Below are 115,343 nucleotides of genomic sequence, written 5' to 3'. Positions count from 1 at the left end.
GCGGAAATCAAAATGTGAACCGAGCTACAAGACCTGATTTGGACCCTTTTTGTAAGATGCCTGGATTTAAGACGTCAGCCGTTAGAATTCGACCGCTTCGGTTACAGTAAAATAGAGATATGTTACAATCAACTATACAACAAAGGAGGGAGCAATATGGAAAGAATAGAGTCTCTGGAACAATTTGAAAAAATAATTAATGAGGATCAATTCTCGGTTATGAAGTTCGATACAACATGGTGCCCGGATTGCAAAAATCTGGATCGTTTCATCGGCCCCATTGTAGAGGAGAACGACGATAAAAACTTTTTTGCAGTAGACGCCGAGAAATTTGAGGATCTTGCAAGCAAATATGAAGTGCGTGGAATTCCAAGCTTATTGGTGTTCAAAAATGGTGAGAAGCTGGCCCATTTGCATAGCAAATTTGCAAAAACGCCAACTCAAATTAGAGAATACTTAGATACTTTGAAGTGAAGAAATAGAGCTAGAATGATGGGTCTGTTCGATCTAACGTTGAACTTTCGGGCAGACGGTAGGGATAAGGGAAAATACTTCCCTTAATCCTTCATATTAGATCCATTCTCATAAAGTAAGGGAAGTTATTTCCGCTATTTTGGCGCTATCGATTGATTTTCTGCTTTTTGGAGCAGATTCGGTAGGAATAGAGGAAAAGATCTCCGTTATTTCCTCATAATCACCATATTCGCAGAATATAAGAGAAGTTATTTCCGCTATTTTGTACTAATAGCTGCTTCTTTTTTGCCGAATAAGGTAACAATCCAAAATCCTATAGTAATCACACACGGATATAAAATGGCCCAGCCAGTAAAAGGAAATACAAAGGCTGTACATAACAATGATATTAAGCTAATTGAGACTCCCCATTTGCTGTCTCTCAAGAGTCGGACTCCTGCTGCGCAGCCGAAGAGGTAAGTCAGAATAAACGAAGCGTTGGGCAGCTGAATAATTGTAGTTAAGGAAACAACCTTGCTTCCGTATAGTAATAATACCAGGATAAAGCAGATCGACAGGAAGATGAGAGCTCCAACAGGTGTATGATAACGCTTGGATAAGATCCCCATCCATTTTGGCGCATCTCCTTGTCTGGATAATGAATATGCCACTCGGGAAGCAGCCCCTATATACGCAATGATTGTAGCTGTGCAAATGAGCATACCTGTTATGCCTATGATAAGAGCTCCAATACGCCCAAGAGGTTCATTAATAATCCAAATCAGAGCCGAGTCAGAACCGGTTTTTAAATAGCTTTGTGTGCCTACTGTAGCTAACGCAACGAGAAAATATAGCGTGCTTACAATTACTGCAGCTATACTTACTCCTTTAATCGCAGCCCTCTGAGGATCTTCGAATTCTTCAGACAGATGCGAGACCGCCTCCCATCCAATAAAGCACCAGAATAATAAAGCGCCTGCTCGGCCGACACTCATCCATCCATTAGGCATAAAAGGAGTGAAGTGGGATGCCTGCATTTGAGGAAGTGCGGCAGCAAAGATAAATAAAAGTACAGCAACGATAGATATGACGACAGCAATTTGAATACGGCCAATAAGCTTCATGCCGACAATATTCATGAACAGACCTATGAGTAAGATGAGAGTGGCTAACGCAATGCGCATGTTCTCTCCCAAGCCCAATGCGGATGTCAAATATCCTGCTCCGGTTAAGGCAGCTACTGGTGCGCCAAAAGGAACAGACATGAGAAAAAACCAGCCAACCAGTGATCCGGTTCGAGCTCCGAAGGCTAAAGTTACGAAATGGGAGACACCGCCTACGCTCGGATACCTGGCCGATAAAAGTCCCATAGATAAGGCCATAGGTAAAATGAATAAAGCCATAAATCCCCAAGCCAGCAGCGAAGCGGGCCCGGCTATTTCCGCTGCCAGTCCGGGGACAATTAATATTCCGGATCCAAGTACGGCGCTAATATATAAAGCAATGGCCTGAGGCATACCAATTGATTTTTTTAACCCCGTTGATGTTGAACTTTTCATAATCTGATTCCAGCTTCCTTGTATTTTTCTTTAGCATACCAATCTCAGGCATTGGAAGCTGAGATTGGTATGCCGCTCTTTGACCGTCTGGGTAAGAGAATTATGTTAACAGATGCAGGGAGGCGGTTGCTGCCTTTTGCGCAAGAGATTGCTAACATGCACGTCTTGGCTAAGGAGGCGCTTCGTTCACAAAATGAACTGGTTGGAACGTTGAAAATTGGAGCGCCCGAATCGTTGGCGGCTTTTCGTCTGCCAGAGATTATACGAGAATTCAGAGAGCGGTATCCTCAAATGAAAATCATATTAAAACCAGGTGCTTGTTGGGAGCTTAATGAATTGGTTGCATCCGGAGAGCTGGATTTAGCTTTTTCGCTTCAGCCAGAAACAGAATTCAAAGATCTGCATATAGAGACGCTCATTCAAGAGCCTATGGCACTGATTGCCCCGAAAGGGCATCGTCTTGAGCATTTTTCTTTTGTTCAGCCTGCTGACCTAAAAGAAGAAATTATCCTTCATACAGAATCAGGGTGCACATATCGTGCATTATTTGAAAGTTACTTAAATCGTCATGGGATATTTCCAGACCCGAATTTGGAATTTTGGAGCATTGAGGCGATTAAGCAATGCGTGATAAACGGACTCGGGATTTCGTTTTTACCGCGGGTTACAGTGGAAAGCGAGCTGCAAGAGGGGAAATTGATTCAATTGGCATGGGATGATGTGTCACAGCGAGTCAGTACGCAGGTTGCTTATCGTATGAAGAAGTGGAAATCTCCGGCTTTTGATGAGTTTTTGCAAATTGTTCAGAAGCACGCATCCGTATGGAGAAGCGAATTAACCTGAATTTTCGAAAAAAAATCGAGCACGCCTATGCAATGGTGCAGCATAGGTTTGCTCGATTAATTTATTATCCGCAGGTACAATTCAGTACGGGCTTGCGGGCAGCGGTTGTTTCGTCTAGGCGATTAACCACCGTGGTATAAGGAGCATTGATGACAAGCTCGGGATTTGTCTCAGCTTCCTTTGCGATTTGAATCATTGTATCGATGAAGCCGTCGAGCGTTTCTTTGCTTTCCGTCTCTGTCGGCTCGATCATGATGGCCTCCTCAACATTTAGCGGAAAATAGACGGTTGGCGGATGATACCCGAAATCAAGCAGCCGTTTGGCAACATCTAAAGTACGGACACCGTATTGCTTGAGCTTTTTGCCGGATAAAACGAACTCATGCTTGCAAATACCAGGATAAGCAACCTCGTAGTAAGGAGCCAGTCTATGCATCATATAGTTAGCATTCAACACAGCTAGCTCCGACACTTGGCGAAGTCCGTCTGGCCCATATGTCCGAATGTAAGTGTATGCTCGAACCAGAATGGCGAAGTTGCCATAAAAAGCTTTTACGCGGCCAATGGACTCAGGCCGGTCGTAATCCCAATAATAAGTACCGTCTAGGTGTTTGGAGACGATAGGTTTTGGCAGGAATGGAATCAGCTTGCTCTTTACGCCCACTGGTCCTGCGCCAGGCCCGCCACCGCCGTGTGGTGTACTCATCGTTTTATGAAGATTAAGATGGACAACGTCAAAGCCCATATCTCCTGGACGAGTAATCCCCATAATTGCGTTGGAGTTAGCTCCGTCATAATAGAGCAAGCCGCCCGCTTCGTGTACGATTTCTGCAATCTCCACGATCTGTTCCTCGAACAAACCGAGTGTGCTTGGATTCGTCAGCATTAATGCCGCTGTATCGCTGCCTACAACAGAGCGGAGAGCATCAAGATCGACCAATCCGCGTTCGTTAGATTGAATGGTGATCGTATCGAATCCAGCTACAGTGGCGCTTGCCGGGTTTGTACCGTGTGATGAATCAGGCACGATGACTTTGATTCTTTGCTCGCCGCGGCTCTCGTGATAGGCGCGGATTAACATGAGTCCTGTCCATTCACCATGAGCACCAGCAGCAGGCTGTAGGGTTACTTGGTCCATTCCGGTCAAGGCTGAAAGGTCCTTTTGCAGGGTGTATAGCAGCTCCAGTGCTCCTTGAATGCTATGCTCAGGCTGATAGGGATGAATTTTGGCAAAACCAGAGTATCTAGCAACATCCTCGTTAATTTTAGGATTATATTTCATAGTACAGGAGCCGAGAGGATAGAATCCGTTGTCGACACCAAAATTGCGACGTGACAATTCCGTATAATGGCGAATAACATCCACTTCATATACTTCAGGAAGCTCCGCAGGCTTAGTACGCAGCAGGTCGCTTGGAATCAGCTCTGATAAATCCGTCTCTGGAACATCACACTCAGGCAGTGAATATGCTACTCGCCCGGGTTTGCTTAACTCGAAGATCAATGCTTTTTCAGTTTTCATATCATCGCCTCCAGTGTGCCAATAAATTGGTCGATCTCTTCTTTGGTCCGCCGTTCCGTTACAGCAATTAGCATGCGACCCTGTAGTTCGGGGTATTCGACTCCTAGGTCATAACCGCCAATGAACCCCGCTTCGAGCAGCATATTATTGATCTCCTTAATGTCCGTTCCTTGAGGCAGCTGCAGAACGAATTCGTTAAAAAATGGAGAGGAGAATTCTAACTTCATCTTATTCAGTCCGATTGCGGTGGCGTGGTTTACTGTGTAATGTGACTTTTGAACGTTGAGCTTAGCAACTTCTTGCATACCCATTTTACCGAGAGTAGACATATAAACCGATGCGCAAAGTGCCAATAATGCCTGGTTCGAACAAATGTTCGATGTCGCTTTTTCTCGTCGGATATGCTGCTCACGTGCTTGCAATGTCAATACAAAGCCGCGCTTTCCGTCCCGATCAACAGTTTGGCCAACGATTCTGCCTGGAATACGGCGCATGAGTGGCTCGGATACTGCAAAAAATCCGCAAGTAGGACCGCCTAAGGAAGCAGGAATGCCTAATGGCTGAGCATCGCCGACTACGATATCTGCACCAAGCACGCCAGGTGATTCAAGCACGCCGAGAGAAAGGGGATTCGAACTTACAACAAGTAAAGTTTTACGGGCGTGTACGAGCGGTTCAATTTCTTTAAGATTCTCTATACAGCCAAAGAAGTTAGGGGATTGTATAAGTACTGCAGCTGTATCATCTGCAATCGCGGAGGCTAACTCCTGCAAATCAGTGACCCCATCACTGAAACCAACCTCAACCACTTCAAGTCCAAGTCCATGAGCTGAAGTACGAACAATTTCTTTGGCTTCAGGATGAACTGTGCGTGAGATGATTATTTTTTTTCGCTTCGTAAAACCTGACGCAAGCGCTGCGGCTTCAGCAAGAGCGGTAGAGCCGTCATACATACTGGCATTGGCAACTTTCATTCCAGTAAGCTCGCAAATATAGGATTGAAATTCGAAGATCGCTTGCAGTTCGCCTTGACTGATTTCAGGCTGGTAAGGAGTATATGCAGTGTAAAATTCAGATCGGGAAATGACATGATTTATGACGACAGGAATGTGGTGGTCATATAATCCTGCACCGAGAAAACTCGTATTCTGTTCAAAATCAGCATTTTTTCCAGCAAGTATTTGCATATGCTTCAATAGCTCGGGCTCACTAAGTCTCTTGGACATGGATAGAGTGCCGGGGTATCGAACACTGGATGGAATATCGGCAAAAAGCGCTTCGATGGATTCGGCTCCAATTGTAGAGAGCATTTCGGATTGATCCTGATCTGTCATAGGTAAGTAACGGTGTTTTATCATAAGATTTCTCCTCGTACATAGAATGGTGTTTTTACGACCTTCGCTTTTAACCTTTTCCCGCGAATGTCTACCTCTACCTCAGTCCCGATGGTGGCATATGCACTGTTGATTAGGGCAAGCCCGAGATTTCGTTTCAATGTCGGTGACTGTGTACCACTGGTAATTTCACCGATCAGGATATCGCCAGCGTACACGGAATAACGGGAACGAGGGATACCGCGTTCTATCAATTCCAATCCGACCAGCTTGCGAGGCACACCTTGATCCTTTTGCAGCATAAGAGCATCTCTACCAATAAAATCTCCTTTATTCAGCTTCACGAAAAAACCAAGACCGGCTTCCAGGGGAGAAATTGTACTAGAGAGCTCTTGGCCGTATAACGGCAATCTGGCCTCAAACCGGAGTGTATCGCGAGCTCCAAGACCTGCGGGAACCAGACCATATGGCTCTCCTGCATGAAGAAGTCCGGTCCAAATGGCTGGTGCATCTGCAACTGAGCAATAAATTTCAAAGCCGTCTTCCCCGGTGTAGCCAGTGCGTGAGAGAAGAACGGAGGCGTCGCATATGCTGGCATTTTGAATAAAATGAAAAGGAGCAAGGTGGTCGAATGATGTTGCTGAAATCTCTGCCAGGATGGCTGAAGATGCTGGCCCTTGAAGCGCAATAAGTGCTGTCTCGGCAGACACGTTATTGATTATAATGTCTTCTACAAGATGATCTGCCAGCCATTTATAATCCTTGTCGATGTTAGATGCATTTACGACGAGCATATATTGGTCATTCGAAAGCTTGTAAACGAGCAGATCATCAACAGTTCCGCCATCCTCATAACACATAAGTGTATATTGTGCTTGACCTACAGACAGACGAGAAATGTCATTTGTCATCATTTTCTGCAAAAAAGCCTCAACATGCTGGCCAGACACCAGGAATTCACCCATATGGGAAACGTCGAACAGACCAGCCTTCCGACGTATAGCTTCATGCTCGGCAACAATGCCCTGAAATTGAACAGGCAATTCCCAGCCTCCAAAATCGATGCAGCGTACGGAAGCGAAGGCTGAATAAAGCGGGTAGAGTGGTGTGCGTTGCAAAGGGATCATTTTAACACCTCTTTGTCATAGATTTTGTTATAAAAAAACAGAGCAAAAGGAATGAAATGCAAGCAAATTACACCTCGCCTGATTTGTAGTCCTTTTGCTCTGTCCTTTGTACCTGAGAGTTACCTCCACACTTATATGTAATATACATGTCATATATGTGTTAGAGTTTCCCCTTTGGTGATCCTTTACGCAAATAACCTTTCCGTAAGGATTCTCTCCAGAGATGCGTCCAGTACAGGTCCTTTTGCCTGAGAGATTCACCGTTATACCGGCTTACTCCTTCGGCGTTACCTGAAATGCAGTAATCTCTCCCTATACCTTCATCCGCCTATTAAGCTTTCAATGAGTTTTGGCTCATAAGTTATTATAAGCGTTAGGTTATCTAACGTGTCAACCGAAAATAATAAAAATCTTAAATATTTGTTAGGTATATTGACATGAGTCCATTTCTGTTTTATTCTTTGTTGGAATTCATCAAATTACTAGTAATTCATAGGCTAGCCGATCACCTAGTGAGAAAAGAGGAGTTTTATATGAGCGAAATAAGAGAGCAGCTAGTATATAGTGACGATCATGAGTGGGTATTAAAGCTAGAGGGAAACATAGTTCGTGTTGGAATTACAGATCATGCTCAGTGTCAGTTGGGTGATATCGTATTTATTGAAATGCCGGATGTAGGGTTCGAGGTTACCGCAGGAGATAGCGTGGGCTCTATTGAGTCTGTTAAGACCGTGTCTGAGCTATATTGCCCTGTTTCTGGAATCATTACAAAGTTAAATGAAGAGCTCGAAACTAGCCCTGAATTATTGAACAGCGAGCCGTATGATAACGGATGGATCTTTGAGGTTGAGGTCTCAGGAGATTTGGAGAAAGCTCTTGGCAAGCTGTTGTCTGCCGAGGATTATAGTAAAGAAGTAGAATAATTTAAGTGGTCAAGGAATGCCACCATGTACGGTAACAGGTAAGGACTTCATTTTTTGAAGTCCTTTTAGTCATTTGTGTCGTTTACATTCTTTTGTTCTTAATCCATATAAAGTATTGGTAAGCACCGAATATGATTGTGAAGGTGATGAATAGCCACATCAAAATAAACAATTCCAGACTTGCGAGTTCCTTTAATCCGTGTACATTGGATAAAATAAACAATAATAATCCGATATTAATCATAATTAGGAGTACAAGAGGGACTGCCCATATAAAACGCAACTTCACAAAATCATCCCCTTTACTTAATTGTTGAGGCTATTATTTTTTGAATAATTATTAATTTGTTATTTAAGAGTATATAGTGTATATAAGAATATTATGGAATATATGAAAATGTAATGAAAGGGGACTTATGGTGAGTAAATACTGGAGTCATATTGTTAATGAGATTATACCTTATGTGCCAGGAGAACAACCACAAAATCATCAGTTAATCAAATTAAATACTAATGAAAATCCATATCCTCCTTCAGAGGTTGTTTTTGAGGCCATGCAGCAGGCTGTATCAAGTAATCTGAGACTTTACCCTGACCCGAACTGCACCAAGCTGAAAGAAGCAGCAAGTCAATATTACAAATTGCCAAGCGATCATATTTTTGTAGGAAATGGCTCAGACGAAATATTGGCTTTTTGTTTTAAAGCATTTTTTAATCCTGAAGATATCATCCTTTTTCCTGACATTACATATAGCTTCTATGAGGTCTATGCCAAATTATTTGATATATCGTATGAAACAGTAGCTCTGAATGATCATTTCGAAATACCTGTTGAAGCTTTTTTTCACAAGAATAAGGGTATTATTATAGCCAATCCGAATGCACCTACTGGTAAATTGTTAGCCATAGATAGTATTCGACAAATACTCGATCAAAATCCTGATAGCGTCGTTATTATTGATGAAGCTTATATCGATTTTGGTGGTACATCGTCAGTTGAGCTCATTTCCGAGTATGACAATTTGCTTGTCGTCCATACATTCTCTAAATCCAGATCACTTGCTGGGCTAAGAGTTGGTCTGGCTCTAGGTCACAGCGATTTGATAGAAGGATTAAATAGGGTGAAAAATTGCTTCAATTCCTATACCCTTGATCGAGTTGCACTAGCAGGAGCAGAACAGTCATTACGAGATATAGATACCTTCAAAACAAATGTGAACCGTATCATTCAGACTCGAGAGCATATTACTAGTAAATTAAGGGCATTAGGTTTTTATGTCGTTGATTCAAAAGCGAACTTTATATTTATTAGTCATTCCGAAGTTCCTGCCGAAACTATTTTTGAGAAGCTGAAGCAGCGCAATATTTTTGTGCGTTATTTTAAAAAATCCGGGATCGATAACTATTTAAGAGTTAGTATTGGTACAGATCATGAGATGAGTGTGTTTTACCAAGGGGTTGTGGAGATATTGGAGGAGTATGCATGGAAATAGATTTAAATCCCTATGTTGATGAGGCAGGTGAACTGATCACATTATTAACGGGTGAGTTTTGGCCCTTTCACGGAATAACGATACTTACGGAAGACAGCGTGCGGGAGCAAATCTCGCAAGGAAGATATCATTCGGATGAGGAGAAAAAGACGTTTTGGATCATGAACGAAGTAGGGGCGAAAATCGGGATCATTCGGGTGTTCGAACTTGAAGACCCTACCCCGATGTTTGATATCCGAATAAGCACACAGCATCGTGGTTGTGGTTACGGCAATCATGCCATCAGGAAACTCGCGGAGTACGTGTTCAACAATTATGATCATGTCATTCGGCTGGAAGGACATACACGTGCCGACAATTATGCTATGCGCACCACGTTTCATCATGCAGGATTTGTAAAAGAAGCGGTACACCGTAAATCCTGGCCGTCTGAGGACGGAAAACTTCATGATTCTATCGGATACGCTATTCTTAGGGAAGATTGGATGGAGAATAAAACTACCCCAATTGATTGGGAGGATTTCCCATACTAACAAAGAAGGTGTCCCAAAAGTCATCTAAAAGATAACTTTGAGGGACACCTCTTTAATAGATCAGGAAGTATAACTTTCGCTGGATAGTTGAAGTGTAGAATGCCTTGCCATTAGCAATGGATAGGCACGATACTTGGGAAAGCCTGCACATTTGCAGCAATTTTAGGAATTCCGCATCATAACTCCATTACACATGAGATACAGTTTTGGAACAGCCTCTTGTTATGCATCAAATCAATTACGATATGAGGTTCTATCCTTCAATAATTTTAATCTCTTTGATCTGAATAGTTTCTGTTGGCGAGCTGGTTTCACCGCTTGGACCCACATCGACAGGTGTAGCAGCAATTTCCTTTACAACATCCATTCCGGTTGTGATTTTACCGAAGATGGTGTAATTCGGAGTACGATTAAGTGAAATGCTGTTATCACCTGTACAAATAAAGAATTGACTGCCATTTGTATCTTTCCCCGCATTAGCCATAGCTACAATGCCTGGCTCATATTTATAGTCCGTTTTTTCATTTTCAAATTGATACCCAGGACCTCCCATACCTGTACCTTCTCGATCACCAGTCTGGATCATAAAGGACTCGATAATACGATGGAAGATGACGTCGTTGTAATAACCCTGTTTAGACAAAAATACAAAGTTATTAACAGTTTTTGGAGCATCCTTGGCGAAAAGCTCAATAGTGAAGTTTCCTTTATTAGTCGTAATTTCAGCTTTATAGGACTTGCTGGTGTCGATCTCCATCGCTGGTGGGGTGTCCCAGCTCATGACAGTTTTTGTTTCAGGTGTCTGCTCTGCTGCAGGCGTATTATTTTTGCCGCAGCCACTTAGCAATAGAGCAGCAGAAATAAGTAGAATCATCGGTAAAACATAATATTTCTTGTTCATAGATGCTTGTCTCACTCCTTTTACAATCTTGTTTTATCATACAGATGTTTTAGTGTAATTTCCAGTTTACCTGAACTTCAGTCTTTTCGATCATACAAAACTGGTTCATTTATTAAATCAGGGGAAATATTGACTACTACGCATTATTAGGAGATACTCAAGTATTGATAAGCAAAGAAAAAAACTCCAAATTTCTTAAAATCATGAAATCGTAATAGCCTAAGTCACGTATTAATTATTTATATGGTGTGAATTATCGAAAAGGGAGAAATGAAATGGAAAAATAATAGATTAGAGGGGGTATAAGTATTGTTTGAAACAAAGTACATAAAAGTATTGGGACTTATTCTTACTGTAGTCATTTTGAATATCCTAGTACTCTCGCCCGGATTTTTTGGGGTAGAGATCGGTGGGAGTGCTTTTTCAACAGCATTTGGGGTAACGTTACTATTTGCGAGTGCGCTTGTGTTGATTTATGGGTGTTATTATTTCCTGTTTAAGAAACCAGAGGCTGTACCCGTAAAAGAAATTAAAACGCACGAGGACTATGTTGAAGCTTTATCTCACTATCGCAGAATAAGGATGCTGGAGGATGATGTTACTCTGGCTCTGAGTCAGTTGGATCGAATGCGAAAGAAGAAGGACACCTTGTTAGATGTTCTAAATCAACGATTCGAATCGACCGAGTTAAGTTACAAGAAATTCGCTTCAGTGACTCTAGAGGTAGAAAAACTATTTTACCTCAACATTCGAAGTATTCTGAACAGGCTAAGTGTTTTTGATGAGACAGAATTTGAGAGTGTTATGAATCAAAAGAACGCACGATTCTCAACTGAGCTGCTACAAGAAAGAAGAACGGTGTACAGTGAATATCTGACTTTTATAAAAAGCTCTCTTGCTACTAATGAAGAAATCATGTTAAAGCTAGACAAGTTGCTGCTTGAGATATCCCGTCTGGACAGTTTTGAGCCAGGGGATATAGAAAATATGCCTTGTATGCAGGAAATTGATTCGTTAATTAAGCAAACAAAACTTTATAAAAATTAAGAGGTGAGGGAATGAAAAAAAAGGGCGGATTTTTCCTTATATCAGTTCTTCTTGTGATATTAGTTTTTGGCCTTGTATACATTGGAGTTAATTTAACATCCAATTTAGGGAAATCGAAATCACAGGTGACAACAGAGGATGCAGGTAAGCAATTAAACAAGCTTTACTCCAAAATTTCTGTTACGACTGAGGAGCCTGTAAAAGGTCAAATAGACCTCACTCCAGTAGACGTAGGCGACTCTTTGCCGGATATTTCCAAATTCCCTGTAGTCGTGGATAGCACAAATGACAATAATGTAGAGATCTTTTCCTCTACAGAAAAATCGGGTAGCGGTGTTGACGGCTGGTTAACAGAGGTTGCAAACGAGTTTAACAATTCAAAAATTGAAGTGAACGGTAAGCCTGCTGCAGTCAGGATTCGCAACATCGCTTCAGGTACGGCTGCGGATTATATTAAATCCGGGAAGTATGTCCCTGACGCTTATACACCTTCAAATGAGCTGTGGGGTGAAATGGTTAAAGCAAGTGGTGTAAAGACGCAGCTCATATCTAAACGTCTGGTAGGAAATGTACCTGGTATCGTCATCACCAAATCTAAATATGATGAACTAGTCGATAAGTACGGAGCTATTAACGTTAAGACGGTTACCGAAGCTATAGCAAATAATGAGTTCTCCTTTGGATATACAGATCCATTTGCCAGCTCCACAGGATTGAATTTTCTAGTAACAGCACTTAACACTTTTGATAGCTCAAATATTTTGGGTGATCAAGCTGTACAAGGTTTTGAGACATTCCAAACCAATGTACCATTTACTGCATCTACAACGATTCAAATGCGTGATGCTGCGAAATCGGGTATGCTCGATGGATTTGTACTAGAGTACCAAACGTATGTTAATGCATCCGACTTGAAGAGTGGCTATGTATTTACTCCATTTGGAGTAAGGCATGATAGTCCATTGTATGGGTTAGGTGACCTTCCACAAGAGAAGATTGACATTCTTAACAAGTTTGCTGAATTTGTCGCTCAGAATAAGTATCAAAAATCAGCGCAGGAAATAGGTTTTAATGGTCTTGAGGATTATAAGTCCGAGCTTGCAGCAGTTGAAGGTGGACTATTATCCTCCGCCCAGAAGCTCTGGAAAGAGAAAAAGAATAGTAACAAGCCTATTGCAGCAGTATTTGTGACGGATGTGTCTGGCAGTATGGCAGGAGAACCACTGAATCGTTTGAAGGAGTCTCTACTGAAGGGTCAGCAATATCTTGGCAAAGATAATAGCATCGGCCTTGTCTCTTATTCAAGTGATGTCTCCATTAATTTGCCTATCGGAAAATACGATATCAATCATCAGTCTATGTTTGTAGGTGCAGTGGAAAGTCTACAAGCTTCTGGGGGTACGGCTACTTTTGATGGAATTGTTGTTGCAATGAAAATGCTTCAGGATGAGCTCGCTGTAAACCCGAATTTTAAGCCGATTATTTTCGTTCTGAGTGACGGTGAGACAAATGAAGGAAATTCTCTTAAGGACATCAAGGAGCTAATCGAAACCTATAAGATTCCAATCTACACGATCGGCTATAACGCGAATATTAAGGCGCTTCAAAGTATTTCGAGTATCAATGAGGCAGCTAGTATTAACGCAGATACAGATGATGTTGTCTACAAGATAGGTAACCTATTTAACGTTCAAATGTAACTCTAATAAGGAGGAGTAATATGTCATTTTCAATGGAAGTTGTAAGTCCGGAAGAAATTAAAAAAGCGATTGAACAAGAGGATAAGCCAGTACCTGAAGAAGTGGCAAAGCTTAAAGAGTTAGCAGATTCTAATGTGGCAGCGATCATGGAGCTTGATGTTGAGTCACTTGAGAAAAGGAAAGAAATCCTGCAATCCATAGATGCATTTGGTCTTAATACAATGAAATCATCCTCATCCAAAAATACGTTGCTTCAGGTTTCTGTAGGAAATCTCTCAAAGACAGGAGATGAGGGAGGGCAAGTGGCCAAGGGTCTGAGTGAACTGCATATTCAACTTAAGGATTTGGACCCTAGCGTAATAGATTTTGCTAAAACAGGTTTTCTCGGCAAGTTGTTCAATCCACTACGTGCTTACTTCCTAAAGTATCAAAAAGCTGATGCAGTAATTGCGGACATTGTTGTTTCATTAGATAAGGGGAAGACGACGCTCAAGAACGACAATACGACACTGGAGATCGAACAGCAATCACTCCGTGATTTGACTAAAAAGCTTCAAAAGGAAATTCAACTAGGTTCATTAATGGATGAATCTATCGAATCGCAAATTGAGGGGGCAAAGCTGCGCAACGAAGACCCGGATAAAATTCGTTTTATTACCGAAGAAGTGTTGTTTCCACTCCGTCAACGGGTGATGGATTTACAGCAAATGTTAGTGGTTAACCAACAGGGAATCATGGCAATTGAAGTCGTAATAAGAAACAATAAGGAACTCATTCGCGGAGTGGATCGAGCAAAAAATGTTACCATTTCTGCGCTAAAGATTTCCGTAACTGTAGCTAGTGCCCTGTACAATCAGAAGATTGTCTTGAAGAAGATCGAACTATTGAATCAAACTACGAACGAACTGATCGCTGGAACGTCCAGAATGTTGAAAGATCAGGGAGCTGCGATCCAAAAGCAAGCGCTTGAAGCAAGTGTATCCGTTGACACATTGAAACAAGCCTTCACCGATGTATTATCGGCTCTGGATTCGATCAGCACTTACAAGCAGGAAGCTCTGCCAAAAATGCGGGATACGATCAATCAATTCCGTGATTTGGCTGATGATGGGGAGAAGCAGATTTTGCGCTTGGAGAAGGGGCAGAAGCTGGGGTTGTAATATAGGGGAAATAAAGCTATTTGAAAAAAGTAGTGAGCCGGATGCTCTAAGTTAGACATCGGTTCACTACTTTTTTTAGAAATTATAATTCAGCAACAAGCTCAATCATAGACTTGAAGCGAGTCTGCAATATGTTCATCGAGCGATTAGACAATACAGCGTTCTGTTCTCCATTCAGAAGGGATGAGGTTCATAATATTTACTCTCCGTATACTTCAATATTTTCATGCTCATCCGTAAGACCTTCACCATCGCTCAACTTCATGTCTTGTGAATATTCGGATTCATTACTGATCCCCCTTAAGTTTATAGGCTCTCGTTATACTGGTACTATACTAACAAGCATCCAATGGATTAACAATTACATTAGTATGTTTTGGGGCTAATTTTTAAATCCTATTGACATCTAATAAGGCAACAAATATAATCCACTTATTAAAACGGTAATTAAAAGTATTGAAAATAAACTCACTACTTATGTAGATTGGATGGATGATGAGATCATGGCTACGTTATTTCTAATTGTTATTTATCTTTCTTTTATTAGCTTGGGGCTGCCTGATTCATTGTTAGGGGTGGCCTGGCCAATTATGCAGCCTGAAATTGGCGCCTCCTTTGGGTCAGCAGGTATTATATCTATGATTATTGCAGGAGGAACCATTGTATCCAGTCTTGTTAGCGGGAGCATCATTCAAAAGCTGGGCACAGGTCAAGTTACACTGATCAGCTGTTTGATGACCGCGGGGGCTCTTCTCGGTTTTTCAGTTGCACCATCTTTATTATGGTTTGCAGTATTGGCAGTTCCGCTAGGATTAGGGGCAGGTGCAGTGGATTCAGCTCTCAACCATTATGTGGCCTCTCATTATAAAGCTCACCATATGAGCTGGTTGCACAGCTTTTGGGGTGTTGGGGCAATGCTGGGGCCGATTATTATGTCTTATCATATTGCAGATGATAATTCATGGAGACAAGGATACTGGGCGGTGGCGATGATTCAGTTCGGGCTTGTTGTTGTGTTATTCATTACACTTCCTTTATGGAAGCGAGTTGCCGAAAGACAGCAGGCTTCTAAAAGCTTATCCATATCATCAGAAGCAGCTCACGTTGAGGAAAAGCAACATAATGACATTAAATCGCAAAAATCCTCTGCTGCTCAAAAGCATCCCATCAAAATCAAGGGTGTAAAGTTTACACTTGTGGCCTTTTTATTTTATTGCGGTGTTGAAGCTACAGTAGGCTTATGGGGAGCCAGTTATTTGGTTGGAGCAAGAAATATCTCGGCAGAGACAGCTGCAAGTTGGGTATCGCTTTATTATGGTGGAATTACGTTGGGAAGATTCATGAGCGGATTTATAACGATGAAGGTAAGTAATCGTCATTTGATTTTAATTGGGCAACTGACTGCATTAGCAGGTGGAATCATTCTATTACTTCCTTTACCAAACGTACTGACTCTGACTGGCTTCATTCTGATTGGTTTGGGACTTGCGCCGATATTCCCTGGTTTGCTTCACGAGACACCGGCTCGGTTTGGTAAGGAGCAGTCTGCCAAGCTAATGGGTTACCAAATGGCTGCTGCGTATACGGGAACCACGTTTTTACCGCCTGTTTTTGGTCTCATTGCTTCCAATACAACCATCAAACTGTTCCCAATCGCTGCCTTGGTATTTATTTTCGCCATGCTGCTGGGTTCAGAAAAAGTAATTCGTACACTTAAGGCGCAACAAAAAAAGGAACTTTAATGGGCTCAATACGTTGATCAAGGGGCTGTCCCAAAAGCTACAGTTGGGCGTTTTTAGCCTATCTCAGCACTTCGGTAGCAATAAAGGAAAAAAGTTCCCCTATTCCATCAGGATTCGCTCAAGATCATAAAATAAAGGAACTTAATTCCTCTATTTTGGTGCTAAACGCTGATTTTTCGCATTTTAGGGCAATTTCAGTAAGGATAAAGGAAAATACTTCCTCTATTTCCTTTAAGATCATCCCATTTTCGAAAATAAAGGAGATTTTTTCCTCTACTGTGTTCGATCTGCAATCCTCTGACTTCTCACGAATAAGCTAGCTGTACTATTTTGCTAAAGCGCAATTTGGAAATTTGGAAATCTTATTTTCATTCGTTGTTTTTGCATGCTATTCCTGATATCTTGCCTTTCTACTGCTAAAGAGAGCGTCCCTCAAAGTTATCTTAGATAACTTTTGGGACGGCCTCTTATTTAGTGTGGGCAAATGGGTTAAGAAAGCCATGTAAAAATGCTTTTGGTAGCGCTTGATGTTAGATATAGGGTAAAATTCATAACATATTTGATGACAATATGAGTACATATAACCTATAACATTGAATTGTATTTCCGTATTATGTAATATAAAATAAATAAAAACAAAATGAATGTTATATTATCTATCATTCATTTTTGTTATATTCAGATATAAATAAATATATTTGGAATGGAGGTTTGGAAATGGAAGCCGTATTGGGCTGGTTCCATTCGTGTAGCAGTTGCTACAAGAGGCTCAAATGTAATCAATCAGCATATATGATGTGAGGAATCAAGATTGTCGTCTGGTTGGAGTGCGCAAAGTTCAAGCATATTGCAATAGCTCCAGAAATTGCGACTCACCTATGTCCGAAACATTAAAAGTTTTGATAGACTGTCAAATGCTGCTGTCTTCCGGAATAGGAAAGGTTCCCTCTGAGATACTGCAGCAGAATGGCATCATACCATTAATCCGAAAGGGAGCTATCCATGAACAGTTAATCGAGAGTGTGCGGTATTTAAATTACTTTTCGTAATCCAGATAAAGACGGCAAGTTCGCAGGGTTAAATTTATAGGAAGGAAGAAGGAGGGGCTGTGATGCCTGATGGAATCCCTAACTTGTTCATTGAGCCTGATTGCGAACACAACTGTCTGGTTAAAAAAGGTTGTCTCAACCCGACAATAGGTGATCTGGTAAAAAGCTGCGCATTACAAGGCTCTCAATCCGTTTTGCTGCCTGTCTCAGATGCTGCTCATTTGGTATATGGAAATCCGGAATGTGTTCAGAATAGCTGGAGGATCCTAGAGAGCAAGTTAACAGAACTCCAGCAATTTCCTCTCATATTTTCCATGGGATATAAATACACAGATATTGTCCTAAACGATAAAAATATATTACAAAATGCTATATGTTATATAGCTGAGCATTTCAAGCCTTCTTGTATTTTTGTATATACGCCTTGTATAAACGCTATTGCTACAGATGATCTAAAGGCCACATGTGAAAAAGCGGAAGAAATATGCACTGTCCCAGCCGTCCCTATTTACAATTCGGGCTCTAACACAGGAGCTAACATGGGATGCAGACAAGCAGGAGAAGCGTTATTTGAAAAAGTAGTAGGTACGGCAACGAAGGAACCTCTGAAACTCACTTTATTTGATATGAATTTAATCGGAGGCGATTCGTTTTCCAGAGAAGGAGATCAAATTGAAGCTATTCTGTCTAAAATAGGAGTTCGTGTCTTATCTCGTATTGGCGGAGAATGTACTTTCGATGAACTGCGCACGGCTCACCACGTGAAGCTGAATATGCTGATAAGTAGCAGATCGATGCTTACCTTGGTGCGAAAAATGAGGGAATCCTATGGGATTCCTTATTTTGAAGGATCTTTTTATGGATCAAGGGAAATCCGGTTTTCTTTAATGCAAATTGCCTTTTTCTTTCAAAATCCTGAGCTGGACAAACGAATTGTTCGATATATGCGCAGAGAGGAGGTACTGCTGCGTAAAGATATTTCGCGATCATATAAATCATTAAAAGGAAAGAAGATCGTATTGTTTACTGATGGCATTGAAAGCTGGACCTTTATCTCTATGCTGTATGAGCTTGGGATGAAAATTGTTGCTATTGGTACGAATCAAAACGCACAGGAGGATATTTCGCGGATTAAGGAAAGGATGAAGGAAAAGACGGTTCTTATCGATCACAGTGATGAAAATAAGATTTTGACTCTATATCGGGAGCGAAAAGCAGAGCTGATGATTGTAAGCAGGCGCAATTCGTATGTGCCTCTTAAAGAAAAAATACCGTTTTTAGATGTCGATGAAAGCCAACATAGAATTTATGTTGGTTATGAGGGGGTTAGGCGCTTTGCCAAGGATTTGCTGGATACGCTGGAGCAGCCGATCTGGAAGATAATCTGCCGTGTATCTCCATGGGAGGTAGATAGCTATGGAGAATGTTAATGAAACTCTATATCAACCATTAGCTAACAATCTAATGCATTCCGGTCAAGTCTACGGAGGAATCATAGCGTTACAAGGAATATATCGTTCAATTCCCGTTTTGCACAGTGCCCAAGGATGTATAGGAGCGATACAAACAGTATTATCTCGTCATTATCGAGAGCCCATTCCCATAGAACACATTCCAAAACAAGCGGAAAACGGGATAATTGATGACGGAGAACGTTATCGTGAGATCGTTCAAATGGTGATGAGCAAGCACAGTCCGGATGTGATGGTCGTTATAGAGACTGCATTGTCAGAAGTTATGGGAGAAGCGCAGCTTATTGATGTTGTTGGTGATTGTTACAAAAAAATATTCAGTAACAGGTTACTGCTAGGTATGCAACTTCCCGATGATGAAGGTTCATTGGAATCTGGATATGCGAGGACAGCGCATGCTGTAATGATGAAAATAATTGAAATGACGGGTAAAGGAAAACGCAAGCTTAGACGAAACCGTATTAATCTGCTGCCGAGTTCACATTTGACGCCAGGGGATGTCATGGAACTGAAAGAGATTATCGCTTCTTTCGGGATTGAGGTTATTGTACTTCCAGACCTTTCTTCCTCTCTTACAGGACATTTGATGACCGGATACACTACCTTGTCTAGGGGAGGGGTACCACTTGATTATTTAAAAGAAATGATTAACTCGGCATATACCATCGTCATCGGAAAATCAATGGAGTTTTGTGGCAGATTATTGTATGAAGAAATGAAAATTCCTTACATCATGTTTAATGGTGTGACAGGCTTGCAGGAATCGGATGAGTTTATTTTGTTTCTTCGGCAGTTCAGTCAGAGTGAGGGGCATATTAAATATCGTTGGGAGCGACAGTTGTTACTGGATTGTATGTTGGACACACGCTCTTTGTTTCGAGGAAAAACAATGGTTGCTTCGTTAGAGCCTGATCATCTGGTGTCCCTATATCAATGCCTCTCCGAAATGGGGATGAAATCTTTTCAATCCGTTATTTCTGCTCCTTCTCAGACGGAGGCTTGTATTCCTGGCGTTGTTCGGGTTGGAGATTTGCATGATTTAGAGAAGATGGCTGTGATGGGAAGCGATTTATGGGTGAGTAATGGTTATGGAGAAGCAGCAGCGAGAAAACATAATATTCCTTATATTCCCTTAGGTTTCCCTGTGTTTAATCGTTTTGGCTCACCGATTAATGTGTCCGTAGGATATCGCGGTACAGCCAATCGACTTAATCATTTTGGAAATGTAATGAACAAAACGGATGTATTCTAGCCTATAACAAATCAAGCTTTAAAAAGCCGTACTCAAGGGCAAATTGCATGCCTGAGAGACGGCTTTTTGACTCCAATCAGTTAATGATATGAATTATTTCTCATGAAAATGGAACTTGGGCCAGTTTGATGCAATTGGTCGGACAACTCTCGATTGCATCTTGAAGATCATCCTGCATTTCCTGCTTAATCATTGTAATTCCCCGATTGTTATCGCCTTCGTAGATAACCTCAGCGATTCCATCCGTATCAAAATCAAAAATGTCAGGGGCTGCGGCATTGCAGGACCCGCAGGCGATACAAGCTTCCTTGTCGACACTCGCATAGCTGCTCATAATCATCTTCGCTCCTTTGGCAATAAAGTTAACGGAAAGAATCCTGGATCAGGGGTGGACTGGCAAAAGAAAGAATGGATTCTCTTGTTTTATGTTATTTTACCTCCATTATCATGTTATTTTCAATAAAATAACAGTTTTTAACAACATATTCGTATTTTGTGTAATAAACTATAACATAAACATTACACAAATAATGATTTAACAATAATGTATACGCTTTTACGAGCTTGAATGAATCTAAAGTTTGCTTTTAATGTGATATATGAGTTGAATGAGCGTAAATAAAGCGATTACAATCATCTAATTCCGAACGATTATGTGATGATTACAACTCATTGTTTGTTTATATCATTGACAGACTTAGCCAATTTGTTATGATTTTAACAACTTCAAAGACCTTTAAACAAAACAAAAAAGGAGTGTGGAGAAATGACGAGAAAAATTGCAATTTACGGCAAAGGTGGAATTGGTAAATCTACGACTCAACAAAACACAGCGGCGGCTATGGCGTATTATCACAGTCAAAAGGTTTTTATTCACGGTTGTGATCCGAAAGCAGATTCTACTCGAATGATTCTTGGTGGAATGAATCAAAAGACGCTGATGGATATGCTTCGTGATGATGGTGCAGAAAATATCACGACTGAAAAGGTTGTAAAGTCGGGTTATCTGGATATTCGCTGTGTTGAGTCGGGGGGCCCTGAACCAGGGGTAGGCTGTGCGGGACGGGGTGTAATAACGGCGATAGATCTGATGGAGAGTAATGGTGCGTATACGGATGATCTGGATTTTGTATTTTTTGACGTACTTGGCGACGTAGTATGTGGCGGTTTTGCGATGCCAATCCGTGATGGAAAGGCACAAGAGGTGTACATTGTAGCTTCTGGAGAAATGATGGCGATCTATGCGGCGAATAACATCTGCAAAGGACTTGTGAAATACGCGAAGCAAAGTGGCGTTCGTCTCGGAGGGATCATTTGCAACAGCCGGAACGTGGATAAGGAGCGTGATTTTTTAGAGGAGTTCACTGCTGCGATCGGAACGCAAATGATCCATTTTATGCCTCGAAACAACATTGTTCAAAAGGCCGAGTTTAACAAAAAAACAGTTATTGAATTTGATCCCGAGCATGAGCAAGCACACGAATATGGAGAGTTAGCCCGTAAGATTATCGAGAATGAAATGTTCGTCATTCCAACTCCGCTCAATATGGATGAATTGGAAGCGATGGTTGCCAAATACGGTATTGTCGATTAAGGAGGGATGAGAGATGCCGTACCATAAGTTTAAATGCAGTGAGTGCATTCCTGAAAGAGAAAAGCATGCTGTCATGAAAGGTCCTGGCGAGGATTTATCTTGTGCTCTTCCCCTCGGTTACTTGAATACAATTCCGGGAACGATCTCGGAACGGGGTTGTGCATACTGCGGAGCCAAGCATGTTATCGGCACACCGATGAAGGACGTTATTCATATTAGCCACGGACCGGTAGGATGCACTTATGATACCTGGCAGACCAAACGTTATATCAGTGACAACGACAATTTTCAAATTAAAAATACGTTTGCGACAGATATGAAGGAAAAGCATATCATCTTTGGAGCAGAAAAATTGCTCAAACAAAATATTGTTGAAGCGTTCAAGGCTTTTCCAAATATTAAAAGGATGACTATTTACCAGACCTGTGCGTCAGCGCTGATTGGCGATGACATTAACGCAGTAGCCCAGGAAGTGATGGATGAAATGCCAGAAGTGGACATTTTCGTCTGTAACTCGCCGGGGTTTGCAGGGCCTAGCCAATCAGGCGGCCATCATAAAATCAACATTGCCTGGATCAATCAAAAGGTTGGAACGGTAGAGCCGAAAATAACGAGCGATTATGTGATCAACTATGTCGGAGAATACAACATTCAGGGTGATCAAGAAGTGATGCAGGACTATTTTAAACGAATGGGTATTCAGGTGTTATCCACCTTCACAGGCAACGGTTCCTATGATGATCTTAGAGGAATGCATCGTGCTCATCTCAATGTGCTGGAATGTGCGCGATCTGCTGAATACATTTGTAATGAGCTTCGTGTCAGATATGGAATTCCGCGACTGGATATTGATGGTTTTGGTTTTGAGCCTTTATCGGCATCATTACGAAAGATCGGTCTATTCTTCGGTATAGAAGACCGCGCGCAGGCCATCATCGACGAAGAGACTGCTCGTTGGAAGCCTGAACTGGATTGGTACAAGGAACGTCTGAAGGGCAAAAAGGTGTGTCTATGGCCGGGTGGTTCAAAGCTATGGCACTGGGCAAATGTTATACATGAAGAAATGGGTGTCGAAGTCGTATCCGTATATACAAAATTTGGTCATCAGGGTGATATGGAGAAGGGCATTGCTCGCTGTGAAGAGGGGGCGCTTGCGATCGATGATCCAAATGAGCTTGAAGGCTTGGAGGCGATGGAAAAGCTAAAGCCGGATGTCATCTTTACTGGTAAACGTCCAGGTGAGGTGGCAAAAAAGGTTCGGGTGCCGTATCTGAATGCACATGCTTATCATAATGGACCATACAAAGGCTATGAAGGCTGGGTAAGGTTTGCTCGTGATATTTACAATGCGATTTACTCGCCGATTCACCAACTCTCTGCGCTTGATATTAGCAAGGATGAAATTCCGACAGACAAGGGGTTTGCTACTGCAAAAATGATTTCTGATGTAAATTTAAGCGATGAAGTTAGAAATTCGACTGATCTTCGGGAATATACCGGAGGATATGACTCAGTATCCAAGCTGAGAGAAAAAACTTACCCGTATATGGAAAAGCAGCTTGCCGATGTGTGATTACATTAGGAGTAGATAAGGAGGAGTAGGAAATGGGTGAAGATCTACTGAAAGCTCGAGTAGCACAGTTGGAAAATTATATTATGAAAAAATGCTTGTGGCAATTTCACTCCCGTGCTTGGGATAGAGAAAAGCAAAATGAAGGAATTTTGACGAAAACGATGCAAATTTTGTGCGGTGAACCTGTAGAGAAGGAATCGCCAGCGGACAGATGTTATTGGGTGGATGCCGTTTGCTTGGCAGACGCCTACAAAAGCAAATTTGATTGGATATCGTCGCTTAATACGAATGAAATCAAGAGAGTTATGCAGGGGCTTAAAGAACGGATTGATTTTGTAACAATAAGCGGATCGCTAAATGAGGAATTGACTGTTCAGCAATATTGATGCCATAGGACAAGAAAGGAGGAAAAACGATGACTTGCGATGTTCAACTAAAGGAACGAGCTGGAGTTATTAATCCGATTTTTACGTGTCAGCCTGCGGGAGCGCAGTTTGCCAGCATTGGCATTAAAGATTGCATAGGCATCGTTCACGGAGGACAGGGCTGCGTAATGTTTGTTCGACTATGGTTCTCTCAGCATTTTAAAGATAATTTTTTACTCGCTTCATCCTCGGTTCATGAAGACGGCGCAGTATTTGGCGCTTTGGATCGTGTGGAAACGGCGGTGGATGTGCTTCTCATGCGCTACCCCGATGTGAAAGTAGTTCCGATCATTACAACATGCTCAACCGAGGTTATTGGAGATGACGTTGACGGTGTTATTAATAAGCTCAATCGAGGACTTTTGCAGGAAAAGTACGCTGATCGCGAAGTCCATCTTGTTGCCATTCATTCTCCTAGCTTTGTAGGCAGCCATGTAACCGGGTATGACGTTGCGGTGGAGTCCTTCGTAACCTATTTTGCAAAAAAAGGTGAGCCAAACGGCAAGCTTAACCTGATCACTGGTTGGGTAAATCCCGGAGATGTAACTGCGCTGAAGCATCTATTAGCTGAAATGCAGGTGGACTCTACCGTTTTGTTCGAAATAGAATCCTTTGATTCCCCAATAATGCCTGATAAAAGCGGTGAGTCCCACGGCAGCACGACAATTGAGGATCTGACCGGCACAGCCAATGCAATAGGAACGATCGCTCTAAACCGTTATGAAGGAGGAAAAGCAGCCAAATATCTTAAAGCTGAATTTGATATTCCTACTATTATAGGGCCAACGCCAATTGGCATCCGTAACACGGATACCTTTTTGCAAAATGTCAAGAAATTGACAGGCAAACCTATTCCTGAATCACTTGTTCGTGAGCGCGGTATTGCTCTAGATGCATTGACAGATGTTACTCACATGTTTCTGGCGGATAAAAAAGTAGCTATTTACGGACATCCTGATCTCGTAATCGGGCTAGCAGAATTTTGTCTGGATCTGGAAATGAAGCCTGTACTTTTGCTATTGGGTGATGACAATTCTTCATACAAGAATGATCCAAGAATCAAAGCGTTAGAGAGCAATGTAGATTACGACATGAAAATTGTTCTTAACGCTGATTTAATGGAGCTGGAAAGTAGAATCAAAAACAAGGAGGTTGAGCTTGATCTCATTCTCGGTCATTCCAAGGGACGATTTATCTCCATTGACAATAACGTGCCGATGGTTCGGGTAGGCTTCCCAACCTATGATCGGGCAGGTTTGTACAGACATCCTGTCGTTGGATATGCAGGTGCTATATGGCTGGCTGAGGAAATGGCCAATACACTATTTACGGATATGGAATACAAAAAAAATAAAGAATGGATATTGAATATGTGGTAGCAGCAGGTTTATAGATATTGCATTTTACTAAAGAGGAGGGACAGGAAATATATGCTGGCGATAGAAACGGATGTGGACAGCTTTGAGGAGAATTATCGGGATGCAGCTGCTTATCACAGGAGAGCAGAGCAGTTTCAACAAATTGGACAACGCTATAGCCTGGTATTTAATGTTGCCTGCGTCGCTCTCGAACGTTATCTTGTTGCAATGTGTTATTTATATGATGCTCCACCTATGAACCATAATTATATTTGCCTTATGAATGCCGTGGAAAGCGCAGTAACTATTCCGGCACAATTGAGCAAGGAAATCCGTTCTCTTGATTTTATTTTTGGTATTTGCTCACTTGACGATTATTTTCACGGAACACCTGAGCCGAAGGATGCCCATCGTGTTCTTCGTATGTGTGAGGAGATCAGGAATTTGTTCGATAAGTCCAGAATTGAAGAGGTACGCGCGGCACATTCGCAGGTTATCAAGCAGCAGGTTGGGTAGTTAGCATTGCAATGAAATTAATTTTGGAATAAGGGGGGAGAAAATGCGACTTCATTATTTACAGCATATCGAGCTGGAGCATCCTGGTCATATTTTATCCTGGGCTGAAGAAAATGGCCACGTGATTACGCATACCCGATTCTATAACCAGGAATCACTTCCCTCGCTCAACAGCATCGATTGGCTGGTGGTTATGGGGGGACCCATGAACATTTATGAAGAGGATCGTTACCCATGGTTAAAGGAGGAGAAGATGTTTATTGGCGAGGCAATCTCTTCCGGTAAAATAGTGATCGGTTTTTGTCTCGGTGCTCAATTGATTGCGGATTGTCTTGGTGGCAAGGTAACAAGAGCGCAGCAGCCTGAGATTGGGTGGTTCCCGATCAGGTGGAACAGTCTGGCTAGTGAACACCCCTTGTTTTCATTTTTTCCGAGAAGCTCTGTCGTATTCCAGTGGCATTACGATACGTTCAGCGTTCTTCCGGCAGAGGTTAAGGTATTGGCTGAAAGTGAGTGCTGTCATCATCAAGCATTTATGTATCATGAACATGTATTTGGCTTTCAATTCCATCTGGAAAATACACCGGAGCTTGTACAGGGCTATATTAAAGCAGGTGCGGCAGAGATGACACCTGCTGCGTATGTTCAGTCTCCTCAGGAGGTACTGGAGCATCCGGAGTATATTGAAATGAACAATTTTTGGATTACGAAATTTCTGACAAGACTTCAAATGCAGGAGAGGAGGTACATTGTCGGATGAGGGAGCAGGTTCACGGAATGGGCTCGGGTAAAAAAGTAGATTCAAATTATTGAGCAAACCACTGTTATTGTTTTTTGGGAATCCAAAACAATAACAGTGGTTTTATTTTTTTAAGCGGTAAATTTATATGAATAGTGGCAATCCTGCAATATGAATTGAGCATATTGGAACAAGCAAACGCCATATATTTTGGTAATAATCTGTTTGTTGTTTCTAAAGTATAGGGTGGAGGGATTAGATTGTCAGATGAATTTGTAACCCGTTCACTAGACGAAATTCGTTTTTGGTCACGTATTATGAAAGAGCATTCTTTATTTCTTAGACTAGGTTTTAGGTGTGAGGATACACAATTGATCAAAGAGGCACTCGAATTTCAAGCGATTTTTGAAGACATCGAAAGAAGAGCCCATGCTTATCCAAGCAATACCGATCCTCAAACGATCCGAGATTTTAATACAGAAGTACATACAGCTGTCACTCGAATTTGGGCGTTCAAGAGAAAGGTATTGGGTCTGATACTAACATGTAAGCTTCCAGGTCAAAATAATTTCCCCTTATTGGTAGATCACGTAAGCAGAGAAGCTAATTACTTCAGAAATCGGCTGGAGGAGCTTAATACAGGAAGACTCGAACCTTTACCTGATGCGATTATCGATGAAAATGTATTTTTTCTTAAAATTATGGCGGATCATGCAAAGTTCATAAGTCATCTGCTTGATCCGTCTGAGCGGAAGCTGGTTGAACAAGCAAGGGAGTTTAGCAATGAGTTTGATACCTTAATGTTTCAAGCGGTTGATTTAAGCTCTATGCGTCCGCAATCACAAACGGTTCCATTGTTAAGTCAATTTGTTGATGAGAATCGGGTATCCGTAAAATCACTACGAGATTTCAAGAAAACAGCCCGGGATTTAATCGAGGAATGCCGAATAAAAAGCATTATTCATCCGTTGCTGGCAGATCATGTTTTTCGAGAAGCTGAAAGGTTTCTGTTTATTCTCGATATGTTCGATCAATCATTATCCGGTGTTAAGGTGAATAAAAGAGAAATATTGTTCTGATCATAAAAATGAAGGAGCATTTAAGCTCCTTTTATTTTTTTGCTAATAATTTCATCTACAAGAACAACTTGATTTAGTATCATAGCTGACAGTTCATAATTAGAGCACATGATCGGAGAACCTATAAGGAAGTGCTTCAGGAATTGAAATTGTTATGGCATGTATTAGTACTGCACACTATTATAGATTTATGATATACTTTTCGTAAAAAATAAATATGAAATATTAAACACAACCACTTTATTGTTTTCTGGAATCCAAAACAATGAAGTGGTTTTATTATTTTAGGAGGTAGTATATCTTGTTGCAGCTTTTGAAAAACTCTCTTTACGTATTTTTAGGGGCGTGTTCGTTTGGTATTTTATCGACTATCGTAAAAATTGCCTACAATGAAGGATTTGTGCTGCATGAGGTAATGGCGGGGCAGTATGGGTTTGGATGGACGATCATGTTGATTTTAATGCTGATTTTCTCCAGACATAAAGTGAGCTTTAAGCAGTTCATGCGTCTTGCTGGTGTGGGTGCGTGTACCTGTTTAACTGGATATTTTTATTATCTCTCCTTACAAAGTCTTCCGGCTTCTATAGCAGTAGTGCTGCTCTTTCAATTTACTTGGATCGGTGTAGTGATCGAAACCATTGTGACCAGAAAACGGCCTTCCAGAGCCACTTTGTGGTCTGTCATCATATTATTAGTAGGAACGATTCTTGCAGGCGGTGTTATCGGAGGTAGTGATTTGCACCTTGATCTTGCAGGAGTATTGTTTGGTTTGGGTTCGGCGCTTATGATGGCCCTTTTTATATTTTTCAGCGGAAGAGTCGAAACTGAAATCCCTTTGCTTACACGCAGCTTTTTGGTAACAACAGGCAGCTTATTACTGCTTCTTATCATGTTCACACCCCAAAAAGTATTTACGGTTTCCCTGGATGATGGATTATGGTTGTATGGTTTAGTTCTAGGCATATTTGGAGCAGTGTTACCTGTACTGCTGTTTGCCCTGGGTGCACCCAAAATAAATTCCGGGCTGGCTAGCATTCTTAGCGCGGGTGAATTTCCTGTAGCAGTTACTGCTTCAGTTATCGTCCTTCATGAGCAAGTAACCTGGTTACAATGGTTCGGAATAGTGGTCATATTGTATGGAATTGCTTATCCTCAGATACAAGAATATAAAGACTCTAAAATAATTAACGTGATGAATTAATCATGTTAATTACTTTGCGTTCGTAAGGTAAACAGTCCGTAATACTATTATCAATATAGATTTATTAATCATATTAATTATTGTGAAGCATACTACTTCCATTGCTTTTACTAGAGGATATCTGGAATAATATTGGTACATAGAACCGGAGAGAAGGAGATCAATAAATGGCAGAACCACTGAAAAACATGTATAGTCAAGACTTTCTAGAACAATTCGGACGGACAATAAAAGCGGTGTATCCATCGTTCAGCATAGAAGATTTTGTACAGAAGGTATTTGCTGACGGATGGCAAGAACTTGAGCTTAAAGGACGGATTCGGAAAATTACTTGTTCGCTAAAGGAATGCTTGCCTGTTAAGTATGAAGAAGCTATTGAGATATTGTTAGTGGTTCACAATTCCTGCTCTGGATTCCCTTATTTGATATTACCTGACTTTGTTGAGGTATTTGGGCAAGATGATCAGCATTGGGAGCTATCTATGAGAGCATTGGAAACATTTACGCAGCATTCCTCTGCTGAGTTTGCGGTAAGACCTTTTATTATTCATGATCCTGAGCGGATGATGAAGCAAATGCTTCGTTGGGCTGAGAGCTCAAATGAGCACATAAGACGTCTTGCAAGTGAAGGATGTCGTCCTCGTTTGCCATGGGGGCAAGCATTAACGATGTTTAAACAAGATCCTGCGCCTATTTTGTTAGTATTGGAGTTATTGAAAGAGGATTCTTCACTGTATGTTCGAAAAAGCGTAGCAAATAACCTGAACGACATTGCCAAAGACCACCCCAATATTGTGATCGATATCGCTCAACGCTGGATGGGTAAACATCCTCACACAGATTGGATCGTTCGTCATGCATGCCGAACTTTGATCCGTTCAGCGGAGCCTGAAGTGATGAAATTGTTTGGATACGCTGACACTAAGGATGGGTCGGCTCTTACGCAAAAAGCAACCATAGCAGTTAATCCCATCCAAGTTCAAATCGGGGATAGCTCTGAGCTTCAGTATGAAATTTATGTACGAGAAGGGGAGCCTGTTCGTATTCGGATCGAATATGGAATCGACTTCGTGAAATCTAGCGGCAAAGTGTCGCGCAAAAAGTTTCTATTATCAGATAAAACGGTGGATGGGGGTTCACATTTACAGGCATCAAGAACCCATCGCTGGGCTGATCTGACAACACGTCGTCATTATCCTGGACAGCACAAAATTGTTTTGCTGGTCAATGGTCAGGAAGTAGCTCATACACAATTGCTGCTAATAAATGCACATTTCAGTTAATAATTTAGCTAAAAAAGAGAGGCGCTTTAACTGCGACTCTCTTTTTTTTCAGCAAAAAACAGCTTCATCATTGGAGGAGTGACGATTGTAGTGATCAGGACAACAATTACAATCACAGCGAACATGTCTTGGGTGAGCAATTCGGCTTCCTGACCGATTGCAGCTATAATCAAGGCGACCTCTCCTCGCGATACCATTGCCGCACCGATTCCTAACGCGCTGCGCCATCCGAAGCCGGCAACCCTAGCACCAAAGGCAGAACCGAGCAGCTTGGTGGCAACAGCAAGGACACTAAGTCCTGCGATTAATGCTAACTGGGACGATATGCCTGTGAAATCGACTTTTATCCCGATTGTAGTAAAGAAAACAGGGACAAAAACAGCATAACCTATCGTTTCGATTTTTTCGGTTACCTCATGCTTGTAATCAGTCATACTAATTGCAACTCCTGCCAGATAGGCGCCGATAATGGCTGCCACCCCAGCATACTCAGCCATGTATGCAAACAGGAAGCAAATGATTAACGCTGCAGAGATTACCGTTTCTGAAACGCGAAGCGGGGCGAACTTTCGGAGCACCCAAGGAACGATTTTCCAGCCTGCAAGCAGTGCGACCGCAAAAAATGCTACCTTTTTTACTAAAATCATCCCTAGATTTACATCACCGCCAACGAAGCTCATGACAAAAGCAAGAATAATGATTACTAGAACGTCGTCAATAACCGCAGCACCCAGTATGGTTGTACCTTCTCTGGATTTGAGCTTGCCCATTTCCTTTAATGCCTGTACTGAGATACTCACACTTGTGGCAGATAATAGAAGTCCAAGGAAAATAGCTTCAAAAACTGGCATACCCAGCAGCATCCCCGTTAAATAACCCATCCCGAACGGAAGTACAATTCCCGCAATACCAACGTAAGAGGAGGCTTTTCCTGTACGTTTAAACTCATCTACATCTGTTTCCAGCCCAGCAATGAACATGAGCAAAATTACACCAATTTGACTAATTTCCTCGAGAATATCGGTTCCCTTGATGACACCCAAAACTGCCGGGCCAAGAAGAATACCAATTAACAATTTTCCTAGAACCGCGGGCTGACGTAATCTTACGCTCAGGTCTCCGGCTAATTTCGAGGCAAGCAAAATAATAGCCAGCTCCAAAATCAACAAATCAATCACCATCCTATTGCCGTTTATTATGCAAAAATAAGAAAATTAGATACAAAAAAGCCTGTTACCAAGGGAATATGATGTCAATGCGACATAGCAATTCCTTGGTGACAGGCTCCTCCAGGCTGAATCGTTTTAAATTTTATGCTTCTAATTTCCTCATTGAATTATATCAAACCGAACAGATCCGCGCCAGTCTTTTAGAACGGTAAGATATGCAATGATTGTGATATACTATAGGATAAATAATCGACCGAACCTTATTCTATGAGGAATGATAAAAGCATGGAGTACCATTCAAGATCCATTAATTTCACGGAGATAGACTTGTATGTAGAGGAGCCAGGGATTAGCATACCTCCGAGAAAAATTACCGACTCAAGCCCCGCTACAAAACTAGAGGTCCCCGTTCCATTTACTAGTCGCGAGCATCATTTTGTTCAGGAGGCCCGTAGATGTGTCAATGAACAAGGTGAGTCTGTGCCTTTTGTACCGTTTATGAGCTATTGGCCCACTTATGAGCATATGACTGCTTCACAGCAGAAGTGGTATTTTTATTGGCGGTCCGAGGTACGAAGTGAACGATATCCGAAGACGGATCTGTCCTATATTTTTATATATGTATATGAGCTTATTAATGGTATTGGGTGGAGTGATCCAAAGATCGGTTATGAGCTGTTGGACAAGATATCGAAGGCTTACGGCGGTAATTATCCTCAATTGAATGGTTATTTAAAGGAGTGGATTTCTGACTTTGTGTTAGTCCACTCTTTAGAAGTGCCTTTAATTGAAATACTTGCTCGATCTGGCGGTACATGTTCAGGAGAAATAATGGATATGGAGCTACTCAGAATTTTTAGAGACCAGCCATCCCGGATATATTTGGACCTTCTTTTAACATTAAGTGACTACGATCTTCGTCGCAGCAAATTTTATCAGGAGAGCGGTAAGCTCGATTTAGATTTGTATCTTCCGCGTATTGTCGTCATGGTGGATGCATATCTGCAAAAAACATGTGGAATGAAGCTGATCGAAAAATTCCCGCCAGGTCAAGAACAAATCACCGAACGCTACCTTTATCACAGTGCGGTTTATGATAATACTTTATATGGAAGAACAATTACTATTAAGACAATACCGATTCGAAGCATTGCTCCACTTAGGGAATATATCACTCAAATTATTAGATTCACCGAGAATAAGTTAAGGGATTTAAGAGGCTTTAAAGGGCGGTTAAGGGGTGTATCCCTTGAGCAAGAAATTGAGCATTTGATTGAGCGATATCTGGAGAAGGAGTTCGCACAGAAGGTAGCTTCTGAGCCTGTTATCACAATAGATGAAGACAAATTGGCTGTGCTGCAGCAGGATACCGATTATGTGCGAAGTATGCTTACCATTGAAGAGGAACCGGAAAAGGCTGCGGATACGACCAAAACGCAGGATGCTTCTCAGTTGAATGCAAGTGAAGAAGAGGAGTTCGAAAAACCTGAAATAGACCCTCAGAAGTGTGAATCTGCCGAAATCGTTTGGGATACCTCCAAACTGGACGAGGAATGGTCGCAGTTCGCAAGTTTGCTTAGTCCATGTCAGCTGGAGGCATTATGTGCCATGATTAGCGCTTCTGCGACTGTTCAGCTAGAGCGTGTGGCTGAAACATATGGTACGATGCCGGAGCTCATAATCGATGACATTAACAGCCTTGCAATGGAAACGATCGGTGACCTTGTTATTGACGGGGATCGTATCGCTGAAGAATATACGGATTATTTTGAGAATCTGAAAGGATGGTCCTCATGAATGAAGTGAAAATACCAAAGCGGCTCACAACAGCGCTTGTCAACTCACTGACTGCCGGTGTTGTACCTCGCGTGGGTCTGGAGCATATCGCGGTTGGGCGCAGAGTGGAAGTAGAGTCTATTTTAAGAGATATGGACAATATTGCAGAGGGCGGAGCTGCGTTTAAATTCATCGTTGGTCGTTATGGAAGCGGTAAAAGCTTCTTGCTTCAGACGATTCGCAACTATGCGATGGATCGGGATTTTGTAGTTGCAGATGCGGATTTGTCTCCTGAACGCAGACTGGTCGGTACTAAAGGACAGGGGCTGGCAACTTATCGGGAACTCATGACACACTTGTCTACAAAGACTCGTCCTGACGGAGGGGCTCTGGAATCGATTTTGCAAAAATGGTATGCGGCCTTACAGCAAGAGGTTATGAAAGAGCAGGTGTTGCGCCCCAATGATCCTGCTTTAAACGTTGAGGTGGAGCAGCGAATTTTTACGGTTACAGCAGAAATGCAGAATATGGTTCATGGCTTTGATTTTGCGAAGGTATTAGCCCTTTACTGGAATGGATATAAGCTCGCCGATGACGATCAAAAGCAGGCTGCTCTTCGGTGGTTACGCGGGGAATTTCCTACCAAAACAGAGGCAAAAAAAGAATTGAATGTCGGTGTGATCATCGATGATGAGAACTGGTATGACTACATGAAGCTATGGTCAGAGTTCACAGCACGAATTGGCTATAAAGGTTTGCTAATTTTTATCGATGAAGCCGTTAATTTGTACAAAATCACGAACAGTATTTCCCGCCAGAGCAACTATGAAAAGCTGCTCACGATGTTTAACGATACTATGCAAGGAAAAGCAGAGCATCTAGGTATCTTTGTTGGCGGAACCCCCCAATTTGTCGAAGATGAGAGAAGGGGGCTGTTTAGCTACGAAGCCCTTCGTTCGCGTCTGATTGAAGGACGGTTTGCCGGAAATGGTTATGTGAACTATACAGGACCTATCCTGAAGCTCGAAATGCTCTCCAATGAGGAAATTTTGATTTTACTGCAAAAGCTTGTTCAAATACATGCCCAGCATTTTGGCTATACGCCTTCGATCAGCAATCAGAACATGATCTATTTTATGGAGACAGCGGTTGGTAGATTAGGTGCGGAACAGCTGCTTACACCACGTGAAGTGATTCGTGATTTTATGGACATTCTGCATACATTGCATCAAAATCCGGAGGCATCCTTTGAACAGCTTGTAGGTGAGCAAGTTAGTATACCTGAGGAAGCCAATCGCGATGAAGTGGATGATTTTTTGACGGAGTTTGAATTATGAGTACGAATCCGTTCTATAGACTAGCACCCTTTATTCAGGAGTTTATTTACAAGCGGAAATGGGATACTTTGCGGGCGGTTCAGGTTGAAGCGTGCCGGGTATGTTTTGAAACTCCTCATCACCTGTTAATTGCTTCTGGAACGGCTTCGGGAAAAACGGAGGCTGCTTTTTTTCCTGCCTTAACCGAGCTGTATGAACGGCCCTCTAGCTCAGTTGGGATATTGTATATCGGGCCTCTAAAAGCGTTAATCAATGACCAATTTGAAAGGCTGAAGGATTTGCTTAAGGAATCTCGTATTCCGGTGTGGCATTGGCATGGAGATGTGTCTCAGACTGAAAAAAGCAAACTGGTGAGAAATCCTTCCGGTTTACTGCAAATCACACCTGAATCTCTTGAAGGGCTTCTTATGAATCGGCCAAATGCGATTCCGGCTTTATTTAAAGACTTGCGATATATCATTATCGATGAGGTTCACGCTTTTATGGGGGTGGATCGAGGCATTCAAGTGTTAAGCCAGATTGCACGGATCGAAGTAATGACTGGAGCTAAGCCGCGACGCATCGGGCTATCGGCAACGCTTAGCGATTATGAGTCAGCAAAGGCATGGCTGGGCGCTGGCAGCCCACAACAGGTTGAGGTAGCTACTTCACCAGGAGGGCGCAAGCTTCGTCTGCGTGTAGATCATTTTTCTTTACCCGACGCACGTGATGAGGAACAAGCAGAACATTTGCAGAACGCTCGAAAAGCATACAATGAGTATATTTACGATAGCACGCATTTGAAGAAAGCTCTGATCTTTACCAATAGCCGTTCTGATGCGGAGCTGGTCACCTTGGAGATGAGGAGAGTCGCAGCAAAACGACATCAACCGGATGTCTATTATGTGCATCATGGAAGTATTTCGGCGATGCTGAGAGAAGAGGCTGAGAACGCGCTGAAAAGCGGGTCAGGTCCAGCAGTAGCCGCAGCGACACTCACATTGGAGCTTGGTATTGATCTGGGTGAGCTTGAAAGAGTTGTCCAGCTTGGTGCGCCATACAGCGCGTCGAGCTTTGTTCAAAGAATGGGGCGTTCCGGCAGACGTGAGGATACGGCGTCCGAAATGCTCTTCGTCATTGAGGAGACGGAGGACGAAGAAGCTCCACTTCCCGCCAGAATGCCTTGGACCTTGCTTCGAGCGATCGCTGTCATTGAATTGTACATTCAGACCAAATGGGTCGAGCCTGTGGACGTTCGGCAAATGCCCATAGGAACCATGTATCATCAGACGATGAGTATATTAAAAAGCATAGGGGAGGCAGAGCCGGATGATCTCGCCAGATCGGTGTTGTCGCTGCCTTCATTTAATCAAGTAAGCCCGGATCAGTACAAAGTCTTTCTGAACTATCTCATTCAGACTGACCATATTCAGTGGACAGAAGAAAAGGCATTGATCGTCGGCCTGACCGGGGAGAAAATCATAAACAATTTCCGCTTCTATGCCGTGTTTAAGGATGATGAAGAGCATTCAGTATACAATGGTTCTGAAGAGATTGGCTCGATCACAACCGTCCCACCTCCAGGTTACTGCTTTACACTTGCCGGGAAGCTCTGGAAGGTGGTAGAAGTAGATGCGAAGCATAAGGCGGTGTATGTGAAGCCTGCCATAGGAAAAGTGGACACGCTTTGGATTGGTTCAGGAGGAGATATTCATACCTCAGTAGTGAAAAAGATGAGAGAGGTGCTAAGCGAGCATACCATTTACCCTTATCTGTCTCCGCAAGCCGTTAATCGGCTGGAAAGAGCTCGACGTCTTGCCAGAGAAACCGGATTAGCCAGGCAGATCGTTTTACCCGCGGGTGGGGACTCGCTTTTTGTATTACCATGGGTGGGCAGTAAACAATTCCGAACATTGGAGCGTTTATTGAAGCATAAGCTGTCAGAACGGCTAGCCTTAAGAACGGTTATTCCGATGGAGCCTTATTATATGATCGTATCCGGTAAAAGTGACGCCCAGACCTTAATTCATGAAATCATGAGCGAATGCAATCAAAGTAATGAAGAAAGTCTATTAGTGCCAGATGAAGCGCCCTACCTTGGGAAATACGATGAATTCGTTGCTCCAGAGTTAGTTCGGCAAGCGTTTGCGACGGATGGATTGGATTTGAAAGGACTGCGGAAAAGTTTGTTGTAAAAATAAAGATCAGGTAGCCTTGTTCAAGGGCCAACCTGATCTTTATTTAGTTAATTCACAGCATTAATTTTTCTTGTTTGTAGTGGTCAATAAATAAGTAGCTTCTCCCATACGGCAAGTTATCAATTGCACGTAAATGCACATCCACGTCATGCTGCCAAAGGGATTTTGTCATAAATAATTGAGTCGAGAAAAGGTTGAGTTCGTTCATGCGAAGGCTCAGCCTTTTTTTGTAGCGTTCAAATTGTTAACCTAAATTTAAATTTATGGTTTACAATAGAAGTCTATCAAGCTATGATTTATTCATTACATAGATGTCGACTCTTTGTAAGTTTATTATTTTTCCATATCAACGGAGGTATCAGTGTGAAAACAAAAGAAATGGTATTCGCTGCGTTATTCGCTGCATTAATAGGTGTATTAGGCATGATTCCACCAATTCCACTTGGCTTTATTCCAGTACCGATCACTACACAAACCTTAGGTGTTATACTTGCAGGATGCTTTTTAGGAAAGAAAACAGGTACGCTAAGCGTAATTTTATTTATCGTATTAGTCGCACTAGGTTTACCTTTATTATCTGGTGGACGGGGAGGTCTTTCCGTTTTTGCAGGACCAACTGTCGGATACTTCTTAAGCTGGCCAATCGCTGTATTTTGTATCGGATATATGACTGAAAAGGTATGGTCAACGTTAAGAACGTGGAAAGTAGTCATCATTAATTTTGTGTTCGGCGTTGTGCTTATTAGTTTAATTGGTGCTCCAGTGATGGCCCTTATTACGCATACCTCGGTTTGGGCTGGACTTGTCGGAGCTACTGCATTTCTGCCTGGAGATTGTATTAAAGCCATTATCGCAGCCATTATTGCGGTTCAATTAAAAGCTGTCAGTCCGATAGAAGAAAAAGTACAACATTCATAGTTATTCAGATTTAAAACAGGTGATCGAGATGAATCTAGTAGAGCCGATATTAAGACATGCTATCAAGCAGCCCAGAACAATTGCTTTATCCGAGGGCCTAAAGAGCCTGACTTACATGGAATTAGTTCAGAGAATGAAAAAAATTGCAGAGGGCATGCAGCAAAATGGACTCATTCATGACCATGTCGCCATTTTGAGTACGAATCGAATAGAATTTGTGGAGGTTTTTCTAGGGGCCATTTATGCAGGGTGTATTCCAATTCCTGTGGACCCAAAATGGAGTTCCAATGAAATAAAAGCTATTTTAGAGCAGACTCAGCCTAAATTGATTTTTACTGAAACTGCATTTGCAAACAATCCAGTCCTACAGGATCTAGAGAAAAAGCTTTACATCTTCTCAGATGGAGAAAAAGGTTCTTATGACTTATGGTTAGATCGTTTAAATACCGAGGCAAAACTCGATGATAGTAACGAATTATTATTCATCGGCTTTACGTCAGGCACAACAGGTACACCAAAAGGGTATATGCGTACTCATGCATCGTGGATCAAAAGTTTTGAAGCAACAAAGGAAGCATTCCAGCTGAACGATATGGAGCATATTTTAGCTCCAGGTCCATTTGTTCATTCGTTGTCATTATTCGCTTTATTGCAGAGTCTTTACAATGGAGTGACCTTTCATATCGTGCAGTATTTTAATGCCGCAAAAGTGTTGAAGCTGTGCCAGCAGATACCCAATGTCATTATGTTTGTTGTGCCAACGATGATTGAATCCATGCTACAGCTGGCATCATCCGATCAGACATTCATTCAAGCGTTGATTAGCTCGGGCGGTAAGTGGTCAGAGGCGTCAAAGCAAAAGTGTAGAGAAGTATTCGTGGAAAGTAAACTATATGAATTTTACGGCTCATCCGAGGCGAGCTATATTAGTTATGTGGACGTTACTACAGCGACTAGAAATGATTCACTAGGTAAACCATTTACAGGCGTAGAAATCTCCATTCGTGATGAACATTTTCAGGAGGTACGAACTGGGCACACTGGGCAGCTATTCGTTCGAAGTGAGCTAATGTTTCTAGGCTATTATCATCTGCCTGAAGAAACAGAGGCCGTCTTTCAGGACGGTTGGCTGATTACTGGCGATTATATGTATAGGGATAAGGAAGGCTTTTTGTATTTGGTCGGTCGTGCTAAAAACAGGATGGTGTCAGGTGGATTTAACGTTTTTCCGGAAGAGATAGAGTTTGTGCTGCAGCAACTTCCGGCTATTCAAGAAGTAATGGTACTAGGCGTACCGGACGATTATTGGGGAGATAAGCTTACGGCACTCGTAAAATGGAACGGACAACAAAGCCTATCGCTTGAGGAAATTAAAGATTATTGCCGGAAGTATTTAGCTCACTACAAAGCCCCGAAGCAACTCATTACGGTAGAGCAATTTATATACACGAGCAGTGGGAAAATTGCCCGTCAGGCGATGAAAGACTACATGAAAAGAGTGATGATATGATAGAGGTCGTCGTTGTCATGGCAAAGCGTACTCCAATTGGCAAGATCGGCGGCATTCTAGGCACGCTTGAACCTGAGGCATTGCTTGCACCACTTATTCAGCATATTGTAGCAGAAACGAAAATACCCACGGAAATCATCGATGACGTAATCATTGGCAATGTAGTTGGTCCAGGCGGTAATATAGCACGGGTTTCTGCTTTGGAAGCGGGGCTTCCTGTCACAGTCCCGGGTGTCACCATTGATCGGCAGTGCGGTTCCGGACTCGAGGCCATCAATCTAGCGTTACGATTGATTCAAAGCGGCGCAGGTGAAGTTTATTTAGCAGGCGGTGTTGAAAGCACAAGCCGTGCGCCATGGAGAATGTTCAAGCCGCAAACCTTATCGGGCGTACCTCAGCTCTATACGCGAGCACATTTTACTCCTGGCACTTACGGCGACCCTGATATGGGCATAGCTGCTGAGAATGTGGCTCTAAAATACGCGATTTCCAGAGAGGATCAAGATCGATTTGCATTTATAAGCCACCAAAAAGCCATTTTTGCACAACAGACTGGTCGATACCATCAAGAAATAGTCTCTCTACAGGTTGAAGGAAAATGGATTACGACCGACGAATGTCCAAGGTTTAATACGAGTATAGAACAACTGCAAAAATTGCAGTCTATTTTTCAGGAACAAGGTACTGTAACAGCAGGCAATGCTTGTCCAATCAATGACGGGGCCGCTCTAGTACTGATGATGTCTCGTGAAAAATGCGAAGAGCTAGGCCTAAAGCCTATTTTGCGTGTAGTGGATGCTCAAGCTGCAGGTGTTGATCCAAATTATTCAGGTATTGGTCCAGTTCCAGCGGTTCAAAAGGTGCTAAGACGCCATCAGCTATCCGTTTCCGACTTGGATATCGTAGAGTTTAATGAAGCCTTTGCCTCTCAAGTGCTGGCTTCACTGAAGGAACTCCAGATTCCTGAGAATAAGGTCAATCGTGGCGGTGGCGCATTAGCAATCGGTCATCCTTACGGTGCATCCGGGGCTATCTTAATGACTCGTTTATGTGCAGAAATGCTGCACCAGCCATACAAAAGAGGACTTGCCACGTTGGGAATTGGCGGTGGGTTAGGAATCGCGACCATCGTAGAGGCGGCCCTATGACAATTGCCCATCATCGACTGCACATCACCGCTGAGTGGATTCTGGATTATGCCAAAAGTATCGAAGCACCTTTGCAAACGATAAACAACCTTCTGATCGCACCTGTCACGATGCCAATCATATTCTGGCAACAATTTGATATTCCTTGGTTGAAGAAGCATACCCTTTTGATTCATGGTTCACAGTCATTTTCATACGAACTACCAATTAGTGCAGGCATGATCTTGGATTGTGAATTATCATTAACAAAGATAGAGAAAAAGACGAGCAGACAGGGTGAACTGACGCTTTTTACGCATACCCTTGTCTGTAAATGCAACGAGGAGCACATTGTCACAGCGGAAACTGTATTAATTCTAATAGGTGACGGAGCATGAGAAAATGCATAACAGCTGAAGCTATCCAGCAATATGCAGAAGCTTCTAAGGATAGGGCTGACATTCATTTAAACGCTGAAGCCGCAGCAAAGGCTGGATTCAGGCGTCCAATCGCGCATGGCATGTATATCATGGGGCTAGCGCAATCCATGTATTTATCCGAAAATCCCATGAAGTGGATTACAGCGTACAGTATGAAATTTGAAAAGCCACTTTTAGTAGAAACTGTTGTAATTTTTGACTTTAAGGAAAGTAATGATAATGTCCTGGTGACCGTTACAGCAGAAACCGAAGAGGTGATTGCCTCGGGCATTTTTTCTACGAAAGAGAGGTTTGAATGAAAAAAGTAGCTTTAATTACTGGAGCAAGCAGGGGGATAGGTCGAAGCATCGCTGTACATCTTGGGCAATCCGGTTATCAAGTTGTTGTAAATGGTACAAAGCAAGCTTTGATAAACGAAGTTGTAGATGAGATTCTTCAGGCTGGTGGTACGGCGTTTGGGTATTGTGCCAATGTTGCTGATCCGGCAGCAGTTACTGCAATGGTGGATACTGTCGCGGCTAAGAATGGATGTATAGATGTATTGATTCATAATGCTGGCAATTTGCATGACCAAACATGTTCTCGTATGACGGATGAAGATTGGCATTCTGTACTTGATGTACATTTGAATGGTGCTTTTTATTGCATTAATCGTGTACTTCCGTATATGCAAAAAAATGGTGGCGATATCCTTTTGATGACCTCAACGGCTGGCTTGACCGGTTCAATCGGGCAGGTGAATTACAGTGCTGCCAAAGCCGGAATACTCGGCATAGTGTGGACGCTAGCGGCTGAACTGAAGCGTGAACATATTAGAGTAAATGCAATTTCACCAGCTGCGTTAACGGATATGACGAGACCTGTGATCGAGCATTTGAAGGGCAAGCATGGAAGCCGAAATGAGCCTTTGCCAGAGTTTTGGCGTATAGGTGAAGCAGATGATATTGCTCGTTTCGTAGTCGAATTGTTGGCACAGCGGGATGATAATTTATCAGGTGAAATATTTGGTGTGAACGGTTCGAAGGTAACGAAGTGGCAAAAGCCTGAGCCTGTTTTTTCCGAAAATAGTATAGAGGCATTTTTTAAGGTATTGCATCATCAGAAAGGAAGTAAATAATGCTTACGTTCGATCATGTTCATTTTTATTATAAAAAAGGACAGCCTGTCGTCGAGGATATCAGCTTCACAATCACTGCAGGCGAGTATGTAGCGATTGTGGGAGCAAATGGTGGCGGAAAATCAACGATCGCCAAACTGATGGATGGATTGCTGCTGCCTAAGGAAGGCAGTGTCAAATTTAATGGTCTAGACACAGGAATTCCTGCTGATTTGGCTAAAATTCATAAGCAATTAGGCTTTGTGTTTCAAAATCCGGAAGACCAATTCATCACCACGACGGTGATGGATGAGGTGCTGTTTGGATTAGAAAATATCTCTGTGCCTAGAGAGGAAATCAGCATTCGACTCCATCAGGCATTACAAGCCGTGCAAATGGAGGATTATCTGGAAGCTATGCCGCATCAGCTATCCGGTGGTCAAAAGCAGCGAGTAGCTATTGCAGCAATTTTAGCGATGCATCCCCAATTTATTATTTTCGACGAGTCGACATCCATGCTTGATCCACAGAGTAGGAAGCAGGTGTTGTCCATTATGCGTGAGCTGAATCAACAAGGCATGACCATTGTACACATTACTCATCACATGGATGAAGTGCTGTTGGCTGACCGTGTGATGCTGCTGCATCAAGGACGCCTTATATTTGATGGCGAACCTTATACTTTTTTTGAAACTGTTCCCGTAGGGGACTATCAGCTAGAGCTTCCTTTTGCGGTAAGGCTGTATCATCAACTCCATCTAACAACTCCGCTAACGGCAAATTGGAAGGAGATGATTACTTCGCAATGGTCTACGAATTACAAAATCTAAGCGTAAACTATGATGATCATGCTGCATTGCGAAACATTAGCTGTACGATCCAGGAGGGCAAATGGATTTCCGTTATTGGTCAAACGGGGGCAGGTAAATCTACTTTCGTTAAAGTGCTGAAAGGCCTGATCCCCTCTTTTGACGGAAACTATATGATTGATGATCAACCTGTTATTAGAGACACTAAAGGACGACTTAAGGTCATCCCGGAGATAGGCTTCGTTTTTCAATACCCTGAGCATCAGTTATTTGAAACGAGCGTATACAAAGAACTGGCCTTTGGAGCGAAGCTACAGGGTTATTCAAATCAGCAGATCACGGAGGCAATCGATTCTATATTACCGCAAGTTGGGCTGTCGGAAGAAATTCTCTCGTACGCTCCATTCCAATTAAGCGGGGGACAGAAGCGCCGTGTAGCTGTAGCCTCGGTGATGATGATGAATCCGAAGCTGCTTATTCTGGATGAACCAACGGCAGGTCTCGATCCCTTAAGCCGAGCAGCACTGCTGCAATATCTGCAGCAATGGCAGAAGCAAGATAAAAGTCGCACCATCATTTTCATATCTCATCAACTGGATGATGTTGCCGAGTATTCGGATGAAGTTATGGTATTTCATAAAGGACAGCTTAAGGGACATTTCAACGCCTGCAAATTATTTCTGGAAAAGAACGAATTACTCGAAGAGCTAGAATTGTCATTGCCAGAACCTGTGCAGCTATTAAAGCTGGTTGAGCAGTTATGCGGCCGGAAGGTAGAAGTCGATAGCTGTAAGGAGCGGGAAATTTTTGATAAAATAATGCCAATCTGGCATGCAAGGGGCTTCTAAATGGCTAATACCGTATTGTTGGGGCAATATTTAGAGACGAATTCCATATTTCACCGACTGGACCCAAGGACGAAGCTATTAGGTTTGATTATAATCATGCTGAGTTTTCTGATGCTGGGTACGTTCCTTAGCTATGCAGTGGCAACCTTTTTTGTTATCAGCATATTGCTGTTGTCCAAAATTCCTTTTTACGTGTTTGCGAAGGGGTTAAAGCCCATATTATTCATTTTGATGTTTACTTTTATCTATAATGTATTGTTCACGAAGGGTACTGTAATTTGGTCCTTGTCTTTCCTAGAGGTCACTGCTGAAGGATTGATCAACGGGACACGTTTCGTTTGGCGTATTGTTTTACTCATCTTGCTTGCTTCCATTTTAACGTTAACTACTAAACCACTAACATTAGCACATGGTCTGGAAAAGCTGCTGTCACCGCTGTCCAGAATAAACGTGCCGGTAGAACAATTTTCGTTAATGATCGTCATTGCGATTCGATTTATTCCGACGATTATGCAAGAGCTTGAACGTATTCTTTTGGCGCAAAAAGCCAGAGGTTATGATATAGCAGCTTTAAAGCTGCCTCAACGAATTTTTGCTTATATTCCGGTTTTGATTCCTTTGCTCTTTACGATCATTCAACGTGCCGAAGTGTTGTCCAACGCAATTGATGCACGAGCTTACGGGAATGGCAAGGGGAGAACCGTTTATAAACAGCTGCAATTCCAGCAACTTGATTATTGGGTAGGGGGTATAGCTGTATTGTTTGCGACGACTCTTATTTTATTAGAGCTTGGCGGATTGTAAGAAAGGGTGATGGCGATGAAATGGCATACACGTCTGACCGAATTGTTGCAAATTCAGTATCCTATTGTTCAAGGAGGGCTTGCGTATTTAGCTTATGCGAACCTCGCTGCGGCTGTTTCGAATGCAGGTGGACTGGGTCAAATCACAGCTATGAGTCTCCCCGATGCAGATGCATTACGCCAAGAAATACAGCTTGCACGTTCTTTGACAGATAAGCCCTTCGGAGTTAATTTTGCCATTGGGCAGCATGGTATAGGGTATGAGGATAGAGTACAAGTTGCGATCGCTGAGAAAGTACCCGTTGTGACGATTACAGGTGGAAACCCTGCGCCGATTTTAGAGATGCTGCTGCCTACCGATATTAAAGCATTGGTGCTCGTTTCCACGCGTAGACAGGCACAAAAAGCCGAACAGCTAGGTGCTGCTGCCGTAATTGTTGTTGGACAAGAGGGCGGAGGACATTTAGGACGTGATGATGTGGGTACGATGGTGCTTGTTCCTCAAGTGGTCGATGCGGTAAAAATTCCTGTCGTTGCCTCTGGCGGTATCGGAGATGGTCGCGGATGGATGGCAGCTCATGCTCTTGGAGCGGAGGGAATCGAGATGGGCACACGCTTTATCGCTACCCAGGAATGCATTCATGCTTCTGCTTCATACAAGAATGCTTTAATCGAAAGTTCAGAGTCTGACACAGTGGTTATTAAACGTTCGATTGGAGCACCTGCCAGAGTATTACGAAGTGACTTTACTGATAAAGTTGTTGAAATTGAGCATCATTCACCGACCTATGAGTCTTTAAAGGACTATATTAGCGGCGAAGTCAACAAGCGATGGATTTACGATGGCATCAAGGAAGAAGGATTCGGTTGGGCAGGCCAAGTTACTGGCATGATTCATGATATCCCAACGGTTTCAGAGCTGATCGACAGAATGGTGAGTGAAGCAGATACAATTCGTGAGAAGTGGGGCTATTAAAGTGTTAGAGAGGCTATTGAGATTTTAATTTTTATTTTTACTGACAGAGTACTTTAGGTATTCATCTCCCCACACAAATATGGATTCTAAGCTGGGGATGAGCTTTCTGCCTAAATCACTAAGAGAATACTCCACCTTCGGAGGGACTTGAGGATATTCCTTACGAATGATTAACCCGAAGCCTTCCAATTGTTTTAATTGTTTGGCCAAAGTGGCATGTGTCAAGTTATCCAGCTTTCGTTGAAGCTCATTAAATCGCAATGTACTTTCACTCAAAAAATGCAATATCAACAGGGACCATTTTCCTGCGAGTACCTTTTGAACAGTAAAATAAGGGCAATCCTGTATGGTTAAATTAGATTCAGACATGATTCACACTCCCATAGTATACTAAAACATACTTACGATATTAATATATCGTACTTGTTAATAATGAACTGTGATAACTATAATAACATAAACCTTAATCAATGGTTTGTATAAATGGAGGTAATAAAATGAAAATATTAGTGACTGGAGCAACTGGAAATTTAGGATCGTTAGTTGTACAAGAGCTTTTAAAAATAGTGCCTGCAGAAAGTATTGCGGTTAGCGTACGTGATCCCCAAAAAGCAGAGCATCTAAGCGCACAAGGCATTGATGTACGACAAGGAGATTTTAATGATTATAATTCATTGGTATCTGCTTTTGCCGGAATTGATCGATTACTGATAATTTCAACCGATGATTTGCAAAATCGAGTGAACCAGCAAGCCGCGGCAGTAAAAGCTGCAAAAGAAGCTAATGTCAGTTTCATCGCATACACGAGTGCGCCGAATGCTCCAAATAGTAAATTAGTGTTAGCCAAGAGCCATAGTGAAACAGAGGAAGTGATCAAAGCGTCAGGGATTCCATATTCATTCCTTCGCAACAATTGGTATTTAGAAAATGAAATGGCTACCTTCCAGTCTGTTCTACAGGGTGGGCCTTGGGTTATAGCGACAGGCGAGGCCAAAATAGGCTGGGCATCGCGTAGAGATTTTGCTGAGGCAGCAGCACGTGTTCTTACTGGAGAAGGGCATGAGAATACTGTGTATGAATTGTCAGGCACACCTTTAACTCAGGAGGAGCTCGCCAACATTTTTGCAGAAGCCATGAATCGTGATGTTCAGGTGCAATATGTAGATCTGGAAACTTATAGTAAAATGCTAAGTTCAACTGGAATGCCGGAAGCCGTTGTAGGATTATTAGCTTCTCTTCAAAAAGATATAGGCGACGGCGAATTAAACATCGAGAGTGATGATCTCGAAAAGTTATTAGGTCATCCAACAACGCCACTTAAAACGGCTTTTCAAGAATTGTTATCCTAAGGAATTTACTACTCGAGAGTCTCTGATGAGGCTCTTTTTTTAGGAAGGGATGTATTCATGAAAAAGATTATAGTCATTGGAGCGGGAATTCTCGGGGCATCAACAGCGTATCATTTGGCCAAAATGGGCGCAGATGTTCTGATAATAGACCGAAAAGATAAAGGACAGGCTAGCGATGCCGCTGCAGGCATCATTTGTCCCTGGCTCTCACAACGGCGTAACCAAGCGTGGTACAGGCTCGCAAAGGGGACGCACCTGAAGGGAAATTACCCTGCTCAACGGAAATGAGACGCATGAGCTGTTTCCTCTATTAGAGGAGGGTTATCACTCCGTTCATATTAGCGGAGCTGGCCCCCGATTTGGCAAACAGCATATTTGAGGAGGTAAGGGTTGGTTTCCGTCCTTTTACCCCAGGATTTCTTCCGGTGTTAGGTGCTGTACCGGGCTGGCAAGGCCTGATTACGGCTAACGGTCTAGGAGCATCTGGTTTGACGATGGGTCCAGATCTAGATATAAATGATTATGATGTTCGGAAAGCCTTTGGTGAAAACCATTCCCAAAATGGTTAGAATGGGTTGAATCCATGTCCATGTTAACCTGTCTAAAGCTTTGGTCTCGCAAAACGCCCAAGGATTTCTGTGGATTGCACGACATTCATGAAGGCAGTAGGATCGGTCTGGATAACTGTTTTTCTGACGGCCGCCAGTTCATATCGTGTGGTTACGGTCATCAGAGTGTAGTTTTCTTGCTCACTATACCCGCCCTCAGAATGGATACAAGTAATTCCATGGTGAAGCTTGCGCAGCTGACAAAGCATCTGATCTTTTTCTTTTGTAATGATGAAGCAGGTAACCTTAATATGTCCAACATGAATCATGTCAACGACTCTGCCCTTGACAAAAGTAGACAGCATAGAGCAAAGAGCGAGGTCCCAGCTCTGGAAAAAGCCGAGCGCCAAAATGACTACGCCGTTCATGAGGAACAGAATGTTTCCCATAGGAACGTCCCGTTTTCTCGTCACGATGGAGCCGAGGATATCGAACCCGCCGGTAGAGCCGCCAACACGCAATGAAGCACCGATGCCAGCCGCCGAGATGATGCCGCCAAAAACAGCACCGAGTATAGGGTCTTTAGTAACCGATATGACGGGAATGATAGCGATAAACCAAGTGGTGCTGACAACTGAAATGCAGCTAAGAACGATGTATCTTCGTCCGACCGCTTTCCAGCCCCATAAAATTAGCGGAACATTAAGCAAAAAATACACAACGGAAATATTCCATCCGGTTACATAACCAATAATGGAAGCCACCCCAGTGACACCGCCGGATAACAACTGATGAGGAATTAGAAACAAATTAAGGCCTGCAGCCACAAGCAAGGCGGATATAAGTATAATTCCGACCTCCTGCATTGGTTTGAGCGATGCCTTGATAGGTTTACTGATAGTTGGTACATATGGAATCCGATTCATTTCTGGGCCTTCTTTTCTCACGTTATAGTCATAAAAAAATGTTATCGCTTTAAATTATCTTTTTTATCAGCGTACTTGACTATGACAGAAGTTACATCTTAAATCAAGTATTACTTCATGTAAATATAGTTTGGCAGAATCGGCCCTGTACAATTCACATAATATGTCCAGATCATGCTAGACCTGTGACTTACATTTGCTTTGTAATAAAATCACTAAACAGACAGGAGTTCGAACATATGCAGTACACCAATCCCGTTATACCGGGCTTTTATCCCGATCCAAGCATCTGCCGAAAGGAGACCTATTGTGCTCCAAATTCAAGCTTTCCCCAAGAAGTTTGTAGCTTCGATCCGAGCTCCACAATCAGAGACAATTGAAATGGGATGAGGGGAAACCCATCTTCTTAGTACCGAAGTTGCCGGAGGCTCTACAGGTGTATTTGTAGCTATGTATGCAACGAGTGAAACAGGACAATCTGCGCCTGCATCATTCGATTGGTTCGATTATGAGCCGATAATCATGTCTTCCTAAACTGAAGGGGCTGTTCCAAAAATAGGTTTAGTGTCAAAACTAGAAAAAGCGGTGCAAGGAAGACGATTCCTGTACCGCTTGATCCCGCCACCTTCCATGACCGTATCTCATATGTAATAGAGTCATGTTGCGGAATTCCTGAAATTCCTGCAAATGTGCAGGCTTTGTTTATGTAAAGCCTCTAAATGCCCTAAATTGCTGCGAATGTGCAGGCTTTCTCTAAGGATTCTCTTCAAACTAGTCTATTCTGAACCATATTCCTGCATTTTTGCAGGCTTTTGTTCATCCTTTCACAGCTACTTATAAAAAACTGCATTTTTGCACCTTTTCCTGATATCTTGCCTTTCCACTGCTAAAACAGGAGCGTCCCTCAAAGTTATCTTAGTAAACTTTTGGGACAGCCTCTTCTTAAGAGGAGAGGAGTTGCAAACAGCATCCGCAGCAATTACTGCTTATTACGAAAGGATTTGGGTGACATGCCGAACGTTTTTTTAAATTGGCGCGTGAGATAATTACTGTCGTTAAATCCGCATTCATAAGAAATTTCCGTAATAGAAAGGTCTGTTCGTTTAAGAAGCGTACATGCCCGATCCAAGCGCAGTCTCTGAAGATAAGCGATCGGCGACGTCTGATAATAAGCTCGGAATATCCGGTTTAAGTGTCTAACGGAAATACCTGATCTGGTCGCGATCTCTTCCAACGTAACTTGCTCCAGATAGTGATCCTCAATATAGGAGATCGCACTCGCCAGATGCATCATACTGCTGTCTACGCCTTTTTCCTGTTGATCATACTGTCTCGACAAATAAACGACTAGCTCCATAAATCGGGAGTAGCGTGTCCATTCAGTACAATAACCAATTCCGAGAAGTCTACATGTTATGATTAGACAAGTCCTCATGATGACCACCATATTGTATAAAAAAGGGAAAATGTTCATCCGTTGTAAACCAGTTCAAGTATATATTTTCCAAGTAGTTACCACCTAAAAAATGATATGTCTATATCATGCTATTTACTTGCACATAAATCAAGATTTTAGTTATTATTTTTTGTATCTGAAGAACCGATATAATAGTAAGTCTAGAGAACTACTTTTCATAAATTATGCCTAAAGGAAGTGGAAAGAGATGTTGAAAAAGAAATGGCTTATCATCCCGTCGGTTGTGGCGGCACTGTTTTTCAGCCAATCCGCACTCGCAGCAAATACTTTTCCGGATGTGGATGAGACCCAATATGAATGGGCTGCAGAATCGATTCGTTCAATGGTTGACAAGGGCGTTGTCAGCGGTTACGCGGATGGGACGTTCAAGCCAGATAAAACTGTAACGAAAGCAGAATTTGTACATATGTTCCACAAGCTTTTTCCAGAAATAAATCATTCATCCGGCAAATCCTCAGACTTTGCTGATGCGCGTAAGCACTGGGCGAACAAAGACTTTGCAGCTCTATTCAACGGGGATTATGTATGGCCATTTGCTGAAAATGTAGGAGGCAAATATCCAAATTATCAATTCTATGTAAGTCCTGAGAAACCATTAACTCGATGGGATGTAATGATGATTGCTTCCATTCGTACTGATTACACGAATCTGACTTTTCATCCTGAGATAGAGGAAGTGATTTCAGCGGCGGCAGAATACAAGGATGTTAAAATTCGTCCGGCAAATTATAATGACGATTTTTCTGCCTACTATCCGGTACTTTACATCGATTATAGTGAAGAAGAGTACTACTATGATGGTGATTTCCAGGATCAAAAGGCAGAAGCATTTTATACCTTAACCAAGCTGGGTGTCCTTACCGGAAATGAAGGTTATCTTCGTCCAAAAGCGTTAGTCACACGTGCTGAAGCAGTTACAATCTTACAGCGATTGTACGAAGCTACAACACAATCAAATGATTAATAAAGTCATTTGCCATAAGGATCAACTAAACCGTGCTGCTCTGCAGCATGGTTCTTTTGTGCTCATTTTCTTTCTGACAATGATGGGCGGCCGCCCATTTTCCAATCCATTAAATAGGCTGCTGCATAGGATAAAAAGACTTGTAAATATCAATAAAGAGGAGAAATGAAAAATATGTACCGAAACGGTTGCTATTATGATCAATGGCATCATCCAATGTATGACTATTGTGCTGCCAATTGGAACCGAAACTCAGGCCCATATTATTGTGGACAGCTTTATTATCGAAAATCTCATAATGAAAGCATTAAATTAATGGATTATGGTCCAAACCCTTTTGTTGTAAATATAGAAGAAGCTGCGGAACAAAACAATACTTACCGAACCACATTATGGACAGGGGAACACTTCCAAGTAACCCTGATGAGTATTAATGCGGGAGATGATATCGGCTTGGAAGTTCATCCGGATACGGATCAGTTCATAAGAATCGAAGAGGGGCAAGGACTTATTCAAATAGGTGACAGCAAAGACAAATTGAATTTTCAAGCCATGGCCTATGACGGCTATGCCATTATGATACCTGCTGGAAAATGGCACAATGTAACCAATACAGGTCGTTCACCGCTTAAGGTTTATGTAATATACGCTCCTCCTCATCATCCGCATGGCACGGTTCATAAAACAAAGGCAGATGCCATGACTTCAGAGACATAATAGCTGCCGCCGCCAGAAATGGCGGCTTTTTTAGTTAAGAACGGCTAAAAAGTTAAAGGGCAATATCGTACAAGAATGTGATTGCCGCTTGTGATACTCTAATTATCAGATCATCAAGAAAGATTTCTAAATTTTCAACGAGTATACTATGATAAGCATGACCGAGAGGTGATAGAATGGCGCGTGTTTTATTTATAAATGGCGGATCTGAGGGACATATCAATCCTACGATAGGAGTTGTGCAAGAGCTTGTTGCGCGCGGAGAAGAGGTAGTTTACTTTTGTATAGAAGCATTTCGGAAGCGCATTGAAGCAACGGGGGCTACCGTTCGAACGTTTGATGATCACAAATTTATTAAAGCCTTTATCTCCGGCGGAAGAGATCATTTGCTCGAAAGAATTAACGGCCTTTTACTTACGGCAGATATCGTCATACCAAGCGTTCTGGAGCAAACCGCAGGAGATTGTTTTGATTACATCATCCACGACTCCATGTTTGGCTGTGGGCGTTTATTTGCTCAAATTTTTAAGTTACCTGCAATTAACTCTTGCACTTCCTTTGTGCAGTCCAAAAATTCATTGGATAAAGCGTTGGAACAGTTTTCTAACGAAGTGCCTTCTGAAATTGTTAAATCTGTGTTCGATAGATTTCAAAGTCTGGCAGTGAGGGTATGTGAAAAATACAATGTAGAGATTCATTCTCCCTACGATGTGTTTTGCAATCCAGCACCCCTTACAATCGTTTATACAACAAGAGAGTTCCAACCTGATGAAGAGGCTTTTGATCACACATACAAATTTGTAGGCCCATCGATTTCTCAACGATTAACTCAGGACAGCTTCGACTTTGATGGAATAAGAGGGGAAAATCCCATTTACATTTCAATGGGCACAGTCTTTAATCAGCTGACCGATTTCTATAAACTTTGTTTTGAGGCGTTTGGGAAGACGAATCATAGCGTTGTAATGTCTATTGGAGAAAAAGCTCAAATATCTGATTTAGGGGAAATTCCTAATAACTTCATTGTAAAAAACTATGTTCCACAAACCGAAATCCTGCAACACACTAAATTATTGATTACACATGGTGGAATGAACAGTGCCCATGAAGGCCTATTTTACGGGGTTCCTCTCATTGTAATCCCACAAAGTGCCGATCAGCCGATCATCGCGAAGCAGGTCGCCAACACCGGAGCAGGCATTGAATTACCCATGCATAGCTTGACTGCAAGTCAACTACGTGAGGCCGCAGATCATGTATTAAGCCATGCATCTTTTAAGCTAGCCGCCGCAAACTTTAGGGAATCCTTTCGAAAATCAGGCGGGTATCATCAAGCTGTCGATGACATTTTCGATTTCAAAAGTCATTATTATATGTAGGCATTTGCTAACTAAAAGCAACCGTATGATTAACTTAGCTAAATACGAAGGAACCACGAAGGGATGGTTTTTATTGCTCTTGTGATAGTGCTGAGCTGATAATTGATACACTGAAAGAAAATGAAAATAGGATTAAAGGAATTCTCGATTCAATAATAGACGTTTCATTTGATCATATTGAACAATTACTGCTTAATATATTTAAATCGGATAGGTTTAAAGATAAATGTCGTTCCCTAAAGGGTGAGGCATCATGCTTAATATGTATACGAAAAGAAAACATTCTTTGGTGGTTCTCCGTGGGTGATTGTCAGCTTTTTCTAATTCATGATGATTTAGAATCTTGGGGTCAAGTGAGTTTAAACCAAAGAAATTTTTACGAATGGATAGGTAAAGTAAACACGTTTGAAAAAACAGTACCCTGTTATTCACTCGGGCGTAGGGAACTTAGAACAGGGAAAAATTATATTTTGTTGATCACTGATGGATATCTTGAAGCAAAAGATGCTACCAGCTCAATTCCTGAGCTTTGCCGCTCGGAGAGTTTGATCGAATCATTTCTACATAATCTACATTTTCAGCAAACATTGGATAGTACTACTTTAGTACAATGGGCGGTAAAGAATGAGTTAGACGCAGCAAATCCTTCCACTGACGAATAAAGAAATCACTCAGCCTTGCTTTTACATTTACATCTAATTTGTTTACATATTGTGTAAAATTATGACAACGATATTTGGGTTTCCGAACGTGAAGGAGAGAAGTGGTCTGCACCACGCCCTCTGGAAGGTCCCGTTAACTCGACAAGTCAGGAATGGCTGCCCTCTGTTGCCACGAACGGCAACTTGTATTTCGAATCGGATCGTCCTGGCGGAGCTGGCCGAATCGATCTATACGTCTCCAAATGGACGAATGGAGCCTATTCCGAGCCGGAGAGGCTGCCCAATACGATCAACACCAGTGTGAATGATGAATCTCCTTATATCGCTCCCGACGAGAGCTATCTTATATTCGTGCGCGGTCACAGATTCTTTATAAGCTTCAGAGTTAATAACGAATGGACTGAGCCAAAAGCGATCGTCTTACGTGGCGACACAGGAAACATTAAGTACAGCCCATATGTCACAAAAGATCAAAGCACTCTATATTATACAAGCACTTGGAAAGGCACAGCGGATATTTACAAAGTAAGCTTTAATCCATTGGATTATAAACTCCAATAAAGGGCTAAACTCTGTCGTGAGATAAATATTATGATTCCTCGATGAAACAATGAAATTGAAGGTGGTCTCAGCATTTATAATATTTGAATTATGCGAAAAACTATGAAAAAAATGTATGGACTGTATACAGATCCATCAATCCTGCATTCGAGCTTTCACAAACCATAGAGTATATACAACAATGAATGAACAAGGTCAAGGAATGACAACATAAGAAAGTGGTATACATCTCATTTTCTAGAGGAGGACAACTGTCATGGCTGACCAGAAGAGAAGGAAAGAAGCTGCCTGGAAGTCTCGAAAGCAAGAACAGCATCCTCATGGTAAAGTCAAATCACTCAAGGAATTGTCCAACGAATAGGACAAGGCGTGTACTGCATGTAATAAAAAAGACTGTCGGAGGAATTTTCCGGCAGTTTTTTATGCAACAATGGTCTATAAGACTCGTTGAAATCAATCGTTAAACTTATTTTCCCGTCCATAGCTGCTGCTGTTTCGATTTAGGAGTCAGTCTAGTATGTGGTTTTCGCTAACTCTGAATCGCAGGTAGTTTGGAAAGAGCCTTAAATTGAATAATTGCTTATTGATAAACTCCTTCTGTTCGCTACTCTTCACAGAATGGTCATTTTAAACTATATATTTTTACATTTTTTGTATTCATGAATAACTATCGCACACTCCTTGGTCAGAACAATAATAGCTGCAAGTTCGGGCTGCCCGACTTTCTATGTACGATGAATGGTACAATAGTAAATACAAGAAGAAATTAACATTAGCGGAAGGATGTTAGTAATGAGCGAATCTAATCAGGAGTTTATCGTCATTTCGGCAGCAAGGGAAAACAATCTGAAGAACGTATCCTTGCGCATTCCCAAGCGGAAGATCACGATCTTCACCGGGGTATCCGGTTCCGGCAAGTCATCGATCGTCTTCGATACGATTGCCGCAGAATCCACGCGATTGCTGAATGAGAATTTCAGCATGTTCGTGCGTAATTTCCTGCCGCGCTATCCGCAGCCAGATGCGGACGCGATTGAGAACCTGAGCATGGCTGTTATTGTGGATCAGAAGCGTCTGGGCGGCGGTTCCCATTCTACGATGGGCACGATTACCGATATCTCACCCATTCTCCGTCTTCTTTTCTCTAGAGTGGGTCAGCCCTATGTTGGACAAGCGCATATGTTTTCGTTTAACGATCCGCAAGGTATGTGTCCCGAATGTAACGGGATCGGTCGCAAATTAGGCGTTGACTTGAACAAGGCATTGGACAAATCCAAATCGTTAAATGAAGGGGCCATTATGCTGCCGGACTATTCGGTGAACGGATGGGATTGGAACATAATCGTGCAGGCAGGGCGATTTGATCCCGATATGAAGCTAAGCGAATATTCAGATGAGGACCTTGAGCAACTCCTGTACGGCAAGGCGTGGAAAGTGAAGATGGATTTCGCCGGAAAAGCTACGAACATTACAGTGGAAGGCGTCATTGAGAAGTTCACCAACAAATACATCAAGCAAGATGTAAAAACGAAGTCCGAGCGCACACAAAAAGCTGTTGCTCCTTACATCTCCGAGGGTCCCTGTACCAGTTGCCACGGTGCGAGACTCAGTCAGGCCGCACTCAGCTGCAAAATTAATGGATTTAACATTGCGGACATGTCCTCTATGGAGGTCAGCCAGCTCATTCACGTCATTCGGAAAATTGACGATTCTGTCGCAGCGCCGATTGTCAAATCGCTGACGGAGCGGTTGCAGCATCTGGTAGATATCGGACTTGACTACTTGACGCTGGATCGTGAGACGGATACATTATCCGGCGGCGAGTCGCAGCGCATCAAGATGGTGAAGCACCTGAGCGGCAGCCTGGTGGATGTCACTTACATCTTTGATGAGCCCAGCGTTGGTTTGCATCCCCGTGATGTACACCGGTTAAATGAATTGCTCCAGAAGTTGCGAGACAAGGGGAATACCGTGATTGTCGTCGAGCATGATCCCGATGTGATCAAGCTGGCGGATCATATTGTCGACGTCGGGCCTTACGCCGGCAGCCGCGGAGGCACTATCGTGTATGAAGGAAACTACCAAGGTCTGCTGGAGGCAGGTACATTGACAGGTACTCATATGAAGCGGCCGCTCCAGCTGAAGCTCGATTGCAGGCAGCCATCCGGCAAGCTGTCCGTCAAGGATGCCACATTACACAACCTTCAAAATGTAAGTGTAGATATTCCAACCGGAGTGCTGACAATAGTTACTGGTGTCGCCGGATCGGGCAAAAGCACGCTGATTAACGAAGTATTCCTCAGCCAGCATCCGGATGCGATCGTTATCGACCAATCGGCAATAGGAGTGTCAACACGCTCGAATCCTGCGACCTACACAGGTATTATGGATGATGTACGCAAGGCGTTTGCGTCCGCGAACAAGGTGAGCCAGGGCTTGTTCAGCTTTAACTCCAAGGGGGCTTGCGAGAACTGCCAAGGGTTGGGTGTTGTGTATACAGACCTTGCATTCCTCGACAGCGTGAAGTTGCCGTGCGAAGTATGCGAGGGTAGACGGTTCAAGGAAGAGGTGCTCGCGTACAAACTGAATGATAAGTCAATTGCAGAAGTGCTGGAGATGACCGTGGAGCAGGCATTGGATTTTTTCCAGTTAAAAGAGGTTGTCCGCAAGCTACAAGCGATGAGTGATGTGGGGCTGAACTACATAACACTCGGCCAACCGCTCAGCACGTTATCAGGTGGGGAATGCCAGCGCATCAAGCTGGCAAGCGAGCTGCATAAGAAGGGCAGCATCTACGTGATGGACGAGCCGACAACCGGCCTTCATATGTCAGATATCGGTCATCTTTTGGAAATCATGAATCGCCTCGTGGATGCCGGCAATACGGTGATCGTCATCGAGCATAACCTCGATGTGATCAGCCAAGCGGATTGGATCATCGATATGGGACCGGACGGAGGCAGCAAGGGCGGACAGGTGGTGTTCGAGGGCACACCTTCACAGATCATCCATGTGGAACAATCGATCACGGGAAGATACTTGATGTAATTTAAGATTAAGCATATGAAGAGATCGAGTTCTTCTCCATCTTTATGAGAAAACTCGATCTCTTAATTTTCCTGTTAGTTATGAGAAACATAGAAGTATTGACTTTTAAGTCTGGCTCGGAAGAAGCGTCTCTCCACGTTGAAAATTACAATATCTTTGACTTTGGATCTGGTACAAGAAAAGAAACAATGCTTCCTTCATCAGGTTGACTCTGTATAGTTAGACCTTGTCCAAACAATTGAATCAATCGTCGATGCGTATTGTTTAATCCAATGCCGTTCTTACCTTTGAAGGACAGACTTAGCAACATATCGAGTGTGGTTTGATCCATTCCCGGGCCGTTGTCCTTCACTTCAAAATAAACGGCATTCTCCTTACGGGCAATGTGGATATGAATCGTTACGCCTTCCCTCCGTTTGAGCAGACTATGTTTCACGGCATTCTCCACAAGCGGTTGAATCGATAATGGAGGCACTAGAACATGAATATTTGGTTCTATCTCCCAAACGACGGATAATCGTTCCGCGAAGCGGGTCTGCTCGATATGCAGATAGGCCTCTACTAGCGCCAACTCATGGGAAAGGGGGACTCTTTCACCTGTATTTTGAAAGTCGAAGCTAATCTGCAAGAACGTACTGAACGCGTCGACAAGCTGTTGCATTTTCGGGATATCCTGTTCGCTCAACGCCACAATCGAGTTCAACGCGTTAAACAGAAAATGCGGATTAATCTGTGCCTGTAAATAGGCAGCTTCAACGCGTAAACGTTCGTAATACGAATGTTTCATGGCCGTCAGGGCACGAATACGGTATCTGAGCTCCATGGAATCAACGGGTTTGGTGACATAATCATTGGCACCGGACAAAAATCCCGTATAGATATCCGCTGGCTGGCTGCGAGCAGTCAGAAGCAGAACAGGGAGATCAGATATGGAGTAATGCTCCCGTACCTTCTGCGTCAATTCGTATCCGGAAAGGGAGGGCATCATCACATCGGCGATCATCAGGTCCCACGGCTTCTGATCCAGTAAGGCCAGAGCCTCATGAGCGGAATTGGCGGTAGTAATGTCATAGGGCTCATTGGCGAGAATACCTCTAAGTACATTAAGGTTAACCGGGTCATCATCCACGACAAGCAGTTTTGCCCGAGTATCCGTTAAGAGCGGTGGGATCGGTTCGGGAATGACGCTTCCGCTTCTGCCTTGATCGGAAAAGTTCCATTGATCCATGGATTCATGTCTCTTACCATTGGGTTCGGTAAGAGAGGTGCGGTGTGTTGAAATCGCCTGACGCTCAACGGAAGATGTAAACTTCAGAGCAAAGCTGAAGACAGATCCTTTGCCCAGCTCAGACTGAATGTTTAGCTCACTGCCATGCAGTTCCACCAACTGTTGGCATATACTCAGCCCCAAGCCGATTCCCCGTCCGTCGCGAATGCCATGAGGCCCCTGTTCGTATGGCAGAAATGCCCGCTCCATGATATCTGCGCTCATACCCACACCCGTATCGCTGACCTGAATGACCGCTCGTCCATCCCTTTTGTGAACCGAAACGGTAACATGTCCTTCCTCGGTATACTTCAGCGCATTATGCACCAGATTATACAGAATCTGCACTAGCCTTTTTTCGTCCGCATATACATCCGGAAATGAATCCGGGATATCAAAGCTTAGCTCGACAGGTTTACCCTGTATCATATATTTTAACATGCCGATTACGCCGGGAACGACTGATTGTATGGAAACAGGCTCCTGCTTCAGCATAATGCGATGCTCCCGAAGACGAGCTACATCCTGCAAATCCTCAAGCATGTGTGACATGCGCTGACTTACCGTAATTAGCAACTCCAGGTCCTTGCGGCTGCTTTGCAGCAGACGGCCATCTTCCTTGATGCCGATATTTTGAGCGATATTGATGATTCCGTGCAGGGGAGTCCGCAGTTCATGAGACGTATTTGCCAAAAATTGATCCTTGAGATTGTCTGCTATTTTCAGTTGCTGATTCAGCTTCATGTTTTCCCCGACATTGTAAAAGTATTTTTTGAACCAGTATGCTGAGAAACCAACGATCGCAGATATAATGTCCAACGGATAATAAACAAGTACAGACCGACCGCTATATCCTGCCAGGCTCCACAAATAGTTCGATATGATTGCTGCACCAGATAACAGTAAAAATAAAATATCCTCGTCTTTATTTTTCTTGAACAGTAACTGTCCCAAACTATTGATCAACCAAACAAAAGGTACATATTGAAACAACTGAATAAACCACCATCGCATAGATGTGCTCACCAAAGGTGTAGGGGCAAACATGATGAAGATTGAGTAAACTACAAGTCCTACAGTGTATATACGCAACCATTTATGTATCACTGCACCAGAGACGAATTTACGAAAAACGAGCAGAATCAATAAATTTTGCCACAAAAATGCGATCCACCTAATCTTCAAGGACCATGTGTAATTGATTGACAGCAACGGTACGATGAGATTGTCGTTGCGGGCCATCAGTATCATGGCTACAGATAAGGTCATGAATCCGGCCATAAGCAGAGCGCGTTCTTTCGGATTGAAAGAGTAAAGAATAAATGCGTACAGACAATGCAGCAGCAAAATAACTACTGTAAGCATCATGCTTCCCACCGAATAATAGTAGATCTGTTCTACGGCATCCTGAGAACCAAAGATAACTGGAGCTTCAATGCCTCCCTTGAATGGACTGTCATAGTTGGATACCTGGATGAAAACGTCGAGCGCGGAGACCCCTTCAGAAAAATAGGATACGCGATACATAGTATTATCAGGGCTGTAACTATTTGAGTCCTTTGAGACCGTCCCATGCGAGGGAAACATTGTGCCGTTGATTTCAACGGTAGATGCGGACTTGATCTCCTTAAACCATAAGGAGATTGGCTGCTGAAGTGGATCGACAAGTATGCGCAGCCGGTAGCTTCCATAACCGTACGATGAGTCATCTCCATCATCCATAGCGCTTGTCCAATCTCCGGGCACCTTTAGCAGGGTTGGGGTAGAGGAGAGGAACGGAATGTCCTTGTGCGATACGGATTGAGAAGGGTAGAAGCTCCACTCACCGCTTAGATTGAATAATTTGGATTGATCCATGGTGCGCCCTCGTAAATCCAGGACACCATTCTCCGCTACTACGTCATCACTGGTGACAAATAGGCTGAGCCAAACTAGGCGCAGGCCAAAAAGTATCGTAATAAATATTAGAATGATGGCAATTTTACTGATTACTGAATTTGTTCTCATGAGAGTATCATACCAAAAAAAAGCATTAAAGAGGCCCTGTTATAAAAGTTACTTTTCACGTTGTTAATATGTTATTAAATATTACGTTGTATGTGATTCCAATCATTAGATTTCGCATTTTCAAGTAAATAAAGGGGGGAAAACACATTTTTGCTTGATAGAGTTCATAATTGCGTAACAATATATAACATATCAAAGTTGAATTATGCCATGCAACGATCTATATTAGTTATAATTAGTTATGTTTAGATATATTTAGTATTTTTCAATTCGGCTGTGGCAGCGGGTATAACCCGTAATTTAATAATAAAACCGAGGAGGCGTATTTCGTGATTACAATTTTAAGAGGTTTGAAGGAAAAGAGACGTTTTGTATTGTTGTTGACTTTCATGCTGGCGTTTACTTTGGTTGTGAGTGGATTACAAGCACCTCAAATTGCAAATGCCGGGATAAATACCACAAGTTCAATTGATATATATTTGGATGGATCGACGACTCCAGTCGGTACAATCACGTCATCTGACATTAATACGGCAACGGATTACGGAAACTATCAATATTCCGGACGCAGGAATAACGGTTCCACAGGCTATTATACTACTTACGGTGCTTCTCTCACGGATTTGTTGAACGACGTTCTCTCTGTAAGCATCTATGATACAAGCGATTTGATTAGGGTCGACTTCACTTCACTGGTTGGGCCGAACTATACAAGAAGCTTCTGCAATCCTCAAGCTCAATTGTTTACGGACCGCAACGCATACTCTGATCTCGATGCGGTGAGTCCAACAATAACTAATGTCCCTGCAATTTTGTCCACTACTTCGGCAACTGTCGGCTCATCCGTCTCTGACGATGATGCAATTCGCCTATTTTTCGGAACGACGTCTACAACTGAGAAGAATATCCCTTACTTTACGTCGAATATATCCCGAATCGATCTGTATACTTCCGGCTCTTGCCCGGTCGATCACTACGCGTATTAAAGACCTGATTTGAACCGCTGCCACAGCTTCGGATCACAGCAAATTACAACATTTTCGGACGTAACCCGTTTTCTATTTCAATATAAATATATCAAGGAGTGGAATCCAGTGTGTTAAGGAAAAAGGCACTTAATGGCTTTATAGTATTTGTGATGATTCTTACAAGCATCTCAGCGTTCGGCATATCCGCGAATAAGGCTGCTGCAGAAGTAGTACCAGGGGCATGGATATATGTAGGCAATCAACAGGTTGCGAGCAATGGAACAGCACCAGAGTTGTTGGCGGATGACAGTGGAGTAAGCTATTTGTTGTACAGAGAATTAACAAACGGAAGTAACGGTAAACCAAAGGTGAAAAAGTTTGATGGTTTCGGCTGGAGCGATGTTGGAGGCGATTATGTTTCTGAAACTGCTGCCACAGATTCCAAACTTGCGCTCTCAGGCAGCACACCCTATGTGGCTTTTCGCGGAACGGGTAACGCTATAAGTGTGAAGAAGATAGAAGGAAGCAGTTGGGTCGATGTTGGGGCACCCGGTTCGATCCAGGGTTATGCCATGGATTTCGTAATTAGCGACGGAATTCCCTATATCGCTGTTGTGAGCAGTTCCGTAAGCGGTACGCTCAAGGTAATGAAATACACAGAGTCACATGGCTGGACAACGGTTGGGAATACAGATGTACTTGGCACTGACAAAGTATCTGATCCCTCTTTGACCGTATCCGACGGGATACCTTACGTAGCTTTTCGAGAAAAGGCTTTACTTAACAAAGCAACGGTCATGAGATACAATGATCAAACTCAAGTATGGGAAAGCGTCGGCAACCACGGCTTTACAGAAGGAATGGCACTTTATCTTAGTATTGCGCACGATGAGGGTATAACTTATGTAGCTTATGCGGATAATCTGAATTCCAAGCAAGGGAAAATAATGAGTTATACAGAAGGTTCCGGTTGGCAGCTTGTAGGGGGAACATTCTCTGAGGAATCTATCTCGGCGGTTTCTTTGCTTATTGATGATCTTCATAATCCTCTTGTTGCTTATAAGGATGCATTATCACTCAAAGTTAAGCAGTATAACGCCGGTTCTTGGAATGATGTAGGGAATAATGAACTTCAAGGAAGCAATGGAACACCTGCACTTTCTATATTACAAGGAATACCCTATATAGCATTTGTTGAAGACGTATTTGTTAACGGACCAATAGCGGTAATGAAATTGAACAAGGAGATCGGATTTAGACTAGATGGGATAGCCAAGGATAGAAAAGTCAGCCTCAGTTGGAGAGCGGTCGAAGGCTCTGTTACTTATCAAGTCTACAGCAGCAGTACTTCCGGTCAGTACGGTGACTACCCGGAGGCCGTGCTGGACGCTAATACAACCACGTATCATTCAAGCAACCTTATTAACGGTCAGACTTACTACTTCAAGGTGAATGCCTCGTTATTAAACGGCGATGGTGTATCGAACGAGATGAGTTTTACACCACAGCCTTTTGTTCCAGCTGCCCCGAACCATTTTACTGCAAGAGCCGTCGCCAACGGGACAATAGATATGCAGTGGAATGCAGTAAGCGATCTCGATAGATCGTTGGCAGATCCGACAGGATATCGAATTTATCAGATCGGGGAAGATGGAGGGCGCAGCCTTCTGGCAGACGGACTGACAAAGACTACGTATACAGCTATGGGAATGGCGAACGGTGTTATAGGTTATTATGCGGTTGTTGCATATAACGATAACGGCGAGAGTGAATTAAGCGCTATTGCTAGTTCAATTCCTGAACAATCGGTATGGGAGCCACTGGGAAGCAAAGATGGAATATCAGCGGGAAGAGGGACGTTTAATTCACTGTACATATACAACGGAATCCCTTATATCGCTTATGTGGATGATGCTCTGGGAAACAAGATAACCGTTATGGAGTACTTGGAAACAGGCTGGAAGACTGTCGGCCAGCCCGGGTTTTCAGAAAAAGCTGGAGATATCTCGCTTTTCCTATATGAAGGTATTCCGTATGTTTCGATGAATGGCGGTGATAATGTCGGAGACTTGACAATAATGAGGTACACTGGCGAGGGATTAACGGGCTGGGAAACAGTCGGAAAGCCTGTCGTAGATCAATATACGCACGAAACATCGTTATTCATTGACCAAGGAACGCCATATGTTGCATTCAATGCTTATGCAGGACCACAAGAGGGAACATTCGTTAAAGTGATGAAATACGCAAATGGCGAATGGAGCTATATCGGTAATTATACGGCCGAGGAAGGTAACAATGGCGCAAATAACATTAGTCTTTACGTTGATCGTGGAACCCCTTATGTCGGATATCGCAGTAAAGGGCTTGGTGGAGAAGTTATCCGATATAATGGTAGCACGTGGGAATTGTTAGGCGGTAAAGATTTCACTTCCAGCGAAAGCCCAAACATCAGATGGAGTTCACTGTACGTATACGAAGGTATTCCATATTTAGGTTATGCAATGAATGGCGGAGCAAACCTGAGTAAATTTAACGGAGAAACATGGGAATACGTTGGAAGCAAGGGATTTTATCATCCTGGTGCATGGGTAACCAAGATGACTTTTAGTAAACAGGGTGTACCCTATATGTTGTTGTCGGATGAGCATCACGATGGGAAAACGGTCGTCATGAAATATACAGGGAAAGGGGATACGGGTTGGAAGCAGGTGGGCAATAAATGGTTCTCAAAAGGACGAGTCGAATATACCTCACTGGCAGTTGATAATGAGAAAGTTTATGTAGCCTATACTGATGGGGGAAATCTTGAGAAGACGTCGGTTATGGTCTTTGACGATAGTACAGTTTCACCCGTTAAACCGGCTGGTTTACGAGTGAAAGCGATCGGGGCAAGTACAATCCGCTTGATTTGGAACAAATCGAGTGATGCGAATAGCTATCATGTGTACCGTTCGAGTAGTGTAGATGGCCCCTATATCCAATTGTCCAGTAAACCCGTTGCTGAGGAGTCATTCTTAGATGCCAATTTGGCGGCAAGTACGAGTTATTATTATAAGATTACTGCGGTTAACGAAGATGGGGAGTCTGTTCCGACAGAACCATTGATTGTAAGAACTTCTGATCGTTCAACTAATTTGGATCCATACCCGAATTCAAGTACGAGTTCAAGCACGAATTCAAGTAGCAATACAGTTGCGGGGTCTGGACTTCAGGATTCACATAAGGTCAATAACGGCGTACTAACGCTTGATCCAAAAGTAGTTTCTACAGGTAAGCTGGACGCAATTGTGACGGATCAGCAATTGAGCGAAATGATACAATCGGCTAAGGAGGGACGTCTGGTCGTCCAAGCGATAACGTCTGACAGCAAGCCACTCGAAGCATTGGAAATTCGTATGCCAGTGCATCCCATTAAGGAAGATAAGAATAGAGTGTCGATCCTGACGTTTATTAACGGATCTGTAGAGGTATCGATATCTGCGAGTGAGCTTTGGAGTATGTTACCCGTTAATGCGGAATTTCTATCGGTTTATATTGGAACAGTAGAAAAAGGTAAGTTGTCCGAAAAGGCTAAACGTCAAATCAGCTCCGGTAGAGTCTATGATATCCAGTTGAAAGTAGAAGGGAAGCCAGTAGAACAAGTCTTAAACAAGAAGTCGGTTAAGGTAACGCTACCTTACGATCTGGGCGTTCAAGAGAAGGCGCATCAAGTCGTTGCATACAACGCGAACGACACTAAGGAGCTTAAGACAGTACAAGGAGCGATCTATGATTCCAATGCAGAGGTCTTATCATTCTATATCAATGAATTCGGTACGTATGCAGCGGGTTATGCGAATGTAAAATTCCTTGATTTGGATCAAGCCAAATGGGCTCAAACATCAGTCGAAGCATTGGCTACTTGGGGTATTGTCAAAGGGACCAGTGAGGGTGTTTTTGCACCTAATCTTCAAGTTTCTCGGGCGCAATTTCTTCATCTTCTCATTAATGCGTTAAGTTTGAATTCGGAGTCAGCAGAAATTCGCTTTTCAGACGTCGAACCAGATGCCTGGTATACGAAATCAGTAATCACTGCGGAAAAACTCGGCATAGTGAGTGGTAGAAGCGATGGAACATTCGGAACAGATGATGCCATTACCCGCGAAGAGATGGCTGTTATGCTCTACCGTGCGGCAACAGCTGCCGGATTAGCTTTCGATGATGATCATCCGATCACATTCTCGGATCAAAGCTCCGTGTCCGGGTTCGCGAGCACTGCTGTCAATGCGATTAGCTCAGCAGGGCTCATTAAAGGCACTGGTGGAGGGAACTTTGAGCCAAAAGCAAATGCCAGCCGCGCTGAAGCGGTTACCGTGATCTATTCACTAATGAAACTTATGAAACTAGTATAATCTTAAAAAAATGACGCCATGCAACATTCACGAGGCGTCTTTTTTTATTACTATAGTAGCTGAACGAATATAGCATTAACGGAGGACAAGAATATGTATTGTTTGTCTCGAAAATGATCGACAATCAGTCCTTGTTTGTATATAATGTACTTGAACAATAAGTACACTAATGAGCATTAAGGATGGATTATATGGAAATTATCATCAGCAGCAATACAAGCAAGCCCATTTACGAACAGATTACATCACAGATAAAAGCAATGATAATGAGTGGGGAATTGCAGACAGGCGCTCCCATTCCATCTATGCGATCTCTTGCCAAATCGCTTCATGTTAGTGTAATCACAGTTCAAAAGGCTTATGAAGATTTGCAAAGGGATGGATTTATTGAAACTACCGTTGGACGGGGAAGTTTCGTTTCGGCTCAAAACAAAGACTTCTTCCAGGAGGAACAGCAGCGTAGAGCTGAAGAGCATTTGCAGGAAGCCGCTGATATTGGGCGTACCAGCGGTATCCCTCTTAGTAAGTTACTAGAATTGTTAACCATGTTTTATCAAGAGGAGGAATAAATATGGAGCCCATTTTACAGGTTGAAAACCTCACGAAACAATATACTGATTTCAAACTGGATCATGTTTCGTTCAATATCCCGAAAGGGACGATTATGGGACTGATTGGCGAAAATGGTGCTGGTAAGAGTACCACAATCAATGCCATCCTAGATCTGATTCAAAAAGACGACGGTACGGTCACTTTCTGGGGACAGGAACTTTCTTCTAATCCCAGGCAGCTCAAAGAGAACATTGGCGTTGTTTTTGATGGTATCAATTTTCACGAGACCCTTACTCCGGCAAAAGTGGGGAAAATCTCAGCTGCGGCATATAAACAGTGGGATTTTGATACCTTTAACAATTTTATGAGAAAGTTTCAACTTCCGATGAATAAAGAAATCAAAACTTTTTCAAAAGGCATGAAGATGAAGCTTAGTATTGCCGTTGCACTTTCGCACTATCCGAAACTTTTGATCCTGGATGAAGCGACCAGCGGCCTTGATCCCATCATGCGCGATGATATTCTGGATATTTTTCTGGAATTTGTTCAGGACGAAAACCATTCCATATTAATGTCCTCGCATATTACCACCGATTTGGAAAAAATAGCTGATTATATTACTTTTATCCATCAAGGCGAAGTGCTATTTAGCAAACCGAAAGACGAACTAATATATCATTATGGTATTATCCGTTGTGGTACTTCCGTATTCGATTCCATTGATAAATCAGAAGTTCTCGCATACAGAAAATGTGATTATCAATGGGAAGTCCTTGTTGCAGAAAAGGATACAGCCCAGCGCAAATACAAAAATACTGTCATTGATAATGCCACCATTGATGACATTCTTCTTCTCTATGTAAAGGGGGAACAGTCAGATGAAAAGTTTGATTTTAAAGGATCTGTATAACATTAGTCACAATGCAAAGTCCATGTTATTTATGCTTTTAGTGTTTGTGATCGTAATTATACCTATGTACAGCGTGGAAGCCTATATCATTACTAGCGGTATTTTGTGCAGTATGATGGTTATTACCACTTTCAGCTTTGATGAAAGAAGTGACTGGACAAAATATGCTATGGTTACACCAATTTCAAGAAAGGATCTGGTTGCCAGCAAATTTGTAGTGCTGCTTATTTTTTCTGCTTTTGGTGTAGTCAGTGGCTTGATTCTCGGCTTTGCAGGCGGACTCATCACCAAGAAAGTGGTACTGGATTTGACTTCTATTGCTTCCCTTTTGGTCATCACGGTTGTCGGCATGATGATTGCCGTCATTTTCGGCAGTATCTCCATTCCATTGATGTTCAAATTTGGAGCTGAAAAAGCCCGTATGCTTTCACTGATCTCTTTCTTGTTGCCTGTTGCGGTCTGCTTTGTGGTTTATCAAGTTTTAGTGATGTTTGGTGTGTCCTTTACAGATTCAAGTGTATTTGTCCTGCTGTGCAGCTCTCCAATGATTGCTGCTATTTGGAATTTCGTAATGTATAAAATCAGCTATACGATTTTTTCAAGAAAGGAAGTATTACATTAACGGGCGGTCCTCGAAACAATAACTCTCTGTTTGTGAATGTTATCTAAACCCACTTTTCCTTGATATTGAGTTGTCGGGGAGGGAAGAGGCTGTCCCAAAAGCTATCTAAGATAACTTTGAGGGGCGCTTCTTGTTTAGCAGTGAAAGGCAAGATATCAGGAAAAGCGTGCAAAAATGCAGCTTTAAAAAAGTAGCCATGAAAGGATGAACAAAAGCCTGCAAAAGTGCAGGAATATGATTCAGAATAGACTAGTTTGAAAAGAATCCTTAGAGAAAGCCTGCACATTTGCAGCAATTTAGGGCATTTAGTGAATTTACATGATCAAAGCCTGCACATTTGCAGCAATTTCAGGAATTTCAGGAATTCCGCATCATGACACTAGTACACATGAGATACAGTCATGTAATGTGGCGGGAATCTCCTAGTTTCCAACGGCAGGTCATCAAAAGTTTCTCACCGTCCAGTTCGGCTGTCAACGTGCCACCCATCTTATCCATAAGACTTTTGGCGATGGAGAGACCAAGCCCCGATGCTTGAGAAGATCGGGTACGGTCTGTGGTATAGAATCGGTCAAATAATAGGTTAACATCGCTTCCAGCTAGTTCCTTTGCATCGTTTACAATAGTCAAGTCGGCCGTCTCACGCTGTCGTTTGAAACTGATTTCCACATGCCCGGTCGTATGCTTGACCGTATTGACTAGTAAATTCTCGACAACTCTCCGCACAGCCGACTCATCGGCGTATACGGACACATTTTCTTCAGGCAGCCGTATATCCGGTGTAATGTTAATTTCGTTGAACGAATCGTAAAATCCGACCAGTATTTCGGAGAGTAGGACAGTCATCCCGAGCTTTTCGTTTTGAAGCGGATAATCTAGTGATTCGACCACGGAAAGCTCGAAAAAATCATTCAGTAGTGCCTGAAGCCGTCTTGTCCGATTTTTAACGATAGCAACGTATTCGAGCTTCTCCTCAGGTGTAATTGACTCAGCCTCCAACAGTTGAATATAACCGAAGATGGAGGTGAGCGGTGTACGGATATCATGTGAAATATTCGCAACCGCCTGACGAAATTCTTTTTCGACTCGTTTTCGCTGGACTTCCGACTCGACGAATAAATTGGATTGACGATTGATTTGCCCCGCAAGTGCCTCGAGCTTCTGGTCGAATAGAGCCACGTCGATTTTTTTACCGGTTGCTCGCTCGTTGTAGCGGTACAATTGCTCCGTTATCCGCACTAACTCCCGCCTTAGCATCAACAAACGGACAAGCAGGAGAGCCACTGCCGCAAACAATATGATCGTCAGGATAAGCAACACTCTCCCGCACCTCCTATAGGTTATTTAATTTCCTTTCTGCGAAACACGAGCATCCCAAGCATCCCGGATATGACAAATGTCAACAACGGTACAAGCAGGAGTGCCGGCAATTCTCCACTGTCGATACTGGGCTTGCCGATATTGCCGACCAGTTTGAAGATGGAGTAGTCGTACAAGGTAGCAAAGAAATCGACCTTTGAACCCAGGCCAACCAAAACTGTATCGATCATAATAAAGAAAATCAATGAGAAGCCGATCGTTTTTCCGCTGTCGATAAGGATTACAGTGAACAAAGCGCCGATAGCCGCGTAGCCCGCCGTGTACAGTACTGTCAGGCCGAATGCCCGTGATATGAAAAGCACAGCACTTCCCTCCGGCAGATGACCAAATCCCGAAAGCAGTGTGACTTCGACTGTACTGACTATTGGAAAGACGAGAGAAATCACTATGGAACCGACTGCAAAAACGATCAACTTTGCCGCGAACAGTTGTCCTCTGGTGTTACCCGAAGATGCGATCGTCTTCATGACCCCTGTGGAATATTCGTTGGAGATGAAGAATCCGGCCAATACCGCTACACCGAATTTGATAATATAGGCATTACTCGAAATAAAGGTAATCAGAAATTCAGCTCCCGTAATCTGAGGTTCTCCGCTGGATCGATGATCAAAATAATACAACAGGGGGTACGCAAGCGAGAGGACGGAGAGAACGAACAATAACGTCCAAAATGATCTGTTCTTCCGGAGCTTGAAAAACTCGACTCTAATCAGATTATACATGCACGTTACCCCCAATCCGCTTTGTAAAATAACTCTCCAGATCTTCGCCCATGGGCATAAACTTCTCGATCTCCAAGCCTGCGGAGAATAGTGCCGACGATATTTTGCCTGGTTGCTCAATTCGGCTAAATAATTTGATAGATCCATCCTGCATCACTTCAAAATCGGCCGTGTCCAGCTCGTTTTGAATGACCGTTGTTGCCTTGCCCGGATTATCCACTTTGATATACACATACTGCTGGCATTTCTCGTCCAATTCCTCCGCAGTGAGTTGTTCAAGCAACTTACCATGATGGATAATGCCATAATGGGTTGCCATTAAGTGCAACTCGCTCAGAATATGACTTGAGATCAGTATCGTAATACCGAGCTCGCGATTTAGCCGCTTGAGCAGTTCACGCATTTCGATGACACCCATCGGATCTAACCCATTGGTCGGCTCGTCCAGAATCAGAAATTCCGGATCGCCCAGCAAGGCGATTGCAAGACCTAGCCGCTGCTTCATTCCTAGCGAGAAGTTTTTTGCTTTCTTCTTGCCAGCTCCCTGTAGACCGACCTGCTGTAGCATCCTGTGAACACAATCCTTGCCAGGGATGCCGCGTAGAATCCGGTTTGCTTCTAGATTTTCGCTTGCAGTCATGTGGGGGAACAATGCAGGGCTCTCGATAATCGAGCCAACCCGTTTACGAGCCTGGATCAATGCCTGCTCTTCACTGGTTCCGAACAGCTCAACAGTCCCATCGGTCGGAAAAGCAAGTCCGGTCACAATGCGGATTAATGTTGATTTGCCGGCCCCGTTTTGCCCAATAAAACCATAAATGGAGCCTTTACGGATTGACAAATTGACTTTGTCCAGTGCTGTATGGCCTTTGAATTTTTTGGATAGTTGATTTGTTTTTAAAACATACTCGTACATCTTCGTTTTGGCCTCCTTAATGTGATAGACCAAGTATAGATACTAAAACATAAGAAGTGCTTAAGCCAAATCTTAAGAATGTCTTAAGGCTTGATCCGATAACCCATACCCCATACCGTCTCGATAAATTCGCATCCTGGAGCAGCCTTAGCTAGCTTGCTGCGCAAATTGCTCATATGGACATTGATCGTATTGTCATCTCCACAGAATGGCTCGCGCCAGACCCGTTCATACAAATTGGATTTCGTAAACACCTTCTTCGGGGCCGACAAAAGCAACGAGAGAATCTCAAACTCTCGAGCTGTTAGTGTCAGTTCAGCCCCATCTACTGTAACCGACATTTCATCCCGATCAAGTACTAGTCCCTTATGTCGCTGCACGGTAGACAAAACCGGTTGCGCGATCCGGGCATACAAGCGCAGATGGGAATCGATTCTTGCAGAGACTTCCTCGACGTCGAAGGGCTTCGTAATGAAATCGTCCGCGCCCCCGCGCAGGGCAGACACCTTCGTATGAGGCTCACCCTTGGCCGATATGATAATAACCGGCATATCGTCCCGTCCATCGATGTGCTGGAGTAGTTCCTCTCCCGTCATGCCAGGCAACATCAGATCGAGCAGCAACATGCTCCATGGACGCTGCTCCAGATAGAGAAGGGCCTCCGTTCCCGAATAAGCGGGTTGGGCAAAGTAGCCACTTTTCTTAATAATGCTACACAGCAATCGGCTGATGTAGCTGTCGTCCTCAGCAACTAGAATATTTATTGGGTTGTTCATTTATTCTCCTTTACTTACCTGAAAATGGCCATTATTATGGATGTTCTCTATTAGATATGATAGCAGTTTTTTGTCTTTGTATCGAGATGAGACAAGTTGCCCGGAATGTAGAGCACGATCAAGTCTGTCATGCTATCTTTTCCACACAGTCCCATGGTGCATGACGCTCAATTTTTGCAATAATATACTATAGGGTCTTTAAATTAGGATGTAATATATGAGAATAGCCAGAGAGAGGGGTTCTCATGAATATTACAACTATTTTGTTTTACTGTATGATTGCTACATTTACACCTGGACCTACAAATATTGTTATATTGTCCACCGTGCATAATCACGGAGCGAAAAAAGCAATGAACTATACGTATGGAGCAACGGTTGGTTTTGGCTTATTACTGGTTATTTCCGCTATGTTAAATACGATACTCATTACGTTCATACCAAAAATAATTATTGTGATGCAGATCATTGGAAGCATATATATGCTATATCTTGCTTATATGATTTACAAAATGGATGTATCAAACTCTACTGAAAAAGAAACAGCTACTTTTTTGTCAGGCTTACTTATGCAGTTTCTAAATCCAAAAGTAGTGCTCTTTACAATGACTGTAATTCCAACTTTTATTATGCCGAACTATAGTTCAAGCACAGCGATGACGATAAGTATTCTAGCGATTACAACCATTGGATTTCTGGCATTTATTACGTGGGTGTTTTTCGGGACCATATTCAAGGCGTTTTTACAGAGGCATAACAAGTTTGTTAATATACTTATGGCATTATCTCTTGCTTATGCTGCAATCATGATTTGGATGTAGGGAAGCTTATGAAGAGGTGAATGGATTGAACAAATTTATATATAAAAAAAGGGCAGGTATTACCGCGTTGTCGGCAAGCATGACTGATTTCACCTATAAAAAGCACGCTCACCAGGAGTATGCCATTGGCGTTACATTGCGTGGGATTCAAGAGTATAACTTGGAGGGGAGCTTACAATTGTCCTATCAGAATGGTGTCATGCTCTTTAATCCGGAACAGGCCCATGATGGAATGGCACATGATCGGACAGGTCTGGATTATGTCATGCTTTATTTTGATCCCCAACTACTTATGGAAGTCATAGAAAAAAAGGATACTCCAAGGTTTTTAACCCCGATTGTGTATGATGCTCAGCTTGAACAACGAATAGTAAGCCTTTCCAAAGCAATATTAAGCGAAAAAGATGAGGCGTTGTGTAGTGAGTTATTCTTGTCACTCACAAATAGCCTTATTGAAACGAAGCTTTCGACTGATGATAGGAAGGAACATGTGCTGATTCACAAAGCTAAGGATATGCTTCATGCCAATCTGGAACATGTGCTTAAACTTGATGAGATCAGCAGTGAGCTTCATTTATCAAAGTTTCAGTTTATCCGATTATTCAAGGCACATACTGGAATTTCACCTTACCAATACTTTCTCAACTGCAAAATCGAACGTGCAAAGCGTTTAATCGAGAAGAATAAAGATGTTTATTCAGCAGTAAGTGCCTACGGTTTTGTTGATTTAACTCATCTAAACAAACATTTTAAAAGTGTATATGGTATAACAGCATTTGAGTATATGTCACATTTATAATGAGGGATATTGTAGTAGGGGGATATCCGGAGATTCGCATCACCGATTGGCATTGCACGCCTATTGCTGGAACAGCAGGAAAGCTCCAAAAGTCGCATATATGCGGCTTTTTTTGTTTTAACGATATTGTCCTTATTAAAAGTCTAAAATGTACGAAAAATCAATGCGAATTATTGATGCCAATTTCTGTTTATTCGACCTCTTTATCAATATTTTTATTGCAAATGCAATAAAGCTGGGTTGAATTAAATTTGTATCATTTTTTGTTGAGTTTACAACAAAATAAAAGCGCTAAGGAGTTAATTATGAAGAAAATCCTTGGTGAAATTGGAATGATCGCAAGGGCATTAGATTCTATAAGTAATATCGAATTTAAAGAATATGATCTTACAAAAGGACAGTACTTGTACATTGTACGAATATGTGAAAACCCGGGAATCATTCAAGAGAAGTTAGCTGAAATGATAAAGATAGACCGAACAACAGCTGCTCGCGCTATAAAGAAACTTGAGATTAATGGATTTATTGAAAAGAAAGAAGATACACAGAACAAAAAAATAAAAGAAGTTTGTGTAAAAGAGTAGACAGTAACTTCTCGGGTGTTCGTTAGTCGGTGTGGATGTTCTTTGGGGCGGGGAACCCCGCCCCAAAGAACAAGGAAATAGGCTACTTTTCTTCTGTCTCCCGCACTGGATATCGTGTTTCAAACATCTTTTAGGGAATCCTTTCGAAAATCAGGCGGGTATCATCAAGCTGTTGATGACATTTTCGATTTCAAAAGTCATTATCATATCTAGGCATTTGTTAACTAAAAAAGCAACTGTATGATTAACTTAGCTAAGTGAGGAAGAACCACCTAGGGATGAAAAATCCTGCGAGGTGGTTCTTTTTTTCTTTCAATTCCTATGCCATCATTATAGACGGGGGCGATGAAGAATGTTTCAGGATTTCAAGCTCGTTGATGACCGTCCGGTCGCGATACAAGTGAAAGAATATATCAAGCGATTAATTATAAAAGGTGCGCTTCAGGCGAATCAAAAGCTGCCCTCCACACGAGAAATGAGTGGTCTGCTAAAGGTGAGCCGCAATACACTCATTGCAGCCTATGAGGGCCTGGAGGATGACGGATATACGTATACGGTTCCAGGCAAAGGCAGTTATGTGGCTGCTATGCTGGAGCCTATGACATCAGATCATGGAGGAGCTGATGTCTCCGCCGCCTGGCAGATCGACTGGAAGGCAAGGATGAACGAATATGCTGTATCGGCTGTAGAGCTGGATATCATGAAGCAGGGGATTCGCGCTAAAAAAGGAGCCATCTCGTTTACAAGCATCGCTCCGGATGAGCAGCTGTTCGATCTGGGGGATGTAAAGCGTGCTTTCATGGATAGGATGGCCATCGAAGGACAGGTGCTGCTCAACTACGGCTATGCGAAAGGCTACAAGCCGCTGATCGATTACCTGATGCGTTACATGGAGAATAAAGGCGTCGATACAAGCGGCAAGGATATGCTGATCACAAGCGGATTTACGGAAGGCTTTGACATTGTATTGTCGGCACTGCGTCCTTCTGCACGCTCCGGAGCGGCAATTTGTGAAAATCCAACCCATCACACAGCAATCAAAAATTTGAAGCTGCAAGGCTTTGAAATTACTGGTATTCCAATGGAGCATGACGGTATTGATGTGGAGCAGCTTGAGGCTGTGTTGCAGAGTGGGGCAAGCCGCTTTGATCTGGCCTATTTGACCCCTTCCTATCACAATCCTACAGGGATCGTCATGTCACCGGCAAAGCGCAGCGCTGTTATGAAATTAATGATGCGCTACCAGATACCGGTCATTGAGGATGGATTTAATGAGGAGCTTCGCTACTCGGGAGCGCATATTGCCCCATTAATAGCGACCGCCGGACAGGGAAACGGAGTCATCTATATCGGCAGCCTCTCCAAGGTGCTGTTCCCTGGTTTGCGAGTGGGCTGGGTGCTTGGAGACCAAGCGCTGATCAACAACCTTGAAAGCATAAAGCGTGCGCGCAGCATTCATACATCAACAATCGACCAATCGATATTATATCAGTATTTGCTGAATGGAAATTTCGATAAATATGTAAAAAAAGCACGTATGGAATACAAACGCAAATATGAACTGACAAAAGCGTGCTGCGATGCATATCTTCCCGAGGCGAAGCTGTCAGGCGACGGGGGCTTGCATATTTTTCTTACCTTCCCCACTGGTGTGAATACCCGCCATCTGCTGGAAGCTTGCACAGAGCAGGGGGTTATTTTTACACCGGGTGACAGATTTTTTATTCAAGAAGGCGAAGGTACGAACACATTGCGACTAGGTTTTTCACGAGTAACGGATGAAAATATCGAGAAGGGTATTCGAATAATCGGTCAGCAGGTGCGCGGCTTTCTATAGGCATAAAGATAATTACAGACAAATGAGGTGTCATAATGAGGATTGGTATTATTATGGGTGGTGTTTCCTCGGAGTGGGAGGTTTCTCTACGGACAGGTCAAGAAATGATCCGTCATTTGGATCCAGATCGCTATACGGCGGTCCCCATTGTAATCAATCAGCGAGTGGATTTAATCAGACAGATACAACAGGCAGAAATTGATCTCGCGCTGTTGGCTCTGCATGGTCAATATGGCGAGGATGGCACGATACAGGGAGCGCTTGAGACACTGGGGATTCCGTATACAGGCAGCGGTATTCTGGCAAGCAGCCTGTGTATGAACAAGCGTCTGACTAAGATGCTGCTTACGGCAGCGGGCGTGAGTACGCCGACTGGCCTTTGCTGGCAGAGGATGGACGACTATGATCCGCGGGCGGTGGAACGGATAGGTTATCCGGTAATTGTCAAGCCGAATTCGGGGGGATCTAGCATCGGCATCCAGCTTGTTCATCATGAGACAGAATTACTGACGGCTGTTCAAGAGTCCTTCACTTTGGATCAAACGATCTTAATTGAGCCGTATATTCAAGGGATGGAGCTCACCTGTTCGATTATAGATGGCGAGCTGTTGCCGATAATCGGCATTCGCTCCACTCATTCGGAGTGGTTTGATTACACGGCAAAATATGAGGTAGACCGCGCTGAAGAGAAGGTGATCGAGCTGGCACCCGCCATCCATCAGCGTGTGCGCGAGGCGGCGCTTGCCAGCTATCGGCTGCTGCAGTGCAAAGTTTATGCCAGGGTCGATATGATCCTGTGTCAGGGTATCCCTTATGTACTGGAAGTCAATACCTTACCGGGAATGACTGCCGGCAGCCTGCTCCCCAAGAGCGCGGCAGCAGCAGGCATGAGCTTTACACAGCTGCTGGATCGAATTATTACCTGCTCGCTTCGCGAACGGGGACAGGAGCGGGGGGAGCAGCATGTATAGTGAAAAGATTGCAGGGCAATTTTTATCCTCGCGTGTACGGGATATCCGGCCGTCGGGAATTCGCGCTTTTTTTGAAATAAATAATGTAGGCGGCGATACAATCTCCCTTGGGGTTGGTGAGCCGGATTTCGTTACACCGGAAAAGGTACGTGAAGCTTGCATCCAGGCATTACGCGACGGGAAGACGAAGTACACCTCAAACAAGGGCTTGATGGAGCTGCGTGAGGAGCTTTCAGCATATTATGCCAGCAGCTTTGCAGTTACTTACGATCCCGAGCAGGAAATCATCGTGACGGTGGGGAGCAGTGAGGCTGTAGACCTGGCACTACGTGCAGTGATCAATCCGGGTGATGAAGTCCTAATACCTGCGCCAAGCTATATTGCGTATGAACCGATTACTCATTTGCATGGGGGTAACATTGTGGAGGTAGAAGCTAAGGATGAGGAGCAGTTCAAGCTGACCCCTCAAGCACTGCAAGCAGCGATCACACCTCATTCAAAAGTTTTGATGATTAATTATCCATGCAATCCAACCGGCACAGTTATGACCGAGCAGGATTGGCTGCCGATTGTAGAGCTCATTATCCAACATAATTTGGTAGTTATTTCGGATGAAGTTTACGCCGAGCTGACCTTCGGGAGAAAACATGTCAGTATTGCCGCATTACCGGGCATGAGGGAGCGTACAATTGTCATCAGCGGCTTTTCCAAAGCGTTCGCGATGACAGGCTGGCGGGTAGGCTATGCCTGCGGACCGGGGGAACTGATCGCCGGCATGCTGAAAATCCACCAGTACACGGCTATGTGCGCCCCTACAATTGCACAGATCGCTGCACTTGAATCCCTGCGTTATGGCATGACTGCCAAGGATGAGATGATAGCGAGCTACAATGAACGCCGCAAGCTGTTTGTAGCCGGCTTGAATGCAATTGGTCTGGCATGTCACGAGCCGGAGGGGGCTTTCTATGCCTTCCCTTCCATTGCTTCTACCGGGATGTCCTCAGAGCAATTTGCTCTTCGGCTTCTGAAGGAAGCAAAGGTCGGGGTCGTCCCGGGGCATGTATTCGGATCGGGCGGAGAGGGCTTTATTCGCTGCTCTTATGCTGCCTCGCTCGTCGATTTGGAGAAGGTGCTGGAGCGGATGGCAAGATTTATGCAGGTGACGCAGTTGGTTTGATGTAGCAAATGGAATGATTGCCAGAGTATTAGATTCCATCAATCGCTTTCATTTGTGCCTACACATTTTATTCATATATACGATTTTTTATCTGAATATAGCATTTGTCATAGATATAGAAATGGGTCTAAAGTATTATTATGAGAGTCTACAGACACAATTACATATTTTGGGAGGCCGTTTTATGAGAAGAAAAACATTTGTTTCTTTGGCTCTGATGCTCTCAGTCTTTATGCTCGTATTCACTTCAATTCCTGCAATAGCTGCAGAGGTTCCTGCTGACAAGTACACTTATTCATTGTCTGGTGAAGCAGGTAAGCAATCGAATAAAATCGAAATTGAAGAATTTGATGACAATCAACAATTCAGAGATATTCTAGCAGAGCAAAACTATAAAATTGTTCTGGTGAAAGATGGTGCTGAAATCAAATTCACACCAAAGGAAAAAATGAGTGCTTCAGTAAGTTATTATACGATAGATGGAAGCAATGGCGGTTCCTTATTCTGGGAAATAGACGGCTCAGAAGAAGCTGTAAGTGAAATTGAGGCTAATCAAACAGCAACCACAAAACTTTACAAGAGATATGGTGGCTTTACTTGTGATCTTTATTATGTATTTAGCTTTGGCAATGCTGATAAGTCCACAAAAATCATTTACCAAGTTTCAGACGGCGCATCTGCATCGACTTCGAATCCTGATGAGCCGACTACTAAACCAGTTGAACCCAAATCAGAGCCTGCTGCAAATCCACTGGTAACTGCGACTGCCAAAGCTTCAGTATCAAAGGTTTTAGTTGATGGCAAGCAAGTTTCTTTTGAAGCATATAATATTAACAACAACAACTTCTTTAAGCTTCGTGACATCGCTATGGCAGTGAACGGAACCGCAAAGGGCTTTGAAGTGGGTTGGGATGGTGAGCATAACGCCATAAGCCTGACATCGGGTGAAGCATATACCGCCCAAGGAGGAGAACTGGCAGTATCCAATAATCCAAAAGCTAAGACAGCTACATTATCAACGTCTAAGGTTTACCTTAATGATGAGGAGATAGAGATCGCCGCATATAAGATTGAAGGGAACAACTACTTCAAGCTTCGTGATATCGCACAAGCACTCGGGATATCTTTAACATTCGATTCAAAAACAAATACGATAGGCATTGATACATCAGCACAATAATTTCGTGTCTTATGAACATAAGTAATAATATATTTTATTTAATGGAGTGGCTTGTGAGTCGATTTTCGGCTTACAAGCCATTATTTATTTTTTGTTGCTTGTCATGCGATGTCTAAAAGGGATGGTGCTCCATTACTTTTTGAAGAAAGAACTGCAAAAACCCATCAAATTGCAAGACGCCCAATGCTACATCTAGTCTGTTACAACGTCGGCGGAAGCAAGGGGCAAGGGAGTTGCCACCGAGCTGATACAATATCTGTTTAATAACTTAAACTACAAAGAATTTGTATTGGAGGTGCTTGACACTAATGTGAACGCAATCCGGCTGTACAAACGGCTCGGGTTCGTATTGTTCAAGCGTAAAAAAGCGGGTTTTTCGAAAGATTGTATATGAAACGAGTCGGGGGCTAGGCAGATTGTAATTTTCAGTCTTTCGTCTAAAATCCCGCTTTGTTTACTGTTATCGCGTATTGCCGTTCAGCACCATATCAAGCGAAACATTGCTTTCATCTTGTTCCTCCACCATGCTGTTAATATAGCCTGCCATGAAGCCGCCTTGCACCTGCTCCCACAGCTTAAATCCCGGCATTGCTTTAATTTCCGGTAAATGCTCAGCAGCTGTTCCTGCGAAGTAGTAGACATTTAGCTTAGCCATGGTTTCCGCCATGGAGGCGCGATCCGCAGTGCTGAACGAGCTGTCCTCAAGCTGCTGAAGCGCTTTGCTGTAAGAAGAGGAGGCAAAGGCTTTCTCTGCATAAGATTTGAATCCGAGTAGATTGGGATCGTTACTGCCGGTTGCGGCAGCCCAGCCTTCGACGTCGACAGCTGCAGTATTATAAGTAACCCCCCGGCTCAACGGATCAAAGGTCATAACCCCATATTGATGGGGATTTACGGCAAATGCGCCGGTGGCAATATCATACACCGGAAATGCCTCATCTCCTTCTCTGTAAGCAGGGTCACGGCGGATGTCCTGCACATGAATATGACCGGAGAGCACTAAGTTGAGCCCGCCTTGACGCAGCAGCTTCATCGCTTCCTGACTGTTGTTCAGCCGAAAGCCCGATACCTGCATGGTTGTATGATCAAGCAGATTGTGATGCATAACGGTGATGATGGAGGCCTGCGATTTGGCAGCGAGCTTCACGCATTTTTCCATCCAAGCTTGCGTGGACGGCAAGATGCGTCCGTCCGTTTGGGGGAAGCCGTATTCTTCATTTTTGGCATACTGGGCGCTGTCAATCATGAGCAGCCAAAGTCCGGGAGCGGCTTGCACGAGATAGCTAAGACTGTCCTCATCTCTGGAAAGAGCCTCATCGTATCCATATTCCGCATACAGATCATCAAAATCCTCGTCCGAAAGATACTCCGCAACGATCTGCTTGTCACCGCTGAAGGATCTGGCCCACGGGTTATTCAGATCATGATTCCCTGGAATCACATAAACGGAAGTTCCCGCTTGTTCTATTCGTTTTAGCTTTTCCGCCAGCTTCTTGTGGCTGCTTGCTTCTCCGTTGTTAGTCAAATCGCCACTGAGAATAAGGAATGCTGGTTTCTTCTGCTCCACATCGTACACTAAAGCTTCCATTAATTCTTCGCTATAGGGCAGCATTTTACCGTCTCCGCCGCTGACGTAGGCATCAAAAGCTGTTCCGCCGTCCTGTAGCTCTTTGTCTAAATAGTGTGTGTCCGTCGCGACCCAAAAGGAGACGGGCTGCACGGAATCCGCGTTCACATTTACCGCGCTTGCTGAGTGAGCGGAAGGGTGGCTGTCGTTATTACAGCCACCCATAAGGATGATTGCTGCTAGCAAGGGAAGGGCGAATAGTGACTTCCTGCGCTTGCCTATATTCATAGATTGTGATATCTGCTGCATTACCATCATTGGATTTAACCTTCCTTCTGCTGCATATGTGCTCATTATTGTAGACTATTTTCGGTAGATAATGTTTATCCGAAATGTGAATGTTTCTGGTTTCATGGTGATTATCCAACGCCATCACTTTCTAACAAAGAATAAAAATTATCACGGTCTTCGTCATCAAATTTGCCAAGTATATGTACCCTAACATATTCATGTCCGCCGTACATATCAATTTCCTCACCGTACTTATTGTAAAGCGCGATCATATTGCCAGCATGATTTAACTCCATGTACCCATAGCATTTTTCTTCAGGCGCTTCACCGAAAAAGAGCGTAAATCTGATTTTGACCACTTTGTGCATGCAGATCCTCCTTAGCCGTCTTTTGTATTGGCTTTGAATTTATACAGCAACCTCCATAAAATGTCAACAGATAAAGTTTTAATAATGTGACTTGGGGAAAAGTGCACCTTTTCAGCAAATTCACGAATGGTCAGATAAGGGATGGTTTCCTTTTGATTCATTACAAATACAGCTAGTCTCCGACGCTCGCCCACACTCACTAGGGGAGATGCACATATATTGTCAATACACAGGAGGTGAGGCATGATTGGCTACATCAGTTGGTTATAAGCAGGCTCGTAAATATTTGAACAAACCTGTACGTATTAAGACAAAGACGGGAGCTGTACTGTACGGAACGATTGTAAAAGTAACGGCGAACAAATTGCATCTGAAGCTGGAGTCAGTTCACCGCAAGGGTAGCAAGGCGCATGCCACGTTTGTACCATTTATTATACCCCTCGTATTGTTCGACTTGCTGGCAATCATACTTTTGGAGAGAAGACGTAGAAGGTTAAGAAGATTGTTTTAGTGGTTGATTAACAAGTGACCTGCGAAGAAAGTAAAAATAGTCCTTGGTACATTTAAAATGCACCCTATAGAGCAGACACTTCATAAAGTCTCTCTATGGGGTATGTTTTATGAGGTGACATCGGTATTGCAAAAATGTAATACCACGCTAAAGAAATAGTAAGTCTATTAAAAGCATTAATGTGACCATTAGAAGTCAATTTGGAATTGATATAGATGCTGCTTGTGGTCAATTGTATGGAAATTATCAAAAGAGCAACAAGCAGCAACTTGAGGTGAAGTTCGTGCTGAATTGTATTCCATAAAATAATTTGTTAATATAAAAATACAATTATGAGAGGACTGATGGATGGACAATGATTAACTAATCTATATTTTAATTTGAAATGAATAACTTCAAACTTCAAAATATAGGGTTAGTCTATCCATTTTTATAAATCAGTTTACACTTTATTTGTCATGATTCTTATGACAAAAACAGAACTTATTTAATATAAGTGAAAGACTAATCCTTCCAATTACAAAATTGGGGGGATTTTTTATTCTCTCATAGTCAGGATTGATATTTATTTAATCTGTAACTTTAATCTAACAAATAAAGGAGAGAAAAAAATGAGCGATTCAGACACTATTGTTACGCATGTAATTCTCCGTATAAGTCGCTAATATCCATCAAACTTATACGGAGAATTTAAAACAGATGGATGTGCCGACTTTGTATAAATAGAAAAATGTGTGATATACAAAGGAGGAATTATTATGTCAATGATCCATGTTCAAGACTTATCTTTTTCATATCCAGCTAGCTTTGACAATATTTTTGAAGGTGTGAACTTTCAAATAGATACGGATTGGAAGCTTGGATTTATCGGTAGAAATGGACGAGGTAAAACAACATTCTTTAATCTATTATTAGGGAATTATGAGTATAGCGGGAAAATCACTGCTTCGGTAGAATTTAATTATTTCCCTTATCCAGTTTCGGATAAAAATAAGTATACCTATGAAATCCTTGAGGAAATTTGCCCACAAGCGGAAGATTGGGAATTTCTTCGTGAAATATCCTATCTAAATGTTGATGCCGAGATCATGTACCGACCATTCAACACACTTTCCAATGGAGAACAAACAAAGGTATTGCTTGCCGCACTATTTTTGAATGAAGGCCAATTTTTATTGATTGATGAGCCAACCAATCATTTAGACACCGATGGACGAAAGATTGTCTCTAATTATTTAAAGAAGAAAAAAGGGTTTATTTTAATATCACATGACAGAATCTTTTTAGATGGATGCGTTGACCATATCTTATCTATAAATAGAGCAAATATTGAAGTTCAAAGTGGCAACTATTCTTCCTGGAGGTTAAATTTTGATAGACAGCAGGAGCATGAAGAGGCAACAAATCAGCGTCTACAAAAAGACATAGGGAGATTAAAACAGTCTTCAAAGCGTTCAGCAGGCTGGTCCAATCAAGTGGAAGCCTCCAAAAATGGGACAACGAATTCGGGCTCTAAGCTGGATAAGGGTTATGTAGGACATAAAGCGGCAAAGATGATGAAGAGGGCAAAGAACCTTGAATCAAGGCAACAAAAAGCTATTGAGGAAAAGTCCAAGCTGCTCAAAAATGTGGAAAAAACCGAGTCATTAAAATTAGAGCCACTGGAAATTCAATCCAAAAAGTTGCTTGTTTTGGCTGACGTGTCTGTTAAGTACGATGACCAAATAGTGAATAAGCCAATTAGCTTTAAAGTTGAACAAGGTGACCGAGTTGTACTTGATGGAAAGAATGGAAGCGGGAAAAGCAGTATCCTTAAACTAATCTTAGGGAATCCAATACAGCATACAGGCTCAATGAATTTAGGTTCTGGCCTCATCATTTCCTATGTTGGGCAAGATACTTCTCATTTGAAGGGACAGTTATCGGACTTTATTGAAGAGCATGAGATAGATGAGCCATTATTTAAATCGATCCTGCGCAAGATGGATTTTGACCGAATTCAATTTGACAAAGATATATCGAATTATTCTGGTGGACAAAAGAAAAAGCTGCTTATAGCCAAAAGTTTATGTGAAAAAGCTCATTTATATATTTGGGATGAACCTTTAAATTTTATCGATATTTATTCGCGCATGCAGATTGAGGAGCTTATTCAACAATTTAATCCTACAATGGTTATTGTTGAGCATGATCAGGCATTTCAACAAGCAGTTGCAACAAAAACTATATATATGTAGTTTTCTAGTCAAATTTTAAAGTAAGAAAAAAATAGGCTTGAAAGTTTGAAAGGAGATGTGTATAATTCGAGAGGATAATTAAATTTTAAATGTTATCTAGGGTTCCGCGATTTTATATATCGGCTGGTCCAAGAGATAACCACAACTTGTAGTTGTGTCACGGAGGGATAAAAGCCCGGGAGATAAACTGTTGAACAGTTTATTTCTCGGGCTTTATTATTTTTTTGCTGTGCTTGATAAATACTTTATGTAGCTCAATTCAAAAGGGAGTGGAAAAAATGAACAAAACATGGTTGTCCGTTATTATTGCTGCGGTATTTGAGGTGGGGTGGGTCATTGGATTAAAACATGCTAGTGGGATTTTAGAATGGGGAGCTACCGTGATTGCCATCATTGTAAGTTTCACCTTGATGATTAGAGCTGCACGCTTTCTTCCGGTAGGGACTGTATATGCTGTTTTCGTTGGTTTAGGTACAGCAGGTACTGTTTTCGCTGATATTATATTATTTGATTCTCCTATTCAAATGAAAAAGATAGCACTCATTGCAGTGCTGTTATTGGGGGTTATTGGGCTAAAAATGTTAAGCAAAGAGAAGAAAAAGGAGGTGGGTTAACTCATGAATTGGATTTTTCTTATTTTAGCTGGAATATTTGAAATGTTTGGTGTCCTAATGATTAATAAATTGAACAAAGACCGCAACGTAACATCATTCCTCTTGTTGATTGCAGGCTTTGGATTAAGCTTTTTGTTCTTGACCTTTGCCATGAAAACCTTGCCGATGGGTACAGCATATGCTGTATGGACAGGTATAGGAGCATCCGGAGGAGCAATTCTCGGTATGATATTTTACGGTGAACCAAGGAATATTTTGAGAATTGTGTTTATTGCCATGGTGCTCGGATCCGCAGTAGGTTTGAAATTAGTTAGCTAGCAAATATTGTAGGGTTTAGAAACGGCAAAGAGTGATTTGAATGAAAAGACGATACGAAAATCCTTTTGCGGAAATAGATTGCCGTTATGTTTGAATAGTTGTTCGAAAAAGCAACTGATAATGGGCAATTTAACCAAAACGTATCTATTAAATCTGATGCTTTTTGCTACTGTACTAAATGGAATGGTCTACTTAAAGGGGATAATACCAGGTTTGGATCTAGTTGGCGTACAGTCTTATCCGGGAGTGCTGCTGATTCTGCTGATCATTGCGTTGATCACTGCGTGGAGTGCGAAGAAACACGGCTTCCCTAGAAAGCGTATTTACTAACTGGTGGCAGGCTTGGCAGGAGCAGCGTTATAATTGTGTCGGAAGAGCACTAGGGTTTAATTAGAGTAAGTCATTGGTAAGGAAAGTTGAATGAAATGCGTTACCAACCGAAGTAAGTATTGAATTTAAAGGATGTGGGTATCATGAGCAAAAAATTTACATCGATTATCCTTTGGGCTAGTCTCCTCATTTTGTTGTTGGTAAGTACAATTTACTTCATTGCTAAGATATTTCCTATTGACGCAGTAGATTCAGTCACACAACAATCGGAAACTCATTCGTCCGGAACAATGACTACAGAAACGGTAGTTGAAGCACCGGCAGGGGATTATTATGTTTCACCGCAAGGCAAAGACACAAATCCGGGGACTATGAATGCGCCGCTCGCCAGCATCCAGAAAGCAATCGAATTAGTTGAGCCAGGCGGTTCCGTAATCCTTCTTGAAGGAGCATATCACCAAACTGTAAGCATCGAAAAATCAGGATCCTTACACGAGGGCTACATATCTTTGTGTAATGCAAAGGGGCAAATCGCAATAATGGACGGCAAAGGTGTACAGCGGGTTGAAGATGGCGTCATCAGTATTGACAATGCCAGCTATGTACGCGTGTCAGGCCTAGAAATACGCCATTACGATACAAGTTCCGCTGATGCCACTCCCATCGGTATTCATGTGAGCGGAAGCGGCAGAAATATTGAAATTATAGGGAATCGCATTCACGATATGGGGACCAGTGCAGGGCAGAAGGCAGGCGGCGGTAATGCACATGGCATTGCAGTTTACGGTAACTCGGCAGATCCACTTAACCAGATTTCCATTATCCAAAATGAGTTGTACAACCTGAAGCTGGGAGCCAGCGAAGCAATGGCGATTAATGGAAATGTAGACGGTTTTCATGTTATGCAGAACATCGTGCACGATAACAACAATATCGGCGTCGACATCATTGGGTTTGAAGGTACTGCACCGAACCCTGTTCAAGATCAGGCGCGAAACGGTGTTATTCAAGAAAATCATGTATACAACAATTCCTCTTATGGCAATCCCGCATATGGAAACGACTACTCGGCCGCTGGCATATATGTTGACGGTGGCAAAGATATAAAGATCATCGACAATGACATTCATGACAATGATTTTGGGATCGAACTGGCAAGTGAGCATGCCGGAGGTGTAACTTCAAATGTAGAGGTATCGCTTAACCGCATTTATAACAACAGTGCGGCAGGCATTACGCTTGGAGGCTATGACGAAGATCGTGGAAGGACGGAAAATTGTATCATTAAAGAAAATAAGTTAACTGAAAACACCTCCAAGCATCTTGGTTATGGTGAAATCAATTTGGCCTTTGACACAAGGTTCAATGAACTGCGCAACAACTACATCAAAGCGAATGAGGATGGACTAATGATAACAAACGAGTTCACCCAAAATAATGGAAATAAAGTTGACTATAATCACTACAGCAGCAAAAATCAAGCACTTTGGATATGGAAAGGTGAAGAATTTGATGACTTCAGAGCTTATCGAACACAGACAGGTAATGATTTGCATTCAGGTTTGAACTGAGAGAGGATTACTTCGGTTCCAGAAATTTTAAACAATGGTCGAGCAGATAAATGTTCTGGTAGCAGAAGGCGAATAAGGGAAGGTGGAGATATTCATGATCAAAATACTTGTGGTAGATGACGAGAGCAGCATTCGGGCGGCTGTTGCTTATGCGCTGCGCAGGGAAGGGTATGAGGTCGAGATGGCTGCGGACGGCCAGGAAGCGCTGGACAAGGTGGAGACGTTCCAGCCGACGGTGATGGTGCTCGATGTTATGATGCCACATCTAAGCGGTTATGACGTATGCCGCAAGCTGGAGGGTCGGTCGCGACCTGCGATTCTGTTACTGACTGTCAAAGACGATATTGTCGATAAAGTGTTGGGATTGGAACTTGGCGCTGACGATTACATGACCAAGCCCTTTGATATGAGGGAACTGCTGGCCAGAGTCAAGGCACTATCACGCAGGGGAGGTTATGGCGGGCAGATGCAACAGGAGCAGCATGAGGTGCTGAGACTGGGAGGATTGTCCGCAGAGCTGTTCAGCCGTGCGGTTTCTATTCAAGGCGAACTTCTTGATTTAACGCCGAAGGAATTTGATCTGTTGGTATTGCTGATGCGCAATCCGGGGCGGGTCTATTCACGGGAAGCGCTGCTGGAAAAAGTGTGGGATATGGGTTTTGCGGGTGGCACCCGAACGGTGGACATTCATGTACAGCGTCTGCGCAAAAAGTTGGGCAATCACCACGGACTCATTCAAACTGTTTACGGCATTGGCTATAAAAGTATGGGATCACCTTAAATGGGCGGCAAATTTCGGCTGGGCCTCAAGGGGAAAATGTCGTTGTTACTCGCCCTGTTGCTCGTATTTATCGTAACCTGCCTGAGCGTGCTGGTGCTGAGTGGCATCCGGGAGAACCAGCGAACGATGCTGGAGCAATCTTTTACAAGGCAGGCAGAAGCGGCCAATCTGCGCGTGCGGGAGGAATACTTGACCGAAAGCATGATTCCGCCGGATCAATTTATGATGCAGACGGGTCAACGGCTGGCCGTGGATTTGGGCGCACAGAGCGGTATGGCAGTGACGCTGTATACGGTGGATGGCTCATTTGCCGGCACCTCGCTGCCGTTTCAGCCTCGTGCCGATGTGCAGGATGCTCTGCAATTTACGGCTCAGGGGCAGTCGGCATACATTACCGAGGGGGATCAGCTGTTGTTCCTTGCACCCCTGTACAATGCCGGGCAGCGTCTGGGCACGGTGCAGTTTCATGCTTCGCTCGCCGAGCAAAATGCTTTTTACGCCCGAATTCGCCAGTTGTTTCTTCTTGCCGGTGCCACCGTGCTGGGTGTCGGTTTCCTAATCGGTTACGTGTATGTCCTCCGGCAGGTCAATGTGATTGACCGGCTGAACAGGGCGGCATCACAAATTGGTCAAGGCGAATATCTATCGGCTCCTTCGGTATTCAGAAAGGATGAGCTGGGCGAGCTTGCACAAGGAATCTATGAGATGAGCAGCAGCATTTCCGCGTCTGTCGGTGCTCTGCATGGAGAAAAGCAAAAGCTGCTTGAAACGGTGGGGCGGCTGCGAGAATTGGAGCAGCAGCAAAAGCAGTTCATCGGCAATATCAGCCATGAGCTGAAGACACCGTTAACCTCGATTATCGCTTACGCCGATCTGTTGACGATGTACAGCGATGATCCTACCCTGCTGGACGATGCCGGAAGACGTATCCATGCGGAGGCACAGAGACTGTATAGTCTTGTGGAGAAGGCGCTACAATTGTCAGCGATGGACGTTTACGAGTTTGAAACACAGGCGGAGGCGGTTCCGCTATGTCCCTTGCTGGAGGAAGCTGTGGCCCGGCTGCAAGGGAAGGCGGACAGCTGCAGGGTTACGATTCATACTTCGCTTGTTGAAGGTGAAGTGTGGGCCGATCCTGAGAACGTGATGCACATCATGCTCAATTTGCTGGACAATGCGATCAAATATAACCGCCCAGGCGGGCAAGTTCACCTGCTGAACTACATCGCAGAGTCAGCAGACGGAGCACGCCGGATGATCATAGAGGTTGCCGATACAGGAATCGGTATCCCGAAGGAAGCCGTCTCCCGAATTTTTGATCCGTTCTATACGGTCAGTAGAGACCGGTCAAGAGCTAGCGGAGGAACTGGACTTGGGTTAGCCTTAGTTCGCAATCTGATCGAGAAGCAAGGCGGAACTGTACAGCTTGTAGAGACGGGACCGGACGGGTCGCGTCTCAGGGTGGAGCTACTACTACATGCCTCGGATGCGGTAAGGACAACACATACACCAAAGATATAGCCCGGAATGAGGGAGATCATCCGGGCTTTTCGGTGTTAATTCAGACCATGCCGGCTTTCCCGATTGTTTACAAGTTCGTTACAAGCCGGATATGCTTATGCAATATTGTCTCTCTATACTAAAGGCCATGGGGAGCTTTGAACAACCGCGGCCCGGGTCAAAATATTTATTTGTATGCAGGAGGTCCCTGATGAACAAAGTGAAATACATCGCCGGTCTAATTGCCATGTCCTTGCTGTCTGTCGGCATCTTAATCGGCTGTGACGCAGAACAGGAAGGTAATAAGCAGTTGCGCAGCACGCTGGATACAACTGACCAATCCGGTTCCGGGGAGACAGGAGGAAAACGTGAACTGACAGTAGTCAAAGAGAGAAAACCGCCTGCTGAGCAGGGAATTGCCGTGCAGCGCATACACCAGATGAACGGCGCCAATATCGAGAAATGGCTCTCGGACCACGAACTGGAGATCCAAGTCACCATGGTGGAGAAACAGGCCACCGCGACGGAGGAACCGCAATTTAGCTACCAGAGGTTTCAAGTTGATCTCGAGACCGGTGAGCGGCTGAGCATCAAGGAACAGACAGGAGCGGATCAGGGAGAAGTCATCAAATCTTATCTATCGCCGGATGGGAAATACAGCTTCATTCAGACCTGGAAGGACAAATATAAGGCCGTGAACGAGATCGAAAATAGGGCTACAGGGGAGCGGCATAAGGTCGAGGTCGACAATTATATGGAAGTGGGCGGCTGGATCAATAAGGACTCCTATATTCTTGCCGCCGGCTCGATGCAGGACCGGAGCGAGATATGGAACATATCCGTGGACGGTACCCGGAAGAAGATCGAGCTTCAGGATCCTGATGTAGAGAGCTTCACCGAATTTGCTACGGGTAATGGGAAGATTTATTACACCGATGCCAATGGTCAAATGAAGAGCTTCACCCCAACACAATCCCGACCAACTCTGCTCGCAAAGGATGTCTCCACCTTGAGTCTGTCTCCTGACAGTCAGCGGATTGCCGTCTCCACCTCAAGAAGCGGCGGGCAGGAAGAATCGCGCCTGCTCATTTACGATACGAGTGGTCATGTACAAGGTTTGTTGATCGGCAAGGGCGATTTACTGTCCCATCAGTCCTGGTCCCCCGATTCCTCGAAGCTGGCCTTCGCGGTTTATACCGAGGATCAGGGTGGCATGAACGGAATCTATATCTTTGATACAGTCTCAGGCAAGGTATCACCGCTAGGGTTATCGTATTACCCGGTATACCCGCTGAGCTGGAACCCTTCAGGCACGAGGCTGGGCATTACCGTGGACGATAAAGAGAAGCTAATCGTTACGCATATTGTGGATTTCAAAAAATGATATGGTTCAGAAAAAAGGAGAGATTCGTTGTGAAAAAAACACTATTGACCGTTATCGTATTGGGAATGACTTTATCGGGAGCCGCCGGCGTGTATGCCGGAAGCAAGCTGGAGAAGATCAACGCTTATCTGAATCACGGCATTTCCTTCACCGTAAACGGTGCAGATCAGTCTTTAGCAGACAGTAACGGCAAAAAGCTGGTGCCGATCACCTATCAGAATACGACGTATTTGCCGGTGCGGGCCATCTCCAGCCTGACTGGTATTGATGTAGAGTTCGATGCCGCTAGCCAGCAGATTCGGCTGGAAACGGAGCATGATGGCGAAAGCATTGCAAATGAATGGACGACCATCAATTACAGTGAAGCACAGATCAAGGCCATTAAAGAGGCATACGCCAAGTTTGAATCCTTTGAGACGGCCTATGCTCCACAGCAAATGGCCAAAAACGACAATTACGTTAAAGCGGCAGCTACGGGCGATGGGGTCAATCTGATCTTTAAGCATATGACCGTGAATGTGTCGCCACGGGATTATTCCACGGGGTATAAATCCAAGGAGGTTAAGCTGTCCAACGGCGTTAGCGCGAAGTGGTATACGCCTTCCGAAACGCCGATGCTCGGTTTCCAACTGGACGACCGGACGGTGACGATCAGCTCCCCTGACGGTTCCCTAAGCAGCAGTCAAATTGAACAGGTCGCTGTGAGCATAGCTGAATTGAAGTAAGGAATAGGTATAGACATTGAAAGCCGCTTAAATTGCGGCTTTTTTGTTTTATCGGTACAAGTTATTGTCCCGAGTCAAGGACAAGAACCTGTACCGATTACCGATTAGATGGACATGAAAGCGAAAATGCACAACGGTGATTTGTATTTACCCGGCGACGAACAAATTATGAAAGAACAAATGCTTTGCCTTGAAAAGCTATACGATTTTACAAGACCCGCTATTACATGCCAATTTTAATTTAACGCTGGTATATGATACACATATTTATGTCGGGGACTACACGATGTTTGGCCCGAATGTGACGGTAGCAACGGGCGGACATCCGATCTTGCCTGAACTACGCGAGAAGGCTTATCAATACAACGCCCCGATCCATATCAGCAGAAATTGCTGGATCGGGGTGGGGGTAATCATTGTACCCGGCGTTACAATCGGCGACAATACCGTAATTGGTGCAGGCAGCATCGTGACCAAGCATATTCCCGGGAATGTCCTCGCTGTCGGGAATCCTTGCAAAGTGTTGCGCGAAATCAATGACCATGATAAGCTTTATTATTTTAAAGACCGAAAGATTATAAACGAGGATTTGACAGAACCTTAGGAGCAAGAAAGCAGAGGTATTTTATAACGTGGAACCTTACCCTTTTACCTATGATCCTGGCACCCCATTTATTCAACAAGCTGCGGATTGGGTGGCAGACGTATTTTACGAGCTGCTGCCAGAAGCAGGCTTTGAAGTTCGGGATGAGCAGATCTATATGGCGTTTCAACTGGAAAAGGCATTTGCCGATAAACAAACGATTTTTGCCGAAGCGGGAGTAGGTACAGGAAAAACACTGGCCTATCTTCTGTATGCGGTATGTTACGCGCGGTACACGCGCAAGCCCGCGGTCATTGCCTGCGCGGACGAGTCCTTGATTGAGCAGCTGGTCAAGCCGGAGGGAGATATCGCGAAGTTGACCAGGCATTTGGAGCTGATCATCGACGCGCGGCTCGGCAAATCGCCGGATCAATATCTGTGCCTTAAGAAGCTGGATCAGGCGAGAATGCAAACAAAGGCGGATGTGAATTGGGAAGAAATCGCGGCAGGCCTGCCCAACTTCGTCCATTCCTCTGCGCCCATGCAGGCATTTTATGCATACGGAGACCGGAGAAATTATTCTCAGCTTAACGATGAACAATGGAATACCATCAATTGGGATCCCTTCCAGGATTGCTTCACCTGCGACCGCCGCCACCGGTGCGGACAGACGCTGTCCAGGGATCACTACCGGCGCGCCGCCGACATCATCATCTGCTCGCATGATTATTATCTGGAGCATGTGTGGACTTACGAAGGCCGTAAACGGGAGGGCCAGCTGCCGCTTCTGCCTGAGCATTCCTCCGTCGTGTTCGATGAGGGACATCTGCTGGAATCGGCAGCCATGAAGGCGTTCGGCTATAAAATGAAGCATGCGACCTTTGAAGAATTAATTACGCGACTCCTGCAAAATGAGATCCGTGAATCCCTGGCCGTGCTGATCGATGAGGCCATCGTGCAGAGCGAGGTGATGTTTAACGCATTCGGGCGATACAATCTTTCCATTGCGGGGTCGGATCGCAGAGAAATCGTCTTGACCGAGACGCTGCTCGGCGCAGTGCGCAAGTTCCGGAACTTGATTTCGGCGATTGAAGAGGAACTCGTCTTCGAAGGTGAGCTGTATACGCTGGACCACTATCAGCTTCGCATCGTCGAGGAGCATATGGAGATGATACAAAAAGCGCTCCTCCTGTTCGAGCAACCGGAGTCGACGGTGATCAGTTGGGTGGAGGACAGCCCGGAAGGGCTTATTCTCTCTGTCGTGCCGGGCACGGTTAAGGAAATGTTAAAAAGCCAGGTGTTCCACCTTCGGATGCCGGTTGTATTTTCGTCAGCGACGATGTCGGTGGAGAACTCATTCCGTTACCTCGCGGACAGTCTTGGCATTGAGAGCTTCCTGTCCTTTTCAGTTGATTCACCTTATGCGTATCAGGCGCAGATGGAAGTTTTGGCACCGCTATGGCCTCTTGCTAACGGCTTCGATGGCAAAATGAAGGAAGCGGTGCGGCTTCTGCGGCAAACCGGTGGCAGAGCGCTGATTCTTTTCCGCACCCGAGAAGAGCTTAGTCAGTTCAAGGAAAACGTGAAGGCCGAGCCAATGCTGGGCGGGATGTCGTTCTACTATGAAGGCGACAGTGAAATCAGCCATCTGATCTCAGCATTCCAGCAAGAGGAGGAAAGCGTACTGTGCGCGGTCAGCCTGTGGGAGGGGCTCGATGTTCCGGGACCTTCGCTCGCGAACGTGATCATCTGGTCGCTGCCGTTTCCACCGCTTGATCCTGTATTCAATGCCCGGCGAAAAGCCGTTGCCGACCCCTTTCAGGAGGTGGACATGCCTTATATGCTGCTGCGGCTTCGCCAGGGCATCGGCCGGCTGATCCGTTCGCGGGACGACTCCGGCATCGTCGTGCTGATGGGCGAAGAGCTTCGGACCCATCCCGAGGTGAAGGAAAAAGTGATATCCGTGCTTCCCAAGGGCGTTGAGCTGAAGTCATGATCGAAGCATACGTCTCCTCCCATAGCACATGTACGGGGAAATGCCGAACGGTGGTCTGTTTTTTGGCCGGTATTCTGACGTTCCGAAATAACTTCGAAGCCGCTGCGTACGAGGTTGCCCAAAGATACCCCGATGCTAAAATCGTAGTTATCTTTCCCTACGGGATGGCAAGCGGAACCAGCCGTCTTGTACAGCATCGTCTACTAACGCGCCAGCTGGCGCAGGTTGGATATGATCTGATTCATTGCTCGTCCCGAAGGGTGCGGCTCGTATCGGAAATCATTCGTGAGCACGGGGCATCAGCAGATCAGCTTCTCCTGATCGGGCATAGCGCTGGCGGCGTGGTTGCCTATCGTTCAGGACTTGTTCTGGGGGAGAGGTATGGCATGCATCAGGTGCAGGTCTTTGCTGTTGGGAGCCCCAAATTTCATTTGAAGGATATTCCGTTCAATAAGCAATTCACCTACATCAGCGGTCGTGATCCTGACAGGGTTACCAGGATCGGCCGCTGGCGCAGGCCGGGTTCCCGGGTATACTGCGGAAAGCCTGAGCGGGACATCCGATTGGATTTTAATCCCGGCCATTCAGGATGGAAGTACCATGCTTCTTATTTTCTTAAATCGGCCTGGAAGGATCAGAATCATGTCTTGCATTCGAATGCGGAAGATCTCATCTCCAAAATTCATGAGCTATGTCCGGAAATTCAGGAATGATGGGCTTAAATTACATGGTCGAATACTACCAGTGATGTGTCCCCGCGTATTACAAAGGCTTTTCGGAGTATGCGGATGTATCCTCTATCGACGATGGTTAGTGCGAAAGCGGCGGCAGAGTTTGAAAATTTATATTATCTGCACGGCGAGCATAATCTTGGTTTTCCGTGCGTTTTCTAAAACGAATTTTTTTGGTTTCTCTCTTGACTTTGACATCGCGTCAACCTGTATGCTTATACCCGAAAGGAGGGACAGTCATGGAATTGAAAACCATAAGTCAAGTATCAAAGCAATTTTTATCTCAACACGTACACTTAGGTATTAAGATGGCGATATAATAGGACTATACCAAGAAAGCTCGATAAACAAAGGGTTTTGCCGGTATAGTCCTATTTTTTTCACCCTGAAAAGGGAATCTATCGTCAGACGGGAGATAATATCGTGTCATTTTAGAAATGGTGTCTCATTACGGCTTCTTTTGAGAATTCTGTGTAATTTGCGGAACAGGCAATTCGGGAAAGAATCGAAGGATTGCGGGTGTAGTTTCCGGTGACAGTAGTGCCTTTGAACCAGCCACGGCAAAGGTCAATCTGCTCATTGATATACAGGCAAAAATCCAGGCCGGAAAAGGTCCCGGCTGCTACTTTTAACCGCCGCAGCGCCGCAGGCGCTTAACAGACGCGAAAGCAGGCTGTCTGACGGGGATTTGGGCAGAGCACCAACAAGCTATCCCTAATAACGACAACAAAGAAAATGTTTATTCTGCCAACAATAAAAGCTGATAAACCGCTGCTTTTATTGGATTATCAGCCTTTTTAAATATATCTTTGTAGCACATAACATTTTTATCATTTAACAAAGGGAAATGATAAAAGGACTACTTTATAAAGCAATATACCAGTCAGCTATCTAACAGATTTATTTTATCGGAATATAAATATCTATTTGTGAATCTACGTTGTCAGCTCCAAGGAAGCGTTTGTCATAAATCTCAAAATCCTCACGCTCATCCAGCGTTTCCTTCGTAAATAAAACCCAACTACCCCAAAGGTAGTCATATGTTTTTATAAGAGTCGCTACTGTTCCCTTGTGTGTAAAAACAGCATACCGTCCACCCGGAATTATTTTGGTATTCACATTTCTGGGCAAACACTGAAAATTATCTACCTCTATACCAACTGTCTCTGAAAAAGTTACATTACCGTCTTTTGATATATTCGTTTTTGTCCGGTCTGTCTCACATATACCAAAACGGCGCGCTTCATATGAGGTGGGTATTTGGTTGCGTATTTCAAACAGCCTGTTCCAAAGGTCAGGCAGTATATTATGCAGAATGGATGTTTCCCCACGGATACCGGCAACAAAAATCTTATCTATTTCGACTATACGAGGTTTAATCGTTATTCCCTCTGCAAGATGTAGCAATGCTTCCCGGTCGATCATCATTTTTGAACCTATGTATAAATCTGAATTATTTTTTCGATAAACAACAGGACTAACACCATATACAGATTTAAATGCACGGCTGAATGCTTCTGACGAACCAAAGCCACTCTCAATGGCGATATCAATAATTCGCTTATTTGAATACAGTAGCTTTTTGCAAGAATTTGACAACCTGCGCTTCTGAATATAACTGCCGATTGGCTCGCCAATAACAGCAGTAAATATGTGCGTGAGGTGGTAAAGAGAATACCCCGCTGCTTTAGCAATATCCTCTGAAAATAATTCTTCATCCAAATTTTGCTCTATATATTCAATTGCTTTTTCAAGTGATGCGAGATAATCCATTATCACCCCTCCTATCTGAATACTTATTATACCGTAATAGTTGCAAACAGGGCATTAAACTTCGCAAAAATTATCATGAATGGCTGAACCTGATTAGTTAATATTGATTAGAACCAGAACCACTATATTAAGGAAGCTTAACTTTTAAGGAGTGAATATATGGCTGATATTGTTATCAAGGGTCTTACAGAAAACAACCTAAAGCATGTTTCTTTTACGATTCCAAAAGAAAAACTCATAATTTTTACTGGTGTTTCCGGTTCCGGCAAATCTAGTATTGTTTTCGATACAATCGCCGCCGAATCTCAGAGGCAAATGAACGCCACCTATCCGTCATTTGTGCGTTCAAGACTGCCTAAGTATAAGAAACCAAATGTAGAACGGATTGACAACCTGACCGCATGCGTTGTTGTAGATCAATCTCCCCTTGGAGGCAATGCACGTTCAACGGTAGGAACCATCAGCAACCTATACTCCAGTTTGCGTCTGTTGTTTTCAAGGATTGGTCAGCCTTATGCGGGCACAGCTTCCTACTTTTCTTTTAATGACCCCAACGGGATGTGTAAAACATGTTCAGGTCTTGGAAAGGTAACAAAAATTGATATAAACGCAATCCTGGATAAAGATAAATCTTGGAATGAGGGGTGCGTAAAAGATTCCACATACAAGCCCGGCTCTTGGTACTGGAAACAGTATGCAAGCTCAGGTTTCTTTGATTTGGACAAGCCTGTTAAGGAATATTCTTCCGAGGAATACAACCTGCTTTTATACGGCTCCCGTGATGGCAAGAGCGAACCGGAAAACACAAAAATTACAGGGTTGTTTCATAAATATACACGAACGCTCTTAAATCGGGATATCAGCGATAAAAGCAAGCATACAAAGGATAAATCACAAAACCTGATTACAGAGGAAGAGTGTACAGATTGCCATGGGAAACGGCTGAATGAGGTGGTTTTGAATTGTAAGATTAACGGCTACTCTATTGCAGATATGTGCGATATGGAGCTTACAGAATTGCGGGAGGTTCTTTCTGATATATTTGATAAAAATGTGAATATGCTGGTACAAACGCTGATAGAGGGACTAAACAGGATGATAGATATTGGTTTGCCATATTTGCATCTGGGGCGTGAATCGCCTACCTTGTCCGGAGGTGAAGCGCAGCGCCTAAAACTAGTCCGCTATATGGGCAGCAGCTTGACCGGAATGACTTATATCTTTGATGAACCCAGTACTGGTATGCACCCAAGGGATGTCTACCGTATGAACAGTTTACTGAAAGAGCTTCGTGACAAGGGCAATACGGTACTTGTGGTAGAGCATGATAAAGATGTGATTTCCATAGCGGACTATGTGATTGATGTTGGTCCGCAGGCGGGACAAAACGGCGGAGAAATCGTCTTTATGGGCAGCTATCCTGAACTGCTTAAAGCAGATACGTTAACTGGAAAGGCTTTGCTTCAGTCCTTGCCGATCAAGCAACAGCCGCGCCAGCGAGTCGGCAGTTTACCTATCCGGGAAGCGAATCTACACAATTTGAAAAATGTAAATGTCGATATACCGCTGGGCATCATGACCGTAGTGACCGGGGTTGCAGGTTCGGGTAAAAGCACCCTCATATCTCAAGTGTTTGCCAAACAGTATGAAAAAGATATTGTTATGATTGACCAAGGCCCTATTACTGCGACCAACCGATCTACACCAGCGTCATACCTTGGTTTTTTTGATGAGATACGAAAACTTTTAGCTAGAGAGAACAGCAAAGATGAAGGACTGTTTAGCTTTAATTCCGCAGGAGCCTGTCCGGTATGTGCCGGTAAAGGTGTCATTGTAACAGAACTTGCTTTCATGGACCCGATTGTCACAGAATGTGAAGTATGTTCAGGAACACGGTACAATCAAGAAGCAATGGAATGTTTATATAAAGGAAACAACATCGTCCAGCTTCTTGCACTAACCGCTTCGGAGGCATTGGAAGTATTTGAGGGTTCCAAGATTGTTCGACATTTAAAAGTTATGCAGCAAGTGGGGTTATCCTACCTTACGTTAGGTCAACCACTCAGCACATTGTCCGGCGGCGAACGTCAAAGAATCAAGCTGGCGAAGAATCTTGGAAAAAAGGGCAATATTATTGTCATGGATGAACCCACAACAGGATTACATCTGTCTGATATTGAAAAACTCATGATATTGTTTGATATGATCGTATCCGGTGGAAACACCTTGGTCGTTATTGAGCACAACCTAGATGTAATCAAACAAGCAGACTGGATTATTGATATTGGCCCTGACGGAGGCAAAAACGGCGGAGAAGTTGTATTTGTGGGAACTCCAACACACATGGTTCAACATGCCAAAACACTCACCGCAGACTGTTTACGGACATCTTGTTCTTAGGAGGGGTTCTAATGCAATATAGGATTGAAGCTATGCCAGAGATGCGATTTATCGGCTATCGAAGTTCGATCGTCGACAGCGGCCTGATTAACTCTGAATCATCAGCCGAATCGATACCATAAACCAATCAATATTCAATAAGAATGCATGCATCGCCGTGCTTACGGTGGTGGACAGAAAAATTTGAAGCATAGATGTTGCTACAGCAATATATGATCATGATCAGAAGCCGGGCTTGAACGCACAGCAAGAGGTAATAAATGTATATATCCATAGTCGGCCTTCCATCGTTGTGTTCTTTTCAAATATGATGTCTGTATAATGAAATAACGATTGGAGGACTTCATAATGAGCGAAATAAAAGCCGAAACTTTGAAAGAAGTTTTAAGTAAAATGCTTAGGACAAATATATTCAGCGTCGAATTCCAGACCAAACATTTACATGGCGGTACAGTGGGTAAGGTACAGCTTGTTACGGGTAATGCCGAAACCACTAACGGTGAGAAACTACCGTTTAAAATCGTTTCAAAAATGCAGAAGAAATGGGAACGCTACGGTGATCCCGATTCATGGCGTAGGGAATATGATTTGTATAAATCAAATATTGGCGCTCTGTTTTCTGAATCCTTCCGTTGGCCTGAATGCTATCACGTTGAAATGAACGAAGAAGAAAACGAAACGCAGATATGGATGGAATATATCGAGGGCATATCGGGTTTAGACTTGACTGGCGAAATGTATGAATGTGTAGCCGAAGAGTTAGGACGTTTCCAAGGCAAGCTATATGCCGAACAGCCAGCATCTTTACAGAATTTGACCAACCTGAGCAAAGTAGAGTATATGAAGGATTTCTATCTTAACTATCGGTCCTGGAAAAGAGTGTACGATTATATACGCTCCGACGATTGCGGAATCCCAAAGCACCTCTGTGAAATGCTCATCAACATTGATGAAAGCGCAGACGAAATATTCAACCGTATTGAAAAGCTACCCATCGTGCTATGTCACAGGGATTTTTGGGTGACAAACATATTCCATTCAGACGGTAAAACCATACTTATCGACTGGGATACCACGGGGTGGGGCTATTTAGGTGAAGACTTGGCAAGTCTTATCGCGGACGAAGCCGATGTTGAACACATGGTTGAATACTACCACAGATGTATCCCCGCGTATTACAAGGGCTTTTCGGAATATGCAGACATTTCACACATAACGGACAATTGTGTTTATGAGATGATTCTACTTTTGTTCGGGTACAGGCTTGTAGAGTGGTATTTGAACGAAGGAGCAGGAAGCAATCTGCATATCCAAACCCTGCAAAAAGTCTATGAGATGCAAAAAAGGGAAAACCTCTCCAAATCTCGAAGATATAATTGATCCAATCAACTAAGTTACTTAACGTATTTAAAGGAGAATGAGTACTAATGAAGTGGGTAAAAAGTGCAATTGTGTTATTATGCTTATTTTTGTTTGTTACCTCCTTACCAAGCAGGGCGGCAGCGGGGTCACTTCCGGTCTTTACCAAGCAGTCAGATTTCTTTGCCAGCGACCTGTATGATATTGCCTATGGAAATAATATATACATAGCAGTGGGCAGCGATGGGGCGATTGTGCGTTCGACGGATGCGAAATCATGGGCCGTCATTTCCTCTGGCACATCTACTAAAATCCACGCTGTCGCCTTCGGAAATGGCGTATTTGTTGCAGTGGGCAACAACAACACCATTCTGACCTCTGCCGACGGCAACATCTGGAAGAAGCAATCCTTGACCTTCTCGACCAAATCAGTCACTAATATGAAGGAAGCAAAAAAGGGAGACTTTGCTAAGAATCGGGTCCAGTCCAATACGAGTGTAATATGGGATGGCAAGCAATTCGTCATTCTGACGCAAATGGATGCCTATACCATTGATACATATAAAAAAATGAGCAGTACAGGGTATGTGTTCGTATCCACCTCCAAGAATGGCCAGGGCTGGAAAACAACACAGGTGGCGCCTTATTTGTATCATGCAAGCAAGCTTAAATATTTGAATGGAGCCTACTATCTGTTCTCGGATTACAAGGTCATGACTAGCAAAAATCTGGTGAATTGGTCTTCTGTTGAAAAGTCTTACATCGACGCCGCCTTTGGATCAAGCGGGTTTGTGGTGGCATTCGACCGGATAGATGCTGCCCGGCCAAGACCGGCTGTGCTAAAGGCCAGCAGCTTTCAGGGGATCAAGTCCGCGAGTCCCAAGGATTTGCTGGATTGGGGAGATTCCACAGGAGCCTCATCTATTGATTACGTACATAATCAATATGTAATGAGTGCTGCGGGAGGTTATCTGGCAGTCTCTAACGACGGCAGCACCTGGAAAGCAATCAACCTATTCGACCAGCCCGGGGAGGATGCGAAGGAAGGTGATTCGTCTGTATTTTCTCTCCAGGACATTAACGCTGAACGAATGATCCTCTATAAGACGATATGGGACGGACATCAATACATTGCTGTCAGTTCATTTGGGGGTATATATACTTCTACTGACTTGAAACATTTTGAAAAAAGCACCCTACAGAAGGCTGCACCTGTCGGTACGGATTTGTATGGGGTTGGATTTACGGAGGGAACTTACTATTTATATGGCTCCAACGGAAGATTTCTTACCTCCACTGACGCTCATGAGTGGAAACAAACCTTCGATGTGTCCAAATACGATAACGTGGTGAGCGTTGCATATCATGGACAGGATTTTGCTTTGGTTACCCAGGAGGAAGACTGGTACTGGAAGTCGATGAAAAGCAGCTATAGCTTTACAGCAGTTCGTAGTGAAGAGGCGGAGCCGGTAAGCAAGTCCCTGAGTGATCTCGATCATCCGATTGATGTAAAGTGGGATGGGCAGTCCTTTATTGGACGAACTTACTTTGGTAACAAATATCAGCTTGCCAGCGGCTCGATGAATTGGAAGGATATCACTTCTGCAAGCCCTGTGGAGCTCAAAAATGAGCCCATCGTGGTCAAAGGTCATGATACAACCGTGAAGTATGAGTATTCGGACAATGGAGGCGCAGCACTGTACTATTTGCAAAATGGGAAGTGGATTAAAGCGAATTTCCCGGCCTGGTCGGATTATGAGAAGGCTTATTTCAAGTATGAAGATCACCATACCAAGCGAGGGGATACCCTTAGTACCGTAATTTATGGGAACGGGGAGTTTATGGCAGTGGGAGCGGGAGGAACCATTTTGCGTTCAACGGATGGAAAGACCTGGGCAAGAGTGAAATCAGGCACCTCTGAATATTTGAACGGCATCGTTTGGGATGGAAAACGTTATATCGCTGTAGGCAACAAAGGCACTTATTTGACAAGCGCACAGTAATTTCAAATGACCCAGCATGTGTGGTAGGACAGCAAGGAATGGATACGAAACAACCGATTAAGTAAGTCCGGTAAACATCATTAGACCCGCAGCTATCGCGGGTTCTTTTTTTGGGCTGGAACAATCACGAAGAAAGGATCATAAAAGGGTATTGTTACCCTCATTTGGTCGGTGCTTGCTATTGCCCACGCCTTGGGAGCAGGAAGCTCAAGGGATACCCTAAGTGCTTACATGGTGGTGAACTTGGTCAGCAGTTGCGTCACGTTGCTTGTAGCCATGTTTCTTCAGCATCGTACTCTTGTGATCTACAACAAGGTCTATCCGGATCGAATGCTGAATCTGAAATCTAACAGCCGGAAAGAGGCAGAACGTGAACTACTTGCCAAAATGGACGAAGGCGAGAGGTGGACGGTCTATCGGTCTGCCTATTCTGCCTATAAGACTACCAATAAGATGCTAATCGCAGGCATCATGCTTTTCACGCTGTATTCCATGATGTTCGGCTTTACTCCGCTACCTATTATCGTCTTGGGCATCATACTACTGGTGCAGCAAACGGCCTATTATCGTGAATTCGGCAAGATGTATAAATAATTATCCTAATTTAATGAAGTGATCTTATACTGCAGGGGAGTCATTCCCTCATATTTTTTAAACAGTTACATAAAATATTTTTCGTCTCGGATGGGGCTGTCCCAAAAGTAGGGTTAGTGTCAAAACTAGAAATAGCGGTGTAAGGAAGATGATCCCTGCACCGCTTGATCCTGCCACACTTTCTATGACCGTATCTCATGTGTAATAGTGTCATGATGCGGAATTCCTGAAATTCCTGCAAATGTGCAAGCTTTGTTTATGTAAAACCTCTAAATGCCCTAAATTGTTGCAAATGTGCAGGCTTCCTCTAAGGATTCTCTTCAAACTAGTCTATTCTGAAACATATTCCTGCATTTTTGCAGGCTTTTGTTCATCCTTTCATAGCTACTTTAATAAAACTGTATTTTTGCATCCTTTTCCTGATATCTTGCCTTTACACTGCTAAACAAGAAGCGTCCCTCAAAGTTATCTTAGATAACTTTGGGACAGCCTCTTCTTTTATGCTGATCAATGGAAGGCTTATGCCCGTAATGTTCTTCTCCCCCTTTCAGGAAAAAATATTGCCCTGAAGCTACCGAATGGGGAACATTGGATTGGGTGATACATAAGGTTCCTTCAAGTACGAAAATTAGCACATTGTAGTCAAATATCCGCCTATGTTCATGTTCCGTTCATATTGCATTCATTGAGAGGACATTTTGGTTTGCTAGACTCACATTAGTGGATCGCAACACCATTGTAGAGATAACAAGAGGAGCTGACGAGTTTGACACAACCAGTAGGAAAGGAAGTAAGGTATAGTACAAAAACAAAGAGAGTGCTACATATTTTGCTTAAAGTAATCGTCACGGTAGTTATAGCCATCTTATTATTTATCGCCATCGTGTATACCGTAAATAAAATCAGCAGTCATTCAGAACAAAAAAGATTGGAACCATACGGTCAGCATGTATCTGTAGATGGAAAACAGATGAATGTTTTCATTCAAGGTCAAGGTGTAGAAACCGTTGTGATTCTTCCTGGTTATGGAACAGCGGCACCTGCACTTGATTTTAAGCCACTCATATCTGAGTTAATCCCTTATTATAAAGTCGTCGTGATTGAACCTTTTGGTTACGGATTGAGCGATCAAACCCAGAAGGAGCGCAGTACAGCAAATATCGTAAGCGAAATTCATGAAGCATTACAAAGTCTCCATGTGGATCGTTACATTCTCATGGCTCATTCCATTTCGGGACTCTACAGTCTGGATTATGTGAACCAATATCCAAACGAAGTGAGCGCGTTTATCGGGCTGGATAGCAGTGTTCCATCGCTGAGTGAACAGAAGGTTGATTCGTCAGTGACAAAACCGATTAAATGGTTCCGCAACCTGGGCTTCGCCCGTTTACAATTGAAACTGGGTGCTGACCCTTACGATGGACTGCCCTATGATGAACAAACTAAAGAACAATTGAACATTTTGATACGCAAAAACATGTATAATACAACTCAATTAAACGAGGCAGTGAGCATGTATTCCAATTTTAAAGCAGGTGAACGGCTAGCTTTTCCACCCAATTTACCTGTCCTTTTCTTTGTCCAAGCGAATCATCCTGTGACGGACCAATGGCTACCCGAACATGAGAAGCAAATAGAGGACTCTGTACATGGAGAAATGGTCTTATTGGACGCAGGGCATTATTTATATCGTTCCCATCCAAAAGAAATCTCAAAAAAAATAAGGGATTTTACCGGCGATATTAAAATAAAAAATTGAATTTTAGACCGTTAATCTGAGTACCGGGTTAACGGTTTTTTTGTGCTTGTTCATATTCCGTTCATATTGCCGTCACGAAGGGGACATCTTGCTTGATTACACTTTAAATATGTCGCCAAGGTGGCTCTACAGATACAAGGACAGGAGAAGATGAACTTGACAAAAACGGTGGAAATAAAAAAAAACGGGATCAAAAACCGTAAGAAACGGAACTTATGGTTAAAAATAATTGGAGGTATTTTCGGGGCGCTTGTGCTGTTCATGGGCATCGTGTTTGTCGTTAATGCAATCAGTAACGGGGTCGAGAAAAAGAAAATCGAACCGTATGGCCAGTATGTCAATGTGGATGGAAAAAAAATGAATGTGCTCATTCAAGGCAGTGGGGAACAGGCTATCGTTCTCCTTCCGGGACAAGGAACCCCGTCGCCTGCGCTTGATTTCAAATTGTTGATCGATGAATTATCTCCTAATTACAAAATCGTAGCGATCGAGCCTTTCGGTTATGGGTTGAGCGACGAAACCGAGAAAGAAAGAACAACGGAGAATGTCGTAAGCGAAGTTCACGAAGCTGTGCAACAGCTGGGGATTGACCGTTACGTTCTGATGGGACATTCCATCGCGGGGCTTTACGGAGTGTCCTATGTGAACAACTATCCGGATGAAGTTCTTGCTTTTGTCGGCATCGATAGCAGTGTCCCTAATCAACCGGGCATGGATGTCAAATTGCCTTTGAAATCCATGCAGTTTCTTCAAGAATCAGGTCTGATGAGATTGCTCAAAAAAGTGAGCGGAGATCCATACGGGGCGCTTGCATTCGATGAGCATACCAAAGAACAGATGAATTTGATTTCGAATCAAGTCACGAGCAATCCAACGATGATGGATGAGCTCCGACACCTCGGTTCCAATTTTAAAAATGGAGAACAACTCACCTACCCTCATGATTTGCCGTTGCTTCTCTTCGTTCAATCAAATAACGAGCATAATGAGCAGTGGGTTCCGCTGCATGAAGAGCAAGCCAAACAATCTGCACAGGGCAAAATGATCCCGATGGAAGGTTCACATTACCTGCATCATACGAAATTCAAAGAAATCGCCGAGGAATTCAAAGCGTACATGAACCAAATCCAATAGTATGGTTGATAATTAAACTGCGGTGCCGAACTCGGTGCCGTGGTTTCTTTGTTTTGCGATTCGATAGGAGAATGGTGATGATTAAATACCGATTTCAAGTTTGGGGCATTTCATCAATTGCCTCCGATTTGAATATGGCACAGGAGTGTTAACGGTTTGACCGCATTAAGAAGGTGAGAGGGATTAGAGCTTGTGTCTCTGGAATATGCATTCTCAGTATTAATCTTAACTTATTGTATTTAATCGTGTAAAAAATTACTACCGTCCCAATCACACAGATTCAAGCTCTGCTTGAAATGGCCAAGAATGATATAAATGAATGAAGAGATCCGCAAAGGTGTCCCAAAAAACAATATAGATTATGGATTAGATCAGATGCGGAACCCCCCACAATCATGGGCAAGTCACGAGCACTTTAATCCTGTTGGCAGCTCTGTGTTATATTGTTGTAATAATATCGAATCAATACCTTATGAAATTAATCCTACAGCAAAGCAAGATATGTTAATGTCATTGTGGATTTAAAGAGCTTTTCTTAGATACCAACTATAATGTAAATTAGAAAAACCTATTGATAAGTAAACGATCGTTGACTATAATGATGTTAAACGGTAGTTTACTGTATGGGAGGATTTTTAGATGGCCGACACTAAAGAAAACATTTTACATACTGCGCTCCACTTGTTTGCGCGGGATGGTTATGAAGCTGTTTCGGTTAGCGCTATTGCTGGGGAGCTTGGAATGACAAAAGGAGCTTTATATAAGCACTATAAGAATAAGAAGGATATATTTGACAACATTGTGGAGCGTATCTATCAGATAGATATTGAAAGAGCGAAAAAGTATGAAGTGCCGGAGGAAACATTTGATAAATCACCATCGACCTACCGCAATACTACTGTGGATAAAATCAAGGTTTTCATCGAAGCGCAGTTTCGTTTTTGGACGGAGGACGAATTTGCCAGTAATTTCCGAAAAATGTTGACTTTGGAGCAATACAGGAACCCGGAAATAATGGAACTGTATCAAAAATGCCTTGTAAGCGGGCCGGTCAGCTATATGGAAGATTTATTCCGTGAACTGATAGAACAAGGTATTTGGAACAAAAGCAGTCCGAAACAGCTTGCGCTTGAATTTTATGCGCCGTTTTATTTGTTGGTAAGCATGTCAGATACAATGCCTGACAAGAAAGAGGCCGCTAAGCTATTAGCGGCACACATTGAGTGGTCTATAGAAAAGAACGCCGCCCCACAGAAACAAAAGGAGTATGAGCAATGGAAGAAATAACAATACACGAATTTGAATTTGCCCTCATCAATGAATTTTTCACAGAGCTTGAACGGCAGGGACCCGGCAGCTCCGAAGAAACCATCAGGGCATTGGGTTTTATCGGCAACCTTTCAAACAAAACAAAAATTGCCGATTTAGGCTGCGGCTCAGGCGCTCAAACAATGGTTCTGGCGCAAAATACAGAAGCAGCCATCACCGCCCTCGACCTTTATGCTGGCTCGATTGATAAACTTAACGCAACAGCCGGAAAACTTGGTTTGCAGAACAGGGTAAAAGGTATTGTCGGTTCAATGGATCATTTGCCGTTTCAGAATGACGAATTTGATCTTATATGGTCTGAGGGAGCTATTGCCAATATAGGTTTTGAAAAAGGCTTGAATCACTGGAAGGACTTCCTCAAAAAAGATGGTTATATTGCCATAACATATGAGTCATGGTTTACCGATGAACGCCCTGCTGAAATTGAGAAATGGTGGGTGGACGCAGTTCCTGAAATGGACACAATAGGGCATAATATTTCCATCATGCAAAAAACAGGTTATATTCCTGTTGCCGCATTTACGCTGCCTGAAAGTTGTTGGATAGACAATTATTTTATTCCGCAAAAAGCAAGGCAAGAAGAATTCTTGAAAAAACATGCGGGAAATAAAACCGTTGAGGATATGATTACATTTATGAGGCGTGAGGCAGACTTGTATTCAAAATACAAACAGTATTATGGATATGTATTTTATATTGGAAAGAAGATGTAAATTAAGCTCTTGTAAGATAAAATATAGGCTTTGGAGATATTAAGCAAAATTGGCAATATATTCACCGCCCCGACGGAAATAAAAAAAACCGTTGTTGCGGCGGCTGGATAGCTGTGCGCTGAATATGGGAATGTATCCGAGCAGCGGTTTTGAAAATCATGACCACCCGTCCAACGGGTGGTTTGCACTTGGGGTATAACCCCCTGTTGCCAAACTGCGCCTAAAGACGCTAGCCTGACCACAAATCTGTTCAGGCTCATTGTTATTTGTCACTTCCACTTCCCAGTTAAACTGGGTTATTTCTTTTTGCTCCTTTTGTCGCTGAATGGATCTTCATACTCTTTTACACTCAGTTTATCTATCGCTTGGTCGTGTGCTTCTTGTTCACGAATGTACTTTGCTACGGTTGCTTCATTCAAACTCACTGTACTCACATATGTCAGTACAGTGGGTCTGAACGAAGCAACGATTCGAAAAAATATTCAGGAGCAGGAAAGTCACGATATCGCACTGGATAAGCTGAGTGTGAAGGAATATGAAAATCCCTTCTAGGGGTAGCAGGTAATAAAAGCACCCCTTCAGGGGTAGGCAAAAGCGGCAAAGGCATAGTAGCTTGAACGAAGTGAAAGCTAGCGCCTTTAGACGCGAGTCGGTAATAAAGGCTTATAGCCTTAGAGCAAACCACCCGTTTGACGGGTGGTTATGATGTGTGCCTCACAGTCACACGATCTAGGTGGTTCAAATCCACTCGGCAACTTTACCCTTTACAAGTGCCGTAGCCGAAGTAGAGGTCCTACCCTCCAAAGAGGAGGACTGACAGGGTGTTCACCAAGAGGGTGAATCCGAAAGGTCTGCAGGCAAAGTCCAGCCCGGAATGTAATGTGAACCAGAGGTGGCGTAGATGCTGGGTGACCTGCCGTCATAACGGGGAAACCTTTTCACATATGTACAAAATACGGGTTTTGTGAATATGTATTAAACAAACCGTGTAATAACGCGGTTTATCGGTCCATATTATTAACGGCCTTCCTCATCTCATCATCAGTCAAATGTGTATATATCATTGTCGTTTGAATTGATGAATGACCTAATTGATTTTTCAATCTGGGCACATCATTGTTTTCAAGATGATAGCGAGTTGCAAAGGAATGTCGCAGAGAATGCACTGTCAAAGAAGGTTTTCCAAAAGCTATTGCATATTTTTCAATTAGTTTTTCGATTGATCTTTGTGTTAAACGTCGACTTTTTCCTTTGCGACCTACAGGAGCTGCAATGAACAAATAATTTTCGTTTTTTTCTGGTACATACCTTGATGCTCTAATATGCAAGTAACTTTCTAAATCAAATAAGGCTTGCTTGCTAAAATAAACATATTGTTCTTTATCACCTTTACGTATAACACGCACTAAAGCTTTATTGATATCTAAGTCTTCCAGATTAATTCCTGCGACCTCAGACAGTCTAAGTCCTGAACCTAAAATTAGCGAAACAATAGCTGTATCACGCTCACGATTAAACTGATGAAAATTATAAATTCGCTTTTTTTCCTTGTACTTTTCTCCAAAATCATAAGCAACAAATTGCCTAAACGCTTCAAAATCGTCTTCTCTTAGAATTTTCCCCTCAATACGGTTTGCAATGGTTTCTTGGCTTTCTTTTATCGCAATTAAATCCATTTTGGCCATAACATTACGCTGGATATAAGGCTTCAGATCGCTAGTTTCAGCTTTATTCTGAAGGTAATCAAATAAGGACTTCAGTGAGGATAATTTACGATTAATCGTGAGTTTTGTATTACCAAGTTGATAATCCAGGAACGATAAGAAATTTTCTACTTCACGAATTGTTAATGATTCAAGTGATTCTAATTTAATCTCTTTTCGACTCGTTGACGTTAGGTTTTCTGTAACAAGCCAATCGAAGAAAATAATGTAGTCATGACAGTAGTTAAGAAGTGTCGTTGGAGAAAGTGTTCTTTTTTTGCTATCAATAAATTCAGTGACGTACCAAGGTAAATCAGACAGTTTTTCATCAATACGCTGCATGTAATGCATCTTCATCTGTTTGTCCATATGTATTAACCTCCGTGCATATAATATATTCGATTTATATTTATTCGTCAAATTATTATTTTACGTAATTATTGATATTAGCTCGATCCTTTAATGACCAAAAAAAAAAAATCAATCAGGCTTTATTAATTAGTAGTGCTTGGTAACACATTCCCAGCGAGGTCACCGGAACAACCATGGCCGGCGGGAGACGCTTTATTAGTACAAGCGCCTTAGACCCGGAGAATCGTCTACAAAGATTCGTGACAGTGAACTGCCTGTAAAATGCTGCTGAATACCCGGTTGCTGTCGTGCGTATCTTAAAAACGATCGATTGGATCACGATTGTCTTAATAAAGTAAATCAATCATTAATTAACAAAAGACCGCTTTTGCGATCTTTTGATTTTTATATGTCCCCCCTATTAAACATTAAACAAATAGGCCTTTTTTGTTTATTTCCTGACCAACCTTGAAAAATGTCCCTGTTGTACTTAACAGAGACATTTTTGTGTTAGTGGATGGGTACCATTGTTTGTATTGGTAATTTTTATTCCGGAAAAAGCAAATCGAGTATTTATCATCTGCTTTTCGATTAATCTCTTGGTATTAAAGTCGTTTCCGAGGAATCTAGGATACTTGTATAACTTCTTTAATATCATCGATTTCCTCAAAAATTGCGCGTTCAATAGCGGCTTTTAATGTAATCGTAGCACTTGGGCAACCGTTGCAAGCTCCCAAAAATCTTAATTTGGCTACACCGTTCTCGACCTCAACCAGTTCAGCATCTCCACCGTCACGCAGTAAGAAAGGACGTAGTTTGAGAAGCACTTCCGATACTTCATCGAATAAAACTCCATTGTCCTCCATTATGCCACCCTCCTCTCATTGTTTTACCAACATTCAATTCATGCTTTTTTCATTCTGGATGTTCTGATTGATCCTTTGACTTTTTTAGTAGAGAGGCCTCTTGATCTGAAAGTTCCATTAAAATCGTATAAATTGGAACTGTAGGTATCATCACACCACAACTTGCACTCAGTCCTAAGAGCATATTAAGATAAAACTGAATTTTCTTTTTCTCTCGAGTAATTTGCTCTAATTCTGAGATGTCTGAGTTATTTTTCTTCATTAAAACACACCCCATGCCTCCTAAAAAGTAAAACGCTTGATTGATTAAATTAATATATCAACCGATGCTTCCTTCCATCTCAAATTGAATTAGCCGATTCATTTCAACGGCATATTCCATCGGCAATTCTTTGGTAAACGGCTCAATAAAGCCCATTACAATCATTTGTGTGGCATCTTGCTCCGTAAGCCCGCGGCTCATTAAGTAAAATAGTTGCTCCTCGGACACTTTGGATACTGTTGCCTCGTGCTCCAAAGTAATCTGATCGTTTTTAATTTCATTGTACGGAATTGTATCTGATGTTGAGAGATTGTCCAAAATCAACGTATCGCACTTAATATTGGACTTGGACCCTGCGGAATCGCGGCTGAAGCTGGACAACCCCCGGTAGTTTACTTTGCCTCCCTGTTTGCTGATGGATTTGGATATGATCGTAGATGTTGTCTCGGGAGCAAGGTGAATGACCTTCGCGCCGGCATCCTGATGCTGATCTTTACCAGCTACGGCAATTGAAAGGATGGACCCCTTGGCTCCCCTTCCTTTCAATATTACAGCCGGATACTTCATCGTTACCTTGGAGCCGATGTTGCCGTCCACCCATTCCATTGTGGCGTTTTCCTCTGCCACAGCCCTTTGGGTTACCAAGTTATAAATATTAGGAGCCCAATTCTGGATGGTCGTGTAACGGACACGGGAATCTTTCCGGCAAATAATTTCGATAACTCCGCTATGCAAAGAACTGGTACTATAAATAGGTGCTGTACATCCTTCAACGTAATGGACAAAACTCCCCTCTTCGGCAATAATTAATGTCCGCTCGAATTGTCCCATATTTTCGGAATTGATACGAAAATACCCTTGTATAGGAACCTCACACTGAACACCCTTCGGGATGTATACAAAGCTGCCGCCTGACCAAACGGCACTGTTAAGCGCAGCAAATTTATTGTCAGCGGGCGGGATGATCGTTCCGAAATATTGCTTGAACACTTCAGGATATTGCTTTAAGGCAGTATCCGTATCAAGGAAAATAACCCCCTGCTCCTCCAGTTCCTTCCGCATACTGTGATAGATGACTTCCGACTCGTATTGAGCGGATACGCCTGCCAGGAACTTTTGCTCCGCTTCAGGGATTCCCAGCTTGTCAAAGGTGGCTTTGATCTCGGAAGGAACCTCCTCCCAGGTCTTTCCCTGTTTTTCAGAAGGGCGAACGTAATATTGGATGTCATCAAGATTTAGCCCAGTCAAATCCGCTCCCCACCCAGGCATCGGCATTTTGTAGAATTGTTTCAAAGCTTTCAGCCGAAAATCGAGCATCCATTCCGGTTCTTCCTTGATTCGGGATATTTCCCAGACAATCTCTTCAGTCAGACCTTTTCCGGATTGAAAAATAGACTGGTGCCCGTCGCGAAACCCGTATTTATATTCACCCATATCCGGCGCTTGTTTAGCCATTGTTCTCTCTCCTTTTCCCCTTCATAAGACTCTCTTGGATTAGCTGTAATTCCCTATGATCTGCCGAGCTTGCTCTCCACCAAATTTTGCAGACGACCGCGAACCCCCTCCAGCGGGATTTCCGAAATGACAGGAGCGAGGAATCCGAAAATAACAAGATATTCGGCTTCACTCCGGGATATCCCGCGCGACATCAGATAATAGATTTGTTCTGCATTTACTTGCCCCACGGATGCAGCATGACCGGCGGTTACATCATCCTCATCGATCAGCAGGATCGGATTGGCATCGCCGCGCGCTTTAGGACTTAACATAAGCACGCGTTCTGTTTGCTGACCATCGCAATGGGTTGCGCCTTTTTCAATCTTTGTAATTCCGTTGATAATGGCGGAAGCTTCATCAAGCATGACTGCACGCGTAATCATCTGGCTTACCGAGCTTCTGCCAAAATGCCGGGCTTGAGTTGTATAGCTCGATTTTTGAATGCCCGTGCCAATCGCAATCACCTTAGTGTCGGATACCGACCCATTGCCTTGAAGCAAAGTCTTGGTATCGCTGGCGGTATAACCATTGTTCATCTCGCCGATAATCCATTCCACAGCCCCATCGGCAAGAACGACCGCCCGCCGCTCGGTGAAATCCGTTGTTGCTGCAGCAAGCTGATGAACCGAAGCGACTTGCACCTTTGAGCCCGCTCCCGCAAAGACCTCCACCACACCGTTATGCAATGCCTTGACATCATCCCGGCTCGACACACAATGATCCACATAAACGATCTTGCTGTTGCTCCCGGCCACAATTAAGACGTGAGGGGCGAAACGCACACCGCTTGTATCGTTAAGAAAGATCGCTTGAATCGGCGTTTCAACCTCTACACCGTCCGGGACATATAGAAAAACGCCACCACTCCAGAAGGCGCTGTGCGCAGCAGATAAACGATGCTCTCCCGGCTTCACTGCCTGATAGAGATAACGTTGAACCAACGCCTCATGCTCTTTTGCCGCAGTATGCAGGTCCGTTAAAATGACTCCCTGGGCGGCTAAGCTCTCGGACAATTCCGTATACACTACATCCGAATTGAACTGAACGATCAGTCCGCCTTTCACTGGAGAAGCAACCAAACCTCGAACAACCTCCGGCGCATCTTCCAAACTTGACCACGGATTCTCAGCTTTGTAATCTCCTGTTTCGTAGATATCCCATTTCTCAAGTTTAGTTTTCTCCACTTTAGGCAGCTCCAGCGTTCCTTCCAGCTTGAGTGCCTGAATCCGGCGTTCAAGCAGCCAATGAGGCTCACCTATAGCACTTGACCAAGCGCGTAAAGCGTTCGCATTCATTAAATTTATTGCTTGTGTCCCCACATGCTTTTCCTCCTCAGCTTTTAAACTTCTTCGCCTACCGTTTCATCCGTAATCCCAAGCTCCTCTTTTACCCAATCGTACCCTTCAGCCTCTAGACGGTGGGCAAGCTCCGGGCCGCCAGATTTGACAATCCGGCCTTGCATCATGACATGCACAAAATCCGGGGTGATATAATTCAACAGGCGTTGATAATGGGTGATGATTAAAAAACCTCGATCCGGGCTGCGCATCTCATTTACACCATTAGCCACAATACGCAGTGCATCAATATCCAGCCCGGAATCCACTTCGTCCAAAATCACGAATTTGGGCTCAAGCAGCATCATTTGCAAAATCTCATTCCGCTTTTTTTCACCGCCGGAAAATCCCTCATTCAAATAACGATGTGCGAATTCCGGGTTCATCTCCAGCCCCTTCATTTTGCTCTCCATTTCACGGATAAAACGGATTAAGGAGATCTCATCGCCTTCTTCACGCCGTGCATTGATGGCACTTCTGAGAAAGTCCGAGTTCGTCACCCCGGCAATTTCACTCGGGTATTGCATAGCGAGGAACAAACCTGCCCGGGCACGCTCATCCACCTCCATCTCCAGAAGATCTTCATTGTCCAATGTCACCTTGCCATCCGTAACCTCATATTTGGGATGCCCCATTAAAGCCGAAGCCAATGTGCTTTTTCCCGTCCCATTAGGCCCCATAATCGCATGAATCTCTCCGCCATGAATCTCCAGTGTGAGCCCTTTTAAAATTTCTTTCCCTTCAACTTTGCTTCTTAATTCTTCAATCTTTAAGGTCGTCATTTTCCCCTGCTCCCCTTCCGTAGTCTTCTTCGGCACGCACCAACAAATCACTCATAAATTTTCCGATAGTCTGTAACTCATACTCTGAATAGGATTCGATAAAACGGTAAAAACTTTCTTCTTTCTCTTGATGCAGCTTTTTATGCAAATGATAAACAAGTCTTCCCTTATCCGTTAAGCTAAAATAAATCTCCTTACGATTGTTGTTCAGCTGACTTCTCATAATAAAGTCCGTTTCCAGCAGCTTTGAACAAATATTAGTAATGCTTGCTTTGGACAAATCCATTTTCTTCACAATTCCGGTATGGTTTATAGGTTCAAAATCACCAATGCAATCGATAACGTGTACACTTGTAATATTGTTAGAGAGCATGTCAATCTGTTGCTCTCTGGCTTGTTGCCGAAACATGTCAATTTCATGTTCAGTATACAACTCATTCAGATGCAGCATTTTTATATACTGCTCGTAAAGATGACGTTTAGATGGATACAGAAACTCCAATTGCCCAATCTCCCCTCTCTTGTCTTAATTGTTGCAGACCAAGTTCATTAGCCGCAGCAGCCGGCCGGTCTTTTTGTTCACATCTGAACAAAAATTATGATAGCATAAATGATAATGATTTTCAATCTCATTTATGGCCGGTGATACAAGCTCTTGTCTATTTGTGTATTCTTACGCAAAATAAGTTTTAAAAATGGTGCAATATAAATAACAAATTGACAATACTGCCCGTTAGTTTAATGAATTAACAGGCAAAATAACGATTAGATATACGCCTAATCGGCAATAGGAACATGTTCTTGTCCTTGGCTCGGGACAAGAACTTGTACTGATAAAATCATGACCACCCGTCCAACGGGTGGTTTGCTCTTGGGGTATAACCCCCTGTTGCCAAACTGCGCCTAAAGACGCTAGCCTGACCACAAATCCGTTCAGGCTCAGTGTAATTTGTCATTTTCACTTACCAGTTAAACTGGTTTATTTCTTTTTGTTCCTATAATTGCTGAACGGATCTTCGTACTCTTTTACACTCAGTTTATCTATTGCTTGATCGTGTGCTTCTTGTTCACGAATGTATTTAGCTACGGTTGCTTCATTCAAGCCCACTGTACTCACATAATATCCTTCTGCCCAAAATTTCCGATTTCCGTATTTATACTTTAATTGTGCATGCTTCTCAAAGATCATTAGCGAACTTTTCCCCTTCAGATATCCCATGAATGAGGACACTGATATCTTTGGTGGAATCGCTACCAGCATGTGTACATGATCGGGCATCATGTGCCCTTCTATGATTTCCACTCCCTTGTACTTACATAATCGTTTGAAGATTTCAATTAAGTCTTTCCTCACTTGATTATAGATCTCTTTCCGTCTATACTTCGGGGTGAATACAATGTGGTATTTGCACATCCACTTGGTGTGCGCTAGACTATAGTTCTTGTTTGCCATCTATGACCATTCCTTTCCATTGAGCCTGAACATCTCAATTCTATCGGAATGGTCTTGTTGGTCAAACCCTCGTTCCCTCCACCCGCATAGCGGGTGGTTTTTTGTTTCGCACGCTTCGCGAGCTCAACTGGCTAAAGCCTAAA

Annotated in this window: 101 protein-coding genes, 8 pseudogenes and 3 riboswitches (1 of these 112 running past the window's edge); of the genes and pseudogenes, 81 read left to right on the top strand and 28 right to left on the bottom strand. The window is 43.2% G+C overall.

All coding sequences use genetic code 11. The annotated features are described in order from the left end of the window. Together nasC and BLS49_RS00530 are read left to right on the top strand one after the other, a co-directional pair. Positions 1-110, top strand: the 3' end of a protein-coding gene (gene nasC, locus BLS49_RS00535; RefSeq protein WP_091225812.1) for an assimilatory nitrate reductase catalytic subunit NasC. The gene continues 1,990 nt to the left of window position 1, outside the view; the window shows 110 of its 2,100 coding nt (coding positions 1,991-2,100); the start codon falls outside the window, past its left edge; it ends in the stop codon at positions 108-110. 46 nt (positions 111-156) lie between these two features. Beyond that, complete coding sequence (locus BLS49_RS00530; protein WP_091225811.1) at positions 157-474, top strand: thioredoxin family protein; 318 nt, start codon at positions 157-159, stop codon at positions 472-474. Between the two features lie 257 nt (positions 475-731). Here BLS49_RS00530 and BLS49_RS00525 read toward each other — a convergent pair whose 3' ends face one another. After that, entirely contained in the window at positions 732-2,012 is a 1,281-nt protein-coding gene (locus tag BLS49_RS00525) for an APC family permease (protein WP_091225809.1), read from the bottom strand. A gap of 27 nt (positions 2,013-2,039) precedes the next feature. Here BLS49_RS00525 and BLS49_RS00520 point away from each other — a divergent pair. Further along, positions 2,040-2,855 (top strand): annotated as a pseudogene (locus tag BLS49_RS00520) (LysR family transcriptional regulator substrate-binding protein); the annotation flags it as partial. A 64-nt stretch (positions 2,856-2,919) separates the two neighbouring features. On the opposite strand, the gene gcvPB reads toward BLS49_RS00520, so the two are convergent. From gcvPB to gcvT, 3 genes are read right to left on the bottom strand one after another with little or no spacing between them, the layout of a single operon-like run. Further along, positions 2,920-4,377 carry an aminomethyl-transferring glycine dehydrogenase subunit GcvPB gene (gene gcvPB / locus BLS49_RS00515; RefSeq protein ID WP_091225806.1) on the bottom strand — a complete coding sequence of 486 codons (1,458 nt, stop codon included), beginning with the start codon at positions 4,375-4,377 and terminating at the stop codon, positions 2,920-2,922. Next, on the bottom strand, positions 4,374-5,732 hold the full coding sequence (gcvPA, locus tag BLS49_RS00510; protein WP_091226423.1) for an aminomethyl-transferring glycine dehydrogenase subunit GcvPA: 1,359 nt from the start codon (positions 5,730-5,732) through the stop codon (positions 4,374-4,376). The genes gcvPB and gcvPA overlap by 4 nt, the downstream gene beginning before the upstream one ends. Further along, positions 5,732-6,838 (bottom strand): glycine cleavage system aminomethyltransferase GcvT, encoded by a 1,107-nt coding sequence (gcvT, locus tag BLS49_RS00505; RefSeq protein ID WP_091225805.1) that lies wholly within the window; start codon positions 6,836-6,838, stop codon positions 5,732-5,734. Before gcvT ends, gcvPA begins: the two co-directional genes overlap by 1 nt. Positions 6,839-6,935: 97 nt before the next feature. After that, positions 6,936-7,061, bottom strand: a riboswitch (glycine riboswitch). Between the two features lie 3 nt (positions 7,062-7,064). Then, positions 7,065-7,162, bottom strand: a riboswitch (glycine riboswitch). A 209-nt stretch (positions 7,163-7,371) separates the two neighbouring features. Here gcvT and gcvH point away from each other — a divergent pair. Continuing rightward, on the top strand, positions 7,372-7,761 hold the full coding sequence (gene gcvH, locus BLS49_RS00500) for a glycine cleavage system protein GcvH (RefSeq protein WP_091225804.1): 390 nt from the start codon (positions 7,372-7,374) through the stop codon (positions 7,759-7,761). Positions 7,762-7,843: 82 nt separating this feature from the next. Here gcvH and BLS49_RS00495 read toward each other — a convergent pair whose 3' ends face one another. Continuing rightward, positions 7,844-8,050 (bottom strand): hypothetical protein, encoded by a 207-nt coding sequence (locus BLS49_RS00495; RefSeq protein ID WP_091225803.1) that lies wholly within the window; start codon positions 8,048-8,050, stop codon positions 7,844-7,846. 127 nt (positions 8,051-8,177) lie between these two features. Here BLS49_RS00495 and hisC point away from each other — a divergent pair, with 127 nt between their 5' ends. Together hisC and BLS49_RS00485 are read left to right on the top strand one after the other, a co-directional pair. Continuing rightward, positions 8,178-9,254, top strand: a complete 1,077-nt coding sequence (gene hisC, locus BLS49_RS00490) for a histidinol-phosphate transaminase (RefSeq protein WP_342707154.1) — start codon at positions 8,178-8,180, stop codon at positions 9,252-9,254. Then, a complete protein-coding gene (locus BLS49_RS00485; protein ID WP_091225799.1) occupies positions 9,245-9,787 on the top strand; it encodes a GNAT family N-acetyltransferase in 543 nt (180 codons plus the stop codon). The genes hisC and BLS49_RS00485 overlap by 10 nt, the downstream gene beginning before the upstream one ends. Before the next feature lie 253 nt (positions 9,788-10,040). Here BLS49_RS00485 and BLS49_RS00480 read toward each other — a convergent pair whose 3' ends face one another. Next, entirely contained in the window at positions 10,041-10,688 is a 648-nt protein-coding gene (locus BLS49_RS00480; RefSeq protein ID WP_091225798.1) for a peptidylprolyl isomerase, read from the bottom strand. A gap of 309 nt (positions 10,689-10,997) precedes the next feature. Here BLS49_RS00480 and BLS49_RS00475 point away from each other — a divergent pair, with 309 nt between their 5' ends. The 7 genes from BLS49_RS00475 to BLS49_RS00445 all read left to right on the top strand — a co-directional run bounded on the left by BLS49_RS00475 (position 10,998) and on the right by BLS49_RS00445 (position 20,110). Continuing rightward, a complete protein-coding gene (locus BLS49_RS00475; RefSeq protein ID WP_091225796.1) occupies positions 10,998-11,735 on the top strand; it encodes a hypothetical protein in 738 nt (245 codons plus the stop codon). Positions 11,736-11,746: 11 nt separating this feature from the next. After that, positions 11,747-13,435, top strand: a complete 1,689-nt coding sequence (locus BLS49_RS00470; protein WP_091225795.1) for a vWA domain-containing protein — start codon at positions 11,747-11,749, stop codon at positions 13,433-13,435. 20 nt (positions 13,436-13,455) lie between these two features. Further along, a complete protein-coding gene (locus tag BLS49_RS00465) occupies positions 13,456-14,595 on the top strand; it encodes a toxic anion resistance protein (protein WP_091225793.1) in 1,140 nt (379 codons plus the stop codon). A 503-nt stretch (positions 14,596-15,098) separates the two neighbouring features. After that, entirely contained in the window at positions 15,099-16,337 is a 1,239-nt protein-coding gene (locus BLS49_RS00460) for an MFS transporter (protein WP_175471255.1), read from the top strand. A 797-nt stretch (positions 16,338-17,134) separates the two neighbouring features. Further along, positions 17,135-17,386, top strand: coding sequence for a NifB/NifX family molybdenum-iron cluster-binding protein (locus BLS49_RS25670; protein ID WP_175471254.1), 252 nt, complete (start codon positions 17,135-17,137; stop codon positions 17,384-17,386). 62 nt (positions 17,387-17,448) lie between these two features. Next, on the top strand, positions 17,449-18,816 hold the full coding sequence (locus BLS49_RS00450; protein WP_091225791.1) for a nitrogenase component 1: 1,368 nt from the start codon (positions 17,449-17,451) through the stop codon (positions 18,814-18,816). Further along, positions 18,803-20,110, top strand: a complete 1,308-nt coding sequence (locus tag BLS49_RS00445) for a nitrogenase component 1 (protein ID WP_091225788.1) — start codon at positions 18,803-18,805, stop codon at positions 20,108-20,110. Before BLS49_RS00450 ends, BLS49_RS00445 begins: the two co-directional genes overlap by 14 nt. A gap of 100 nt (positions 20,111-20,210) precedes the next feature. Here the strand turns inward: BLS49_RS00445 and BLS49_RS00440 are convergent, their stop codons facing one another. After that, complete coding sequence (locus BLS49_RS00440) at positions 20,211-20,444, bottom strand: ferredoxin (RefSeq protein WP_091225787.1); 234 nt, start codon at positions 20,442-20,444, stop codon at positions 20,211-20,213. Positions 20,445-20,876: 432 nt separating this feature from the next. Between BLS49_RS00440 and nifH the strand changes: the two genes are divergently transcribed. The 9 genes from nifH (at position 20,877) to BLS49_RS00395 (ending at position 29,878) form a co-directional block, all read left to right on the top strand. Beyond that, the gene (gene nifH, locus BLS49_RS00435; RefSeq protein WP_091225785.1) at positions 20,877-21,704 is read left to right on the top strand and encodes a nitrogenase iron protein; all 828 of its coding nucleotides are present in this window, start codon (positions 20,877-20,879) and stop codon (positions 21,702-21,704) included. A gap of 13 nt (positions 21,705-21,717) precedes the next feature. Continuing rightward, positions 21,718-23,277 carry a nitrogenase iron-iron protein, alpha chain gene (gene anfD / locus BLS49_RS00430; RefSeq protein WP_091225784.1) on the top strand — a complete coding sequence of 520 codons (1,560 nt, stop codon included), beginning with the start codon at positions 21,718-21,720 and terminating at the stop codon, positions 23,275-23,277. Positions 23,278-23,309: 32 nt separating this feature from the next. Next, on the top strand, positions 23,310-23,663 hold the full coding sequence (gene anfG / locus BLS49_RS00425) for a Fe-only nitrogenase subunit delta (protein WP_091225782.1): 354 nt from the start codon (positions 23,310-23,312) through the stop codon (positions 23,661-23,663). Positions 23,664-23,692: 29 nt separating this feature from the next. Then, positions 23,693-25,081 (top strand): Fe-only nitrogenase subunit beta, encoded by a 1,389-nt coding sequence (gene anfK, locus BLS49_RS00420; protein WP_091225781.1) that lies wholly within the window; start codon positions 23,693-23,695, stop codon positions 25,079-25,081. Between the two features lie 51 nt (positions 25,082-25,132). Next, on the top strand, positions 25,133-25,576 hold the full coding sequence (locus tag BLS49_RS00415; protein ID WP_091225779.1) for a hypothetical protein: 444 nt from the start codon (positions 25,133-25,135) through the stop codon (positions 25,574-25,576). Between the two features lie 43 nt (positions 25,577-25,619). Then, complete coding sequence (locus BLS49_RS00410) at positions 25,620-26,336, top strand: type 1 glutamine amidotransferase (protein ID WP_091225778.1); 717 nt, start codon at positions 25,620-25,622, stop codon at positions 26,334-26,336. Positions 26,337-26,575: 239 nt separating this feature from the next. Further along, on the top strand, positions 26,576-27,394 hold the full coding sequence (locus BLS49_RS00405) for a DUF2935 domain-containing protein (RefSeq protein ID WP_091225776.1): 819 nt from the start codon (positions 26,576-26,578) through the stop codon (positions 27,392-27,394). 301 nt (positions 27,395-27,695) lie between these two features. Then, on the top strand, positions 27,696-28,595 hold the full coding sequence (locus BLS49_RS00400) for an EamA family transporter (protein ID WP_245742218.1): 900 nt from the start codon (positions 27,696-27,698) through the stop codon (positions 28,593-28,595). A gap of 167 nt (positions 28,596-28,762) precedes the next feature. Next, positions 28,763-29,878 carry a DNA alkylation repair protein gene (locus BLS49_RS00395; protein WP_091225775.1) on the top strand — a complete coding sequence of 372 codons (1,116 nt, stop codon included), beginning with the start codon at positions 28,763-28,765 and terminating at the stop codon, positions 29,876-29,878. A 26-nt stretch (positions 29,879-29,904) separates the two neighbouring features. Here BLS49_RS00395 and BLS49_RS00390 read toward each other — a convergent pair whose 3' ends face one another. Then, positions 29,905-31,047, bottom strand: a complete 1,143-nt coding sequence (locus tag BLS49_RS00390) for a cation:proton antiporter (protein ID WP_091225773.1) — start codon at positions 31,045-31,047, stop codon at positions 29,905-29,907. 285 nt (positions 31,048-31,332) lie between these two features. Between BLS49_RS00390 and BLS49_RS00385 the strand changes: the two genes are divergently transcribed. The 13 genes from BLS49_RS00385 (at position 31,333) to BLS49_RS00325 (ending at position 44,864) form a co-directional block, all read left to right on the top strand. Further along, a complete protein-coding gene (locus tag BLS49_RS00385) occupies positions 31,333-32,844 on the top strand; it encodes a TerB N-terminal domain-containing protein (protein ID WP_175471253.1) in 1,512 nt (503 codons plus the stop codon). After that, entirely contained in the window at positions 32,841-34,160 is a 1,320-nt protein-coding gene (locus BLS49_RS00380) for an ATP-binding protein (RefSeq protein ID WP_091225771.1), read from the top strand. The genes BLS49_RS00385 and BLS49_RS00380 overlap by 4 nt, the downstream gene beginning before the upstream one ends. Next, positions 34,157-36,334 (top strand): DEAD/DEAH box helicase, encoded by a 2,178-nt coding sequence (locus BLS49_RS00375; protein ID WP_091225769.1) that lies wholly within the window; start codon positions 34,157-34,159, stop codon positions 36,332-36,334. Before BLS49_RS00380 ends, BLS49_RS00375 begins: the two co-directional genes overlap by 4 nt. A 366-nt stretch (positions 36,335-36,700) precedes the next feature. After that, positions 36,701-37,255, top strand: coding sequence for a biotin transporter BioY (locus tag BLS49_RS00370; RefSeq protein ID WP_091225767.1), 555 nt, complete (start codon positions 36,701-36,703; stop codon positions 37,253-37,255). Between the two features lie 28 nt (positions 37,256-37,283). Continuing rightward, entirely contained in the window at positions 37,284-38,765 is a 1,482-nt protein-coding gene (locus BLS49_RS00365; RefSeq protein ID WP_091225766.1) for an AMP-binding protein, read from the top strand. Then, positions 38,762-39,913: a thiolase family protein gene (locus BLS49_RS00360; protein WP_091225764.1), complete on the top strand. Its 1,152-nt coding sequence runs from the start codon at positions 38,762-38,764 to the stop codon at positions 39,911-39,913. The genes BLS49_RS00365 and BLS49_RS00360 overlap by 4 nt, the downstream gene beginning before the upstream one ends. After that, the gene (locus BLS49_RS00355) at positions 39,910-40,290 is read left to right on the top strand and encodes an FAS1-like dehydratase domain-containing protein (RefSeq protein WP_091225763.1); all 381 of its coding nucleotides are present in this window, start codon (positions 39,910-39,912) and stop codon (positions 40,288-40,290) included. Before BLS49_RS00360 ends, BLS49_RS00355 begins: the two co-directional genes overlap by 4 nt. Next, positions 40,287-40,631, top strand: a complete 345-nt coding sequence (locus tag BLS49_RS00350; RefSeq protein WP_091225762.1) for a MaoC family dehydratase — start codon at positions 40,287-40,289, stop codon at positions 40,629-40,631. The genes BLS49_RS00355 and BLS49_RS00350 overlap by 4 nt, the downstream gene beginning before the upstream one ends. Next, complete coding sequence (locus BLS49_RS00345) at positions 40,628-41,449, top strand: SDR family NAD(P)-dependent oxidoreductase (RefSeq protein ID WP_091225761.1); 822 nt, start codon at positions 40,628-40,630, stop codon at positions 41,447-41,449. The genes BLS49_RS00350 and BLS49_RS00345 overlap by 4 nt, the downstream gene beginning before the upstream one ends. Beyond that, a complete protein-coding gene (locus BLS49_RS00340; protein WP_091225759.1) occupies positions 41,449-42,258 on the top strand; it encodes an ATP-binding cassette domain-containing protein in 810 nt (269 codons plus the stop codon). The genes BLS49_RS00345 and BLS49_RS00340 overlap by 1 nt, the downstream gene beginning before the upstream one ends. Beyond that, complete coding sequence (locus tag BLS49_RS00335; RefSeq protein ID WP_091225757.1) at positions 42,234-43,085, top strand: ATP-binding cassette domain-containing protein; 852 nt, start codon at positions 42,234-42,236, stop codon at positions 43,083-43,085. The genes BLS49_RS00340 and BLS49_RS00335 overlap by 25 nt, the downstream gene beginning before the upstream one ends. Further along, a complete protein-coding gene (locus tag BLS49_RS00330) occupies positions 43,086-43,889 on the top strand; it encodes an energy-coupling factor transporter transmembrane component T family protein (RefSeq protein WP_091225756.1) in 804 nt (267 codons plus the stop codon). 15 nt (positions 43,890-43,904) lie between these two features. Next, on the top strand, positions 43,905-44,864 hold the full coding sequence (locus BLS49_RS00325; protein ID WP_091225755.1) for an NAD(P)H-dependent flavin oxidoreductase: 960 nt from the start codon (positions 43,905-43,907) through the stop codon (positions 44,862-44,864). A 24-nt stretch (positions 44,865-44,888) separates the two neighbouring features. Here the strand turns inward: BLS49_RS00325 and BLS49_RS00320 are convergent, their stop codons facing one another. Further along, positions 44,889-45,233, bottom strand: a complete 345-nt coding sequence (locus BLS49_RS00320; protein WP_091225753.1) for a winged helix-turn-helix transcriptional regulator — start codon at positions 45,231-45,233, stop codon at positions 44,889-44,891. A gap of 128 nt (positions 45,234-45,361) precedes the next feature. On the opposite strand from BLS49_RS00320, the gene BLS49_RS00315 reads away from it, so the two are divergent. Both BLS49_RS00315 and BLS49_RS00310 read left to right on the top strand, forming a co-directional pair. Then, on the top strand, positions 45,362-46,213 hold the full coding sequence (locus tag BLS49_RS00315) for an SDR family oxidoreductase (protein ID WP_091225752.1): 852 nt from the start codon (positions 45,362-45,364) through the stop codon (positions 46,211-46,213). 57 nt (positions 46,214-46,270) lie between these two features. Then, positions 46,271-46,782 (top strand): annotated as a pseudogene (locus tag BLS49_RS00310) (NAD(P)/FAD-dependent oxidoreductase). 32 nt (positions 46,783-46,814) lie between these two features. Here BLS49_RS00310 and BLS49_RS00305 read toward each other — a convergent pair. Continuing rightward, positions 46,815-47,687, bottom strand: coding sequence for a YitT family protein (locus BLS49_RS00305; RefSeq protein WP_175471252.1), 873 nt, complete (start codon positions 47,685-47,687; stop codon positions 46,815-46,817). A 405-nt stretch (positions 47,688-48,092) separates the two neighbouring features. Here BLS49_RS00305 and BLS49_RS25095 point away from each other — a divergent pair. After that, a pseudogene (locus BLS49_RS25095) lies at positions 48,093-48,221 on the top strand (beta-xylosidase family glycoside hydrolase); the annotation flags it as partial. A 445-nt stretch (positions 48,222-48,666) separates the two neighbouring features. Here BLS49_RS25095 and BLS49_RS00300 read toward each other — a convergent pair. Beyond that, positions 48,667-49,195 (bottom strand): annotated as a pseudogene (locus tag BLS49_RS00300) (helix-turn-helix domain-containing protein). Between the two features lie 156 nt (positions 49,196-49,351). Between BLS49_RS00300 and BLS49_RS00295 the strand changes: the two are divergent. The 7 genes from BLS49_RS00295 to BLS49_RS00270 all read left to right on the top strand — a co-directional run bounded on the left by BLS49_RS00295 (position 49,352) and on the right by BLS49_RS00270 (position 56,495). After that, a complete protein-coding gene (locus tag BLS49_RS00295; protein WP_091225750.1) occupies positions 49,352-50,128 on the top strand; it encodes an S-layer homology domain-containing protein in 777 nt (258 codons plus the stop codon). Between the two features lie 174 nt (positions 50,129-50,302). Then, complete coding sequence (locus BLS49_RS00290; RefSeq protein WP_091225749.1) at positions 50,303-50,845, top strand: cupin domain-containing protein; 543 nt, start codon at positions 50,303-50,305, stop codon at positions 50,843-50,845. A 176-nt stretch (positions 50,846-51,021) separates the two neighbouring features. Further along, positions 51,022-52,224 carry a macrolide family glycosyltransferase gene (locus tag BLS49_RS00285; RefSeq protein WP_091225747.1) on the top strand — a complete coding sequence of 401 codons (1,203 nt, stop codon included), beginning with the start codon at positions 51,022-51,024 and terminating at the stop codon, positions 52,222-52,224. 299 nt (positions 52,225-52,523) lie between these two features. After that, complete coding sequence (locus tag BLS49_RS25895) at positions 52,524-52,886, top strand: hypothetical protein (protein WP_483863939.1); 363 nt, start codon at positions 52,524-52,526, stop codon at positions 52,884-52,886. A 183-nt stretch (positions 52,887-53,069) separates the two neighbouring features. Then, positions 53,070-53,447, top strand: coding sequence for a TolB family protein (locus tag BLS49_RS00275; RefSeq protein WP_091225744.1), 378 nt, complete (start codon positions 53,070-53,072; stop codon positions 53,445-53,447). 256 nt (positions 53,448-53,703) lie between these two features. Continuing rightward, on the top strand, positions 53,704-53,808 hold the full coding sequence (locus tag BLS49_RS25090; RefSeq protein WP_220482941.1) for a DUF6254 family protein: 105 nt from the start codon (positions 53,704-53,706) through the stop codon (positions 53,806-53,808). Positions 53,809-54,239: 431 nt separating this feature from the next. Beyond that, positions 54,240-56,495, top strand: a complete 2,256-nt coding sequence (locus BLS49_RS00270; protein ID WP_091225743.1) for an ATP-binding cassette domain-containing protein — start codon at positions 54,240-54,242, stop codon at positions 56,493-56,495. 145 nt (positions 56,496-56,640) lie between these two features. On the opposite strand, the gene BLS49_RS00265 is transcribed toward BLS49_RS00270, so the two are convergent. Then, entirely contained in the window at positions 56,641-59,619 is a 2,979-nt protein-coding gene (locus BLS49_RS00265; protein ID WP_245742215.1) for a hybrid sensor histidine kinase/response regulator, read from the bottom strand. A gap of 479 nt (positions 59,620-60,098) precedes the next feature. Between BLS49_RS00265 and BLS49_RS00260 the strand changes: the two genes are divergently transcribed. From BLS49_RS00260 to BLS49_RS00240, 5 genes are all read left to right on the top strand, one after another. Next, positions 60,099-60,755: a hypothetical protein gene (locus tag BLS49_RS00260; RefSeq protein ID WP_091225740.1), complete on the top strand. Its 657-nt coding sequence runs from the start codon at positions 60,099-60,101 to the stop codon at positions 60,753-60,755. 110 nt (positions 60,756-60,865) lie between these two features. Beyond that, a complete protein-coding gene (locus tag BLS49_RS00255; protein ID WP_091225738.1) occupies positions 60,866-65,131 on the top strand; it encodes an S-layer homology domain-containing protein in 4,266 nt (1,421 codons plus the stop codon). A 191-nt stretch (positions 65,132-65,322) separates the two neighbouring features. Further along, positions 65,323-65,700 (top strand): GntR family transcriptional regulator, encoded by a 378-nt coding sequence (locus BLS49_RS00250; protein WP_091225737.1) that lies wholly within the window; start codon positions 65,323-65,325, stop codon positions 65,698-65,700. A gap of 2 nt (positions 65,701-65,702) precedes the next feature. Beyond that, a complete protein-coding gene (locus BLS49_RS00245) occupies positions 65,703-66,593 on the top strand; it encodes an ABC transporter ATP-binding protein (RefSeq protein ID WP_091225735.1) in 891 nt (296 codons plus the stop codon). Then, a complete protein-coding gene (locus BLS49_RS00240; RefSeq protein ID WP_091225733.1) occupies positions 66,562-67,215 on the top strand; it encodes an ABC-2 transporter permease in 654 nt (217 codons plus the stop codon). Before BLS49_RS00245 ends, BLS49_RS00240 begins: the two co-directional genes overlap by 32 nt. Positions 67,216-67,614: 399 nt before the next feature. Here BLS49_RS00240 and BLS49_RS00235 read toward each other — a convergent pair whose 3' ends face one another. From BLS49_RS00235 to BLS49_RS00220, 4 genes are all read right to left on the bottom strand, one after another. Beyond that, positions 67,615-68,535, bottom strand: a complete 921-nt coding sequence (locus BLS49_RS00235) for a sensor histidine kinase (RefSeq protein ID WP_245742214.1) — start codon at positions 68,533-68,535, stop codon at positions 67,615-67,617. A gap of 20 nt (positions 68,536-68,555) precedes the next feature. Continuing rightward, positions 68,556-69,317, bottom strand: a complete 762-nt coding sequence (locus BLS49_RS00230; protein ID WP_091225731.1) for an ABC transporter permease — start codon at positions 69,315-69,317, stop codon at positions 68,556-68,558. Beyond that, complete coding sequence (locus BLS49_RS00225) at positions 69,310-70,233, bottom strand: ABC transporter ATP-binding protein (protein WP_091225729.1); 924 nt, start codon at positions 70,231-70,233, stop codon at positions 69,310-69,312. Before BLS49_RS00225 ends, BLS49_RS00230 begins: the two co-directional genes overlap by 8 nt. A gap of 83 nt (positions 70,234-70,316) precedes the next feature. Continuing rightward, positions 70,317-71,009, bottom strand: coding sequence for a response regulator transcription factor (locus BLS49_RS00220; RefSeq protein ID WP_091225728.1), 693 nt, complete (start codon positions 71,007-71,009; stop codon positions 70,317-70,319). A gap of 245 nt (positions 71,010-71,254) precedes the next feature. Here BLS49_RS00220 and BLS49_RS00215 point away from each other — a divergent pair, with 245 nt between their 5' ends. The 8 genes and pseudogenes from BLS49_RS00215 to BLS49_RS25665 form a co-directional block, all read left to right on the top strand. Then, positions 71,255-71,830, top strand: a complete 576-nt coding sequence (locus BLS49_RS00215) for a LysE family translocator (protein WP_091225726.1) — start codon at positions 71,255-71,257, stop codon at positions 71,828-71,830. A 25-nt stretch (positions 71,831-71,855) separates the two neighbouring features. Further along, a complete protein-coding gene (locus tag BLS49_RS00210) occupies positions 71,856-72,629 on the top strand; it encodes an AraC family transcriptional regulator (RefSeq protein ID WP_091225725.1) in 774 nt (257 codons plus the stop codon). Positions 72,630-72,934: 305 nt separating this feature from the next. After that, positions 72,935-73,198, top strand: a pseudogene (locus BLS49_RS00205) (MarR family transcriptional regulator); the annotation flags it as partial. 367 nt (positions 73,199-73,565) lie between these two features. Next, on the top strand, positions 73,566-75,050 hold the full coding sequence (locus tag BLS49_RS00200) for an aminotransferase-like domain-containing protein (protein ID WP_091225721.1): 1,485 nt from the start codon (positions 73,566-73,568) through the stop codon (positions 75,048-75,050). Positions 75,051-75,085: 35 nt separating this feature from the next. Beyond that, positions 75,086-76,021 (top strand): D-alanine--D-alanine ligase, encoded by a 936-nt coding sequence (locus tag BLS49_RS00195; RefSeq protein ID WP_091225719.1) that lies wholly within the window; start codon positions 75,086-75,088, stop codon positions 76,019-76,021. After that, positions 76,014-77,198: an aminotransferase class I/II-fold pyridoxal phosphate-dependent enzyme gene (locus BLS49_RS00190; protein WP_091225717.1), complete on the top strand. Its 1,185-nt coding sequence runs from the start codon at positions 76,014-76,016 to the stop codon at positions 77,196-77,198. The genes BLS49_RS00195 and BLS49_RS00190 overlap by 8 nt, the downstream gene beginning before the upstream one ends. Before the next feature lie 184 nt (positions 77,199-77,382). Then, positions 77,383-78,378: a stalk domain-containing protein gene (locus BLS49_RS00185; RefSeq protein ID WP_175471251.1), complete on the top strand. Its 996-nt coding sequence runs from the start codon at positions 77,383-77,385 to the stop codon at positions 78,376-78,378. Between the two features lie 211 nt (positions 78,379-78,589). Continuing rightward, positions 78,590-78,772 (top strand): annotated as a pseudogene (locus BLS49_RS25665) (GNAT family N-acetyltransferase); the annotation flags it as partial. Positions 78,773-78,838: 66 nt separating this feature from the next. Here BLS49_RS25665 and BLS49_RS00175 read toward each other — a convergent pair. Then, positions 78,839-80,299, bottom strand: a complete 1,461-nt coding sequence (locus BLS49_RS00175; RefSeq protein ID WP_091225714.1) for a metallophosphoesterase — start codon at positions 80,297-80,299, stop codon at positions 78,839-78,841. Positions 80,300-80,364: 65 nt separating this feature from the next. After that, on the bottom strand, positions 80,365-80,604 hold the full coding sequence (locus BLS49_RS00170; RefSeq protein WP_091225712.1) for a hypothetical protein: 240 nt from the start codon (positions 80,602-80,604) through the stop codon (positions 80,365-80,367). Positions 80,605-80,851: 247 nt separating this feature from the next. On the opposite strand from BLS49_RS00170, the gene BLS49_RS00165 reads away from it, so the two are divergent. From BLS49_RS00165 to BLS49_RS00105, 14 genes are all read left to right on the top strand, one after another. Next, positions 80,852-81,115, top strand: a complete 264-nt coding sequence (locus tag BLS49_RS00165; RefSeq protein ID WP_091225710.1) for a hypothetical protein — start codon at positions 80,852-80,854, stop codon at positions 81,113-81,115. 758 nt (positions 81,116-81,873) lie between these two features. Continuing rightward, the gene (locus tag BLS49_RS00160) at positions 81,874-83,352 is read left to right on the top strand and encodes an Lsa family ABC-F type ribosomal protection protein (RefSeq protein WP_091225708.1); all 1,479 of its coding nucleotides are present in this window, start codon (positions 81,874-81,876) and stop codon (positions 83,350-83,352) included. A gap of 85 nt (positions 83,353-83,437) precedes the next feature. Further along, a riboswitch (guanidine-I (ykkC/yxkD leader) is annotated at positions 83,438-83,536 on the top strand. A gap of 94 nt (positions 83,537-83,630) precedes the next feature. Then, complete coding sequence (locus BLS49_RS00155) at positions 83,631-83,966, top strand: DMT family transporter (RefSeq protein ID WP_091225707.1); 336 nt, start codon at positions 83,631-83,633, stop codon at positions 83,964-83,966. A gap of 3 nt (positions 83,967-83,969) precedes the next feature. Continuing rightward, positions 83,970-84,284: a DMT family transporter gene (locus BLS49_RS00150; RefSeq protein WP_091225705.1), complete on the top strand. Its 315-nt coding sequence runs from the start codon at positions 83,970-83,972 to the stop codon at positions 84,282-84,284. Between the two features lie 120 nt (positions 84,285-84,404). Continuing rightward, positions 84,405-84,614 carry a hypothetical protein gene (locus BLS49_RS24960; protein ID WP_091225703.1) on the top strand — a complete coding sequence of 70 codons (210 nt, stop codon included), beginning with the start codon at positions 84,405-84,407 and terminating at the stop codon, positions 84,612-84,614. A gap of 143 nt (positions 84,615-84,757) precedes the next feature. After that, entirely contained in the window at positions 84,758-86,185 is a 1,428-nt protein-coding gene (locus BLS49_RS00140) for a DUF1565 domain-containing protein (protein ID WP_091225702.1), read from the top strand. A gap of 94 nt (positions 86,186-86,279) precedes the next feature. Beyond that, a complete protein-coding gene (locus BLS49_RS00135; RefSeq protein WP_091225700.1) occupies positions 86,280-86,966 on the top strand; it encodes a response regulator transcription factor in 687 nt (228 codons plus the stop codon). Between the two features lie 36 nt (positions 86,967-87,002). After that, on the top strand, positions 87,003-88,487 hold the full coding sequence (locus BLS49_RS00130) for a sensor histidine kinase (RefSeq protein ID WP_342707153.1): 1,485 nt from the start codon (positions 87,003-87,005) through the stop codon (positions 88,485-88,487). A 190-nt stretch (positions 88,488-88,677) separates the two neighbouring features. Beyond that, positions 88,678-89,850, top strand: a complete 1,173-nt coding sequence (locus BLS49_RS00125; RefSeq protein ID WP_091225698.1) for a TolB family protein — start codon at positions 88,678-88,680, stop codon at positions 89,848-89,850. A gap of 29 nt (positions 89,851-89,879) precedes the next feature. Beyond that, the gene (locus BLS49_RS00120) at positions 89,880-90,575 is read left to right on the top strand and encodes a stalk domain-containing protein (protein WP_091225697.1); all 696 of its coding nucleotides are present in this window, start codon (positions 89,880-89,882) and stop codon (positions 90,573-90,575) included. A gap of 108 nt (positions 90,576-90,683) precedes the next feature. Beyond that, positions 90,684-90,815: a maltose acetyltransferase domain-containing protein gene (locus BLS49_RS25080; RefSeq protein ID WP_342707152.1), complete on the top strand. Its 132-nt coding sequence runs from the start codon at positions 90,684-90,686 to the stop codon at positions 90,813-90,815. Further along, positions 90,766-91,179: a DapH/DapD/GlmU-related protein gene (locus tag BLS49_RS00115; RefSeq protein ID WP_245742213.1), complete on the top strand. Its 414-nt coding sequence runs from the start codon at positions 90,766-90,768 to the stop codon at positions 91,177-91,179. Before BLS49_RS25080 ends, BLS49_RS00115 begins: the two co-directional genes overlap by 50 nt. A 28-nt stretch (positions 91,180-91,207) precedes the next feature. Beyond that, on the top strand, positions 91,208-93,154 hold the full coding sequence (locus BLS49_RS00110; protein ID WP_091225695.1) for an ATP-dependent DNA helicase: 1,947 nt from the start codon (positions 91,208-91,210) through the stop codon (positions 93,152-93,154). Between the two features lie 62 nt (positions 93,155-93,216). Then, positions 93,217-93,867, top strand: a complete 651-nt coding sequence (locus BLS49_RS00105; RefSeq protein WP_245742212.1) for an alpha/beta hydrolase family protein — start codon at positions 93,217-93,219, stop codon at positions 93,865-93,867. A 918-nt stretch (positions 93,868-94,785) separates the two neighbouring features. On the opposite strand, the gene BLS49_RS00100 is transcribed toward BLS49_RS00105, so the two are convergent. Beyond that, entirely contained in the window at positions 94,786-95,658 is an 873-nt protein-coding gene (locus tag BLS49_RS00100; RefSeq protein WP_091225692.1) for an AraC family transcriptional regulator, read from the bottom strand. A gap of 159 nt (positions 95,659-95,817) precedes the next feature. Between BLS49_RS00100 and BLS49_RS00095 the strand changes: the two genes are divergently transcribed. The 8 genes from BLS49_RS00095 to BLS49_RS00060 all read left to right on the top strand — a co-directional run bounded on the left by BLS49_RS00095 (position 95,818) and on the right by BLS49_RS00060 (position 106,949). Next, a complete protein-coding gene (locus BLS49_RS00095) occupies positions 95,818-98,058 on the top strand; it encodes an ATP-binding cassette domain-containing protein (RefSeq protein WP_091225691.1) in 2,241 nt (746 codons plus the stop codon). 348 nt (positions 98,059-98,406) lie between these two features. Then, positions 98,407-99,438 carry an aminoglycoside phosphotransferase family protein gene (locus tag BLS49_RS00090; protein WP_091225688.1) on the top strand — a complete coding sequence of 344 codons (1,032 nt, stop codon included), beginning with the start codon at positions 98,407-98,409 and terminating at the stop codon, positions 99,436-99,438. Positions 99,439-99,485: 47 nt separating this feature from the next. Continuing rightward, complete coding sequence (locus BLS49_RS00085) at positions 99,486-101,420, top strand: beta propeller repeat protein (protein ID WP_091225686.1); 1,935 nt, start codon at positions 99,486-99,488, stop codon at positions 101,418-101,420. A 243-nt stretch (positions 101,421-101,663) separates the two neighbouring features. After that, a complete protein-coding gene (locus BLS49_RS00080; RefSeq protein ID WP_483863938.1) occupies positions 101,664-102,014 on the top strand; it encodes a DUF3169 family protein in 351 nt (116 codons plus the stop codon). Positions 102,015-102,780: 766 nt separating this feature from the next. Then, positions 102,781-103,773 carry an alpha/beta fold hydrolase gene (locus BLS49_RS00075; protein ID WP_091225683.1) on the top strand — a complete coding sequence of 331 codons (993 nt, stop codon included), beginning with the start codon at positions 102,781-102,783 and terminating at the stop codon, positions 103,771-103,773. Between the two features lie 156 nt (positions 103,774-103,929). Next, positions 103,930-104,907: an alpha/beta hydrolase gene (locus tag BLS49_RS00070; protein WP_091225682.1), complete on the top strand. Its 978-nt coding sequence runs from the start codon at positions 103,930-103,932 to the stop codon at positions 104,905-104,907. A gap of 639 nt (positions 104,908-105,546) precedes the next feature. Further along, positions 105,547-106,194, top strand: coding sequence for a TetR/AcrR family transcriptional regulator (locus tag BLS49_RS00065; RefSeq protein ID WP_091225681.1), 648 nt, complete (start codon positions 105,547-105,549; stop codon positions 106,192-106,194). Next, positions 106,182-106,949, top strand: coding sequence for a class I SAM-dependent methyltransferase (locus tag BLS49_RS00060; protein WP_091225680.1), 768 nt, complete (start codon positions 106,182-106,184; stop codon positions 106,947-106,949). The genes BLS49_RS00065 and BLS49_RS00060 overlap by 13 nt, the downstream gene beginning before the upstream one ends. 296 nt (positions 106,950-107,245) lie before the next feature. On the opposite strand, the pseudogene BLS49_RS00050 reads toward BLS49_RS00060, so the two are convergent. Then, positions 107,246-107,386: pseudogene (locus tag BLS49_RS00050) on the bottom strand (IS200/IS605 family transposase); the annotation flags it as partial. Here BLS49_RS00050 and BLS49_RS00045 point away from each other — a divergent pair. Continuing rightward, a pseudogene (locus BLS49_RS00045) lies at positions 107,385-107,501 on the top strand (IS200/IS605 family transposase); the annotation flags it as partial. The pseudogenes BLS49_RS00050 and BLS49_RS00045 sit on opposite strands and share 2 nt — an antisense overlap. A gap of 449 nt (positions 107,502-107,950) precedes the next feature. On the opposite strand, the gene xerS reads toward BLS49_RS00045, so the two are convergent. From xerS to tnpA, 8 genes are all read right to left on the bottom strand, one after another. Continuing rightward, positions 107,951-109,021: a tyrosine recombinase XerS gene (gene xerS / locus BLS49_RS00040; protein WP_091225678.1), complete on the bottom strand. Its 1,071-nt coding sequence runs from the start codon at positions 109,019-109,021 to the stop codon at positions 107,951-107,953. 608 nt (positions 109,022-109,629) lie between these two features. Continuing rightward, positions 109,630-109,869, bottom strand: coding sequence for a NifU family protein (locus BLS49_RS00035; RefSeq protein ID WP_091225677.1), 240 nt, complete (start codon positions 109,867-109,869; stop codon positions 109,630-109,632). A 49-nt stretch (positions 109,870-109,918) separates the two neighbouring features. Beyond that, positions 109,919-110,131: a hypothetical protein gene (locus tag BLS49_RS00030; RefSeq protein WP_091226413.1), complete on the bottom strand. Its 213-nt coding sequence runs from the start codon at positions 110,129-110,131 to the stop codon at positions 109,919-109,921. Positions 110,132-110,188: 57 nt separating this feature from the next. Continuing rightward, positions 110,189-111,586, bottom strand: a complete 1,398-nt coding sequence (sufB, locus tag BLS49_RS00025) for a Fe-S cluster assembly protein SufB (RefSeq protein ID WP_091225676.1) — start codon at positions 111,584-111,586, stop codon at positions 110,189-110,191. Between the two features lie 53 nt (positions 111,587-111,639). Then, the gene (gene sufD / locus BLS49_RS00020; protein ID WP_091226412.1) at positions 111,640-112,923 is read right to left on the bottom strand and encodes a Fe-S cluster assembly protein SufD; all 1,284 of its coding nucleotides are present in this window, start codon (positions 112,921-112,923) and stop codon (positions 111,640-111,642) included. A 44-nt stretch (positions 112,924-112,967) separates the two neighbouring features. Beyond that, positions 112,968-113,747 (bottom strand): Fe-S cluster assembly ATPase SufC, encoded by a 780-nt coding sequence (gene sufC / locus BLS49_RS00015; RefSeq protein WP_091225675.1) that lies wholly within the window; start codon positions 113,745-113,747, stop codon positions 112,968-112,970. Next, the gene (locus BLS49_RS00010; protein WP_245742211.1) at positions 113,728-114,249 is read right to left on the bottom strand and encodes a MarR family transcriptional regulator; all 522 of its coding nucleotides are present in this window, start codon (positions 114,247-114,249) and stop codon (positions 113,728-113,730) included. The genes sufC and BLS49_RS00010 overlap by 20 nt, the downstream gene beginning before the upstream one ends. 477 nt (positions 114,250-114,726) lie before the next feature. Further along, positions 114,727-115,200 (bottom strand): IS200/IS605 family transposase, encoded by a 474-nt coding sequence (tnpA, locus tag BLS49_RS00005; protein ID WP_091225674.1) that lies wholly within the window; start codon positions 115,198-115,200, stop codon positions 114,727-114,729. Positions 115,201-115,343: the final 143 nt, after the last annotated feature.

Origin of the sequence: Fontibacillus panacisegetis (assembly GCF_900102215.1) — a bacterium.
Classification (GTDB): domain Bacteria; phylum Bacillota; class Bacilli; order Paenibacillales; family Paenibacillaceae; genus Fontibacillus; species Fontibacillus panacisegetis.
Note: the sequence above shows the minus strand (reverse complement) of the source record. Positions and strands in the feature narration are given on the sequence as shown.

Bases quoted from the DNA above. Each gene is read 5' to 3' on its own strand.
- BLS49_RS00530 (WP_091225811.1), top strand. From the start codon at position 157: ATGGAAAGAATAGAGTCTCTGGAACAATTTGAAAAAATAATTAATGAG.
- BLS49_RS00525 (WP_091225809.1), bottom strand. From the start codon at position 2,012: ATGAAAAGTTCAACATCAACGGGGTTAAAAAAATCAATTGGTATGCCT.
- gcvPB (WP_091225806.1), bottom strand. From the start codon at position 4,377: ATGAAAACTGAAAAAGCATTGATCTTCGAGTTAAGCAAACCCGGGCGA.
- gcvT (WP_091225805.1), bottom strand. From the start codon at position 6,838: ATGATCCCTTTGCAACGCACACCACTCTACCCGCTTTATTCAGCCTTC.
- gcvH (WP_091225804.1), top strand. From the start codon at position 7,372: ATGAGCGAAATAAGAGAGCAGCTAGTATATAGTGACGATCATGAGTGG.
- hisC (WP_342707154.1), top strand. From the start codon at position 8,178: ATGGTGAGTAAATACTGGAGTCATATTGTTAATGAGATTATACCTTAT.
- BLS49_RS00485 (WP_091225799.1), top strand. From the start codon at position 9,245: ATGGAAATAGATTTAAATCCCTATGTTGATGAGGCAGGTGAACTGATC.
- BLS49_RS00480 (WP_091225798.1), bottom strand. From the start codon at position 10,688: ATGAACAAGAAATATTATGTTTTACCGATGATTCTACTTATTTCTGCT.
- BLS49_RS00470 (WP_091225795.1), top strand. From the start codon at position 11,747: ATGAAAAAAAAGGGCGGATTTTTCCTTATATCAGTTCTTCTTGTGATA.
- BLS49_RS00465 (WP_091225793.1), top strand. From the start codon at position 13,456: ATGTCATTTTCAATGGAAGTTGTAAGTCCGGAAGAAATTAAAAAAGCG.
- BLS49_RS00460 (WP_175471255.1), top strand. From the start codon at position 15,099: ATGGCTACGTTATTTCTAATTGTTATTTATCTTTCTTTTATTAGCTTG.
- BLS49_RS00450 (WP_091225791.1), top strand. From the start codon at position 17,449: ATGCCTGATGGAATCCCTAACTTGTTCATTGAGCCTGATTGCGAACAC.
- BLS49_RS00445 (WP_091225788.1), top strand. From the start codon at position 18,803: ATGGAGAATGTTAATGAAACTCTATATCAACCATTAGCTAACAATCTA.
- BLS49_RS00440 (WP_091225787.1), bottom strand. From the start codon at position 20,444: ATGAGCAGCTATGCGAGTGTCGACAAGGAAGCTTGTATCGCCTGCGGG.
- nifH (WP_091225785.1), top strand. From the start codon at position 20,877: ATGACGAGAAAAATTGCAATTTACGGCAAAGGTGGAATTGGTAAATCT.
- anfD (WP_091225784.1), top strand. From the start codon at position 21,718: ATGCCGTACCATAAGTTTAAATGCAGTGAGTGCATTCCTGAAAGAGAA.
- anfG (WP_091225782.1), top strand. From the start codon at position 23,310: ATGGGTGAAGATCTACTGAAAGCTCGAGTAGCACAGTTGGAAAATTAT.
- anfK (WP_091225781.1), top strand. From the start codon at position 23,693: ATGACTTGCGATGTTCAACTAAAGGAACGAGCTGGAGTTATTAATCCG.
- BLS49_RS00415 (WP_091225779.1), top strand. From the start codon at position 25,133: ATGCTGGCGATAGAAACGGATGTGGACAGCTTTGAGGAGAATTATCGG.
- BLS49_RS00410 (WP_091225778.1), top strand. From the start codon at position 25,620: ATGCGACTTCATTATTTACAGCATATCGAGCTGGAGCATCCTGGTCAT.
- BLS49_RS00395 (WP_091225775.1), top strand. From the start codon at position 28,763: ATGGCAGAACCACTGAAAAACATGTATAGTCAAGACTTTCTAGAACAA.
- BLS49_RS00385 (WP_175471253.1), top strand. From the start codon at position 31,333: ATGGAGTACCATTCAAGATCCATTAATTTCACGGAGATAGACTTGTAT.
- BLS49_RS00380 (WP_091225771.1), top strand. From the start codon at position 32,841: ATGAATGAAGTGAAAATACCAAAGCGGCTCACAACAGCGCTTGTCAAC.
- BLS49_RS00375 (WP_091225769.1), top strand. From the start codon at position 34,157: ATGAGTACGAATCCGTTCTATAGACTAGCACCCTTTATTCAGGAGTTT.
- BLS49_RS00365 (WP_091225766.1), top strand. From the start codon at position 37,284: ATGAATCTAGTAGAGCCGATATTAAGACATGCTATCAAGCAGCCCAGA.
- BLS49_RS00360 (WP_091225764.1), top strand. From the start codon at position 38,762: ATGATAGAGGTCGTCGTTGTCATGGCAAAGCGTACTCCAATTGGCAAG.
- BLS49_RS00355 (WP_091225763.1), top strand. From the start codon at position 39,910: ATGACAATTGCCCATCATCGACTGCACATCACCGCTGAGTGGATTCTG.
- BLS49_RS00350 (WP_091225762.1), top strand. From the start codon at position 40,287: ATGAGAAAATGCATAACAGCTGAAGCTATCCAGCAATATGCAGAAGCT.
- BLS49_RS00345 (WP_091225761.1), top strand. From the start codon at position 40,628: ATGAAAAAAGTAGCTTTAATTACTGGAGCAAGCAGGGGGATAGGTCGA.
- BLS49_RS00340 (WP_091225759.1), top strand. From the start codon at position 41,449: ATGCTTACGTTCGATCATGTTCATTTTTATTATAAAAAAGGACAGCCT.
- BLS49_RS00335 (WP_091225757.1), top strand. From the start codon at position 42,234: ATGGTCTACGAATTACAAAATCTAAGCGTAAACTATGATGATCATGCT.
- BLS49_RS00330 (WP_091225756.1), top strand. From the start codon at position 43,086: ATGGCTAATACCGTATTGTTGGGGCAATATTTAGAGACGAATTCCATA.
- BLS49_RS00325 (WP_091225755.1), top strand. From the start codon at position 43,905: ATGAAATGGCATACACGTCTGACCGAATTGTTGCAAATTCAGTATCCT.
- BLS49_RS00320 (WP_091225753.1), bottom strand. From the start codon at position 45,233: ATGTCTGAATCTAATTTAACCATACAGGATTGCCCTTATTTTACTGTT.
- BLS49_RS00315 (WP_091225752.1), top strand. From the start codon at position 45,362: ATGAAAATATTAGTGACTGGAGCAACTGGAAATTTAGGATCGTTAGTT.
- BLS49_RS00305 (WP_175471252.1), bottom strand. From the start codon at position 47,687: ATGAATCGGATTCCATATGTACCAACTATCAGTAAACCTATCAAGGCA.
- BLS49_RS00295 (WP_091225750.1), top strand. From the start codon at position 49,352: ATGTTGAAAAAGAAATGGCTTATCATCCCGTCGGTTGTGGCGGCACTG.
- BLS49_RS00290 (WP_091225749.1), top strand. From the start codon at position 50,303: ATGTACCGAAACGGTTGCTATTATGATCAATGGCATCATCCAATGTAT.
- BLS49_RS00285 (WP_091225747.1), top strand. From the start codon at position 51,022: ATGGCGCGTGTTTTATTTATAAATGGCGGATCTGAGGGACATATCAAT.
- BLS49_RS25090 (WP_220482941.1), top strand. From the start codon at position 53,704: ATGGCTGACCAGAAGAGAAGGAAAGAAGCTGCCTGGAAGTCTCGAAAG.
- BLS49_RS00270 (WP_091225743.1), top strand. From the start codon at position 54,240: ATGAGCGAATCTAATCAGGAGTTTATCGTCATTTCGGCAGCAAGGGAA.
- BLS49_RS00265 (WP_245742215.1), bottom strand. From the start codon at position 59,619: ATGGATCAATCCAAATTATTCAATCTAAGCGGTGAGTGGAGCTTCTAC.
- BLS49_RS00250 (WP_091225737.1), top strand. From the start codon at position 65,323: ATGGAAATTATCATCAGCAGCAATACAAGCAAGCCCATTTACGAACAG.
- BLS49_RS00245 (WP_091225735.1), top strand. From the start codon at position 65,703: ATGGAGCCCATTTTACAGGTTGAAAACCTCACGAAACAATATACTGAT.
- BLS49_RS00240 (WP_091225733.1), top strand. From the start codon at position 66,562: ATGAAAAGTTTGATTTTAAAGGATCTGTATAACATTAGTCACAATGCA.
- BLS49_RS00230 (WP_091225731.1), bottom strand. From the start codon at position 69,317: ATGTATAATCTGATTAGAGTCGAGTTTTTCAAGCTCCGGAAGAACAGA.
- BLS49_RS00225 (WP_091225729.1), bottom strand. From the start codon at position 70,233: ATGTACGAGTATGTTTTAAAAACAAATCAACTATCCAAAAAATTCAAA.
- BLS49_RS00220 (WP_091225728.1), bottom strand. From the start codon at position 71,009: ATGAACAACCCAATAAATATTCTAGTTGCTGAGGACGACAGCTACATC.
- BLS49_RS00215 (WP_091225726.1), top strand. From the start codon at position 71,255: ATGAATATTACAACTATTTTGTTTTACTGTATGATTGCTACATTTACA.
- BLS49_RS00200 (WP_091225721.1), top strand. From the start codon at position 73,566: ATGTTTCAGGATTTCAAGCTCGTTGATGACCGTCCGGTCGCGATACAA.
- BLS49_RS00195 (WP_091225719.1), top strand. From the start codon at position 75,086: ATGAGGATTGGTATTATTATGGGTGGTGTTTCCTCGGAGTGGGAGGTT.
- BLS49_RS00190 (WP_091225717.1), top strand. From the start codon at position 76,014: ATGTATAGTGAAAAGATTGCAGGGCAATTTTTATCCTCGCGTGTACGG.
- BLS49_RS00185 (WP_175471251.1), top strand. From the start codon at position 77,383: ATGAGAAGAAAAACATTTGTTTCTTTGGCTCTGATGCTCTCAGTCTTT.
- BLS49_RS00175 (WP_091225714.1), bottom strand. From the start codon at position 80,299: ATGAGCACATATGCAGCAGAAGGAAGGTTAAATCCAATGATGGTAATG.
- BLS49_RS00170 (WP_091225712.1), bottom strand. From the start codon at position 80,604: ATGCACAAAGTGGTCAAAATCAGATTTACGCTCTTTTTCGGTGAAGCG.
- BLS49_RS00160 (WP_091225708.1), top strand. From the start codon at position 81,874: ATGTCAATGATCCATGTTCAAGACTTATCTTTTTCATATCCAGCTAGC.
- BLS49_RS00155 (WP_091225707.1), top strand. From the start codon at position 83,631: ATGAACAAAACATGGTTGTCCGTTATTATTGCTGCGGTATTTGAGGTG.
- BLS49_RS00150 (WP_091225705.1), top strand. From the start codon at position 83,970: ATGAATTGGATTTTTCTTATTTTAGCTGGAATATTTGAAATGTTTGGT.
- BLS49_RS24960 (WP_091225703.1), top strand. From the start codon at position 84,405: ATGGGCAATTTAACCAAAACGTATCTATTAAATCTGATGCTTTTTGCT.
- BLS49_RS00140 (WP_091225702.1), top strand. From the start codon at position 84,758: ATGAGCAAAAAATTTACATCGATTATCCTTTGGGCTAGTCTCCTCATT.
- BLS49_RS00135 (WP_091225700.1), top strand. From the start codon at position 86,280: ATGATCAAAATACTTGTGGTAGATGACGAGAGCAGCATTCGGGCGGCT.
- BLS49_RS00130 (WP_342707153.1), top strand. From the start codon at position 87,003: ATGTCGTTGTTACTCGCCCTGTTGCTCGTATTTATCGTAACCTGCCTG.
- BLS49_RS00125 (WP_091225698.1), top strand. From the start codon at position 88,678: ATGAACAAAGTGAAATACATCGCCGGTCTAATTGCCATGTCCTTGCTG.
- BLS49_RS25080 (WP_342707152.1), top strand. From the start codon at position 90,684: ATGGACATGAAAGCGAAAATGCACAACGGTGATTTGTATTTACCCGGC.
- BLS49_RS00100 (WP_091225692.1), bottom strand. From the start codon at position 95,658: ATGGATTATCTCGCATCACTTGAAAAAGCAATTGAATATATAGAGCAA.
- BLS49_RS00095 (WP_091225691.1), top strand. From the start codon at position 95,818: ATGGCTGATATTGTTATCAAGGGTCTTACAGAAAACAACCTAAAGCAT.
- BLS49_RS00090 (WP_091225688.1), top strand. From the start codon at position 98,407: ATGAGCGAAATAAAAGCCGAAACTTTGAAAGAAGTTTTAAGTAAAATG.
- BLS49_RS00085 (WP_091225686.1), top strand. From the start codon at position 99,486: ATGAAGTGGGTAAAAAGTGCAATTGTGTTATTATGCTTATTTTTGTTT.
- BLS49_RS00065 (WP_091225681.1), top strand. From the start codon at position 105,547: ATGGCCGACACTAAAGAAAACATTTTACATACTGCGCTCCACTTGTTT.
- BLS49_RS00060 (WP_091225680.1), top strand. From the start codon at position 106,182: ATGGAAGAAATAACAATACACGAATTTGAATTTGCCCTCATCAATGAA.
- xerS (WP_091225678.1), bottom strand. From the start codon at position 109,021: ATGGACAAACAGATGAAGATGCATTACATGCAGCGTATTGATGAAAAA.
- BLS49_RS00035 (WP_091225677.1), bottom strand. From the start codon at position 109,869: ATGGAGGACAATGGAGTTTTATTCGATGAAGTATCGGAAGTGCTTCTC.
- BLS49_RS00030 (WP_091226413.1), bottom strand. From the start codon at position 110,131: ATGAAGAAAAATAACTCAGACATCTCAGAATTAGAGCAAATTACTCGA.
- sufB (WP_091225676.1), bottom strand. From the start codon at position 111,586: ATGGCTAAACAAGCGCCGGATATGGGTGAATATAAATACGGGTTTCGC.
- sufD (WP_091226412.1), bottom strand. From the start codon at position 112,923: ATGAATGCGAACGCTTTACGCGCTTGGTCAAGTGCTATAGGTGAGCCT.
- sufC (WP_091225675.1), bottom strand. From the start codon at position 113,747: ATGACGACCTTAAAGATTGAAGAATTAAGAAGCAAAGTTGAAGGGAAA.
- tnpA (WP_091225674.1), bottom strand. From the start codon at position 115,200: ATGGCAAACAAGAACTATAGTCTAGCGCACACCAAGTGGATGTGCAAA.